Source organism: Microbacterium sp. ZOR0019 (genome assembly GCF_000800925.1).
Taxonomy (GTDB): Bacteria; Actinomycetota; Actinomycetes; order Actinomycetales; family Microbacteriaceae; genus Microbacterium; species Microbacterium aurugineum.
This window is the reverse complement of sequence record NZ_JRKC01000005.1, coordinates 1-115,004: the sequence shown is the minus strand read 5'-3', so window position 1 is coordinate 115,004 and position 115,004 is coordinate 1. Positions and strand designations below refer to the sequence as shown.

At 68.1% G+C, this 115,004-nt stretch carries 107 protein-coding genes and 4 tRNA genes (1 of these 111 running past the window's edge); 32 read left to right on the top strand and 79 right to left on the bottom strand.

What is annotated here, in order from left to right; genetic code table 11:
- From lgt to L978_RS01285, 39 genes are all read right to left on the bottom strand, one after another.
- On the bottom strand, positions 1-945 hold the 5' portion of the coding sequence (gene lgt, locus L978_RS01475) for a prolipoprotein diacylglyceryl transferase (RefSeq protein ID WP_047519559.1). The gene continues 81 nt to the left of window position 1, outside the view; 945 of the gene's 1,026 nt are visible here — the first part of the coding sequence; it begins with the start codon at positions 943-945; its stop codon lies beyond the left edge, outside the window.
- A gap of 10 nt (positions 946-955) precedes the next feature.
- Entirely contained in the window at positions 956-1,759 is an 804-nt protein-coding gene (gene trpA / locus L978_RS01470; RefSeq protein WP_047519557.1) for a tryptophan synthase subunit alpha, read from the bottom strand.
- Positions 1,756-3,024, bottom strand: a complete 1,269-nt coding sequence (gene trpB, locus L978_RS01465; RefSeq protein ID WP_047519555.1) for a tryptophan synthase subunit beta — start codon at positions 3,022-3,024, stop codon at positions 1,756-1,758. Before trpB ends, trpA begins: the two co-directional genes overlap by 4 nt.
- The gene (trpC, locus tag L978_RS01460; protein ID WP_047519553.1) at positions 3,024-3,797 is read right to left on the bottom strand and encodes an indole-3-glycerol phosphate synthase TrpC; all 774 of its coding nucleotides are present in this window, start codon (positions 3,795-3,797) and stop codon (positions 3,024-3,026) included. Before trpC ends, trpB begins: the two co-directional genes overlap by 1 nt.
- Entirely contained in the window at positions 3,797-4,027 is a 231-nt protein-coding gene (locus tag L978_RS01455) for an HGxxPAAW family protein (protein ID WP_047519551.1), read from the bottom strand. The genes trpC and L978_RS01455 overlap by 1 nt, the downstream gene beginning before the upstream one ends.
- 47 nt (positions 4,028-4,074) lie before the next feature.
- Entirely contained in the window at positions 4,075-4,662 is a 588-nt protein-coding gene (locus tag L978_RS01450) for a Trp biosynthesis-associated membrane protein (protein ID WP_047519549.1), read from the bottom strand.
- Positions 4,659-5,018 (bottom strand): phosphoribosyl-AMP cyclohydrolase, encoded by a 360-nt coding sequence (gene hisI / locus L978_RS01445; RefSeq protein WP_047519547.1) that lies wholly within the window; start codon positions 5,016-5,018, stop codon positions 4,659-4,661. Before hisI ends, L978_RS01450 begins: the two co-directional genes overlap by 4 nt.
- Positions 5,015-5,776, bottom strand: a complete 762-nt coding sequence (gene hisF / locus L978_RS01440; protein WP_047519545.1) for an imidazole glycerol phosphate synthase subunit HisF — start codon at positions 5,774-5,776, stop codon at positions 5,015-5,017. The genes hisI and hisF overlap by 4 nt, the downstream gene beginning before the upstream one ends.
- Positions 5,776-6,618 carry an ATP phosphoribosyltransferase gene (gene hisG, locus L978_RS01435; protein ID WP_047519543.1) on the bottom strand — a complete coding sequence of 281 codons (843 nt, stop codon included), beginning with the start codon at positions 6,616-6,618 and terminating at the stop codon, positions 5,776-5,778. The genes hisF and hisG overlap by 1 nt, the downstream gene beginning before the upstream one ends.
- Positions 6,619-6,656: 38 nt before the next feature.
- Complete coding sequence (locus tag L978_RS01430; RefSeq protein ID WP_047519541.1) at positions 6,657-6,920, bottom strand: phosphoribosyl-ATP diphosphatase; 264 nt, start codon at positions 6,918-6,920, stop codon at positions 6,657-6,659.
- Positions 6,917-7,597 (bottom strand): ribulose-phosphate 3-epimerase, encoded by a 681-nt coding sequence (gene rpe / locus L978_RS01425; protein WP_047519539.1) that lies wholly within the window; start codon positions 7,595-7,597, stop codon positions 6,917-6,919. The genes L978_RS01430 and rpe overlap by 4 nt, the downstream gene beginning before the upstream one ends.
- 4 nt (positions 7,598-7,601) lie before the next feature.
- On the bottom strand, positions 7,602-9,101 hold the full coding sequence (locus L978_RS01420) for an RsmB/NOP family class I SAM-dependent RNA methyltransferase (protein ID WP_081996886.1): 1,500 nt from the start codon (positions 9,099-9,101) through the stop codon (positions 7,602-7,604).
- A complete protein-coding gene (gene fmt / locus L978_RS01415) occupies positions 9,098-10,018 on the bottom strand; it encodes a methionyl-tRNA formyltransferase (protein WP_047519537.1) in 921 nt (306 codons plus the stop codon). Before fmt ends, L978_RS01420 begins: the two co-directional genes overlap by 4 nt.
- An 18-nt stretch (positions 10,019-10,036) precedes the next feature.
- On the bottom strand, positions 10,037-11,995 hold the full coding sequence (locus L978_RS01410; protein ID WP_047519535.1) for a hypothetical protein: 1,959 nt from the start codon (positions 11,993-11,995) through the stop codon (positions 10,037-10,039).
- Positions 11,996-12,011: 16 nt separating this feature from the next.
- Positions 12,012-13,205: a methionine adenosyltransferase gene (gene metK, locus L978_RS01405; RefSeq protein ID WP_047519534.1), complete on the bottom strand. Its 1,194-nt coding sequence runs from the start codon at positions 13,203-13,205 to the stop codon at positions 12,012-12,014.
- Positions 13,206-13,292: 87 nt separating this feature from the next.
- A complete protein-coding gene (gene rpoZ / locus L978_RS01400; protein WP_017204385.1) occupies positions 13,293-13,547 on the bottom strand; it encodes a DNA-directed RNA polymerase subunit omega in 255 nt (84 codons plus the stop codon).
- Between the two features lie 65 nt (positions 13,548-13,612).
- Positions 13,613-14,524, bottom strand: coding sequence for a guanylate kinase (gmk, locus tag L978_RS01395; protein ID WP_047519530.1), 912 nt, complete (start codon positions 14,522-14,524; stop codon positions 13,613-13,615).
- The gene (pyrF, locus tag L978_RS01390) at positions 14,517-15,362 is read right to left on the bottom strand and encodes an orotidine-5'-phosphate decarboxylase (protein ID WP_052193248.1); all 846 of its coding nucleotides are present in this window, start codon (positions 15,360-15,362) and stop codon (positions 14,517-14,519) included. The genes gmk and pyrF overlap by 8 nt, the downstream gene beginning before the upstream one ends.
- The gene (carB, locus tag L978_RS01385) at positions 15,359-18,646 is read right to left on the bottom strand and encodes a carbamoyl-phosphate synthase large subunit (RefSeq protein ID WP_047519528.1); all 3,288 of its coding nucleotides are present in this window, start codon (positions 18,644-18,646) and stop codon (positions 15,359-15,361) included. Before carB ends, pyrF begins: the two co-directional genes overlap by 4 nt.
- Positions 18,646-19,824: a glutamine-hydrolyzing carbamoyl-phosphate synthase small subunit gene (carA, locus tag L978_RS01380; RefSeq protein WP_052193247.1), complete on the bottom strand. Its 1,179-nt coding sequence runs from the start codon at positions 19,822-19,824 to the stop codon at positions 18,646-18,648. The genes carB and carA overlap by 1 nt, the downstream gene beginning before the upstream one ends.
- Entirely contained in the window at positions 19,821-20,333 is a 513-nt protein-coding gene (locus L978_RS01375; RefSeq protein WP_047519526.1) for a PH-like domain-containing protein, read from the bottom strand. The genes carA and L978_RS01375 overlap by 4 nt, the downstream gene beginning before the upstream one ends.
- On the bottom strand, positions 20,330-21,634 hold the full coding sequence (locus L978_RS01370) for a dihydroorotase (RefSeq protein WP_047519524.1): 1,305 nt from the start codon (positions 21,632-21,634) through the stop codon (positions 20,330-20,332). The genes L978_RS01375 and L978_RS01370 overlap by 4 nt, the downstream gene beginning before the upstream one ends.
- Positions 21,631-22,596, bottom strand: a complete 966-nt coding sequence (locus tag L978_RS01365) for an aspartate carbamoyltransferase catalytic subunit (protein ID WP_047519522.1) — start codon at positions 22,594-22,596, stop codon at positions 21,631-21,633. Before L978_RS01365 ends, L978_RS01370 begins: the two co-directional genes overlap by 4 nt.
- Positions 22,593-23,123: a bifunctional pyr operon transcriptional regulator/uracil phosphoribosyltransferase PyrR gene (pyrR, locus tag L978_RS01360; protein WP_047519520.1), complete on the bottom strand. Its 531-nt coding sequence runs from the start codon at positions 23,121-23,123 to the stop codon at positions 22,593-22,595. Before pyrR ends, L978_RS01365 begins: the two co-directional genes overlap by 4 nt.
- A gap of 82 nt (positions 23,124-23,205) precedes the next feature.
- Positions 23,206-24,783, bottom strand: a complete 1,578-nt coding sequence (locus tag L978_RS01355) for a Rieske 2Fe-2S domain-containing protein (RefSeq protein WP_047519518.1) — start codon at positions 24,781-24,783, stop codon at positions 23,206-23,208.
- Positions 24,784-24,864: 81 nt separating this feature from the next.
- Entirely contained in the window at positions 24,865-27,825 is a 2,961-nt protein-coding gene (locus L978_RS01350; protein ID WP_047519516.1) for a DEAD/DEAH box helicase, read from the bottom strand.
- Between the two features lie 47 nt (positions 27,826-27,872).
- Entirely contained in the window at positions 27,873-28,283 is a 411-nt protein-coding gene (gene nusB / locus L978_RS01345; RefSeq protein WP_047519514.1) for a transcription antitermination factor NusB, read from the bottom strand.
- Between the two features lie 3 nt (positions 28,284-28,286).
- Positions 28,287-28,847 carry an elongation factor P gene (gene efp / locus L978_RS01340; RefSeq protein WP_047519512.1) on the bottom strand — a complete coding sequence of 187 codons (561 nt, stop codon included), beginning with the start codon at positions 28,845-28,847 and terminating at the stop codon, positions 28,287-28,289.
- A 55-nt stretch (positions 28,848-28,902) separates the two neighbouring features.
- Positions 28,903-29,340 (bottom strand): type II 3-dehydroquinate dehydratase, encoded by a 438-nt coding sequence (locus L978_RS01335; RefSeq protein WP_047519510.1) that lies wholly within the window; start codon positions 29,338-29,340, stop codon positions 28,903-28,905.
- Complete coding sequence (aroB, locus tag L978_RS01330; RefSeq protein ID WP_047519508.1) at positions 29,337-30,425, bottom strand: 3-dehydroquinate synthase; 1,089 nt, start codon at positions 30,423-30,425, stop codon at positions 29,337-29,339. The genes L978_RS01335 and aroB overlap by 4 nt, the downstream gene beginning before the upstream one ends.
- Positions 30,422-30,943, bottom strand: coding sequence for a shikimate kinase (locus L978_RS01325; RefSeq protein WP_047519507.1), 522 nt, complete (start codon positions 30,941-30,943; stop codon positions 30,422-30,424). The genes aroB and L978_RS01325 overlap by 4 nt, the downstream gene beginning before the upstream one ends.
- Entirely contained in the window at positions 30,927-32,156 is a 1,230-nt protein-coding gene (gene aroC / locus L978_RS01320) for a chorismate synthase (RefSeq protein WP_047519505.1), read from the bottom strand. The genes L978_RS01325 and aroC overlap by 17 nt, the downstream gene beginning before the upstream one ends.
- 57 nt (positions 32,157-32,213) lie before the next feature.
- Positions 32,214-33,026: a shikimate dehydrogenase family protein gene (locus tag L978_RS01315; protein WP_081996885.1), complete on the bottom strand. Its 813-nt coding sequence runs from the start codon at positions 33,024-33,026 to the stop codon at positions 32,214-32,216.
- A 4-nt stretch (positions 33,027-33,030) separates the two neighbouring features.
- A complete protein-coding gene (mltG, locus tag L978_RS01310) occupies positions 33,031-34,527 on the bottom strand; it encodes an endolytic transglycosylase MltG (protein WP_047519503.1) in 1,497 nt (498 codons plus the stop codon).
- Positions 34,528-34,529: 2 nt separating this feature from the next.
- Positions 34,530-35,003 carry a Holliday junction resolvase RuvX gene (gene ruvX, locus L978_RS01305; protein WP_047519501.1) on the bottom strand — a complete coding sequence of 158 codons (474 nt, stop codon included), beginning with the start codon at positions 35,001-35,003 and terminating at the stop codon, positions 34,530-34,532.
- Positions 35,000-37,660, bottom strand: coding sequence for an alanine--tRNA ligase (alaS, locus tag L978_RS01300; protein WP_047519499.1), 2,661 nt, complete (start codon positions 37,658-37,660; stop codon positions 35,000-35,002). Before alaS ends, ruvX begins: the two co-directional genes overlap by 4 nt.
- Positions 37,661-37,715: 55 nt before the next feature.
- Entirely contained in the window at positions 37,716-37,904 is a 189-nt protein-coding gene (locus L978_RS01295) for a hypothetical protein (RefSeq protein ID WP_017202147.1), read from the bottom strand.
- Between the two features lie 111 nt (positions 37,905-38,015).
- A complete protein-coding gene (gene rpsD, locus L978_RS01290) occupies positions 38,016-38,645 on the bottom strand; it encodes a 30S ribosomal protein S4 (protein ID WP_047519497.1) in 630 nt (209 codons plus the stop codon).
- Between the two features lie 181 nt (positions 38,646-38,826).
- Entirely contained in the window at positions 38,827-40,209 is a 1,383-nt protein-coding gene (locus L978_RS01285; protein ID WP_081996884.1) for a replication-associated recombination protein A, read from the bottom strand.
- A gap of 103 nt (positions 40,210-40,312) precedes the next feature.
- Between L978_RS01285 and L978_RS01280 the strand changes: the two genes are divergently transcribed.
- A complete protein-coding gene (locus L978_RS01280) occupies positions 40,313-40,615 on the top strand; it encodes a hypothetical protein (protein WP_047519495.1) in 303 nt (100 codons plus the stop codon).
- Positions 40,616-40,632: 17 nt separating this feature from the next.
- On the opposite strand, the gene L978_RS18865 is transcribed toward L978_RS01280, so the two are convergent.
- Positions 40,633-41,391 carry a winged helix-turn-helix domain-containing protein gene (locus L978_RS18865; protein WP_052193245.1) on the bottom strand — a complete coding sequence of 253 codons (759 nt, stop codon included), beginning with the start codon at positions 41,389-41,391 and terminating at the stop codon, positions 40,633-40,635.
- The gene (locus tag L978_RS18175; RefSeq protein ID WP_052193244.1) at positions 41,388-43,262 is read right to left on the bottom strand and encodes an NAD(P)/FAD-dependent oxidoreductase; all 1,875 of its coding nucleotides are present in this window, start codon (positions 43,260-43,262) and stop codon (positions 41,388-41,390) included. Before L978_RS18175 ends, L978_RS18865 begins: the two co-directional genes overlap by 4 nt.
- 216 nt (positions 43,263-43,478) lie before the next feature.
- On the opposite strand from L978_RS18175, the gene L978_RS01265 reads away from it, so the two are divergent.
- Both L978_RS01265 and L978_RS01260 read left to right on the top strand, forming a co-directional pair.
- Positions 43,479-44,831: a DUF349 domain-containing protein gene (locus L978_RS01265; protein ID WP_197055603.1), complete on the top strand. Its 1,353-nt coding sequence runs from the start codon at positions 43,479-43,481 to the stop codon at positions 44,829-44,831.
- Between the two features lie 64 nt (positions 44,832-44,895).
- Positions 44,896-45,447, top strand: a complete 552-nt coding sequence (locus L978_RS01260; protein ID WP_052193243.1) for a type IV toxin-antitoxin system AbiEi family antitoxin — start codon at positions 44,896-44,898, stop codon at positions 45,445-45,447.
- On the opposite strand, the gene L978_RS01255 is transcribed toward L978_RS01260, so the two are convergent.
- The 8 genes from L978_RS01255 to L978_RS01220 all read right to left on the bottom strand — a co-directional run bounded on the left by L978_RS01255 (position 45,434) and on the right by L978_RS01220 (position 54,058).
- A complete protein-coding gene (locus tag L978_RS01255; protein ID WP_047519493.1) occupies positions 45,434-47,686 on the bottom strand; it encodes a RelA/SpoT family protein in 2,253 nt (750 codons plus the stop codon). The genes L978_RS01260 and L978_RS01255 overlap by 14 nt on opposite strands.
- Before the next feature lie 68 nt (positions 47,687-47,754).
- Positions 47,755-48,744: a protein translocase subunit SecF gene (gene secF, locus L978_RS01250; RefSeq protein WP_047519491.1), complete on the bottom strand. Its 990-nt coding sequence runs from the start codon at positions 48,742-48,744 to the stop codon at positions 47,755-47,757.
- Positions 48,744-50,492: a protein translocase subunit SecD gene (gene secD, locus L978_RS01245; protein ID WP_047519489.1), complete on the bottom strand. Its 1,749-nt coding sequence runs from the start codon at positions 50,490-50,492 to the stop codon at positions 48,744-48,746. The genes secF and secD overlap by 1 nt, the downstream gene beginning before the upstream one ends.
- A 55-nt stretch (positions 50,493-50,547) precedes the next feature.
- A complete protein-coding gene (locus L978_RS01240) occupies positions 50,548-50,949 on the bottom strand; it encodes a preprotein translocase subunit YajC (protein ID WP_372491375.1) in 402 nt (133 codons plus the stop codon).
- A gap of 72 nt (positions 50,950-51,021) precedes the next feature.
- Positions 51,022-52,047, bottom strand: coding sequence for a Holliday junction branch migration DNA helicase RuvB (ruvB, locus tag L978_RS01235; RefSeq protein ID WP_047519487.1), 1,026 nt, complete (start codon positions 52,045-52,047; stop codon positions 51,022-51,024).
- Positions 52,040-52,660, bottom strand: a complete 621-nt coding sequence (gene ruvA, locus L978_RS01230) for a Holliday junction branch migration protein RuvA (RefSeq protein ID WP_047519485.1) — start codon at positions 52,658-52,660, stop codon at positions 52,040-52,042. Before ruvA ends, ruvB begins: the two co-directional genes overlap by 8 nt.
- 27 nt (positions 52,661-52,687) lie before the next feature.
- Positions 52,688-53,251, bottom strand: a complete 564-nt coding sequence (gene ruvC, locus L978_RS01225) for a crossover junction endodeoxyribonuclease RuvC (protein WP_047519483.1) — start codon at positions 53,249-53,251, stop codon at positions 52,688-52,690.
- Between the two features lie 45 nt (positions 53,252-53,296).
- A complete protein-coding gene (locus L978_RS01220) occupies positions 53,297-54,058 on the bottom strand; it encodes a YebC/PmpR family DNA-binding transcriptional regulator (protein WP_047519481.1) in 762 nt (253 codons plus the stop codon).
- A gap of 202 nt (positions 54,059-54,260) precedes the next feature.
- Here L978_RS01220 and L978_RS01215 point away from each other — a divergent pair, with 202 nt between their 5' ends.
- Together L978_RS01215 and L978_RS01210 are read left to right on the top strand one after the other, a co-directional pair.
- Positions 54,261-55,655, top strand: coding sequence for a pyridoxal phosphate-dependent decarboxylase family protein (locus L978_RS01215; protein WP_047519479.1), 1,395 nt, complete (start codon positions 54,261-54,263; stop codon positions 55,653-55,655).
- 84 nt (positions 55,656-55,739) lie between these two features.
- A complete protein-coding gene (locus L978_RS01210; RefSeq protein ID WP_047519478.1) occupies positions 55,740-56,426 on the top strand; it encodes a dienelactone hydrolase family protein in 687 nt (228 codons plus the stop codon).
- Between the two features lie 19 nt (positions 56,427-56,445).
- On the opposite strand, the gene pdxT is transcribed toward L978_RS01210, so the two are convergent.
- A complete protein-coding gene (pdxT, locus tag L978_RS01205) occupies positions 56,446-57,066 on the bottom strand; it encodes a pyridoxal 5'-phosphate synthase glutaminase subunit PdxT (protein ID WP_047519476.1) in 621 nt (206 codons plus the stop codon).
- Complete coding sequence (gene pdxS / locus L978_RS01200; protein ID WP_047519474.1) at positions 57,056-57,949, bottom strand: pyridoxal 5'-phosphate synthase lyase subunit PdxS; 894 nt, start codon at positions 57,947-57,949, stop codon at positions 57,056-57,058. The genes pdxT and pdxS overlap by 11 nt, the downstream gene beginning before the upstream one ends.
- 90 nt (positions 57,950-58,039) lie before the next feature.
- Between pdxS and L978_RS01195 the strand changes: the two genes are divergently transcribed.
- Entirely contained in the window at positions 58,040-59,347 is a 1,308-nt protein-coding gene (locus L978_RS01195; RefSeq protein ID WP_047519473.1) for an aminotransferase class I/II-fold pyridoxal phosphate-dependent enzyme, read from the top strand.
- Between the two features lie 49 nt (positions 59,348-59,396).
- On the top strand, positions 59,397-60,248 hold the full coding sequence (gene pdxY, locus L978_RS01190) for a pyridoxal kinase PdxY (RefSeq protein WP_047519471.1): 852 nt from the start codon (positions 59,397-59,399) through the stop codon (positions 60,246-60,248).
- On the opposite strand, the gene L978_RS01185 is transcribed toward pdxY, so the two are convergent.
- The 3 genes from L978_RS01185 to L978_RS18170 all read right to left on the bottom strand — a co-directional run bounded on the left by L978_RS01185 (position 60,226) and on the right by L978_RS18170 (position 63,546).
- On the bottom strand, positions 60,226-60,813 hold the full coding sequence (locus tag L978_RS01185; protein ID WP_052193242.1) for an HIT family protein: 588 nt from the start codon (positions 60,811-60,813) through the stop codon (positions 60,226-60,228). The genes pdxY and L978_RS01185 overlap by 23 nt on opposite strands.
- Positions 60,810-62,735, bottom strand: a complete 1,926-nt coding sequence (gene thrS, locus L978_RS01180) for a threonine--tRNA ligase (protein ID WP_052193241.1) — start codon at positions 62,733-62,735, stop codon at positions 60,810-60,812. The genes L978_RS01185 and thrS overlap by 4 nt, the downstream gene beginning before the upstream one ends.
- A 151-nt stretch (positions 62,736-62,886) precedes the next feature.
- Positions 62,887-63,546 (bottom strand): GIN domain-containing protein, encoded by a 660-nt coding sequence (locus L978_RS18170; protein WP_052193240.1) that lies wholly within the window; start codon positions 63,544-63,546, stop codon positions 62,887-62,889.
- Positions 63,547-63,775: 229 nt separating this feature from the next.
- Here L978_RS18170 and L978_RS01170 point away from each other — a divergent pair, with 229 nt between their 5' ends.
- The 6 genes from L978_RS01170 to L978_RS01145 all read left to right on the top strand — a co-directional run bounded on the left by L978_RS01170 (position 63,776) and on the right by L978_RS01145 (position 68,725).
- Complete coding sequence (locus tag L978_RS01170; RefSeq protein WP_047519467.1) at positions 63,776-64,171, top strand: DoxX family protein; 396 nt, start codon at positions 63,776-63,778, stop codon at positions 64,169-64,171.
- A 53-nt stretch (positions 64,172-64,224) separates the two neighbouring features.
- The gene (locus L978_RS01165; protein ID WP_047519465.1) at positions 64,225-65,601 is read left to right on the top strand and encodes a cryptochrome/photolyase family protein; all 1,377 of its coding nucleotides are present in this window, start codon (positions 64,225-64,227) and stop codon (positions 65,599-65,601) included.
- 42 nt (positions 65,602-65,643) lie between these two features.
- Positions 65,644-66,249: a hypothetical protein gene (locus L978_RS01160; protein ID WP_052193239.1), complete on the top strand. Its 606-nt coding sequence runs from the start codon at positions 65,644-65,646 to the stop codon at positions 66,247-66,249.
- Positions 66,250-66,366: 117 nt separating this feature from the next.
- Entirely contained in the window at positions 66,367-66,954 is a 588-nt protein-coding gene (locus L978_RS01155) for a copper resistance CopC family protein (RefSeq protein WP_052193238.1), read from the top strand.
- 11 nt (positions 66,955-66,965) lie between these two features.
- On the top strand, positions 66,966-67,499 hold the full coding sequence (locus L978_RS01150) for a copper chaperone PCu(A)C (protein WP_047519461.1): 534 nt from the start codon (positions 66,966-66,968) through the stop codon (positions 67,497-67,499).
- A complete protein-coding gene (locus L978_RS01145; protein WP_047519459.1) occupies positions 67,499-68,725 on the top strand; it encodes a Dyp-type peroxidase in 1,227 nt (408 codons plus the stop codon). The genes L978_RS01150 and L978_RS01145 overlap by 1 nt, the downstream gene beginning before the upstream one ends.
- 200 nt (positions 68,726-68,925) lie before the next feature.
- Here the strand turns inward: L978_RS01145 and L978_RS01140 are convergent.
- The 3 genes from L978_RS01140 to L978_RS01130 all read right to left on the bottom strand — a co-directional run bounded on the left by L978_RS01140 (position 68,926) and on the right by L978_RS01130 (position 69,222).
- Positions 68,926-68,997: transfer RNA gene (locus L978_RS01140), tRNA-Val, on the bottom strand.
- Between the two features lie 27 nt (positions 68,998-69,024).
- Positions 69,025-69,095 (bottom strand) — tRNA-Cys (locus L978_RS01135).
- Positions 69,096-69,149: 54 nt separating this feature from the next.
- Positions 69,150-69,222: transfer RNA gene (locus L978_RS01130), tRNA-Gly, on the bottom strand.
- Positions 69,223-69,373: 151 nt separating this feature from the next.
- Here L978_RS01130 and L978_RS01125 point away from each other — a divergent pair.
- Positions 69,374-69,449 (top strand) — tRNA-Val (locus L978_RS01125).
- Positions 69,450-69,466: 17 nt separating this feature from the next.
- Here the strand turns inward: L978_RS01125 and L978_RS01120 are convergent.
- Positions 69,467-70,528, bottom strand: coding sequence for a PQQ-dependent sugar dehydrogenase (locus L978_RS01120; RefSeq protein ID WP_047519457.1), 1,062 nt, complete (start codon positions 70,526-70,528; stop codon positions 69,467-69,469).
- A 128-nt stretch (positions 70,529-70,656) separates the two neighbouring features.
- On the opposite strand from L978_RS01120, the gene L978_RS01115 reads away from it, so the two are divergent.
- Entirely contained in the window at positions 70,657-71,109 is a 453-nt protein-coding gene (locus L978_RS01115) for a GIY-YIG nuclease family protein (protein WP_047519455.1), read from the top strand.
- 59 nt (positions 71,110-71,168) lie between these two features.
- On the opposite strand, the gene L978_RS01110 is transcribed toward L978_RS01115, so the two are convergent.
- Positions 71,169-71,555, bottom strand: coding sequence for an SPW repeat domain-containing protein (locus tag L978_RS01110; protein ID WP_047519453.1), 387 nt, complete (start codon positions 71,553-71,555; stop codon positions 71,169-71,171).
- Positions 71,556-71,799: 244 nt separating this feature from the next.
- Between L978_RS01110 and L978_RS01105 the strand changes: the two genes are divergently transcribed.
- The gene (locus tag L978_RS01105) at positions 71,800-72,957 is read left to right on the top strand and encodes a DUF1611 domain-containing protein (RefSeq protein ID WP_081996881.1); all 1,158 of its coding nucleotides are present in this window, start codon (positions 71,800-71,802) and stop codon (positions 72,955-72,957) included.
- Here the strand turns inward: L978_RS01105 and L978_RS01100 are convergent.
- From L978_RS01100 to zapE, 3 genes are all read right to left on the bottom strand, one after another.
- Entirely contained in the window at positions 72,923-73,507 is a 585-nt protein-coding gene (locus L978_RS01100; RefSeq protein WP_197055602.1) for a type II toxin-antitoxin system PemK/MazF family toxin, read from the bottom strand. The genes L978_RS01105 and L978_RS01100 overlap by 35 nt on opposite strands.
- 20 nt (positions 73,508-73,527) lie before the next feature.
- On the bottom strand, positions 73,528-74,766 hold the full coding sequence (locus L978_RS01095) for an ammonium transporter (RefSeq protein WP_047519451.1): 1,239 nt from the start codon (positions 74,764-74,766) through the stop codon (positions 73,528-73,530).
- Positions 74,767-74,900: 134 nt separating this feature from the next.
- The gene (gene zapE / locus L978_RS01090; protein WP_047519449.1) at positions 74,901-75,926 is read right to left on the bottom strand and encodes a cell division protein ZapE; all 1,026 of its coding nucleotides are present in this window, start codon (positions 75,924-75,926) and stop codon (positions 74,901-74,903) included.
- Between the two features lie 146 nt (positions 75,927-76,072).
- Between zapE and L978_RS01085 the strand changes: the two genes are divergently transcribed.
- A complete protein-coding gene (locus L978_RS01085; protein ID WP_047519447.1) occupies positions 76,073-76,966 on the top strand; it encodes a sulfurtransferase in 894 nt (297 codons plus the stop codon).
- 19 nt (positions 76,967-76,985) lie between these two features.
- Positions 76,986-77,417 (top strand): SufE family protein, encoded by a 432-nt coding sequence (locus L978_RS01080; protein ID WP_047519445.1) that lies wholly within the window; start codon positions 76,986-76,988, stop codon positions 77,415-77,417.
- Here the strand turns inward: L978_RS01080 and L978_RS01075 are convergent.
- Entirely contained in the window at positions 77,401-78,555 is a 1,155-nt protein-coding gene (locus L978_RS01075) for an alpha/beta hydrolase family protein (RefSeq protein WP_047519443.1), read from the bottom strand. The two genes, L978_RS01080 and L978_RS01075, sit on opposite strands and share 17 nt — an antisense overlap.
- Before the next feature lie 25 nt (positions 78,556-78,580).
- On the opposite strand from L978_RS01075, the gene L978_RS01070 reads away from it, so the two are divergent.
- The 4 genes from L978_RS01070 (at position 78,581) to L978_RS01055 (ending at position 83,780) form a co-directional block, all read left to right on the top strand.
- A complete protein-coding gene (locus tag L978_RS01070; RefSeq protein ID WP_047519441.1) occupies positions 78,581-79,162 on the top strand; it encodes a DUF3000 domain-containing protein in 582 nt (193 codons plus the stop codon).
- Positions 79,155-80,348, top strand: coding sequence for a ribonuclease D (locus L978_RS01065; RefSeq protein ID WP_047519439.1), 1,194 nt, complete (start codon positions 79,155-79,157; stop codon positions 80,346-80,348). Before L978_RS01070 ends, L978_RS01065 begins: the two co-directional genes overlap by 8 nt.
- Positions 80,349-80,421: 73 nt before the next feature.
- On the top strand, positions 80,422-81,627 hold the full coding sequence (locus L978_RS01060; protein ID WP_047519437.1) for a thiolase family protein: 1,206 nt from the start codon (positions 80,422-80,424) through the stop codon (positions 81,625-81,627).
- 8 nt (positions 81,628-81,635) lie between these two features.
- On the top strand, positions 81,636-83,780 hold the full coding sequence (locus tag L978_RS01055) for a 3-hydroxyacyl-CoA dehydrogenase NAD-binding domain-containing protein (protein WP_047519678.1): 2,145 nt from the start codon (positions 81,636-81,638) through the stop codon (positions 83,778-83,780).
- A 110-nt stretch (positions 83,781-83,890) separates the two neighbouring features.
- Here L978_RS01055 and L978_RS01050 read toward each other — a convergent pair whose 3' ends face one another.
- The 3 genes from L978_RS01050 to L978_RS01040 are packed head-to-tail and all read right to left on the bottom strand — an operon-like array spanning position 83,891 to position 88,044.
- Positions 83,891-85,522 (bottom strand): GMC family oxidoreductase, encoded by a 1,632-nt coding sequence (locus tag L978_RS01050; RefSeq protein WP_047519435.1) that lies wholly within the window; start codon positions 85,520-85,522, stop codon positions 83,891-83,893.
- A complete protein-coding gene (locus L978_RS01045; RefSeq protein ID WP_047519433.1) occupies positions 85,515-86,420 on the bottom strand; it encodes a YegS/Rv2252/BmrU family lipid kinase in 906 nt (301 codons plus the stop codon). The genes L978_RS01050 and L978_RS01045 overlap by 8 nt, the downstream gene beginning before the upstream one ends.
- Position 86,421: 1 nt before the next feature.
- Positions 86,422-88,044 carry an FAD-binding oxidoreductase gene (locus L978_RS01040; RefSeq protein ID WP_231554947.1) on the bottom strand — a complete coding sequence of 541 codons (1,623 nt, stop codon included), beginning with the start codon at positions 88,042-88,044 and terminating at the stop codon, positions 86,422-86,424.
- 20 nt (positions 88,045-88,064) lie between these two features.
- Here L978_RS01040 and L978_RS01035 point away from each other — a divergent pair, with 20 nt between their 5' ends.
- Together L978_RS01035 and L978_RS01030 are read left to right on the top strand one after the other, a co-directional pair.
- On the top strand, positions 88,065-88,643 hold the full coding sequence (locus tag L978_RS01035) for a TetR/AcrR family transcriptional regulator (RefSeq protein ID WP_047519431.1): 579 nt from the start codon (positions 88,065-88,067) through the stop codon (positions 88,641-88,643).
- Entirely contained in the window at positions 88,640-90,091 is a 1,452-nt protein-coding gene (locus L978_RS01030) for a glycerol-3-phosphate dehydrogenase/oxidase (protein WP_052193237.1), read from the top strand. Before L978_RS01035 ends, L978_RS01030 begins: the two co-directional genes overlap by 4 nt.
- 16 nt (positions 90,092-90,107) lie before the next feature.
- On the opposite strand, the gene dxs is transcribed toward L978_RS01030, so the two are convergent.
- From dxs to dut, 5 genes are all read right to left on the bottom strand, one after another.
- Positions 90,108-92,048: a 1-deoxy-D-xylulose-5-phosphate synthase gene (gene dxs, locus L978_RS01025; protein WP_047519429.1), complete on the bottom strand. Its 1,941-nt coding sequence runs from the start codon at positions 92,046-92,048 to the stop codon at positions 90,108-90,110.
- A 156-nt stretch (positions 92,049-92,204) separates the two neighbouring features.
- Entirely contained in the window at positions 92,205-95,039 is a 2,835-nt protein-coding gene (locus L978_RS01020; RefSeq protein WP_047519427.1) for an aconitate hydratase, read from the bottom strand.
- A 153-nt stretch (positions 95,040-95,192) separates the two neighbouring features.
- Positions 95,193-95,927 (bottom strand): DUF3159 domain-containing protein, encoded by a 735-nt coding sequence (locus L978_RS01015; RefSeq protein WP_047519425.1) that lies wholly within the window; start codon positions 95,925-95,927, stop codon positions 95,193-95,195.
- Positions 95,924-96,511 (bottom strand): DUF3710 domain-containing protein, encoded by a 588-nt coding sequence (locus L978_RS01010; protein WP_047519423.1) that lies wholly within the window; start codon positions 96,509-96,511, stop codon positions 95,924-95,926. Before L978_RS01010 ends, L978_RS01015 begins: the two co-directional genes overlap by 4 nt.
- On the bottom strand, positions 96,504-96,977 hold the full coding sequence (gene dut / locus L978_RS01005) for a dUTP diphosphatase (RefSeq protein WP_047519421.1): 474 nt from the start codon (positions 96,975-96,977) through the stop codon (positions 96,504-96,506). Before dut ends, L978_RS01010 begins: the two co-directional genes overlap by 8 nt.
- A gap of 12 nt (positions 96,978-96,989) precedes the next feature.
- Between dut and L978_RS01000 the strand changes: the two genes are divergently transcribed.
- Positions 96,990-97,460 carry a DUF3093 domain-containing protein gene (locus L978_RS01000; protein ID WP_047519419.1) on the top strand — a complete coding sequence of 157 codons (471 nt, stop codon included), beginning with the start codon at positions 96,990-96,992 and terminating at the stop codon, positions 97,458-97,460.
- Positions 97,461-97,526: 66 nt separating this feature from the next.
- On the opposite strand, the gene L978_RS00995 is transcribed toward L978_RS01000, so the two are convergent.
- Complete coding sequence (locus L978_RS00995) at positions 97,527-97,820, bottom strand: DUF4193 domain-containing protein (RefSeq protein WP_029259298.1); 294 nt, start codon at positions 97,818-97,820, stop codon at positions 97,527-97,529.
- A 198-nt stretch (positions 97,821-98,018) separates the two neighbouring features.
- On the opposite strand from L978_RS00995, the gene sepH reads away from it, so the two are divergent.
- Positions 98,019-99,065 carry a septation protein SepH gene (sepH, locus tag L978_RS00990; protein ID WP_047519417.1) on the top strand — a complete coding sequence of 349 codons (1,047 nt, stop codon included), beginning with the start codon at positions 98,019-98,021 and terminating at the stop codon, positions 99,063-99,065.
- Between the two features lie 30 nt (positions 99,066-99,095).
- Here sepH and L978_RS00985 read toward each other — a convergent pair whose 3' ends face one another.
- Positions 99,096-100,217, bottom strand: coding sequence for an alkaline phosphatase family protein (locus L978_RS00985; protein WP_047519415.1), 1,122 nt, complete (start codon positions 100,215-100,217; stop codon positions 99,096-99,098).
- 44 nt (positions 100,218-100,261) lie between these two features.
- Here L978_RS00985 and L978_RS00980 point away from each other — a divergent pair, with 44 nt between their 5' ends.
- Positions 100,262-102,703, top strand: coding sequence for a DNA gyrase/topoisomerase IV subunit A (locus L978_RS00980; RefSeq protein ID WP_047519413.1), 2,442 nt, complete (start codon positions 100,262-100,264; stop codon positions 102,701-102,703).
- Between the two features lie 59 nt (positions 102,704-102,762).
- Here the strand turns inward: L978_RS00980 and L978_RS00975 are convergent, their stop codons facing one another.
- Entirely contained in the window at positions 102,763-104,901 is a 2,139-nt protein-coding gene (locus L978_RS00975; RefSeq protein ID WP_081996879.1) for a DNA topoisomerase IV subunit B, read from the bottom strand.
- 181 nt (positions 104,902-105,082) lie between these two features.
- Between L978_RS00975 and L978_RS00970 the strand changes: the two genes are divergently transcribed.
- Positions 105,083-105,301, top strand: a complete 219-nt coding sequence (locus tag L978_RS00970; RefSeq protein ID WP_047519411.1) for a DUF7455 domain-containing protein — start codon at positions 105,083-105,085, stop codon at positions 105,299-105,301.
- Positions 105,302-105,322: 21 nt separating this feature from the next.
- Here L978_RS00970 and L978_RS00965 read toward each other — a convergent pair whose 3' ends face one another.
- Entirely contained in the window at positions 105,323-106,363 is a 1,041-nt protein-coding gene (locus tag L978_RS00965; protein WP_047519409.1) for an alanine racemase, read from the bottom strand.
- Positions 106,360-107,070, bottom strand: a complete 711-nt coding sequence (locus L978_RS00960) for an alanine racemase C-terminal domain-containing protein (RefSeq protein WP_231554946.1) — start codon at positions 107,068-107,070, stop codon at positions 106,360-106,362. Before L978_RS00960 ends, L978_RS00965 begins: the two co-directional genes overlap by 4 nt.
- An 80-nt stretch (positions 107,071-107,150) precedes the next feature.
- Between L978_RS00960 and L978_RS00955 the strand changes: the two genes are divergently transcribed.
- Positions 107,151-108,167 (top strand): sugar-transfer associated ATP-grasp domain-containing protein, encoded by a 1,017-nt coding sequence (locus L978_RS00955; RefSeq protein ID WP_047519407.1) that lies wholly within the window; start codon positions 107,151-107,153, stop codon positions 108,165-108,167.
- A gap of 62 nt (positions 108,168-108,229) precedes the next feature.
- Here the strand turns inward: L978_RS00955 and L978_RS00950 are convergent, their stop codons facing one another.
- The 3 genes from L978_RS00950 to L978_RS00940 form a co-directional block, all read right to left on the bottom strand.
- Positions 108,230-108,925 carry a coenzyme F420-0:L-glutamate ligase gene (locus tag L978_RS00950; RefSeq protein WP_047519404.1) on the bottom strand — a complete coding sequence of 232 codons (696 nt, stop codon included), beginning with the start codon at positions 108,923-108,925 and terminating at the stop codon, positions 108,230-108,232.
- A complete protein-coding gene (locus tag L978_RS00945) occupies positions 108,922-110,163 on the bottom strand; it encodes an RNA polymerase sigma factor (RefSeq protein ID WP_047519402.1) in 1,242 nt (413 codons plus the stop codon). Before L978_RS00945 ends, L978_RS00950 begins: the two co-directional genes overlap by 4 nt.
- Positions 110,164-110,331: 168 nt before the next feature.
- Complete coding sequence (locus tag L978_RS00940) at positions 110,332-111,273, bottom strand: proteasome assembly chaperone family protein (protein ID WP_047519401.1); 942 nt, start codon at positions 111,271-111,273, stop codon at positions 110,332-110,334.
- A 113-nt stretch (positions 111,274-111,386) separates the two neighbouring features.
- Here L978_RS00940 and L978_RS00935 point away from each other — a divergent pair, with 113 nt between their 5' ends.
- From L978_RS00935 to L978_RS00925, 3 genes are all read left to right on the top strand, one after another.
- Positions 111,387-112,859 carry a leucyl aminopeptidase gene (locus L978_RS00935; protein WP_047519399.1) on the top strand — a complete coding sequence of 491 codons (1,473 nt, stop codon included), beginning with the start codon at positions 111,387-111,389 and terminating at the stop codon, positions 112,857-112,859.
- 3 nt (positions 112,860-112,862) lie between these two features.
- Entirely contained in the window at positions 112,863-114,236 is a 1,374-nt protein-coding gene (gene lpdA / locus L978_RS00930) for a dihydrolipoyl dehydrogenase (RefSeq protein ID WP_047519397.1), read from the top strand.
- A gap of 67 nt (positions 114,237-114,303) precedes the next feature.
- On the top strand, positions 114,304-115,004 hold a 701-nt coding region (locus tag L978_RS00925), incomplete at its 3' end, for a biotin/lipoyl-containing protein (RefSeq protein WP_047519395.1).

Genomic DNA, 115,004 nt, shown 5'->3' with positions numbered 1-115,004 from the left:
CACGTCTACGAAGTCAGAGGGATTGTTCTGCGATTGTACATCAGCGTCCGCGTCGGTCCGTTCGCGGCCCGGCTGATACGGCGAGGGCTCGAGACCGGGGTGGCGACGCGTCTGCACGATGAGGATCGCGAGACCCACGAGGACGCCGATGATGGCCGCGAGGACGTTGCTGCGCAGCCCCAGGATGATCTCGCTCGGGTCGATGCGGATCGACTCCCAGACGATGCGTCCCGCGCTGTACCAGATGAGGTACATCGCGAACAGGCGACCCCACTGGAAGAAGAGCTTGCGACCCAGCCAGAGCAGGACGATGACGCCCAACCCGTTCCACAGCACCTCGTAGAGGAAGGTCGGGTGGAACAGCGTGCCCTCGGGAAGACCGGGAGGGAACGCGGAGTTCGTGGACTCGATCTCCAGTCCCCAGGGCAGGTCGGTGGGGAGGCCGAAGAGTTCGTGGTTGAACCAGTTGCCGAAGCGACCCATGGCCTGCGCGAGCAGCAGCCCCGGGGCCAGAGCGTCAGCGAACGTCCAGAACCGGATGCCGGTCCAGCGGCAGCCGAGATACGCACCGATCGCGCCACCGATGAGCGCGCCGAAGATCGCGATACCGCCCTCCCAGATGGCCCACACCGAGCCCGGTTGGAAGGGGTTCCAGGTGTTGATGCCCTCGCCGAAGTAGTCGTTCGGGTGGGTGAGGACGTGGAAGATCCGGGCGCCGATGATCGCCAGGGGCACCGCCAGGATCGAGATGTCGATCACGACCCACGGCTCCGCACCGCGCTTGGTGAGACGGTGGTTGGTCAGCAGCGTCGCGGCGATGATGCCCGCGATGATGCACAGCGCATAGAAGTGGATCCGTATGGGCCCGAGGTCGAAGTAGGACACCGGGGGGCTCGGGATGCTGGCGAGCACACCGGTGAAGGTGCTGTGGAGCGCGAGTGACATGAGTGCGATTCTAGTTCTCGTGATCGGGGCGCGCCGACGAGGTGCCGGCTGCCAGGTTGCGGGTGACCTCGGCGAGGGCGGGGACGCCGCCGTCACGCAGGGCACGGACGAGGGCTGTGCCGACGATGGCACCGTCGGCGTACTCCGACACCCCGGCGATCTGCTCGACCGTGGAGATGCCGATGCCCACGCACGCGCGTCGGGCGCCGTGCGCGCGCAGACGTCCGACGAGGGTTCGTGCGGCGCGGTCGAGTTCGGCGCGTTCGCCCGTGATACCCATCGTCGAGACGGTGTACACGAACCCGGTGGACGACTTCACGACGAGGTCGAGCCGCTCGTCGGAGGAGGTGGGCGCAGCCAGGAACACGCGGTCGAGGCCCGTCCGCTCGCTCGCGGCGATCCACTCCCCCGCGGCATCGGGCGTGATGTCGGGCGTGATGAGTCCGGCGCCGCCCGCGGCGAGCAGGTCATCCGCATAGCGGTCGACGCCGTACTGCATGACCGGGTTCCAGTACGTCATGACGAGGACCGGCACATCGGTCGCAGCCGTGATGGCGCGGATCGCCGTGAAGAGGTCGGCCATCCGGAAGCCCGCGGCCAGAGCCGTGGTGGTCGCCTCCTGGATGATCGCGCCGTCCATCACCGGGTCGCTGTACGGCGGCCCCAGCTCGATGATGTCGACACCGTTCTCGGCGAGAGCGATGGCCGCCTGGATGCTCGTCTCGAGGTCGGGGAATCCGACGGGCAGGTAGCCGACGAACGCGTTGCGGCCGGCGTCCTGGGCGCGTTGGATCGCCTGTTCGACTCGGCTCATAGCTGGGGCTCCCCCTTCGATGCGAGCTCTTCCTCGGCGCTCTCCTCCGCGACCTCGTGGGCCAGAGCGGCCTGGTCGTAGAGCTCGAAGTAGCGGGCTGCGGTGTCCATGTCCTTGTCGCCACGACCCGAGAGACACACGGCGATGAGTCCGTCAGGACCGAGCTCGCGCCCGACGCGCAGCGCACCGGCGAGGGCATGGGCCGATTCGATGGCGGGGATGATCCCCTCCGTCCGACTCAGCAGACGCAGAGCCTGCATGGCTTCGTCGTCGGTCGCCGGGATGTACTCGGCGCGGCCGATGTCCGCGAGCCAGGCGTGCTCCGGGCCGACACCGGGATAGTCGAGCCCTGCGGAGATCGAGTGCGACTCGATCGTCTGGCCGTCCTCATCCTGGAGCACGTAGGTCTTGGCGCCGTGCAGCACACCGGGCCGCCCACGCTCGATCGATGCCGCGTGCTTCTCGGTGTTGACGCCGTCACCCGCCGCCTCCACGCCGTAGAGGGCGACGCCCTCATCGTCGAGGAACGCATCGAACATGCCGATCGCATTCGACCCGCCGCCCACGCACGCGAGGACCGCATCGGGGAGCCGTCCGACCTCGTCGAGGAGTTGCGCACGCGCCTCCTCGCCGATGATCTTCTGGAAGTCGCGGACCATCGCCGGGAAGGGGTGCGGTCCTGCGGCGGTGCCGAAGATGTAGTTGGTGGTCTCGACCGACGCCACCCAGTCGCGGTAGGCATCGTTGATCGCGTCCTTGAGCGTGCGGGAACCGGACGTCACCGGAACGACCTCCGCACCGAGCAGGCGCATGCGGGCCACGTTGAGCGCCTGGCGCTCGGTGTCGACCTCACCCATGTAGATCGTGCAGTCCAAGCCGAACAGCGCCGCAGCGGTGGCGGTCGCGACGCCGTGCTGTCCGGCGCCCGTCTCGGCGATCACGCGGGTCTTGCCGAGCCGCTTGGTCAGCAGCGCCTGTCCGAGCACGTTGTTGATCTTGTGCGAACCCGTGTGGTTGAGGTCTTCCCGCTTGAGGAAGACACGTGCCCCACCGGCGTGCTCGGCGAACCGCGGCACCTCGGTGATCGCGGACGGCCTCCCGGCGTACGAGCTCAGCAGGTGCGCGAGCTCAGCCCGGAAATCCGGGTCGACGATCGCCGCCTCGTACGCCACGGTCAACTCGTCGATCGCGGCGATGAGCGACTCGGGCATGTAGCGCCCGCCGAATTCGCCGAAGAAGGGACCGTGCTGGTCGCGCAGGCTCATCATGCCTCCAGGAAACGCGTGAGAGTGGCGACGGGGTCGCCGGTGACGAGAGCCTCGCCGATCAGGACGACGTCGGCGCCGGCGGAGCGGTAGTGCGCGACGTCTTCGGGGGTGAGCACTGCGGACTCGGCGATCTTCACCGCGGTGTCCGGGATGCGATCCACCAGGCGACCGAACAGGTCGCGGTCGAGTTCGAGTGTCTTCAGATCACGCGCGTTCACACCGATCAGCGGAGAACCGAGGTCGATGGCGGCTTCGAGCTCCTCGGCCGAATGCGTCTCGACGAGGGGGGTCATGCCGAGTTCGGTGATGAACCCGAAGAGGTCGCGAAGCACTTCGGCGTCGAGACCGGCGACGATGAGGAGGACGAGATCGGCGCCCGCGGCACGGGCCTCGAGGACCTGGTAGCGGGTGGCGATGAAGTCCTTGCGCAGCACCGGCAGCGAGACCCTGGCGGTGACCGCCTCGAGGTCGGCGAGGCTCCCCCCGAATCGACGTTCCTCGGTCAGCACGCTGATCGCTGAGGCGCCTCCTTCTTCGTAGAGAGATGCCTGGAGCGCCGGGTCGGGGATCTCCGCGAGAGCGCCGCGCGAGGGGCTCGCGCGCTTGACCTCGGCGATGATCTTCACACGATCGGCCGGCGCGAGGAACGCCAGCGCGTCCTTCGCGGCGGGACGCGCGAGCGCATCGCGCTCCACGGCAGCCAACGGGCGCGATGAGGCGCGACGCTCAGCGTCTGCGACAGCGCCGGCCGTCAGGTCGGCGAGGACCATTAGTGCGCCTTCGGAGCGTACTTCGGACCCTTCACGCCATAGCCGGCCTTGGCCAGCACCCAGCCCATGATCGCGCCGATGGGAACGAGAGCGATCGAGATCATCACGAGGACCGGCTGCTCGAAGCAGAACGCGACAGTGGCCGCGGCGACGCCGACCAGCATGATGACGACGGCGGTCCAGGCGGCAGGCGAATGTCCGTGGCCGGGATCGGCGATCGGGTTGGTCATGTTCTCCTCCGGGGGACGACGTGCAGTTCGGAATCAGTCTATCGGGGTCAACGAGTCGGATCGGTCCCGCGGGACAGCTCGTCCCACGAATCGACGGCATCCACAGGCCCATCGTGGGCGACGTCGACGCGATCGGTGCGGTACCGCCGTCCGCCCGTCTTCCATCCGCGCCAGGTCACGAGGACGACGACGGACGCGACCAGCAGGATCGCCCAGCCGACCAGCGCGATGTACGGCCACGCGGAAGGCACGATGCTCAAGACCGTCTCGTGGACCGCCGCGCCACCGGCCAGACCCGTCACCTCGGTCACGGTGGCGGCGACGGCGTCGAACGGCTCGGTGAGCAGGAGCTGGAGTGTCGACCAGCCGAGGAACAGTGCTGTCACGGCCGCCAGCACTCCGAAGACGAAGCGGACCGCCTTGCCGGCGATCGAGAGCGCCGCACCGAGGGCGAGAACCGCAAGGCTGAGCGGGGCGAGGAGAACGAGGGCGGACGCGCCGGGCACGAGGATCGCTTCTCCCGCATCCGCGCGCTCAACCGTGAACCAGGTCTGGGTCGAGGAGATGATGCCGATCGCGCCGGCGAGCAGGAAGCCGGACACCGAGATCGAACGACCGCGCTTCGCGAGAGTCACGACTGCTCCTCCCCCACCGCGGCCCCGAGGTCGGTCGTGTCGAAACAGGTGCGGGTACCCGTGTGGCAGGCCGGACCGTGCTGCGCCACGAGGAGCAGGATGGCGTCCCCGTCGCAGTCCAGCCGCGCTTCGCGCACGACCTGGATGTGACCCGAGGTGTCGCCCTTCCGCCAGTACTCCTGACGTGAACGCGACCAGTACGTGGCGCGGCCGGAGGTCAGGGTGCGTCGCAGGGCCTCCGCGTCGACCCACGCGAGCATGAGGACCTCTCGCGTGTCCCACTGCTGCACGATCACCGGGGCGAGACCGTCCGCATTGAAGTCGACCTGCGCGATGCGCTCGTCCACGGTGGTCATCTGATCACCACTCCCTCTGCGCGGAGCGCATCCTTGACGTCGCCGACCGTGAGCGCGCCGGTGTGGAACACGCTCGCCGCCAGGACCGCGTCGGCTCCCGCTTTGATGGCCGGAGCGAAGTCGGCGGCCTTCCCCGCACCGCCCGAGGCGATCACGGGCACCGACGCGACCTCACGCATCAGGCGCACCAGCTCGAGATCGAAGCCGTCTCGCGTGCCGTCGGCGTCGATGGAGTTCACGAGGAGCTCCCCGGCTCCTCGATCGACGGCTTCACGAGCCCAGTCGAGTGCATCGAGCGTCGTCTCCGTGCGACCGCCGTGCGTCGTGACGACGAACCCGGAGGACGTGGTCGGGGCACGCTTCACGTCGAGGGACAGGACGAGCACCTGGGCGCCGAAGCGGTCCGCGATCTCTCCGATGAGCTCGGGGCGCGAGATCGCGGCGGAGTTCACGCCCACCTTGTCGGCACCGACCGAGAGCAGTCGGGCCACGTCTTCCACGGTGCGCACTCCCCCGCCCACGGTCAACGGCACGAAGACCTGCTCGGCGGTGCGCTGCACCACGTCGTAAGTGGTCGCCCGGGCGTCGACCGTCGCGGTCACGTCGAGGAAGGTGATCTCGTCAGCACCCTGTGCCGCATAGTGCCGCGCCAGCTCGACAGGGTCACCCATGTCCCGCAGGTTCTCGAAGTTGACGCCCTTGACGACGCGACCGGCGGCGACATCGAGGCACGGGATGACACGACTGGCGAGAGTCATCACAGCCTCGCGTTGTGGATGGCCGTCACCAGGATCGCGCGCGCGCCCAGGGCGTAGAGCGCATCCATGACGGGGTTGACGCGCGAGCGCGCGACCATGACGCGCACGGCCACCCACTCGGGGTCGCGGAGCGGGGAGACGGTCGGCGATTCCACGCCTCCGGCGATCTTCACAGCGTCGTCGAGGAGCGCGACCGGGAGGTCGTAGTCGATCATCACGAACCGTCGTGCGACCATCACGCCACGCAGGCGGCGGAGCAGCGTCTCCGCACCGTCCGCATCGACCGGTCCGGCGATGAGCACCGCCTCCGACTCCAGGATGACGGGGCCGAACACATCGAGACCCGCCTGACGCAGTGTGGTCCCGGTCTCGACGACGTCGGCGACCGCATCGGCGACCCCGAGTCGGACCGCGGACTCGACTGCGCCGTCGAGCGGCACCAGGTCGACCGCGATGTCGCGCTCGTCGAGGAAGGCATCCACCAGGCCCGGGTAGGAGGTGGCGACGCGCAGCCCGTCGAGCTCCGACACGTCGGTGTAACGCCCCGTCGGTGCAGCGAAGCGGAACGTGGAGCCGGCGAAGCCGAGCGCCTCGATCTCGCGCGCGCCGGGCATCCGCGCATCGAGCAGGAGGTCGCGTCCGGTGATGCCGACGTCGATGGCGCCGGAGCCCACGTAGGTCGCGATGTCCTTGGGACGGAGGAAGAAGAACTCGACGTCGTTCTCGGCGTCGACGACATGGAGGGTCTTGGGATCACGACGCCCGGCGTAGCCCGCTTCGGCGAGCATCTCGGCGGCGGTCTCGGAGAGGGAGCCCTTGTTGGGAACAGCGATGCGCAGCATGGATGGCTTTCAGTTCGAGGAGGTCGGAACGGAGCGCATCACAGATGTCGGTAGACGTCCTGCAGGCTGAGGCCCTTCGCGAGCATCATCACCTGGACGTGGTACAGCAGCTGGGAGATCTCCTCGGCGGCAGCGTCGTCGGACTCGTACTCCGACGCCATCCACACCTCGGCGGCTTCTTCCACGATCTTCTTGCCGATCGTGTGCACGCCGCCGTCGAGCTCGGCGACCGTGCCCGATCCTTCAGGGCGGGTCTCTGCCTTGACGCTGAGCTCGGCGAACAGCTCGTCGAAAGTCTTCACGCTTCCAGGCTAGCGGCTCGGGCGAGGTCTCTCAGCCGGGTGACGGCCGCCTCGACGTCATCGGCCCCGTACACGGCCGATCCGGCGACGAAGGTGTCGGCGCCGGCCGCCGCGGCGATCTCGATCGTGCGATCGGAGATGCCCCCGTCGACCTGGAGCCATACCCGGGAGCCCCGCCGACGCGCCTCTGCCGCCAGCGCCTCGAGCTTGGGCATCGTCTCCGGCATGAAGCTCTGCCCGCCGAAGCCCGGTTCGACCGTCATCACGAGGATCTGGTCGAACTCATCGAGGATCTCGAACAACGAGTCGACGGGCGTGGCCGGCTTCACCGCGACACCCGCACGGGATCCGATGTCACGCAGTCGGCGAGCGAGCGCCACGGGGTCGGACGCGGCCTCCAGATGGAACGTGACACTCGCGGCGCCGATCTCGGCGTACTCCGGTGCCCACCGCTCCGGCTCCGTGATCATCAGATGGACATCGAGCGGGATGGGGCTGGTCGCCTGGATCCGCTCGACCATCTGCGGGCCGAACGTCAGGTTCGGCACGAAGTGGTTGTCCATCACGTCGACATGGGCGAAGTCCGCGGCGGCGATCCGGGCGAGATCCGCCTGCATGTTCACGAAATCGGCGGCGAGGATACTCGGGTTGATGCGCGGGGCGCGGGGCAGATCCACGGTCCTAGTCTTCCTTCCCGGATGAGGTGTTCTCGGTCGATGGGCGCTGCAGGAGCGCGAGGAACATGGCGTCGGTGCCGTGTCGATGCGGCCAGAGCTGGGCGCTGCCGGAGCTGGAACGGCCCTCGACCGCGAGATCGATCGGCGACATCGAGACATCCGCGATCGCCGCACGGGCATCGAGCTCCACGATGTCCGTGCGCGCCCGCAGCACCTCCTGCACGACGCCGGAGGTCTCCGCGAGATGCGGCGAGCACGTCACATAAGCGACGACGCCACCGGGAGCGAGCGCATCGACCGCAGCGGACAGCAGCTCGACCTGCAGCGGGACGAGTTCGGCGACATCCGCCGGCGACTTCCGCCAACGTGCCTCGGGGCGGCGACGAAGCGCGCCGAGACCCGTGCAGGGCGCATCGACGAGGATCCGGTCGAACTCCCCCGGTCGGGATGCGGCGAGAGCCCGCCCATCCTGCTCGTGGACGACGATGTCAGCCGGTACGGCCCGGAGAGCCTTGCGGACGAGTCGCGCGCGGACGGGGACGACCTCGTTCGCCTCCAGCGTGGCGTCATGCTCGAGCGCGATCGCGGCGAGGAGCGCGGTCTTCCCTCCCGGACCCGCGCAGAGGTCGAGCCAGCGCTCCCCCGAGACGATCGGCGCAGCGCCCGCCAGCGCGAGGGCCACGAGCTGGGAGCCCTCGTCCTGCACGCGCACGGTACCGCCGGAGGCTTCGACCGAGCGCCGGGGGTCGCCCCCGGGAGACGCGAAAGCGGTCGGCGCGTAGGGAAGACGAGGCTCGGCAGGCTCGGCCAGCCCCGGCAACGCGACGAGGGTCACCTCGGGCGAGATGTTGTCGGACTCCAGAAGCGCCTCGAGCTCGTCCCCGCGCCCTTCGGCTGCGAGGGCCCGACGGAGCGCCCTGATGACCCAGACCGGATGCGCGGTGCGCAGGGCGAGCCGCTCGTCATCGGAGCGCGCCTGCTCCTCGATGCGCGCCTGCCAGACCTCTCCCGAGTCGCGGGTGATACGACGGAGGACGGCGTTCGCGAAGCTCGACGCCCCACGCCCTGATGTCGTCGCCACGAGGTTCACCGATTCGTTCACAGCCGCGTGCGAAGCGACGCGGGTGGCGAGCAGCTGATGCACCGCGAGCCGCAGTGCGTCGAGCACCGCAGGGTCGATGCCGTCCGTCGGGCGGTCGGCTGCCGATGCGATGATCGCGTCATACGTGCCGAGCCTTCGCAACGTTCCGTACGTGAGCTCCGTCGCGAGCGCCGCGTCCTGCGGCGTGAGCCCCGCGTCGGCGATCGCGGTCGGGAGCACGAGGTTCGCATAGGCATCGGTCTCGGACACCGCGCGCAGCACGTCGTACGCGACCCGACGAGCGGGTTGAACAGCGCGCACAGGACCGCGCCGCACCGATCCCCGTCCCTCGCGGGAGGACTGCCCGGACGGACGTCGTCCCTGCGGCCTCGGGGTGCGACGCTCCCGTCCTTCGCCGCTCATGATCCTGCCTGCAGCTCATCGCCACTGCGCTGTCCGCGCCACCAGTCGACCGCGTTCATCGCTCCTTTGCCGGCCGGCTGCACGCGAGTCACCGCCAGCGCCCCCGAGCCCGTCCCGATGAGGAGCGCCTTCTTCGTGCCACGAAAGCGTCCGGGAGCGAGAGGCTCCGCATCCGCAGCGGGCACCGCTTCGAGCACCTTGAGCGCCTGCCCGCCGACCGTCGTGTGCGCGCCGGGTTCGGGAGTCGCACCTCGGAAACGTGCGAACACCGTGTAGAGCGGCGCGTTCCAATCGAGGAGGCCGTCGGCGTGTGACAGCTTGGCCGCGAAACTCGGCTCCCCCACCTGCGGTCGCGCGTCGGCTGTGCCGTCAGCGATCGCGTCGACCACCTGGGCCGTGAGGTCGGCACCGTCGTGGGCGAGAGTCTCGAGCGCCTCGCCCGCGGTCGCGGTCTCCGCGACCTCGATCTCCCGCGTCGCATAGACGTCGCCCGCATCCAGCTCGGCGACCAGCTGGAAGACACTCGCGCCGAGAACGTCGTCTCCCGCGATGAGCGCTCGTTGCACCGGGGCGGCTCCGCGCCATGCCGGAAGGAGGGAGAAATGCAGGTTGATCCAGCCCCTCGTCGGCATGGACAGGAGCGGCTCGCGGACCAGGCCCCCGTAGGCCACGATCACGCCGAGTTCCACCTCCAGAGCCGCGATCTCCGCGGTCGCGGCGTCGTCGAGCCGAGCGGCCTTGATCACGGGGAGTCCGAGTTCGAGGGCCGCCTGCGCGACCGGAGACGGCGTGAGCACACGCCGACGCCCGAGTGCGGCATCGGGCCGCGTCACGACCGCGGCGATGTCGTGCGAGGTCGCGAGACGACGCAGGGTGGGCACGGCAGCAGCGGGTGTACCGGCGAAGACGAGGCGCATGAAGGTTCTCCGGAAGGGTCAGAGCTCTGGATCGAGGATATCGAGACGGACCGAGAGTGTGCTCTTCGTCGACCGCCCCTTGCGTCGGCGGCCGCTCACTGCTTCGGCGACCACTGCCGCGCGCAGGGCCGTGGCGACACGGCTGCCGGCGCTGTAGTCGAAACGCACGAGGGCACGTACGCGGGGAGGCACCTCGTCGGACTCGACGGGAACAGGTCCGAGGACGGCATCGCTGGGGAGGGCGAGTTCCTTGAGCGCGGCGAGAGCGTCACCGACGGCAGAAGCCGACCCCTGCACGAGTGCCACGCGCGTCGTGGGCGGCATGTGCAGGGGCGCCCGACTCTCCAGCTCGGCGCGCGCATGGGCCGCGTGGTTCCAGGTCGCGAGCGCCTTGGCCGCTGCGCCGTTCACTCCGACCAGGTGGACGGGTGCTCCGGGCGCGGCGAGGGCCGCGGCGTTCGACCACCAGCGCAGGCACGATTCCGCGACACGCAGGTCGGGGGCCTGGAGCATGCGCGGCCCGTCCAGCAGGACGACCGCTCGGTAGCCGCCGTCGGCGATCGGCTCCGCTCCACGGGTCGCGACCACGAGTGCGGGTCTGTCCGTGACGCGTTCGACCGGATGCGCACTGTCGGCGACGATCACGCGGACACCCGGAAAGGCGCGTCCGAGCTCATCGGCGGTGCGTTCGCTCCCGGACGACGCGAGGCGCAGCTTCGTCGAGGAGCACGACGGGCACGTCCACGCGCTCGCACCCCGCCCACACCAGCCGCACACCGGCACGGCCCCACGATGCCGCGCACCGAGTGGTCCCCCGCAGTGCGGGCAGCGTGCGGGTGCTCGGCAGTCGGCGCACACCAAGGATGGGGAGAATCCCGGGCGCGAAACCTGGACGAGGACGGGTCCTTCGGCCGCGGCGTTGCGCGCAGCGAGGAACGCCGATGACGGCATGCGTTGAGCCGTCGGCTGCTCCATCTCCTGTGCCGTGCTGAGGACGACCCGCGGAAGCACGCGACGCGTGGCCCGGACATCCTGCAGCCAACCGAGTACGACGAGGCGCTCGACGTCGGTCGTACGCGAGTGCCCCGCGAACAGCAGTGCGGAGCCCTCGAGCTCTTGTCGGAGGAGCGCCGCGTCACGGGAATTGACGTACGGCGACAGCGGTTCTCCGAGCAATGGGTCGCCATCGTCCCAGATCGCCACCAGCCCGGCGGCCACAGGCGAGTAGACCGCGGAGCGATTGCCGACGACGATGCAGGGAGCGTCCTCGAGTGTGCGCAGAAAGGCCCGATAGCGGTCGGGGTTGGTCTGCCGGGAGTCGTGACGCACCACCGTGCCAGCGGGCACGAGCGGCTCGAGCGCGGCGAGCAGACGATCGAGATCGCGATGGTCCGGAACGACGATGATCGAGGACCGACCCGACGACAATGTCCGCGCTGCAGCCGAGGCCAGGAGTTTCGCCCACCCCTGCACGCCGTCGAGGAGCTGCGGGATCGCTTCGACCGCGGCGCGTCCTCCGGTATCGAGGACGGCGCCGAGGCCGTCGTAGGCCGCGATGGCTTCCTCCGCGATCTCGCGAGCGGCGGCATCAGGCTGCATTTCGGGCGAGTCCGCCGTCCAGGCCTTCTCGACCCGCACCTGACGCTTGGGGATCACGAGGCGCAGCACGTCCGAGGCCGACCCGGCAGCACGATCGGCAACTCGACGTGCCAGCGTGTAGAGGCGCTCGGGAAGGACGGGCACGGCCGAGACAACGCTCTCGACCTCGGACAGCGGGCGGTCGGCGTCGTCTTCGGTGTCGATCTCGACGATGTATCCGTCGATCACCCGCCCCGCGGTGCGCAACGGCACGCGGACCCGGACGCCGAGCGGTACGTCGCCGAGCTCTGCGGGAAGCGCGTAGTCGAAGAGCCGGTCGAGTTGAGGCAGCGGCGAATCGAGGAGCACGCGCGCGATGCGCCGGCTCTCCGGAGGCATCAGGACCGTGGTCCCATCAGAGCCCGGCAGCGCGGCGAAGCTCTTCGGCGCGGTCGGTGCGCTCCCAGGTGAAGTCGGCGAGCTCTCGACCGAAGTGACCGTACGCCGCGGTCTGGGCGTAGATCGGCCGCAGAAGGTCGAGCTGCTCGATGATCGCCTGCGGGCGCAGATCGAACACGTCGGTGATGGCCCGGGTGATCACCTCGTCCGAGACCTTTCCGGTGCCGAAGGTCTCGACGTACAGGCCGACCGGACGCGCGACGCCGATCGCGTAGGCCACCTGCAGTTCGAGACGGTCGGCGAGTCCTGCCGCCACCGCGTTCTTGGCCACCCAACGCGTGGCGTAGGCACCGGAGCGGTCGACCTTCGACGGGTCTTTCCCGCTGAACGCTCCACCGCCGTGTCGCGCTGCCCCGCCGTAGGTGTCGATGATGATCTTGCGTCCGGTGAGTCCGGCGTCGCCCTTCGGGCCTCCTGTGACGAACGGGCCCGCGGGGTTGATGTAGAGCGTGACGTCGTCGAGGTCGAGGCCCGTCGTGGCGAGGACCGGGTCGATGACGTGCCGGCGCACCTGATCCTGCAGCTCGTCCTGGGAGATCTCCGGGTGGTGCTGCGTGGAGACGACGACCGCGTCGACGGTCTTCGGCGTGAAGCCGTCGTAGCCCAGCGTGACCTGAGTCTTGCCGTCGGGGCGCAGGAACGGCAGCACTCCGCTGCGACGGACCTCGGTGAGATGTTCCGCCAGGCGGTGTGCGGTCCAGGCAGCCATCGGCATCAGCTGGGGCGTCTCGTTCGTCGCGAAGCCGAACATGATGCCCTGGTCGCCTGCGCCGAGCCCGTCGAGCGGATCGACGGACGACCCGTCGCGGTGCTCCTGCGCGCTGTCGACGCCGTGGGCGATGTCGGTGGACTGCTCCCCCACCGAGACGCTCACACCGCAGGACGCGCCGTCGAAGCCGGTCTCGCTGGAGGTGTAGCCGATACCGTTCACGACCTGGCGGACGATCGTCGGGATATCGACGTAGGCCTCGGTGCGGATCTCACCGGCGACGTGGACGAGGCCGGTCGTGACGAGCGTCTCGACGGCCACGCGAGAACCGCGGTCCTTCGCGATCAGACCATCGAGGATGCTGTCCGAGATCTGGTCGCAGATCTTGTCCGGATGCCCTTCGGTGACGGACTCGGACGTGAACAGACGCAGCGCGCTCATCGATTCTCCAGAACGGGACGGACAGAAGGGGGTGTGGCACCCATTCTGGACTGCGCCTCCGACAGACGGGAGGCGCAGTCTCGAATATCACTCCGCGTGACGCAGGCGGAGCTTGTCCTCGTTGATCTCGTGCAGCGCGATGGTGAGCGGCTTGTCCTCGACGGAGGAATCGACCAGCGGGCCCACGTTGTCGAAGAGGTTGCCCTCGTGCAGGTCCGAGTAGTAGTCGTTGATCTGGCGCGCGCGCTTTGCGGCGTAGATCACGAGCTCGTACTTGGAGTCGACGCGGTCGAGCAGGTTGTCGATGGGGGGATCGATGATGCCGTTGTTGTGTCCGGCCATGGTGAGACCTCCTGATCAGGCGACGGGATCGTCGCGAAGACGGTGCGAAAGGCGCGCGAAGACGCTCAGCGCGCAGAGCTTGAAGACAATTCTACGACCTCACGGGCCGCGGTGGCGACGTCCTCGTTCACGATCAGGTGATCGAACTCGTTCTGAGCGGCCAGTTCGACCTTCGCGGTACGCAATCGGCGGGCCCTCTCTTCGGCCTCTTCGGTGCCGCGCCCGACCAGTCGATGCACCAGCTCATCCCAGCTCGGCGGCAGCAGGAAGATGAGCGTCGCGGCGGGTTCCGCTCGCCGCACCTGACGCGCACCCTGCAGGTCGATCTCGAGGAGGACCGTCTTGCCCTCGGCCAAAGCGGCATCGATCGGTGCGCGCGGGGTGCCGTATCGGGAGCGGTTGTGCACCACCGCGTATTCGAGGAGCTCGTCGTCGGCGATCAGCCGGTCGAACTCCGCGTCATCCACGAAGTAGTAGTGGACACCGTCGATCTCGCCCGGACGAGGCGGCCGCGTGGTCGCCGAGACCGACAGATGGATCTCCGGGTTGTGCTCACGGATATGCGCGGCCACCGTTCCCTTGCCCACGGCCGTCGGACCGGCGAGCACGAGCAGGCGACTCCGCTCTCCACGCGGCTCCGGTACCGGGAAGCGTGCGTCGAGCCACGTCTCCAGTGCACGACGCTGACGTGCGCCGAGGCCTCCAAGACGTTTGACCGGCGAGATGTGGAGCTCCTCCAGGATCCGGTCGCGCTTGCCCGCACCGATGGCGGGGAGAGCCAGCAGGAAGTCGGTGATGCGCATCGACCCCTCGACGGAGTCGGCGTCCGCTGTGGCGCGACGCAGCACCGCCTGCGGCGTGACCACCCGCATCGTCAGGTCGCGCTTGACGGAGGCTCTGGCACGGCGCCGTTCGACCGCACGGCGCGCGGCCGCAGCTCGATCGACCTCAGGAACGGTCCGCTGGGCGTCAGACACCGGCCACCTCGAGGTACTCGGCCGCGCGTGCGGCGACGGTCCGGGCCAGGTCGACCGGGCCTGCGGAGAGGATGCTGCGGCTCTCGCTCGCGATCACGGCGTTCGACAGCGCACCGAAGCGCGGCCGCAGGTCGGAGGGAGCAGCACCCTGCGCACCGAAGCCCGGAGCCAGGATGGGGGCGACGGGCTCGAAGGGTTCGATACCCGCCGGGGCCCACTCCACGGTGGCACCGATGACGAAGCCGAAGCTCCCCCACTCCCCTGCCGCCACCTGCTCGGCGTTGCGCCCCGAGACCTCGGAGATGATCGATGCCGACACGGTCGCGCCGTCGGACGCCGTGGACCGCTGGAGTCCCTCGGCCTGGGGGTTGCTGGTCGCCGCGAGGACGAAGAGCCCCTTGTGGTGCTCTCCGGCGAGGGCGAAGGCCCCGTCGAGGGCTCCGACACCGAGGAAAGGACTCACCGTGAGTGCGTCCGCCTCCAACGGCGAACCCGGCGTGAGCCAGGCGCGCGCGTAGTCATCCATGGTCGACCCGATGTCGCCCCGCTTGGCGTCGGCGATCACGATGAGGCCGGCCGCGCGCGCTGCGGCGAGGACGTCTTCGAGCGCGGCGATGCCCCGGGAGCCGAAGCGCTCGAAGAACGACACCTGCGGCTTCACGAAGCCGACTCTCCCGGTGGCAGCCTCGACGGTCCGCAGGCCGAATTCACGCACGCCCTGCGCGTCGTCCGACAGTCCCCACGACGCGAGCAGCGCGGCGTGGGGGTCGATGCCGACGCAGAGGGGTCCTCGTGCGCCGAGCACGGAGCGGACCCGCTCGCCGAAGCGTGCGCTCACAGTGCCGCCTTCCGGTCCAGTGCGTACTCCTGGAGGCTCTTGACCTGGAAGCCCTCGTGGGCGGCGTCCATTCCGCTCACGGCCGCCCCGAGCACCGCCATCGTGGTGAACAGGGCCTTGTCGGCGGCGACTGCTGCGGCACGGATCTCGTAGCCGTCCGCGCGGGCTGTGCCACCGGAGGGAGTGTTCACGACGATGTCGATCTCGCCCTCGTTGATGAGGTCGACGATGTTCTTCGCGCCCGTCTCCTGCGTCGAGCTGTACTTCTCGACGACGGTGACCGCGATGCCGTTGCGCGAGAGGATCTCGGCGGTGCCCTCGGTCGCGACGATCGTGAAGCCGAGCTGTCGCAGACGGTGCGCGGGAAGGATGACGGCCCGCTTGTCCGAGTCGGCGACCGAGATGAACACCGTCCCCGACGTGGGCATGCCCCCGTAGGCCGCGGCCTGACTCTTCGCGAATGCGGTCGGGAAGTCGCGGTCGATCCCCATGACCTCACCGGTGGATCGCATCTCCGGTCCGAGCACGGAGTCGACCGTCTTGCCGTCGGCGGTGCGGAATCGCTTGAACGGAAGCACCGCTTCCTTCACGGACACCGGCGCGTCGAGCGGGACCCGCGAGCCGTCCTGTTCGGGGAGCATGCCTTCGGCGCGCAGCTCGGCGATCGTCGAACCGGTCATCACGCGGCTCGCCGCCTTGGCCATCGGGATGCCGAGCGCCTTCGAGACGAAGGGCACGGTACGGCTGGCGCGCGGGTTCGCCTCGATAACGTAGAGCACTCCGGCGCTGATGGCGAACTGCACGTTGAGCAGTCCGCGGACGCCCACGCCCTTCGCGATGGCGAGCGTGGCCTCCCGCACGCGATCCACGTCGGTGCGGCCGAGCGAGACGGGCGGCAACGTGCAGCTGGAGTCGCCGGAGTGGATCCCGGCCTCTTCGAGGTGCTCCATGACACCACCGACGAACAGGTCGGTGCCGTCGTAGAGGGCGTCCACATCGAGCTCGATCGCGTCGTCGAGGAATCGGTCGACCAGGAGCGGCTTGCCCTCTTCGATCACGACTTCACCCGCGGTGCGCACGAAGTAGTCCCGGAGCGACGCGGTGTCGTAGACGATCTCCATACCGCGGCCGCCGAGCACGAAACTCGGACGCACCAGCACCGGATAGCCGATCTCCTCGGCGATGCGCACAGCGCCCTCGACGTCGATCGCGGTGCCGTTGCGCGGGGCGACCAGACCGGCCTCATCGAGCAGGCGGGAGAAGAGCTCGCGCTCCTCCGCCAGGTCGATCGCCTCGGGGCTGGTGCCGAGCACGGTGTAGCCCGCGGCTTCGATACCCTTCGCGAGGCCGAGCGGCGTCTGACCGCCGAGCTGGCAGACGACACCGAGGATCGTCCCGCTCGCGGCCTCCGCGTCCAGCACCTCCAGCACGTCCTCGAGCGTCAGCGGCTCGAAGTACAGGCGATCCGAGGTGTCGTAGTCGGTCGAGACCGTCTCCGGGTTGCAGTTGACCATGACGGTCTCGAAGCCTGCATCCGACAGCGCGAACGAGGCATGCACGCACGAGTAGTCGAACTCGACACCCTGACCGATGCGGTTGGGACCGGAGCCGATGATGACGACCTTGGTCCGATCGGACGGAGCGACCTCGGTCTCGAAGTCATAGCTCGAGTAGTGGTACGGAGTCAGCGCCGGGAATTCGCCGGCACAGGTGTCCACCGTCTTGTAGACCGGTCGGATCCCGAGGCCATGGCGCACCCCGCGCATCTCCGCCTCCGAGGTTCCGCGGAGCTCGGCCAGCTGAGCGTCCGAGAAGCCGTGCTCCTTGGCGTAGCGGAGAGTGGCCGCATCGAGCTCGGGCGCCGTGCGCACGATCTCCGCGACCTCGTTGATGAGCACGATCTGGTCGAGGAACCAGGGGTCCATCGCCGTCGCCTCGAAGGCCTGCTCGACCGTTGCACCCTTGCGCAATGCCTGCTGCAGCGTGACGATACGACCGTCGGTCGGCGTCTTCGAGATCTCGAGCAGCTCCTCCACGGAACGCTCCTCCGCTCCCCAGTGGAAGCTCGACCCGCGCTTCTCCAGCGAACGGAGCGCCTTCTGCAGGGCGGTCGCGTAGTTGCGACCGATCGCCATCGCCTCGCCCACGGACTTCATGGTCGTGGTCAGCGTCGCGTCCGCAGCCGGGAACTTCTCGAAGGCGAAGCGCGGGACCTTGACGACCACGTAGTCGAGCGTCGGCTCGAAGCTCGCCGGCGTCACACCGGTGATGTCGTTCGGGATCTCATCGAGGCGGTAGCCCAGGGCCAGCTTGGCTGCGAGCTTCGCGATCGGGAAGCCCGTGGCCTTCGAGGCCAGGGCGCTCGAGCGCGAGACACGCGGGTTCATCTCGATGACGATGATCCGGCCGTTCTTCGGATCGACCGCGAACTGGATGTTGCAGCCTCCGGTGTCGACGCCCACGGCGCGGATGATGTCGATGCCGATGTCGCGCATCTTCTGGTACTCGCGGTCGGTGAGGGTCAGTGCCGGCGCGACCGTGATCGAGTCACCCGTGTGCACGCCGACCGGATCGACGTTCTCGATCGAACAGACGACGACCGTGTTGTCGGCCGTGTCGCGCATGAGCTCGAGCTCGTACTCCTTCCACCCGAGGATCGACTCCTCGAGGAGCACCTCGGTGGTGGGCGAGTCGCGCAGGCCCGCTCCGGCGATGCGACGGAGGTCTTCCTCGTCGTAGGCGAAGCCGGAGCCCAGGCCCCCCATCGTGAAGCTGGGACGGACCACCATCGGGTAGCCGAGCTCGTCCGCGGCGGCCAGCACCTCCTCCATCGTGTGCGCGATGCGGGAGTCTGCCACGTCGGCGCCGGCGTCGAGGACCAGCTGCTTGAAGATCTGGCGATCCTCGCCCTTGTTGATCGCCTCGAAGTTGGCGCCGATGAGCTCGACGTCGTACTTCTCGAGGATGCCGTGGTTGTGGAGCTCGATCGCGGCGTTGAGCGCGGTCTGTCCACCGAGGGTCGGCAGGATCGCGTCGGGGCGCTCCTTGGCGATGATCGTCTCGATGACCTCCCACGTGATCGGCTCGATGTAGGTCGCATCGGCGAAGTCGGGGTCGGTCATGATCGTGGCGGGGTTGGAGTTGACCAGGATGACCCGGACTCCCTCCTCGCGCAGCACACGACAGGCCTGAGTACCGGAGTAGTCGAACTCGCAGGCCTGGCCGATGACGATCGGGCCGGAACCGATGACGAGGACGGAGTTGATGTCGTCGCGCTTGGGCATTACTTGGAGTCCTTCTGGCTGGCGATGACCAGGTCGCGGAACCTGTCGAAGAGATAGTTGGCGTCGTGCGGGCCCGCTGCCGCCTCGGGGTGGTACTGCACCGAGAAGGCCGGGATGTCGAGAGCGCGGAGTCCCTCGACGACGTTGTCGTTCAGCCCGACATGGCTGACCTCGACCTTGCCGTACCCGTTCGGGCTGTCGAAGGTCCCCTCGATCGGAGCCTCGACGGCGAAGCCGTGGTTGTGGGCGGTGATCTCCACCTTGCCGGTCTGCTTGTCGAGCACGGGCTGGTTGATGCCACGGTGGCCGAACGGCAGCTTGTAGGTGCCGAGACCCAGCGCACGGCCCAGGAGCTGGTTGCCGAAGCAGATGCCGAAGAACGGCAGCCCGTCGTCGAGCACCGCACGCAGCAGCTCGACGTGATCGCCCGAGGCCGCGGGGTCACCAGGGCCGTTCGAATAGAAGACGGCGACGGGGTCCACGGCTCTGATCTCATCGATGGTCACGTTCTGCGGAAGCACGTGCACGTCGAAGCCGCGGGCCGCGAGATTGTCGATCGTCGCCTGCTTCACACCGAGGTCGAGCACGGCGAGGTTGCCGATCCGCGCCCCCATCGCGGTCGTCACGGTCGCGACGTCGACGGAGACCTCGGCGGACAGATTGCGTCCTGCCATCTCGGGCGCCTCGCGGACGATGCGCACCTGCTCCTCGGGGTCGAGCGACGCTTCGGCGCCGGAGAAGATGCCGCCGCGCATGGAGCCGGCTGAGCGGATGTGGCGCGTGATCGAACGGGTGTCGACCCCGCTGATGCCCACCACGCCGTCCTGGACGAGCACATCGTCGAGCGACGCGTTGGCGCGCCAGTTCGAGACGACGCGCGAAGGGTCGCGCACGATGTAGCCGGAGACCCAGATGCGGCGCGACTCGGCGTCTTCGTCGTTCATGCCGGTGTTGCCGATGTGCGGTGCCGTCTGCAGGACGATCTGACCCGCGTACGAAGGATCCGTGATGGTCTCCTGGTATCCGGACATGCCGGTCGCGAAGACGACTTCGCCGAGGGTACGACCGCGTGCGCCGTAGGCGCGTCCGGCGTGACGCGTGCCGTCCTCCAGGACGAGCACGGCGGGGTCGGGCAGCTGGGCCGCGGGGGCCTGCCCGGCGGGTGTCGAGAGAGTCATGACTTTGCTCCTGTGTCGGGGGCGGCGGGGACGAGCCGCTGCAGGTCGGAGATGAGGTTCTGAGGCTCGCCGGTGGCGAGGCGCAGGTAGCTGTCGACGACGGTGTCGTCGGCGATCTTCCAGGCGATGCGCACGAGGCCGCCGGGCTCGACCACGCGGTCGATCGTGACGGTGGCACGATCGACGGTGACGAGCCGGTCGTTCGCGAGGAAGACCGTCGGGGTTCCGTCGAGGCAGAGGGCGATGCCGCGATCCGTGAGGGCGAGCTCGCCGCGTGCCCGATACGCGAGAGGGGACACCGCGAGGCGTTCGAGCGGCTGCTCGTGTCGTGTCGTCGACACGTACAGCACCTCGTCGCGGCGGACGATCTCCGCATGCTCAGGGACTCCGAGCGGCGCCGTGAACACGGAATCGCGGCGCATTCGTCGTCGCCAGGCGAAGAGCATCGCCAGCAGGATCAGGAGCGCCACCGCGATCATGATCGCGACGGCGAGGTCCCGAGCGCTCATGCGCGGAGCTCCTCGACGACGTGTCCGCCGTCGACGGTGAGGGTGCCGCCGTGGATGGTGTACTCCACGCGTCCGGGGAGCGTCCGGCCGAGGTAGGGCGAGTTCACGCTCCGGCCGTGGAGATCCGCCTCCGTGAAGACGCCGTCGACAGATGCGTCATACAGCGTGAGGTGGGCCGGCTGTCCGACGTCGAGCGGAGTGCCGTGGCCGGCGAGCCTACCGATGCGTGCCGGTGTCGAACTCATGACGCGCGCGACGTCGGACCATTCGAGCAGCCCGGTCTGCACCATCGACTGATGCACCACGCGGAGCGCGCTCTCGAGGCCCACCATGCCGTTCGCCGCTGCCTGCCACTCGCACGCCTTGTTCTCGCTCGGATGCGGTGCGTGATCGGTGGCCACGATGTCGATCGTTCCGTCGGCGAGGCCCTCGCGCACGGCGTGCACATCCTCTTCGCGACGCAGCGGCGGATTGACCTTGTAGCGAGCGTCGTAGCCGCGCACGAGCTCGTCGGTCAGCAACAGGTGGTGCGGGGTGACCTCAGCGGTGACGTCGATGCCGCGCTTCTTGGCCCAGCGGATGATGTCGACCGACCCTGCCGTCGAGAGGTGGCAGACGTGCAGGCGGGATCCCACGTGCTCGGCCAGCAGCACGTCGCGGGCGATGATCGACTCCTCCGCCACCGCGGGCCAGCCGCTCAGACCGAGTTCGGCCGACACGATGCCTTCGTTCATCTGGGCACCCTCGGTGAGACGAGGATCCTGAGCGTGCTGGGCGATGACGCCGCCGAAGGACTTCACGTACTCCAGCGCGCGGCGCATGATGAGCGGATCGAACACGCAGAAGCCGTCGTCGCTGAAGACGCGCACCTTCGCGCGGGACGACGCCATCGCTCCCAGTTCCGCGAGACGCTCGCCCTTCTGCCCGACCGTGACGGCGCCGATGGGCTGCACGGTGGCATAACCGGCTGCCTCGCCCAGGCCGAGCTCCTGCTCGACCACTCCGGCGGTGTCCGCCACGGGAGAGGTGTTGGGCATCGCGAACACCGCGGTGAAACCACCGGCGGCTGCGGCCCTCGTCCCGGTGAGGATCGTCTCCGACGCTTCATAGCCGGGTTCGCGCAGATGCGTGTGCAGGTCGACGAGCCCGGGCAGGGCCACGAGCCCCGCGCCGTCGATGATGCGCGCACCGGCGCGATGCAATCCCTGACCGATGTCGGCGATGCGGCCGTCTTCGATGATGATGTCGGCGCTCTCGGCACCAAGCATCTGTGCGCCAGTGATGACGAGGGTCTCGCTCACAGGTCTCCCCCTCGTTCGTCGTCTCGTTCCCCTGCCAGCAGCAGGTACAGCACCGCCATGCGGACGGACACCCCGTTCGTCACCTGCTCCAGCACCGTCGAGCGGGGGGAATCGGCAGCTTCCGAAGAGATCTCCAGTCCCCGGTTCATGGGTCCGGGGTGCATGACAATGCTACCTGCCGGAAGACCGCCCACACGCCGTGCGTCCAGGCCCCAGCGGCGGGAATACTCCCGCTCAGTCGGGAAATACGCCGCGTTCATCCGTTCCAGCTGGATACGCAGCATCATCACGGCGTCCGGGTCCTCCGCCAGCGCGTGATCGAGGTCGTACTCGACCCGAACCGGCCAGAGAGACACGTTCTGCGGCACCAACGTGGGCGGTGCCACCAGGGTGACGTCGGCACCCAACGTGGTGAGCAGCCAGACGTTGGAACGGGCAACGCGGGAGTGCAGCACGTCACCGACGATCACGACCCGCAGCCCGCTGAGGTCCCGTCCTCGGCTGTCGCCACCGAAGCGACGCTTGCGGATGGTGAAGGCGTCGAGCAGCGCCTGCGTCGGGTGCTCGTGGGTGCCGTCCCCGGCGTTCACCACTCCGGCCGAGATCCAGCCGCTGGTGGCGAGGGTCTGCGGCGCTCCGGAGCCGGGGTGCCGGACCACGACCGCGTCGGCGCCGATCGCCTCGAGCGTCTGCGCCGTGTCTTTCAGGCTCTCGCCTTTGGAGACGCTGGACCCCTTCGCGGCGAAGTTGATCACATCGGCGGAGAGACGCTTGGCGGCTGCCTCGAACGAGATGCGGGTGCGGGTCGAGTCCTCGAAGAAGAGGTTCACGACGGTCTTGCCGCGCAGTGTCGGGAGTTTCTTGACCTCGCGGGACTGCGTGTCCGCCATGTCTTCGGCGACGTCGAGGATGCGCAGTGCGGTCGCCCGATCCAGGGTGCGGGTGTCGAGAAGATGCCTCATTCGCCGATCGTCACCTCCTCGGCCCCGTCGTTCTCGAAGAGGCGCACGTTGACGCGCTCCGTGCGCGCGGAGGGGATGTTCTTGCCGATGAAGTCCGGCCGGATCGGAAGTTCACGATGCCCGCGGTCGACCAGGATCGCCAGCCGGACGACAGCGGGGCGGCCGATCGACTGGATCGCGTCCAGTGCGGCCCGGATGCTCCGGCCGGAGAAGAGCACATCATCGACGAGCACGACCGTCTTGCCGTCGATGCCGCCGACCGGGATCTCCGTGGGCTGCGGCGATCGGGTCGGGTGCTTGGCGAGGTCATCCCGGAAGAGGGTGACATCGAGCGCGCCGACGGGAACGGACTCTTGGGCGATCTCGCTGATCAGCAGGCCGAGGCGATGGGCGAGAGTGACGCCGCGGGTCGGAACTCCCAGCAGGACGAGGTTCTCGGCTCCTCGATTGGATTCGAGGATCTCGTGCGCGATACGGGTCAGCGCGCGTGAGATGTCGGCTTCGTGCAGCACGGTGCGCATGCTCATCGGCCGCTCCCTTCTCCGCCTCACAGGACGGTGTTAAAGGTTGCTAGTCAGGCCAGTCTATCGGAGCGCGGACTCTCCGCGATCAGCTCGCCTCCTGCAGCACGGGATCGGTGACGTCGTCGACCTTGGCGGAACGGATCGGGTGCCCGGCCGTGGAGAGGCATCGACCGGTCTTCAGATCCCACTTCCAGTCGTGCATGCTGCAGGTGAGGATCCCGTCCTCGTCGACGGTACCCGTTCGGGTGAGGTCGGCGCGCAGGTGCGGGCAGCGCCGCTGGACGACCCAGTCGCCGATCTCCGCGTCCTCCGTCTGATCCGTCTGCTCCTGATACCAGTTCTCGACGTATTCGATCCGGTCGACCGAGAGGCACTTGAGGAACGTGGTGAGGAACTCGTTGAACTTGCCGCTGCGTCCCACCGAGAACTGCATCGAGAGGAAGATCGAGTTCGACCAGTCGATCTCGTGATCGACGATGTTCGTGGAGACGAGATCTGCGGGGATGGTGTACCAGTACACGCACTCCTCCCCCGCGTACTCGCGGACCTTCGCACGAGGGAAGTCGACGACCATGTCGAGTTCGCCGATGCGGAAGCGCACACATCCGCCGACGCCCAACCGGATCGTGCGGGACTTCTTCAGCAACGGCTCCCACCAGGTCTTGATCGCCTCGAGCATCTCGGCCGGGGGAATGATCTCGGCACGAGACGCCTCTTCGTCGCGGATCTCCTGCTGCCGGCTCGCGCGCTGCTCCTCGAGGTACTCCCACTTCTCGTCGAAGATGTGAGCGATCTCGGCGTCGGTGTAGAGCGTCTGCTCGGACGTGACGTTGCCTCCCTCGACCGTGACGACGGTCCCGGGGATGAAGAGCTGACCGTCGTACTGCGGAGCGAGCTCCTTCATGTGCGCGAGGAACTGCTTCTGGTCCGTGAAGATCGATTCGCCGTTCTTGCCGAGACCATTGAAGTCGAACAGATCGTCGCGCAGGAACATGGGCGGACCGGCCATCGGGAAGACGTGCGGAGCATCGACCTTCTCGATGTAGTACATGGCGCGCTTGTTCTGCGCTTCGCGCTTGAGGCGGGCGAAGTTCTGCTTCGCCTCGAGCGGCAGGTCATAGACCATGGGCCACCAGATGGCGCCGGAGACCTGGGTGAAGTAGGCGTCGGGCGTGCCGAAGTCGAGCAGCTTCTCGAGGTCGAGCGGATGCGAGTCGTTCTGATTGAGCACCGAACCGGTGCCGTCGTCGACGCTCAACGAGGAGTCGCCGATCGGTCCGTCGCTGGGAGCGCGCAGCGGCGTGATCATCATCTTGAGGTCGCCGCGCTGGATCACCTGACCTGCCGGAGCGTAGGTGATGTTCGTGTAGCCGAGCGCGCGGATGTCCTTCTCGAGATCATCGGTCGGGTACTCCGGGAGCAGCACCTCGATGTCCTTGCGGATGTAGCGCTCGAGGAGACGCGGATCGAAGTGGTCGCGGTGGCGGTGCGAGATCCAGAGGAAGTCGGCTTCGCGGCCGAATCGCTCCCAATCCAGCCCCCGGTTGTCCGGGAACGGGAACCAGGATCCGTAGAAGGAGGGTCCGAGAACCGGGTCGCAGATGATGTTCCCGCCCACGGTCTCGATGAACATCCCGGCGTGGCCGAGTCCGGTGATCCGCATTGCATTCCTCCCGAAAGTGAACCGTTCGATTGTACCGAGGGCTCCCTGTGCGGCCGGTCGACCGAGCCGGGAGTATTCATCTCACCCCTCGAACAAGCCGCGGATGTCGTCGGCGGTCAGCGATTGCGCGAACAGCGCTTCCTCATCGAGGACGGCGGTGAACAACCGGGCCTTGCGGCGCTGCAGCTCGAGCACCTTCTCTTCGATGGTCCCGGTGGAGATCATCCGGTAGACGAACACCTGACGGTCCTGTCCGATGCGGTGCGTGCGGTCGATCGCCTGCGCCTCCGCCGCGGGATTCCACCACGGGTCGAGGAGGAACACGTAGTCGGCTTCGGTCAGCGTGAGGCCGAATCCCCCTGCCTTCAAGCTGATCAGGAACACCGGCTGCTCCCCGCCGGTGAATCCGTCGACCACCTTCTGGCGATGCCTGGTCGTCCCGTCCAAATGGGCGTATGGGATTCCCGCGGCATCCAGGCGGGCTGCGGCAAGGTCGAGGAAGGACGTGAACTGACTGAACACCAGGGCCCGGTGGCCCTCGGCCTGGAGCTCGATCACCCTCTCGAGGAGGACGTCGAGCTTGCGCGAACCGATCTTCGCGTCTTCCGGGTCGATGAGACCGGGAGCGAGGCTGAGCATGCGCATCAGGGTGAGCGAGCGGAACACGATGAAGCGGTTGCGATCGAGGTCTTCGAGTAAGCCCAGCACCTTCTGACGTTCCCGCTGCAGCACCGTCTCGTACAGGGCACGGTGGGAGGCACCGAGCTCGACCGCGAGGATCTGCTCCTGCTTCGCAGGGAGTTCCGGAGCGACGATCTCCTTCGTGCGCCGCAGCAGCAACGGGCGTATCCGTCGTCGCAACTGCGCGAGGCGTCGTTGCCGGTACTCGCCGCCCTCCTCGTTCTCCGGCACCTTGCCCTGCTCGATCGGCTGGATGTACCGCTCGCGGAATTTCCGCGCCGACGGGAAGAGTCCGGGCGCCGTGAGCTTCAACAGTGCCCATAGCTCGCTGAGGCTGTTCTCCATCGGGGTTCCGGTGACGGCGAAGGTCACATCGGCCGAGAAGGAGGCGACGGCGCGGTGCAGCTTCGTCGCGGGGTTCTTGACGAACTGCGCCTCGTCGAGGATGAGCCCCGCCCAATCCACAGCCGCGTACTCGGCCTCGTCGAGCCGGGCGACGGCATAGGTCGTGATCACGAGGTCGGTCTCGCCGAGGTGGTCGACCAACCCGGGACCCTGGGTGCTCGCCCGGAGCAGCACCCGAAGCGAGGGCGTGAATCGAGCGGCCTCGCTCCGCCAGGTGGCCAGCACGGAGGTGGGTACGACGACCAGGAACGGGCGATGCTCCCCCGCCTCCCTGGCGTGTGCGATGAGTGCGAGGAGCTGGAGCGTCTTGCCGAGTCCCATGTCATCGGCGAGGATTCCTCCCAGGCCGTGGTTCCAGAGGAATGCGAGCCAATCCAGCCCCTCCTTCTGGTACGGCCGCAGCGTGGCGTTCACCGCCGGCGGCACCGGAACCGAGGGCACGGAGGAAGCACGACGCAGAGCGTCGGCGGTGGCGCGCCAGGTGACGGCCGGGAGAGCCTCGTCGGCGAGGTCCTCGAACTCCTCCCAGAGGTCTGTCTGATACCGGCTGATCCGAGGACCCGTCTCCCACTCGTCGAGCGCGCCCGCTTCGTCGATGAGCTCACGCAGGTGATCGAGGGAGCGATGGTTCAGCGAGAAGTAGCTGCCGTCGACGAGGAGGAGCTTCTTCCGACCAGTGCTCAGCGCCGTGAACAGCGGTTCGAACGGGATCGTGCGCCCATCGATCTTGACCAGCACGCCGAGGTCGAACCAGTCCGGATCCGTGCTCTCCACGGTCGACACGGTGATCTCCGGGTCGCCCGTCAGCTCGTGATAGCTCTTGCGCCGACCCGAGACCACGACCGTGACGCCGTGGGCTTCGAGAGCGGGGACGATCCGGGTGACGAACTCTGCTGCCGCGACGTCGTGGAACGAGCCCGCTGCCTGGAGAGCCTCCCCCAGATGCTCGGTCCAGATGTTCTGAAGCGCGTCGCGGTGCGCCGCCTCCGCCGTGGTGTCGCGCACCGCATGATCACTGGCGGCGAACGGAACCCGTCCGAATCCGCGATACTCCCACGCGAAGGTATAGGAGACCGTGTCACCCCGACGGAACGACAGCTCCAGCACGGCATGAGGTGCGGGCAGCGCAGGCAGTTCGACACGGTCTGCGGAGCGCACGGTGATCCGACGCCCGAGCAGCGGATACGCATCCTGGAAGAACGCCGCTTCGTCACCCGCCGGAACCTCGAGACCCGCCGCGGGGCCGATCAGGGCGTGGACGGGCTCGCTGAGCGGCACCTCGGCGAGTGTCACGCGCAGGCGCGTGCCGTGCTGCGCGATCTCGTACACGCCGCTGCGACCGATCGCCCGGACGTCGCGGGGCTCGACCTCGCGGCCGTCGATCGTGATGTCGGGGCGTACCACGAGTCCTCCGTCCTCAGCGCGTCCGATCGTCGCGCCGATCGTGGCCTGCTCCGCCACGGCGACGCTCGTGTTCTTCTGCGTGGCGACGAGCGGTATCCCGAGGTCCGCAGCGGCTCGCAGGTGCCCCCACAGCAGGCCGGATTCGATCAGATCGGCGACCAGCCAGTCACCGGCGGTACCCGACAAGAGAGTGTCCCGGGCGATGCTCAGCAGGTCGGCGAACCACCGCGATCGATCCCGCCCATATTGCGAAGACGAACGCCGCACCGCGTCCCACGTCGCAGAGCCCTGCACCCAGGCATCCGTCGTGGCGCTCCGCTCGAGCGGGCGGATCCCGAGAAGGATCTCCCCCGTGCGCTTCGCCACGTCGCGGGCGGTGGCCGTGCGCTGCGGGCGCGAGGCCCAGGGGTTCGCCCCGCGCCCGTCGCGCACCCGCAACTCGACACCGAGCGCGAGGGGCGTCTTCGCGTCGTCACGCGAAGGACCGAGGATCGTACGCCAGTCTGCGTACGGCGGCCCCTCGGATCGGGACGGTTCGAACGGAAGAGCCATGCTTCCATCCTCTCCGCCACCGCCGACAGTGCGACGCGTCGGACGGGTCAGGCCGCGCGAGCCACCCGGGCGAGGACGCCGTGCACGAAGGCCCCGGAGTCGTCGGTGGAGAACTCCTTCGCGAGTTCGACGGCCTCGTCGATCGCAACCGCAGTCGGCACTTCGTCGTTGTACAGGATCTCCCACACCGCGATCCGGAGCAGCGCGCGATCGACCGCGGGCATGCGCTCCAGCTTCCAGTCCCGACTGTGCGTCGTGATCTGCTCGTCGATCTCGTCGCGGGTGTCGATGATGCCGTCGACGATCTCGCGCGCGTAGAGCCACGAGGCTTCGCGTGCGGGCTCACTCGCGGCGCGCTTGGCCTCGGCGGCTAGGGTCACGGCGAGGTCGTCCCCGCGCACATCGGAGGAGAAGAGGATGTCGAGAGCGCGCTTGCGCGCCTTCGTCCGGGCGCTCACGCCTTACTTCTCGCGGCCGAGGTAGTCACCCGTGCGGGTGTCGACCTTGACCTTGGTGCCGGCCTCGACGAACAGCGGCACCTGGATCTCGTAACCGGTCTCGAGCGTGGCCGGCTTGGTGCCTGCCGACGAGCGGTCACCCTGCAGGCCGGGCTCGGTGTAGGTGATCTCCAGGATCACGGAGGCCGGGAGGTCGAGGTACAGGGGGTTGCCGTTGTTCAGGGCGATCGTGACGGCCTGGTTCTCGAGGAGGAAGTTCTTCGCGTCGCCGACCGTGGCGGCCCCGACCGTGATCTGGTCGAAGTCGGTCTGGTCCATGAACACGTAGCCGTCGCCGTCCGTGTACAGGTAGGTGTAGTCGCGGCGGTCGACGTTCTCGATCTCGATCTTGGCGCCGGCGTTGTAGGTGCGGTCGACGACCTTGCCCGACACGACGTTCTTCAGCTTGGTGCGCACGAACGCGCCACCCTTGCCGGGCTTCACATGCTGGAACTCGATGACGCTCCAGAGCTGCCCGTCGATGCTGAGGACGACGCCGTTCTTGATGTCTGCGGTAGATGCCATGCGCTGCGAGTTCCGTTCGTGTGTCTGCGGGGTCGGACGAGACCGACAGTCGATTCTACGGGATGAGTGCGGCGAGCTGTCGCACAGCGTCTGCGTAGCCGTCGACGCCACGGCCGGCGACCCGCACGGCCGCCACATCTTCCAGGTAGGAATGGTGGCGGAAGGCCTCACGCGCGAGCACATCGGAGATGTGGACCTCCGCGAACGGCAGCGCCACCCCGGTGAGCGCGTCACGCAGCACCACCGACGTGTGCGTGAGTCCGCCCGGATTGATCACGATTCCGGCGCAGTCCTCCCGTGCCGCATGGATCGCGTCGACCAGCACTCCCTCGTGGTTGCTCTGCAGCGCCCGGACCTCGAACCCGACCGCGGCTGCGGCCTCGGTGGTGATCCGCTCCACGTCCGCGAGAGTCGCCGTGCCGTACACGTCGGGCTCGCGGGTACCGAGGAGATTCAGGTTCGGCCCGTTGACCAGGAGGATCCGGCGGCTCACTCCCCGACCTCCTGATAGGCGGCGAACAGCAGCGACTCGTCCGGAGCCTGCAGGACGGTGGGCTTCGCGAGGTCGTCGAGGAGGATGAAGCGCAGCATCCCGCCGCGACTCTTCTTGTCTCGCTGCATGGTGGCGAGCAACTGCGGCCATGCCCCCGCACGGTACGAGGTCGGAAGGCCCAGCGAATCCAGGATCGTCCGGTGCCGCTCGGCAGCGGAGTCGGACAGACGACCCGCAAGCCGCGAGAGCTCGGCGGCGTAGAGCATCCCGACCGAGATCGCGGCGCCGTGCCGCCAGCGGTACCGTTCCGCATGCTCGATCGCGTGTCCGAGCGTGTGCCCGTAGTTGAGGATCTCGCGGAGGCCGGCCTCGCGGAAGTCGTCCGAGACGACCTTCGCCTTCATGTCGATCGCCAGTTCGACCGCGCGGCGGAACTCCTCGGATGTCGTGTCGACGGCGCGGAGCGGATCGGCTTCGATGATGTCCAGGATCTCCGGAGCCCAGATGAATCCGGCCTTGACCACCTCGGCGAATCCTGCGGTCGCCTCGTTGGGACTCAGGCTGGCGAGCTCGTCGAGGTCGCCGATCACGGCACTCGGCGCCCAGAACGCCCCCACGAGGTTCTTGCCCTCCGCGGTGTTGACACCGGTTTTGCCGCCGACGGACGCATCGACGAGGCCCAGCACCGTGGTCGGCACCTGGATCAGCTGCACGCCCCGCAGCCAGGTCGCGGCGACGAACCCGGCGAGGTCGGTCACCGCTCCCCCGCCGTATCCGATGACCGCATCGCTGCGGGTGAAGTCCGCCTGGCCCATCACCTGCCAGCAGAAGGCCGCGACCTCGATCCGTTTGCCCTGCTCGGCATCCGGGATCTCCGCGAGCAGTACCTCGCGCGGACCGTCGGTGGTGTCAGCGAGAAGTCTGTCGCGCAGTTCGGCCGCGCGGGACGCGAGCGTGGGCGGATGCACCACCAGCACCTTGCGGACGCCCGGCGCGAGCGCGGCGGAGACCCGATCCAGGATTCCGCGTCCGATCGTGATGTCGTAGGCGTCGTTCCCCGTGACGCTGATGGTCGTCGTGCTCATCGCTGTTCTCTCCTCCATGTCACGATGTCATCCGCGATCTTCTGCATCGGACGACGTGAGGTGTCGAAGGTGGTCGAGGCGACCTCGGCGTACCACCCCCGGCGTTCCTCGAAGATCTTCTTCCAGCGCTCCACCGGATCCTCATCCCCTGACAGGAGGGGGCGGTTGCTGCCGCGGAGCCTGTCCGCCACTGCGTCTGTGTTCACCGTCAGGAAGACGACCGGATGCGCTTTCAGGAGTTCGCGGGTGGCCGCCTGCGTGACCGCGCCTCCACCGAGGGAGATCACGCCCCCGTCGGCGAGGGCCTGGGCGACCGCGGCGCGTTCGAGCTCCCGGAAGTGCGCCTCTCCATACTCGGCGAAGATGCCGGGGATCGGACCGTGTTCCGCCACGATGCGTTTGTCCGTGTCGACGAAAGCGACGCCGAGCCGCCGAGCGACGCGGCGTCCGACGCTGGTCTTGCCTGCGGCCATCGGGCCGACCAGCACCAGCGTCAGCGGATCAGCCGCGCTCGTCATGCGCGATGAGCGCCGCCTCGGACGCCGGTGTCGTCCGCAGTCCCGCCGGGATGCCTTCGAGGTAGCCCTCGAGGTTGCGACGGGTCTCGCGGATGCTGTCGCCACCGAACTTCTCGAGCACGGCGTTCGCGAGCTCCACGGCGACCATCGCCTCGGCGACCACTCCGGCGGCGGGCACAGCGCACACGTCGGAGCGCTGGTGGTGAGCGGTGGCGTCGTCACCCGTGGCGGTGTCGATCGTGCGGAGGGCATGCGGAACGGTCGCGATCGGCTTCATCCCGGCGCGGACGCGCAACACGGTTCCGGTGGACATGCCGCCTTCCGTGCCTCCGGCCCTGTCCGAGCCGCGTGTGATGCCGTGCGCGGTGGCGAACAGCTCATCGTGGGCGGCCGAACCTCGGCGGCGCGTGGTCTCGAAGCCGTCGCCGACCTCGACGCCCTTGATCGCCTGGATGCTCATGAGCGCCTGAGCGAGACGTGCGTCGAGGCGTCGGTCCCAGTGCACGTGGGAGCCGAGTCCCGGAGGAAGGCCGTACGCGAGCACCTCGACGATACCGCCGAGCGTGTCGCCGTCCTTCTTCGCGTCATCGACCTCGGCCACCATCAGAGCGGAGGTCGCGCCGTCGAAACACCGGAGCGGATCGGCATCGAGCGCCTCGACATCGTCGGGCGTGGGGAGCGGAGACCCCTCGGGCACCCGCACCGGCCCGATCGACAGGGTGTGGCTGACCAGTCGGATGCCGAGCTCACCGAGGAACGATCGGGCGATCGCCCCGAGCGCGACACGCGCAGCCGTCTCCCGAGCACTCGCACGTTCGAGGATCGGACGCGCCTCGTCGAAGTCGTACTTCTGCATGCCCACGAGGTCGGCGTGCCCCGGACGCGGACGTGTGAGGGGCGCGCTGCGCCCACGGGACTTGTCGGTGAGCTCCACGGGCTCGGGGTTCATGACCTCGATCCACTTCGGCCACTCGGTGTTGCCGATGCGCAGAGCGATCGGGCTGCCGAGGCTCTTGCCGTGCCGCACACCGCCGGAGATGGTCAGCGCGTCCTGCTCGAACTTCATGCGCGAGCCACGGCCATAGCCCAGCTTGCGACGAGCGAGATCGGCCTGGATGGCCTCGGAGGACACAGGGACGCCGGAGGGCAGGCCCTCCATGACGGCGATGAGTTCTGGGCCGTGCGATTCGCCGGCCGTGAGCACGCGGAGCATTGCTCCAGTCTCCCACGGGTTGGCCCCCTCGCCGCGCCGCGTTTCGACGCCGTCCGCTCAGAGCGCGGCGCGCATGGCGGAGACGACCTCTGCTTCGACGGGCAGCGGGAGCGCCGGATCCCCGTGCCGGAAGATCCGGATCTGGCGCACGGCCTGATGCAGCAGCATCCCCAAGCCGGACACCACCGTGCCGTCGCTCCAGCGGGACGCGAGGGCGGAGGGCCAGGGCGCATAGGCAGCATCGAACAAGGCTCCGCCGGTCTCAGCCAACCCCACCGCGGTTTCAACAGGAAGGGCGGTCGCACTGGGCAAGGTCGAGAGGGTCAGATCGACCGCGTCGCGTCCGCCGTCGAGGGAGCGCGCTTCGACCGGAATACCCAAGCGGTCGCCGAGGGCGACGAGTGCCTTCGCCCGCTCCGGGCGTCGAGCCCGCACCTCCACGTGCTTCACCCCGATCTCGGAGGCGGCGACGAGCGCGGACGCGGCAGTGGCGCCGGCACCGATGATGCGCGCCGTCTCCGCAGCGGTGATCCCCGCCTCCGACAGCGCGTCGACGATCCCGCCGACATCGGTGTTGAAACCGGCGGGCGCCGCCCCGAGCACCAGGGTGTTGACGGCGCCCGTGAGCTCTGCGTGGCGATCCCTCGTCGCAGCGGCGTGGTAGCCCTCCCCCTTCAACGGCATGGTCAGCGACAAACCACGCCACGTGTCGTCGAGTCCACCGAGTGCGGCGGTGAAGGCCTCCGCAGAGACCTGACGCCGTCCGTACTCCCAGCTCAGACCGAGGACCCGATACGCGGCGGCATGCAGGTCAGGGGACTTGGAGTGCGCGATCGGGTCCCCCCAGACCGCGAGTCGCGTACGCGTCACCGCGTCAGCACCCGGCGTCAGGGTTCGCGCGGCACCATTCGCGCCACTTCTCGATCCCCTGCTCGTGCTCGGCCATGGTCTCGGAGAACTGCGTCTCCCCCGTGCTGAGGTTGATCGTGACGAAGTAGAGCCACGGGCCATCGACGGGGTTCATCGCCGCCGAGATCGCGGCGTCACTCGGGCTCGCGATCGGCGTCGCGGGGAGGCCCTCCCGGACGTATGTGTTCCAGGCGTTGTCGTCTTCCAGCGCTTCCTTGGAACTCGAGACGACGCCCTCGTGCAGCGAGCCGTAGCCGTATTGCGCCGTCGAGTCCATCTGCAGCTTCATATTGATATCGAGACGGTTCTGGATCACGCGCGAGACCTTCGCGAAGTCGTCGAGCCGACCTTCTCGCTGGATGATCGAGGCGATGGTCAGTATGCGCTCCTCGTCACCGGCGGGGACCCCCGCAGCGGCCAGCGATTCACGGGTGCGATCGACCATGCGCTGGATGACCTGCGTGGCCGTGACCTCGGGATCGAACGTATAGACGGCCGGGAACAACCAGCCTTCGAGGCTCTGTGCTTCCACCCCGTACTGCGAAGGATCCTTGACGGCCGCCTCGAAGTCCGCCAGCGGCAGACCGAGGGTCTCGGCCATGGCGGGGAGGGAGGAGACGATGGTTCCACCTTCAGCGACCGAGACGGTGTTCTCGAGCTTGTTCGCGTCATCCCGGAGCGCCGCGAGGGCGGCCTCGGCCGTCATCTTCGTCTGCAGCTTGTACACGCCCGGGTAGAAGATCACGGCGATGTTCTCGTCGACGAGGTAGTCGTAGAAGACGCTCTCGGTCTTCGTCACCCCCGCCTCGTACAGTGCGGTCGACACGGGAGAGCCGGTGTCGCCCTCCTTGATCGTGACGAAGGCCTCGCCGGTCGCCAGACCCGGCTCCCAGTCCTTCGAATCGCCCCAGCCCATCGCGTCACTGATCTTCTCGCCGTAGGTGTTCGCCACCCAGACTCCGGCCGCGGCGATACCACCGAAGATCACCAGAACGATGATCAGCGCGATCAAGCACCCCTTGCGGCGCTTCTTCTTCGGCGCGGCGTCGATGTGATCGTCATGGGGGACGAAGAGGTCGTCCAGCCCACCGCCGAGCACAGGCTCCGGTGCCGCTGCGGCACCCGAAGGCGACTCGATCCGGGGCACGGCACGGGTGGGGGTGTCCGCGGCATCCGCCGAGGCACGGACCGGAGTCGGCGAGGGCACCGCACCGGCGGCGGCGACGGCGTCGTCCGCAGAAGCGCGAACCGGCACGGGAGAAGCCTCGGCCGGTGTCTCGGCACCGGTGACGGGGCGGGACTCCCCCGCGGCCGCTTCTCTGGCCGCCCGACGGGAGCCCGGAACGGGCGCGCTGTTGTCGACCGTGGGAATCTGCGCGGTCGGCTCGGGCAGATTCTCGAAGAGATCCCCCAGGCGGGAATCTGCGTCGTGCCGCGGCGTTTCGTTGTCGCGTTCGGACATCGTCAGGCGTGCTCCTCGTCAGGCGAGATGACGGCACCGGCCGGGTTTCCGGTGCTCTTCTCCATATCGATCGCCTGCTGCAGAAGCACCACGGCGGCGACCTGATCCACAATGCTACGAGACTTCTTCTGGGATCTCCCGGAACTGCGCAATGCGGCATGCGCCGTCACGGTGCTCAACCGCTCGTCCACGAGCCGCACCGGAGTGCCGCTGCGCCGGCAGAGCTCGGCGGCGAACTCACGCGCGTCCGTGGTCGACGCGGTATCCGCACCCTGCATGTTGACCGGCAGACCGACCACGAACTCCAACGGGTCGTACTCGCTCGCGATCTGAAGGATCCGGGCGATCGAGGCCTCGTCACGAGGCACTGTCTCCACGGGGACGGCCAGCATCCCGTCGGGGTCGCAGCGCGCGACCCCGACCCGCGCGCGCCCCACGTCGATGCCGAGCCGCACACCGCGGCGGAAAGTGCTCACGCGCCGCGCAACTCCTGTGCGATGGCTTCGAGCGCCGCCGGCAGAGCTGCCGTGTCGGCGCCGCCACCTTGCGCGACATCATCGCGCCCGCCGCCACCACCGCCGAGCACGCCTGCCGCGCGCTTCGCGAGCGCACCGGCCTTCGCTCCCGCCGAGCGTGCCGCGTCATTGGTCGCGACGACGACGACGGGCCGCCCGCCCACGACCGCGCCGAGTGCCACCACAGCGGCATCTGAGCCGAGCCGATCGCGCACGCCGTTGACGAGGTCTCGCACGTCATCCGCCGATGCGACTTCGCCCAGACTCTGCGCGGCCAGTCGGAACGCACCGACGCGCGTCGCGGCGTCGACGATGGCCGGCACCTGTCCGGCTCTCTCCTTCGCCTCGAACTGCGCGATGCGCTTCTCCGCGGCCTTCAGGCTGGCCGTCAGGTCGGCGATCCGCTCCGGCAGCTGCTCACGCGGCGTCTTGAGGGAACTCGTCAGCTGCGACACGATCGCCCGCTCAGCCGCGAGCTCACGGAAAGCATCGGCGCCGACGAGAGCTTCGATACGACGGTTGGAGGCGCCCACCGAGGACTCCCCGACCAGGCTGACCAGCCCGATCTCGGCACTGGTGGTCACGTGCGTCCCGGCGCAGAGTTCCCGCGACCACGGCCCACCGATGTCGACCATGCGCACGACGTCGCCGTACTTCTCGCCGAACAGCGCCATGGCGCCGGCTTCCTTGGCCTCGTCGAGCGAGACGATGCGCGTGGTCACCTCCAAGGCGTCCTGCACCGCGCGGTTGGTGATCTCCTCGATCTCGCTGCGCGTATCGGTCGAGAGCGCCTGCGACCAGGCGAAGTCGAAGCGCATGTAGCCGGCACGATTCAAAGAACCGGCCTGCGTCGCCGTGGGACCGAGGGTGTCACGGAGCGCGGCGTGCACGAGGTGCGTGGCCGAGTGCGCCTGGCGGGCTGCACGGCGGTTCGCCGCGTCCACCACCGACGTCGCGACGTCGTCGACGGCCACGCTTCCGCGCGTGACTTCGACGGTGTGGCTGATGAGTCCGGGGACCGGCTTCTGAACGTCGAGCACTTCGAGCGCGTAGCCCGGGCCGACGATCGTGCCCTTGTCGGCCACCTGACCACCGGACTCGGCATACAGCGTCGTCTCGGCGAGCACGACCTCGGCGATCTGCCCTTCGGATGCGCTGCGCACAGGCGCTCCGTCGACGAGGAGTCCGAGCACACGGGACTCGACCTCGAGGGCGGTGTATCCGTCGAAACCGGTCTCGCCCAGGGAGCGCAGCTCCCGGTAGACCGATACGTCGGCGAGCTGACGCTTGCGGTTGCGGGCGTCGTCCTTGGCCCGCTGACGCTGCTCCTGCATGAGCGTGTCGAAAGCGGCGCGGTCGACGTCCAGTCCCGCTTCCTCAGCGACTTCGAGCGTGAGGTCGATCGGGAAGCCGTAAGTGTCGTGGAGCAGGAACGCCTCGGGACCGCTGAGCGTCTTCCCCCCGCCCTTCCTGGTCTCGTCGAGGGCGAGATCGAGGATCGTGGAGCCGGCCACGAGGGTCCGGCGGAACGTCTCCTCTTCGGCGAACGCCGACGCGGACAGTACCGCCCAGTCCCTCTCGAGTTCCGGATAGGTCGTCTTCATCACATCGCGCGATGCGGCGAACAGCTCGGGGAACACCGGCTCATCGACGCCGAGCAGTCGCATCGAGCGGACCGTGCGGCGCATCAGACGGCGGAGGATGTACCCACGCCCCTCGTTGGATGGACGCACCCCGTCGGACAGAAGCATGAGGGAGGAACGCACATGGTCGGCGATCACGCGGAATCGCACGTCGTCCTCATGCTGCACACCGTACGGGCGGCCGGAGAGCTCGACGGCGCGATCCAGCACCGGACGCACCTGATCCGACTCGTACATGTTCTCGACGCCCTGCTTGAGGAACGCGACACGCTCGAGTCCCATCCCGGTGTCGATGTTCTTCATCGGCAGCTCGCCGACGATGTCGAACTCCGTCTTGCCGCGGATGTTCTCGATGAAGTCCTGCATGAACACGAGGTTCCAGATCTCCAGGAAGCGTGAGTCGTCGACGGCGGGACCGCCGTCCTTCCCGTAGGCCGGCCCGCGGTCGAAGAAGATCTCGGAATCAGGACCGCCGGGTCCGGGCTGCCCCGTGTTCCAGTAGTTGTCCGCGCGCCCGAGACGCTGGATGCGCTCCGGCTTGAGACCGATGATGTCGCGCCAGATGGCCTCGGCCTCGTCGTCCGTCTCGTAGACGGTGACCCACAGGTCCTTCTCGTCGAAGCCGAGCCCCCCGTCCGACTCGGAACCCGTCAGAAGCTCCCAGGCGTAACGAATCGCGCCTTCTTTGAAGTAGTCGCCGAACGACCAGTTGCCCAGCATCTGGAAGAAGGTGCCGTGACGGGCGGTCCGGCCGACCTCTTCGATGTCGTTGGTGCGAATGCACTTCTGCACGTCCGCGATCCGCGGATGCGGCGCAGGGACGACGCCCGTGAGGTACGGGATCATCGGCACCATGCCGGCGACCGTGAACAGCAGCGACGGGTCGTCGCTGACGAGCGAGGCCGAAGGGACGATGAGGTGGTCGTTCTTCTCGAAGTAGTCGAGGTAACGCTGCGCGATCTCCGCAGTTTTCATAGAGTGCCGGGTGTCCTTGCGTGAAGATGCCGCGCCGGGGCGCTGCTGCGGTGGTTCAGTTGTCGCCCGGCTCCGTGAGCCGTGCCTCCTGCTCGCGGTAGGCGTCGCCGAGGATCGCGGTGAATCCGTTGATCCGGGCGTCGACCTCGGCGAGGATGTCGTGACCACGCGGGTCCTTGTTCATGAAGTGAGCCGCGACGAAGCCGCCGATCACGCCGATCAGGAACCACAGCACGTTCTTCATGTCGTCATCCTTGCCTTTGACCCGCGAAGGCGCGGTGTCACCATCGTATGCGGAAACGACAGGAGGCGTCGGGAATCCCGACGCCTCCTGCCTGATTGCTCTTTCGCTGTATCAGCGAGCTGCGTAGTACTCGACGACGAGCTGCACTTCACAGGTCACGGGGACCTCGGCGCGCTTCGGGCGACGGACAAGACGCGACTGGAGCTTGTCGAGCTCGACCTCGAGGTAGCCGGGAACGGGGGGCAGAACCTCGGCGTGACCGCCGGCTGCTGCCACCTGGAAGGGCTCGGTGCCCTCGCTCTTGGCCTTGACGTGGATGAGCTGACCCGGCTTCACGCGGAAGGACGGGCGGTCGACGAGCTGACCGTCGACGAGGATGTGACGGTGCACGACGAGCTGACGAGCCTGCGCGGTGGTGCGGGCGAAGCCCGAACGCAGAACCAGAGCGTCGAGACGCATCTCGAGGAGCTCGACCAGGTTCTCACCGGTCAGGCCGTCGTGACGACGGGCCTCGTTGAACGTGTTGCGCATCTGCTTCTCGCGGATGCCGTACTGCTCGCGAAGACGCTGCTTCTCACGAAGACGGACAGCGTAGTCGCTGTCTGCCTTGCGCTTGGTGCGGCCGTGCTCGCCGGGAGCGTAGGGACGCTTCTCGAGGTAGCGGGCGGCCTTCGGGGTGAGCGGGATACCGAGGGCGCGGCTCAGACGAACCTTGCGACGGTCCTGGGACTTCGTGGTCACGAAGCTTTCCTTCCGATGACGTGGTCGCGGCTTTCACGACTCACGGACGTATCGTCCGCGTTCTGCCTTGGAGCGCACGCCGGGGCGCCAGCAAGGTGGGGTGTGAACGAGGAGATGCCCGAAAACTCGGTTTCGAGCCGCTCAAGTCTAACAGATCACGGTTCCGCAGCTGCGTGGTGGCTCAGCGGTCGCCGAGGATGCGGCGGATGCGCTCGAGTCGCGCGGCGATGTCACGCTCGGCACCGAGGTTCTTCGGCTCGTAGTAGTGCTTGCCATCGAGCTCGTCGGGCAGGTACTGCTGCGGCACCACGCCGTACTCGCTGTCATGGGAGTACACGTACCCCTTGCCGTGTCCGAGACGCTTCGCTCCCGGATAGTGGGCATCGCGCAGGTGCAGCGGCACCCGTCCGAACCCGCCGGAGCGGATGTCGGCGATCGCCGCGTCGATGCCCACGTAGGCCGCATTGGACTTCGCCGTGGTCGCGAGATACACCGTCGCCTCAGCGAGCGGGATGCGCCCCTCCGGCATACCGATGAAGGCGACCGCATCTGCCGCCGCGACGGCGATGCCGAGAGCCTGGGGATCGGCGAGGCCCACGTCTTCCGAGGCCGAGATGACAAGACGTCGAGCGATGAAGCGGGGGTCCTCCCCTGCTTCGATCATGCGAGCGAGGTAGTGGAGTGCAGCATCGGGGTCGGATCCTCTGATCGACTTGATGAACGCGCTGATGACGTCGTAGTGCTCGTCACCCTGACGGTCGTATCGCAGCAGAGCCTTGTCGACGGCTTGCGCGATGTGGTCGGCGGTGATCTCCGCGGCACCCGACGACGCATGCGCCGCTGCGGCCCCGTCGTCCGACTCGTCCTCTTCGCCGGTGTCGGCCGCGTGCGAGACGGCGACCGCCGCGCCTGCTTCGAGACCGGTGAGGGCACGCCGGGCATCCCCCGACGCGAGCCGGATCAAGGATGCACGCGCTTCGGGGCTCAGGACCACGGCGCCGTTCAGCCCCCGCGCGTCCGTCACCGCACGATCGACGAGCACCCCGATGTCCTCATCGGTGAGGGGTTGGAGCGTGAGCAGCAAGGAGCGCGACAGCAACGGCGAGATCACCGAGAAGGAGGGGTTCTCGGTCGTCGCCGCGATCAGGATGACCCAACCGTTCTCGACACCGGGAAGCAGCGCGTCCTGCTGCGCCTTGGTGAAGCGGTGGATCTCGTCGAGGAAGAGGATCGTCGTCTGCCCGTAGAGATCACGCTGCGTGATCGCTTCCTGCATCACCTCCCGGACGTCCTTCACACCAGCGGTGATCGCCGAGAGCTCGACGAAGCGGCGCCCTGAGGACCGTGCGATCGCCTGAGCGAGCGTGGTCTTGCCCGTGCCCGGTGGGCCCCACAGGATCATCGACACGGCACCCGGGGAGGTCGCCTGCGGGTCGGCGAGGGCGACGATCGGAGAACCGGCTCGCAGAAGATGACGCTGTCCCGCGACCTCATCGAGGGAGACCGGGCGCATGCGCACGGCGAGGGGCGTCTGCCCGGAGAGCAGCGCGGCGGGGGACGTCATCCATCCAGGCTACCGGCGGGCTCGGACACTTCGGGCGACCGCGCGCATCCCGGTAGGCTCTCAGGCGACGTCGTGTCATGGCGTCGGGATGGGAGATCGAGGCATGGCCGCACGCGGTTCCAAGAAGGCACAGTCGCGCACGTCAGCCGAGCGCGCACGGCTGCACGCCGCCCGCACGCAGTGGCACGAGGGCCAGATCCGTCGTCGCGTCCGGGACAACACGATCGCCGCGATCGCCGCGAGCCTCATCGTCGTCGCCGCGATCGGCAGCCAGGTCGTGCATGCACAGGTCACCGCACCCGAGCCTGATCCCACGCCCGCTCCCACCGTGGAACCGACGACCCCTCCCACGGACGCCCCGTCGGAGACCCCCACGCCGCTCCCCTCCGACACTCCGGCCGGATAGCAGGTTCCGCGACCTGATCACTGCTCGGTGACGGCCAAGCGATAGCCGCGCTTGACGACGGTCTGCACCAGATCGATACCGTCGAGCGACTCGCGAAGGCGCGCCACGGCGACCTCCACCGCCCGGCCGCTGCGTTCCCCACCCGGGAGACCTCGGCCGAGCTCGGCGCGCGAGAGGACCCGACCACCTGCGAGGAACAGCGCTTCCATGACGCCCGTGGCCCCACGAGAAAGGGGGATGAACCGCTCGTCGACGACGACACCCCCGCTGCGCACCTCGAGGCGGCCCGCGTCGGTGACCAGTGCCGCCGTCCCGCTGTCGTAGTGCGCGACCACCCCCCGGGCGAGTGCCGTGACACTCGATCCCTCCGTGCGCATCACGGCGAGGCGGGCGAGGCGCAGACGGTCCGCATCCTCCCGGTGGAGCGCTCCGAGCAGCAACCTCCCCGAATCCGATCTTCGGCGGATGGCCTCGAGCGCGCCGGTGCTCTCGGCCGTCTCGAGCCAGGGAGCCGTGGGGGCCAGGAACAGCACGGCGTCGATCCCGCCTCTCGCTGCACGTTGGACGACGCTCCGCAGGGCGGCGGACGTCCGTGCACCCCCTCGTGGCACCGCGACGCGGAACACCGCCGCCCCCGCGTCCGTCAACACCCCGATGAGACCTTCCGATCGACCGTCGGCGACGCCGTCGCGCGGGGGCTCCGCAGCTCTCGCATCATCCGACACGATGATCCTGCGTCCCGCGAGCGGCGGGCGTCGACCGGTCACCGGGGTCATGAGGCAGGACTCCCCACACGACGAAGCGGCACTCGGCGGGCGCTCCCCTCGCCCGCGCGAGCGTTCCCCGGCTTCCCCTGATGCGGCAGGCCCTTCTCCTGCACGTCCGATGCCACTCGCGGATCGTCCAGCCGCGGCAGATCCTCGGCGACGAGGAGCACCGCTTGTTCGCCGGCGCCGGACGCCGACGCGAGTCCCGCCGCAGCCAGACCGGCACGCACGGACCGCAGGTGCTCGGTCCGCACCCCTCGCAACTCGATCCTCGCGTCCGTGATCCGTGCTCGCAATCCATACCGTTCGGCGAGCTCCCCGATGGCCAGCAGCTCCTTCGAGGTGAGCGTATCGTCGCGCATCACCGGAGAGACGACGTGCGTTCCGTCCGCCAGGACGCGGCTGTGGCCCTCCCTCTGCGCCTCGGGCGTCGCCGTCGCATGCCGGAGATCCCGCTGGACGGCGATCTGCAGGAGAACTCGAGCGATCGCCAGTGTGCATCGCCGACAGCCACGTGCGAAGCCGAAACGGTCGCGGATCGACGTGAACGTCGCCTCGCCGGCTCCAGCCGCGGTAGCAAGGAGGTCCTGCGCGCTCAGGGTGGCGTGATCGCAGTTCTCCACAGCATCCGAGCCGCCGACCGCCGAGAGCAGGCGTGCGGCGTGAGCGGGCCGCCACGCTTCTCCGACCAGGGCCCGGAGCGCCGCATACCCGCTCGTGTCGCCGACCAGGATCCCCCCGACCACCGTGCGTCCGTCGTCGGAGACCACGAGCTTGCGATAGATCCCCGCCTGGGGATCATCGTGCGTGACGATCTCGACCGCGGACGCCGGCGAGGCGAGCGGATCGCCGAACGTCGCGATGTCGACCCCGGCGACCGCGACGTTCCCGCGTTCGAGGTCGCGAGGGAGACGTGCGTCCCTGCCTCGCACGTGCGCTGCGGCGACGTCAGCCGTGACCCGCACCGCGCCGACGTACCCGGGGCCTCGTCCTTCGAGGCGCGCCACCTCTCCGATCGCGAGGATGCTCGGAACCGAGGTCTCACCTCTTTCGTCGACGAGCACGCCCCCTTCAGGATGCACACCGAGACCGGCGTTGCGGGCGAGCTCATCGCGGGCACGCACCCCGACGGCGAACACCACCACGTCGGCGCGTTGGAACGAGCCGTCCTGAAACTCCAGCGAGGCGACCGAGCCCGACTCGTCCGGATCGAGTCGCGTCGTGCGGACGCCCGTGCGCACCGGGATGCCTCGTTTTCGGAAGACGCCCTGCACCACGGCTGAGGCCGACCGATCGAGTTGGCGGGGCATCACACGGTCCGAGAACTCGATCACCGTCGTGTCGACTCCCAGCTCGCTCAACGCCTCGGCGGCCTGAAGACCGTGCAACCCCGCACCGACCACGGTCCCGCGCAAAGGACGCCCGAGTTCCCGGGACCTCGACCCCACGAACGCTCGGATCGCCTCGACGTCTTCGACGGTGCGGAACCCGAAGCACCCGGGAAGGTTCGCGCCGTCCACGGCGACCTTCGCGCCGAAGGAACCGGTCGCCAGCACGAGCGTGTCGTAGGCGTAGGTGCGCCGTGCTCGCGTCCGCACCGTGTGTCCCGAAGGGTCGATCCGGAGAACCCGGTCGTCGCGGATCAGCCGAACCCGGTCGTCGCGGAACACGCTTCGCTCGAGTTGGATCTCCTCCGCACCGACACCCCAGAACACGCGTACCAGCGCCGAGCGGTCGTACGGGCCCGATCCTTCGTCACCGATAACGGTCACCCGCACCGGCGCATCGGGATCGCGGAGCAGCTGTTCGACGAACCGATGGGCTGCGACACCCGCTCCGACGACCAGGATCTCGCTCGCCGCGGGTGCCGTGCCGTTCATCGTGCTCCTGTCGACCGGAAGACTGTCGTGCTGGTGACGATAGGAGCGTCGTGTTTCCCGGAGGTGACGCCGATTGTTTCCTCCGTCGAACTTTCTGCTCACAGAACGGTAACGACGCGGCATCGGGGACCACGGCCTCACCCCCGGTGCTCGGGCGTACTAGGCTGAGCCTCGTCCTTTCCGCCTCCCGCGGCCCTACCGCGCAAGGAGAATCACGTGTCTGCCACCGAGCCTTCGAAGCCGACTCCCCCCGTCCCCGGACCGCCCGCCGTGCCGATGCCGCGAAAGGCCCCGACGCCGGCCGCTGTCGCGCCCGTCGCCTCGGTGCCGGCTGCATCGTCGACATCCGCCGAATGGGGCCGCGTCTCCGACGACGGAACCGTCGAGGTCCGCGAAGGCGACGCCTGGCGCGTCGTCGGACAGTACCCCGACGGCACACCGGAGGAGGCTCTCGCCTACTTCGTGCGCAAGTTCGACGACATCGCTTTCAAGGTGCACACGCTCGAACAGCGCCATCAGGCCGGTGGCGCATCGGCCGCCGACCTCGTCAAGCAGGCGGGTCACCTGATCGATGAAGCGACGGATGCCGCCGCGGTCGGCGACCTCGAAGGACTCCGCGACCGCCTGAACGCCCTCACCTCTTCACTGTCCGAGGCCACCGAGCAGGAGGCGCAGCAGGCCAAGGCGCTCGTCGACCAGGCGATCGCCGAGCGCACCGCCCTGGTGGAGAAGGCGGAGGCGATCGCCGCCCGCGATCTCAGCAAGGTGCAGTGGAAGCAGGTGACCGCCGAGCTCGGGGAACTGTTCGACGCCTGGCAGGCCCAGCAGCAGAACGGCCCTCGTCTGTCGAAGGGCGTTTCGCAGCAGCTGTGGAAGCGTTTCCGAGACGCACGCGCCGTGGTCGACAAGCAGCGCCGGGCCTTCTACTCGGAGCTCGACGATGCGCACAAGCTCGCTCGCGACGCGAAGACACGTCTCGTCGAGCGCGCCGAGGCTCTCGCCCCGCGCGGAACGGACGGCATTCCGGCGTACCGCACTCTGCTCGACGAGTGGAAGGCCGCTGGACGCGCAGGACGCAAGGCGGACGACGCACTCTGGGCCCGGTTCAAGGCTGCAGGCGACGCCCTGTATGCCGCCCGCGCGGAACAGTCCGCCGCCGAGGAAGCCGAGTCCGCGCCGAAGATCGAAGCACGCGAAGCTCTCCTCGAAGAGGCCAAGGCTGTTGCTGACGAGTCGAACATCAAGCGCGCTCGCGCCCTTCTCACGCGTATCCAGCGGCAGTGGGATGAGATCGGTCGTATCTTCCCCCGCGAGAAGGAGCGTGCTCTCGACGACAAGCTCCGCACCATCGAGCAGGCGCTCAAGGCCCGCGAGGACGTCGATTGGAAGAAGAACAACCCCGAGACCAAGGCGCGCGCGAACGACATGAGCTCGCAGCTGCTCGAGGCCATCGAGAAGCTCGAGGCCGAGGTGGCCGCAGCCGAGAAGGCCGGTGATAAGAAGGCCGCGAAGGAAGCGACGGACGCCCTCGAGGCTCGTCGCGCCTGGCTGAGCGCTCTCGGGGGCTGATCGGTTTCTCCACAGTTGTCCGCGCCCACGGCGCAGGCGGGGTGCAAGACGTCAGACTGACGTCATGCACCCCGCTTTCCTCTACCTACCCGGCGAACGTCTGAGCGAGAGCGAGCTCAGCGCCGCACGGATCGACGGCCATGTCGTCGAGGTGGGTGACGCCTACATCCCGGCCGACCTGGTCGCAGGACCCGACGTCCGCGCGAGCTCGGTGGCCGCGCTCGTCCAGCCGGGCACGGCCGCCTGCACGCAGACGGCCGCATGGATCCACGGCGCCGGAGACGCTCCCCCGGTCGTTCATCATGTGAGGCGCTGTATCGAACGTCGGATCCGACCGATCACGAGTGCGCGCCTGGTCTTCCACGACACCGTGCTGCCTGACGCCGATGTCGAGCTGATCGGCGGCGTTCCGGTCTCGACACCGGGGCGCACGATGCTCGACCTCGCCACGACGCTCCATCGCGATCCCCGCGTCCTGGTCTGGATGGACCGACTCGACGTCGCGGTCCCCGGCACCGCGGAGCTGGCTGTCGCCGCTCTGCGCGACCTGCGGAGGGTACCGGGGAGCCGTGTCGGGGTGGCCGCGCTGGAGCGACTCGCGCTCAGGAGGAGGTGACGCGATAGACGTCGTAGACGGCATCGATACGTCGGACGGCGTTGAGCACGCGGTCCAGGTGCACCGCGTCGCCCATCTCGAACACGAAGCGACTGAGTGCCAACCGCTCGTCTGTCGTCGTCACCGTGGCGGAGAGGATGTTGACGTGGTGTTCGCTGAGGACACGCGTCACGTCGGAGAGGAGCCCCGACCGGTCGAGAGCCTCGACCTGGATCTGAACGCGGAACACGCTCTTCGTGGTCGGAGCCCAGGACACCTCGACGAAACGATCCTGCTCGGATTCCAACGCCTTCACGTTCACGCAGTCCGCCCGGTGGACCGACACTCCGCTGCCGCGAGTGACGAAGCCGACGATCTGGTCACCGGGCACCGGGGTGCAGCACTTCGCGAGCTTCACGAGGATGTCGTTGGCTCCCCGGACGAGCACGCCCGAATCACCGGAACGCGGCTCCCGGCTCGGTACGCTGCCCGGCAGGTCGATGGCACCGGTCGTCGGGTCGTTCGCCGCCACCAGAGCGGTGACCTTCTCCAGGACCGACTGCGTCGAGACATGACCCTCACCGACGGCGGCGTAGAGCGCGGAGACGTCTTCGTAGTGCATCCCCCGAGCCACCTCGGCGAAAGAGTCGTGGCTCATCAGACGCTGCAGCGGCAGGTTCTGTCGACGCATCGCCCGTGCGATGGCCTCCTTGCCCTGCTCGATCGCTTCCTCGCGGCGCTCTTTCGTGAACCAGCCACGGATCTTGTTGCGGGCGCGCGTGCTCGCGACGAAGCCGAGCCAATCCTGGCTGGGACCGGCGTCGGGGTTCTTCGACGTGAAGACCTCGACGACGTCGCCGCTCTTGAGCTCGGACTCCAGCGGCACGAGTCGGCCGTTGACCTTGGCCCCCATGGTGCGGTGGCCGATCTCGGTGTGGACGGCGTACGCGAAGTCGACCGGAGTGGCACCGGACGGGAGACCGATCACGCGCCCCTTCGGTGTGAAGACGTACACCTCCTTCGCGCCGATCTCGAAACGCAGGGACTCGAGGAACTCGCCCGGGTCGGCGGTCTCCGCCTGCCAGTCCGAGATGTGGGCGAGCCACGCCATGTCGGTGTCGGAGGCGCGCACCTCGGTCTTGCCGCCGCCGTTCATCCGCTCCTTGTACATCCAGTGCGCGGCCACTCCGTACTCGGCCTGCTGGTGCATCTCGTGGGTGCGGATCTGGATCTCGACGGTTCGCCCCGACGGACCGATCACCGTCGTGTGGAGCGACTGGTAGAGGTTGAACTTCGGCGTGGCGATGTAGTCCTTGAACCGTCCGGGCAGCGGTGTCCACCGTGCGTGGATCGCGCCGAGGACCGCATAGCAGTCGCGCACGGACGCGACGAGCACGCGGATGCCGATCAGATCGTAGATGTCGTCGAACTCCCGGCCGCGGATGACCATCTTCTGGTAGACCGAGTAGAGCTGCTTCGGACGGCCGACGACCTTGCCGCGGATGCGGAGGTCGCGCAGGTCTTCGTCGATCTCCTCGACGACCTGGTTCAGGTACTTCTCCCGCTGAGGCGTGCGCTGGGCGATGAGACTGTGGATCTCGTTGTAGATCTTCGGATGCAGGACCGCGAAGGAGAGATCCTCCAGTTCCGACTTGATCGCCTGGATACCGAGTCGATTCGCCAGCGGCGCGTAGATCTCGAGGGTCTCCTTGGCCTTCTTCGCCGCCTTCTCCGGCGGGACGAAGCCCCAGGTGCGCGCGTTGTGCAGGCGGTCAGCGAGCTTGATCAGCAGGACGCGGATGTCTTTCGACATCGCCACGATCATCTTGCGGACGGTCTCCGCCTGGGCGCTCTCACCGTACTTGACCTTGTCGAGCTTGGTGACGCCGTCGACGAGCATCGCGACCTCGTCGCCGAACTCGGCAGTCAGATCAGTGAGCGCATAGCCCGTGTCCTCGACCGTGTCGTGCAGAAGGGCGGCCGCGATCGCTCGGGGGCCGAGACCGAGCTCCGCGAGGATCTGAGCGACCGCGAGAGGGTGGGTGATGTACGGCTCACCGCTCTGACGCTTCTGCCCCTCGTGCTTCTCCTTGGCGACGGCATAGGCCCGCTCGATGACCGAGAAGTCACCCTTGGGGTGGTTCACACGCACCGTACGGATCAGATTGTCGAGGTCGTTGATCCTCGACGCGCGGGAGAAGATCCGGGGAACCAGTCGTCGCAGACTAGAACCCTGCGTCGACGTCTGCGGTTCCGCCATCAACCCACCTCCCGATCAGTTCATCCTACGCGTGCTGTGCGGGCCGAGCTCCCGCTGCGGGCAGCCGATCAGGCTTCGACGGATGCCCTGCTGCGGGCGTCGCGGATGCGTGCGTCCCGCTCCTTGAGCTGCGGCTCGTTCTCGCGGAACAGCGAGTAGAGCGGCGCGGCCACGAACAGCGTCGAGTAGGTGGCCACCAGGATGCCGACGAAGATCGACAGGGAGATGTCGGTGAGCGATTCCGCACCGAGCCAGAAGGCGCCGATGAAGAGCACCGCGCCGACCGGAAGGGCGGCGACGACAGACGTGTTGATCGAGCGCACGAGTGTCTGGTTCACCGCGAGGTTCACCGATTCACCGAACAAGCGGGCAGACTTCTCCCCGTCCTCCGTCGTGTTCTCTCGAATCTTGTCGAAGACGACGGTGGTGTCATACAGGGAGTAGGCGAGGATCGTCAGGAAGCCGATCACCGCCGCCGGGGAGATCTCGAATCCGGCCAGGGCGTAGACGCCCACCGTGATCACGAGCACGTCGAGCAGACCGATGATCGCCGCGGCCGACATCTTCCACGTGCGGAAGTAGATCGCCAGGATCAGGAAGGTCAGGGCGAGGAAGATCGCGAGACCCCACAGTGACTGCTTGGTGACGTTCTCACCCCACGCCGGACCGATGAACGACGAGGTGACGTTGGCGGCCTCGACGCCGTAGGCGTCTGCGAGTGCGTCGGCGACCTGCTGCGTCTCGGCGGCGCTCATCTGGTCGGTCTGCACGCGGATGTCGGCGTTGTTCACGACGACGACCTTGGTCGAAGCGCCGGGCACGACCGACTGGACGGCCTCGGTCGCGGCGCCCTGGTCGAGCGTCTCGGGGGCCTGCACCGTGAACTGCGACCCGCCGGTGAACTCGATCGAGAACTGGATGGGGCGGAACAGCGGAACGAGCGCGGAACCGACCACGAGGGCGATCGCGATGATGAACCAGAGCCGACGCTTGCCGACGAACGGGAAGGAGGTCTTCCCCGAATACAGATTGTTGCCGAACTCATTCATGGAAGGCATCAGGCGTCTCCCTCACTTCCGGCGTTGGTCTGTCTGTCGCCCGCGAGCGCTTCCGCGCGTTTGCGTTCGGCGATGGTCTGTCGACGTTCTGCTTCGCCGCGGGACCGCGAGTTCTTCGCGCCGCGCCCGGCCGAGGCCGTCGAGACCTCCCGGTACTGGGAGCGACTCCGATAGACGGCGCCGAGCGCCTCGGGGTCGAGCCCCGACAGCTTGTGTCCCCCGCCGAAGAAGCGCGTGCGGGCGAGCAGTTGCATCACCGGGTGCGTGAAGATCACGAAGATGAACACGTCGATCAGCGTCGTGAGTCCGAGCGTGAACGCGAAGCCCTTCACGGTGGCGTCGGCGAGGATGTACAGCACGACAGCGGCGAGGACGTTGATCGACTTCGAGATGTAGATCGTCCGCTTCGCGCGACCCCAGCCGTCTTCCACGGCAGCCGTGATGGACTTGCCGTCGCGGAGTTCATCTCGTATTCGTTCGAAGTAGACGATGAACGAGTCGGCCGTGAAGCCGATCGAGACGATGAGACCCGCGACACCGGCGAGCGACAGGCGGAAGCCGATGCGCCAGGCCAGGATGCAGATGATGATGTAGGTCAAGATCGCCATCACCGCGATGGAGGCGATGATCACCGATCCGAGCGCGCGATAGACGATGAGTGAGTAGATCGCGACGAGGGCGAGACCGATGAGACCGGCGATCAGACCGATCTGCAGCTGCTGGGTACCGAGCGTCGCGGAGATCGTGTCGGAGCTCTGCACGGTGAAGCTGAGCGGCAGCGCACCGAACTTGAGCTGATCCGCGAGGGTGGTCGCGGTCTCCTGCGTGAAGCTGCCCGAGATGCTGGGGCGTCCGTCGAGGATGACGCCGTTCATGCGCGGCGCGCTGATCACGTCTCCATCGAGCACGAAGGCGAACTGATCGCGCGGCGAGAGTCCATCGATGCGGTTCTGGTTCAGGCGCGTGCTGACCTTGCCGAAGGCGTCTCCGCCCTCGCCGTTCATGGTGAGCTGGACGATCCAGGCGCCGGACTGCTGGTCGCGACCGGCGGAAGCGTCGGTGATGGCGGTGCCGTCGAGCTCGGCCGGGCCGAGCAGGAACTTCTGCGTGTCATCCGGCGAGCAGGCGATGACCGGCTCATCCTTCGGCGCCCGGGCCGGGGCGTTGTCGGGGTTCGCGCAGTCGTATGCCTGGAACTCCGCCGCGAGCTTCTCGGTCACCCAGGAGAGATCGCTCGCATCGGTCGGCGTCGCGGTCGGCGTCGCGTTCAGGGTGGGATCGGGGGTTGGGAACGGCGTGGCGTTCCCGTCCTCCCCGACGAACTCGGTGCCCGCCGCGTTCGTGTAGAGCACGGGCCGAAGCTCGAGCTGTGCACTCGCCTGGATCCGCTCACGGGTCTGCGCGTCGGCCTCGCCCGGGATCTGGACGACGATGTTCTGCCCGCCCTCGGTCGTGATGTCGGCCTCAGCCACACCTGACGCGTCGACGCGTTGCCGGATGATCGCCGCGGCCTGGTCGAGCTGTTCCTGCGTGGGAGCAGCTCCGTCTTCCGTCTCGGCGCTCAGGACGATCTGGGTGCCGCCCTGGAGGTCCAGCGCGAGCTCGGGTGTCCACGAACTCGCCGGCGCCCCCTCAGCGTCCTTGAAGACGTACACACCGAGCGAGTTGATGCCGAAGAGCACGCCGGTCACGAGGAGCAGGCCGAGGAGGACCCGCCAGGCGTGACGGACGGGAGAGGATGAAGCCACGTGTGTTCAGCTTTCTGAAAGGACGGAGATCCGGCGGGCCGTGTCGGCCGCGGACTTACTTGTCGTCGGCGTCCCGCTCGAGGCGGGCGCGGGTCTCCTCGGGGGTCTCGACCGGAGGCGCGGCCGGCTCGTCCGCATCCTGCTCCTCGACCGCGTCGACGGGCGTCTCGACGACGGCGTCCTTCGGTTCGACGACGCGCAGGATCGCCTGGCTGTGGACGTCGATGATCGTGCCGGGCGCGATCTCGACGAGCGCCGGGGTGTCGAGGTCCTCGGGGTCGTAGGAGACGATCGTGCCGTAGATGCCGCCCTGCAGGAGCACCTTGGCGCCGGGAACGGTCTTGGTCGCCTTCTCCTCCTGCTCGGCCTTCATCTGCTTCGTGCGCTTGCGCGTGTTGAAGATCATGAAGACGAGGAGGACGGCAAGAAGGCCGAAGAGCAGGAATTCCATGGGCATGGGGGAAGCGCCTTTCTCAGGTGCACGCTCCAGCCTTTGGGCGCGCGAAGGTATCCGGGAAGTCTTCAGTGATTATAGGTCATCCAACTTAAGCATCCCGTCCGGATGCGGAACGCCCAGGTGGGTGTATGCGTCGGGCATCGCCACACGGCCGCGCGGAGTCCGGCCCAGGAAGCCGATGCGCACGAGATACGGCTCGACCACGCTCTCCACGGTCTCGCCCTCTTCTCCGACGGCCACGGCGAGCGTGCTCAGGCCGACGGGACCTCCACGGAAGCGCCGCACGAGAGCGTCGAGGACCGCCCGGTCGAGCCGATCGAGGCCGATCGCGTCCACGTCATAGAGCTCCAGCGCCGCCCGCACGTCGCCGATCGTGGCCGCGCCGTGGCCGTGCACGAGCGCATAGTCCCGGACTCGGCGGAGCAGACGGTTCGCGATACGCGGTGTGCCCCGAGAACGGCGCGCGATCTCAGACAGCGAGTCGGTCGGCAGATCGACGCCCAGCACCGCGGCGGAGCGCGCGATGACCTGTTCCAGCTCGGACTCCTCGTAGAACTCCAGGTGCCCCGTGAATCCGAAGCGGTCCCGCAGCGGGTTGGGCAGCAGGCCGGAGCGGGTCGTCGCCCCCACGAGAGTGAACGGCGAGAGCTCGAGCGGGATGCTGGTCGCGCCCGCGCCCTTCCCGACCATGATGTCGATCCGGTAGTCCTCCATCGCGAGGTAGAGCATCTCCTCCGCCGAGCGGGCCATGCGATGGATCTCGTCGATGAAGAGCACTTCCCCCGGGACCAGGCTCGACAGCAGCGCCGCCAGGTCGCCCGCGTGCTGGATCGCGGGGCCGCTCGAGAGACGCAGCGGCCGCTCGCTCTCGTGCGCGACGATCATCGCGAGCGTCGTCTTCCCGAGCCCCGGCGGGCCCGCCAGAAGGATGTGATCGGCCGGCCGGCTCTGGAGTCGCGCCGCTTCGAGGAGCAGCTGCAGCTGTCCTCGGACTTTCTGCTGCCCGACGAAATCTCCGAGGCTCGTGGGGCGCAGTGCGCCCTCGATCGCGAGTTCGGTCTCGTCCGAGGGTTCCGACGCGTCGAGAGGGTCAGACATGCGGCTGGGCTCCCTTCGCCGGGCCCAACAGGGCGAGGGTGCGTCGGAGCAACGCCGCGACAGATGCACGCTCCGCCTCCGTGGCCTCCTCCGCCGTCTGGGCTGCCGCTTCGGTGGCGATCTTCTCCGACCACCCCAAGCCGACCAGGGCGGCGGAGACCTGGGTGACGACATCGGTGTTCCCCGCGGCGACGGACGTGGACGGGGCGGCGAACGCCTGCACCTTGCCCGCGAGCTGAAGCACGATGAGCTTGGCCGTCTTCGGGCCGATCCCGGAAACACGCCGGAACGGCGCATCGTCCTCGGCGGTGACGGCCTCCGCGATCTGATCGGTGGTGAGGTGCGACAGCACGCCGAGCGCCGACTTCGGGCCGACTCCGGTCACCCCGATCAGGAGGCCGAAGATCTCGAGTTCACCGCGGTCCGCGAAGCCGAACAGCGACAGGGAGTCCTCTCGCACGATGAGACTCGTGTGCAGGAGGAGCTTCTCCCCCACCGTGGCGGTGTGCGCGACATCGGCCGGGACGGCGACGGCGAACCCGACCCCGCCCACATCGACGACGACCTGATCGGACGTCGCGTGCAGAACGACGCCGTGCAGAGAGGAGATCATCGTCTCAGCCTACGGTGTCGCTCGTAGCTATGTTCGAGCGACACGCTCCGCCGCGGCCCAGGCGCGTTGCGCGGGCGTCAACGCGCTCTGACCGGATGTGGTCGGTCCTCCGCGACGCCAGGCATGACAGAGCGCGATCGCCAGAGCATCCGCCGCGTCGGCGGGCTGGGGCAGCGCATCCAGACGCAGGATCCGCGCGATCATGGTCTGCACCTGCCGCTTGTCGGCGGCGCCGTATCCGGTGACGGCCGCCTTCACCTCGCTCGGGGTATGCGTGGCGGCCGGCAACCCGGACTCGGACGCGATCAGCAGCGCGATCCCGCTGGCCTGCGCCGTGCCCATCACCGTGTGCGTGTTCTGCTGAGCGAACACCCGCTCGACGGCGACGGCATCGGGCCGGTGCTCAGCGATCACGGCGCGGATCCCTGCGGCGACGATCGCGAGGCGATCACCGATCTCCGCATCCGGCGACGATCGGATGACCCCCACGTGCACGAGGGTTCCCCGACGGGAACGGTCGACGTCCACGACACCGACACCGCACCGGGTCAGGCCCGGGTCGATACCGAGCACGCGCAGAGAGGAAGCCACTCCCCCAGGCTAGGCGGCGGAGCGGACACCGCGGGTCCGGCGCGCCTAGGCCTCGTCGTTCTCCAGCTCGGCCTGGACCTCGGTGCTCAGGTCGAAGTTCGTGAAGACGTTCTGCACGTCTTCACTGTCTTCGAGCGCATCGATGAGACGGAAGACCTTGCGTGCGGTGTCGGCGTCGATCTCGACCTTGAGGTTCGGAACGAACTCGACGTCAGCGGATTCGTAGTCAATCCCCGCTTCCTGGAGCGCGGTGCGCACGGCCACCAGGTCGGTCGCCTCGGTGATGATCTCGAAGCCCTCCGCGTGCGGCTCGATCTCCTCGGCGCCCGCCTCGAGCGCGGCCATCATGACGTCATCCTCGGTGGTGCCCTCGGAGCCGACGACGATGACGCCCTTGCGGCTGAAGTTGTAGGCGACGCTACCCGGATCGGCCAGCGTGCCGCCGTTGCGGCTGAGAGCCGTACGCACCTCTGCAGCCGCACGGTTCTTGTTGTCGGTCAGACACTCGATCATGAGGGCGACGCCGTTGGGTCCATAGCCTTCGTACATGATCGAGAGGTATTCGACGGCCTCGCCGCCGATGCCCGCACCGCGCTTCACCGCACGGTCGATGTTGTCCTTGGGGACCGAGGTCTTCTTGGCCTTCTGCACCGCGTCGAAGAGCGTCGGGTTGCCCGCAAGATCGGGTCCGCCGAGCTTCGCCGCGACCTCGATGTTCTTGATGAGCTTGGCCCAGGACTTCGCGCGCCTGGAGTCGATGATGGCTTTCTTGTGCTTCGTGGTCGCCCACTTGGAATGCCCGGACATAAGTCTCCGCTCGTCGTATCCGCCCCGGAGCGTGCCCAGGGCATCGACCATTCTATCGAAAAGCCACGGTTGCCCGAGTGGCGTCCACTGCGGCCGACCGCGCGGCCGTCAGTCGCGCGGGTCTCGCGCGGGCAGCCACTGCGACCGTGCCAGCCTCGCGTGACCACTGGTGCGATGGGGCCTCCGGGTGTAGGCCTGAGGCATGAAAGAGACGGCTCCCGACGACCGGACCCGCGCACTCGAGACCGCGCACGATGCCGCGCTCCGCTTCCTGGACTCGGTGGCCGAGCGGCCGGTGTGGCCGAGGGCTTCGCTCGACGAGATGCTCACCGCCTTCGGGGGCCCGCTCCCGGAACATGGTGTGGACGCCGCGGCAGTCGTGGAGGAGATGGCCGTGCTCGCCGATCCTGGACTCGTCGCGATCCCCGGCGGCCGGTTCTTCGGTTTCGTGATCGGCGGAACCCATCCGGCAGCCCTGGCCGCGGACTGGCTCGTCTCGGCGTGGGATCAGAACTCGGGCTCGTCGACTCTCACGCCGGCCACTGTGGCGATGGAACGCATCGCCGGGCAATGGATGCTCGAGGCCTTCGGGCTCCCCGCGACCGCCAGCGTCGGCTTCGTCACGGGCGGGCAGCTCGCCAACTTCACCTGCCTCGCCGCCGCGCGGCACTCCGTGCTGGCGCGCGCGGGGTGGGACATCGCCGAGCAGGGATTCCACGGGTCTCCGCCGCTGCGTCTCGTCGTCGGCACCCACCGGCACGGCTCCATCGACCGCGCCGCCCGGTTCCTCGGGATCGGGCGGGCGGAACTCACGATCGTCCCGACCGACGGCCAAGGGCGCATGAGCCCGGAGGCGCTCGATCAGGCACTCGTCGGCGCGGAGGGACCCCTCATCGTGTGCCTGCAGGCCGGAGAGGTGCACACCGGCGCCTTCGACGACTTCGCGGCGTTGATCCCCCTTGCCCGCCGGCACGGTGCATGGATCCACGTCGACGGCGCGTTCGGACTGTGGGCTGCGGCGTCTCCCGGGCTGAGCCACCTCACCGCCGGCATGGCGGACGCCGACTCCTGGGCGACCGACGCGCACAAGACGCTCAACGTGCCGTACGACTGCGGCATGGCGATCGTGCGCGACCCGGCCGACTCGATCGCCGCATTCCGCACCGGAGGCGACTATCTGATCTATTCGGGGCTCGACCCGTGGGATGTCACCCCGGAACTCTCTCGACGCGCCCGCGGGGTTCCCGCGTGGGCCGCACTGCGCAGTCTCGGTCGGTCGGGCATTGCGGAACTCATTGACCGTCTGCATGCGAACGCCGTCGCGATGGCGGCGGGACTCCGAACAGTGGAGTCGGTGGAAGTCATCAACGACGTCGACTACACACAGGTGATGTTCCGCCTCGGCTCCGACGAAGCGACGCGTGCGCTCGGCGCGGCGATCCTCGTCGACGGGACGGCCGCGATGACGGGTGCCGAATGGGAAGGGCGTGCGGCTCTGCGGTGCTCGATGTCGTCCTGGGCGACCACCCCGGAAGACATCGGCCGCACGGTCGAAGCCATCCGCGGCCTGGTCGCCGCAGGTTCGGCGGGCGGATGACCGAGACCGTGGGCTCCACATCCGGTTGCCCGCTCCGCACATCGTTCCCTCGGAAGACCGGCGCACATGGCGCAGGATGGACACATGCGCAGATCGCGACACATCACTCCTGCCTCCCGCTCTTCGGACGTGCGGAACGGCGAGCCGACGCCGGCCGACTCCCTGCGGTACCTGCTCCATCTCCCGGACGACTACGACACCGACCCCGACCGACGGTGGCCACTCGTCCTGTTCCTGCATGGTTCGGGTGAGCGCGGTACCGACGTCGAGCTCGCCGCCGTGCACGGTCCGCCGAGTCTGGCGGATGCCGGGCAGGAGTTCCCCTTCGTCCTCGTCACGCCTCAGTGCGGCGAATCGAGTCAGTGGGTCGCGGAGCTCTCGACGTTGTCCGTGCTGCTCGACGAGGTCGTCGCGGCACACCGCATCGATGCGTCCCGCATATCGGTGACAGGACTCAGCATGGGCGGATTCGGGGCCTGGAGCCTGGCGGTGCGCTATCCCGACCGGCTCGCGTCGATCGCGCCGATCTGCGGAGGACTCTGGATGCAGAGCGCTGCGCCGCTCCGTGACGTGCCCGTCTGGGCTTTCCACGGTGATGCCGACGATGTCGTGCCGTTCTCCGCCACGGAACAGATCGTCAACGAACTCCGAGGCCTCGGTGCCGACGCCCGGTTCACTCGATACGCAGGCGTCGGTCACGATTCCTGGACCGAGACCTATGAGAACCCCGAGCTGTACGACTGGCTCCTCTCTCACCGGCGCCCGGTCTGACCCGGACCCTCGGCCGGACCTAGGCGCTCTGCGGAGCCCTCGTACGGTGCCGCGACTCCACCCGTGCGAGGAAGCGTTCGTGAAAACGGCGCTCCCCCGTGATCTCGGGGTGGAAGCTCAGTCCGAGCAGATTCCCCTGCTCCACCGCGACCACGCGCCCGTCCGGCAGCGCCGCGAGCACGGTCGCGCGCGGACCGACCGACTCGACCACGGGCCCACGGATGAAGGCCGCCGACACCGGGCCCCCGCCGAACGCAGGGACCTCGAGTTCCGCCTCGAACGACTCGACCTGGCGACCGAAGGCGTTCCGGCGCACGACGACGTCGAGCCCTCCGAACGACTCCTGCCCGTCGATCGCGTCGACGATGTCATCCGCGAGCATGATCAAGCCCGCGCAGGTGCCGAGCACCGGCATGCCCGAGGCGATCGCGTCGCGGATCGGCTCCTGCATGCCGAAGATCCGGGAGAGCTTGTCGATCACGCTCGACTCGCCCCCCGGGATCACGAGTCCGTCGACCGCGGCGAGCTCGTCGGGGCGACGCACCGGAGTGGCATCGGCGCCGAGTCCCGTCAGCAGGGCGACATGCTCGCGCACGTCGCCCTGCAATGCGAGGACGCCGACCTTGCCTCTACCAGCCACGCTCGGCGAGACGGTGAGGTGCCGGGAGGTCGCTCACGTTGATGCCGACCATCGCCTCGCCCAGCCCACGCGAAACCTCGGCGATGACCTTGGCGTCGTCATAGAAGGTCGTCGCCTTGACGATGGCCTTGGCCCGCTCTGCCGGGTTGCCCGACTTGAAGATGCCGGAGCCGACGAAGACGCCGTCAGCACCGAGCTGCATCATCATGGCGGCATCGGCGGGGGTCGCGACCCCTCCGGCCACGAACAGCACGACCGGGAGCGTGCCGGTCTCAGCGATCTCGGCGACGAGTTCGTACGGGGCCTGCAACTCCTTCGCCGCGACGAAGAGCTCGTCCTTGGGGAGCGCGGTGAGCGCGGCGATCTCTCCGCGGATCTTGCGGATGTGCTTCATCGCCTCGGAGACGTCGCCGGTCCCGGCCTCTCCCTTGGAACGGATCATCGCCGCTCCCTCATTGATGCGGCGGAGCGCCTCGCCGAGGTTCGTCGCACCGCACACGAACGGGACGGTGAAGCCGTACTTGTCGATGTGGTTGACGTAGTCGGCCGGTGAGAGCACCTCGGACTCGTCGATGTAATCCACACCGAGTTCCTGCAGCACCTGCGCCTCGACGAAGTGCCCGATGCGGGCCTTCGCCATCACGGGGATGGAGACGGCGTCGATGATGCTGTCGATCATGTCGGGGTCGCTCATGCGGGAGACACCGCCCTGCGCACGGATGTCCGCCGGCACACGCTCGAGAGCCATCACGGCGACGGCGCCCGCGTCTTCGGCGATCTTCGCCTGCTCTGCCGTGACGACGTCCATGATGACGCCGCCCTTGAGCATCTCGGCGAGGCCGCGCTTGACGCGCGCGGATCCGGTGGTTGTCTGCTCTGCCATGGGGAACTCCTGTCGGATGCACCGAAGTCGGGTTTGATCTAGGTCAAACATAGCACTGTCCGATTCGACCTAGAATCACAGAGGAGGACCATGAGCGACCAGATCACCGGGACGACCGCAGCGGACATCGCCGACAGCGTGCGTTCCTTGCGCGACCGCGGAATCCTCCGGGTCGGTGCTGTCCTCCCCCCGGTGCGCGAGCTCGCTGCCACGCTCGGCGTCAACCGCAACACGGCTGTGGCCGCGTACCGGCAGCTCGCCCAGGCAGGCCTCGTCGTCTCGCGCGGGCGTGCGGGCACCGTCGTGGCAGGTCTCGAATCGGTGGCCCAGGAGGGATACGCGCCCGACACGGTGCTTCGCGACATCGGCACGGGCAACCCCGACCCCCGGCTCATCCCCGACCCGGCACCCGCGCTGATGACGATCGCCTCCCGTCCCGTGCTCTACGGCGAGCCCGTGATCGATCGTGGCCTCGAAGAGTGGTCCCGGCAGTGGATCTCGTCCGATCTCCGCGCCGACGACTTCCGGATCACGGTGACGAGCGGTGCCGTCGACGCGGTCGAGCGTCTGCTTGCGCAGGCACTCATGCGCGACGACGCCGTGGCACTCGAAGACCCCTGCTTCCTCGCGAGCATCCACACGGTGCGTCTGGGCGGCTACCGGGCGGTCCCCGTGCCCGTCGACGGCGAAGGCATGACCGTCGACGGACTGCGAGCGGCGCTGGACGCAGGCGTCCGCGCCATCATCTGCACCCCGCGCGCACAGAACCCGACCGGGGCGAGCCTCACGGCGACGCGGGCGGCCGAGCTCCGCGCGATACTCGCCGACCATCCGTACGTGCTGATCGTCGAGGACGACCACTTCTCGATGCTGTCGCAGGGGCCCTACGAGTCCCTCATCGGCGCTGAACACAGACGGTTCGCCCTCGTGCGGTCGGTGTCGAAGTTCCTCGGACCAGACATGTGCCTCGCGATCGCGGCCACGGATGCCGAGACCGCGGAACGGCTCGCGATGCGCCTGAGCCCGGGAACCACGTGGGTCAGTCACCTCCTGCAACGCCTCGCGCTGACGCAACTGACCGACGAGACGGTCAGGACCGAGGTCGCCGCGGCGGCTGCGCACTATGCCGAGCGGAATGCGTCGTTCGTCGAGAGACTGCGCGCGCACGGGATCGACGCGACCGAGTCCGACGGTCTCAGCCTGTGGGTCGAGCTGTCGCGACCCGCGCGGACGGTTGCCGATCGACTCATGCGACGCGGGTGGCTCGCCCGCACCGGAGACGACTTCGCGCTCGACGAACGCGCGGAGCCCTCCCACCACCTGCGTCTGACCGTTCACGACCTGTCCGATGCCGACGCGGAGACGCTCGTCGCTGACCTCGTCGCCGCCGGACGATGACCACCACCTGTCGCGGGCAACGCCCCGCCCTGAACGAAAGGGTCGGAGAATGAAGATCCTCTCCATCCAGTCCGCCGTCGCTTACGGACACGTCGGCAACTCGGCGGCCGTGTTCCCGCTGCAGCGCATCGGCGTCGAAGTGCTGCCGGTCTACACGGTGAACTTCTCCAACCACACCGGCTACGGCGCGTGGCGCGGACCGCTGATCGCCCCCGATGACGTGCGTGAGGTCATCACCGGGATCGAAGAGCGTGGCGTCTTCGGGGGCATCGACGCGATCCTCAGCGGCTACCAGGGCGGAGAGGGCATCGGCGACGTGATCATCGACGCCGTCGCGCGGGTGAAGGCGGCGAACCCGAACGCCGTCTACGCGTGCGATCCGGTCATGGGCAATGCCAAGTCGGGGTGCTTCGTCGCCCTGGCCATCCCCGTGCTCCTGCGGGAGCGCGTGGTGCCGGTCGCGGACATCATCACGCCGAACCAGTTCGAGCTGGGTTTCCTCACCGACACCGAGCCGGACACGCTGGAGTCCACGCTCGCTTCGGTCGACCTCGCCCACGCGATGGGTCCGCGGACCGTCCTCGTGACGAGCGTCGAACGACCCGACCGCGAAGAGGGCACGATCGAGATGCTCGCCGCCGACGAGAAGGGTGCCTGGGTCGTGCAGACCCCGCACCTTCCGATGAAGGCGAACGGCTCCGGTGACGTGACGGCAGCGCTGTTCACCGCGCACTACGTCGAGACCGGGAGCGCGAAGGTCGCGCTCGAACGCACGGCGTCCAGCGTGTACGACCTGCTGAAGGCGACGCTGGAGTCCGGCGAGCGTGAGCTCCAGTTGGTCGAGGCGCAGGAGTTCTACGCGAACCCGCAGATGCAGTTCACGGCGCGTCAGGTGCGCTGACCTTCTCGGTCGGCCCTTCCGGCTGCGGCCACGCGGCAGCCACGGCGTGACGCACCTCGCCGAGGAGCTGCGGCAGCGCCTTGGTCTTCGCGATGATCGGGAAGAAGTTCGCGTCCGACGTCCACCGCGGCACCACGTGCTGGTGCAGATGGGCATCGACACCGGCTCCTGCCACCGCACCTTGATTCATGCCGAGGTTGAAGCCGTCGCACCGGGAGACCTCCCGCAGCACGCGCATCGCGGTCTGCGTGAGAGCACCGATCTCGGCGACCTCCTCCGGCGTCGCCTGGTCGTAGGTGGCGATGTGACGGTACGGGCAGACGAGCAGATGGCCCGAGTTGTACGGGAACAGGTTCAACAGCACGTAGGCGGTCTCGCCGCGAGCGACCACGAGGCGCTCGGTGTCCGGGAACTTCGGCGCCTCGCAGAACGGACATTCCTCACGGAGGGGTTCGGGCCCGGCCTGGATGTACGCCATCCGATGCGGGGTCCACAGCCGCTGGAACTCGTCGGGCACACCGGCCAGACGTCCGGCGTCCTCCAGCGGCTGCTCCCCCTCGGTCACGCCAGGTCCCCTGCTGTCTGCACCAGGGCGTGGCTGTCGATGGCTGCGCGGATCCGAGCCACGGCGTCCGCGATCGGAACCCCGTTCTCCTGGGCGCCGTCGCGGTAGCGGAACGAGACGGTGCCGGCGTCACGGTCCTTCTCCCCCGCGATCAGCAGCAGCGGCACCTTGCCGGTCGTGTGCGTGCGGATCTTCTTCTGCATGCGGTCGTCCGAAGTGTCGAGCTCCGCGCGCACACCTTGGGCGCGCAGCGTGTCGACGACCTCGCCCAGGTAGTCGGCGAAGTCTTCGGCGACCGGGATGCCCACGACCTGCACCGGCGAGAGCCACACCGGGAAGTCGCCCGCGTAGTGCTCGAGCAGGATCGCGAAGAACCGCTCGATCGAGCCGAACAGCGCGCGGTGGATCATGATCGGGCGCTTCTTCTGCCCGTCCTTGTCCATGAACTCGAGGTCGAAGCGCTCGGGCAGGTTGGGGTCGACCTGCACGGTGGAGAGCTGCCAGGTGCGACCGATCGCATCGCGCGTCTTGAGGTCGATCTTCGGACCGTAGAACGCAGCCTCACCGGGGACCTCGGTCAGCTTGAGGCCGGAGGCGACGGCGACGCGGCGCAGCGCATCGGTGGACGACTCCCAGAACTCGTCCGTGCCGATCCACTTCGACTTCTCGTCGTCCTTCATCGAGAGCTCGAGCTCGAAATCGGTCAGACCGAAGTCGCGCAGCATCGAGAGGATGAACTCGAGGACCTTGGCGACCTCGGCCTCGAGCTGATCGGGCGTCACGAACAGATGCGAATCGTCCTGGGTGAAGCCCCGCACGCGGGTGAGGCCATGCAGCGCGCCGGAGAGCTCGTTGCGGTAGACCGTGCCGTTCTCGGCGAACCGCAACGGCAGGTCACGGTAGCTGCGCGCGCGCTCCTTGTAGATGAGGATGTGCATCGGACAGTTCATGGGCTTCAGGTAGTAGTCCTGGCCCTGCTTGGTGATGTTGCCTTCGTCGTCGCGCTCCTCGTCCATCACGATCGGCGGGAACATGCCCTCCTTGTACGTGACGAGGTGGTTCGACGTGAGGAACAGGTCTTCCTTCGAGATGTGCGGCGTGTACACATAGGTGTAGCCGCCCTCGATGTGGCGCTTGCGAGCGTGCTGCTCCATCTCGCCACGGATGACGCCGCCGCGCGGGTGCCAGACCGAGAGGCCGGAGCCGATCTCCTCGGGGAACGAGAACAGGTCGAGCTCCTTGCCGAGGCGACGGTGGTCGCGCTTGGCGGCCTCCTCCAGCCGGTGCTGGTACGCGCGCAGCTCGTCCTTGGTGGGCCACGCCGTGCCGTAGATGCGCTGCAGCTGCGGGTTCTTCTCACTGCCCCGCCAATACGCGGCGGCGATGCGGGTGAGGTCCCAGCCGTTGCCGATCATGCGCGTGTTGGGCAGATGAGGGCCGCGGCAGAGGTCCTTCCAGACGACCTCGCCGTCGCGGGTGGTGTTGTCGTAGATCGTCAGCTCGCCCTCGCCGACCTCGACGGAGGCACCCTCCGCCGCTTCCTTCCCGCCCTTGAGTCCGATGAGCTCCAGCTTGAACGGCTCGTCGGCGAGCTCGGCGCGCGCCTCGTCGTCCGTCACGACCCGGCGGACGAAGCGCTGGCCCTCGCGGACGATGCGCTGCATCTCCTTGGTGATGGCCTTGATGTCTTCGGGCGTGAACGGGGTCTCGACGCCGAAGTCGTAGTAGAAGCCGTCCGTGATGGGCGGACCGATGCCGAGGTTCGCCTGCGGGTTGATGCGCTGCACCGCCTGTGCCAGCACATGGGCCGCGGAGTGGCGGAGGATGTTCAGCCCGTCCTGACTGTCGATCGTGATCGGCTCGACCTCGTCGGTGTCGGTCAGGGTCGTGGCGAGATCCTTGAGTTCGCCGTTGACGCGCATAGCGACGACGTTTCGGTCAGTGAACAGGGCGAAGCCGTCATTCGGCCGGGCGTTTTCAGGCACAGAAACTCTCCATCTGGGTCGGTACCCAGGTTACCGGTACGGTCGGGCGCTCCGGACCGCTACGCGACGGCGTCGCACCCGCTCTTGGTCATCGGCGCCGGACATCTCCCGATCCTGCGATCTCCTGGGTGACACGGGCTTTCCCGCCATAGGAGACGTCGCCGCTGCCGTCGATGACGACCGCGAGGTTTCCGTCCACGGTCACATCTGCGCTCCCTGAACCGCGGATCGAGACGAAAGCGTCCTCGCTGCGCAGATCCTCGGCCGTGTGTTCGCCGGAACCGCGGATCGAGACGTCCTGGGAGCGCGCCGTGCCGTCGATCGCCACCGCGCCGGAGCCGTCGATGCGCACGGTCAGGTCCTCGACGACGGTGTCATGGGCGACGATCTCGCCGGCGCCGTCGACCCGGAGCACAGCCGTCGCAGCATCGATCCCCGTGGCCTCCACGTCGCCCGAGCCGCGCACGGTCACCGTCGGGGCGATCGCACCGGACAGGTCGATGCGGGCATCGCCTGACCCCTGCACCACGAGCGATTCGAGAGACGACACGGTCAGCTCGTAGCGGATCTCGCCGTTCCGGAGCACCGGCTCGCCGTTCATCCCGAGCCGCAGGACGCCGCCTTCGACGTGGGCGGTCAGGTGCTCGATGACCCGCTCGCCCGCCGTCACGGTGAGTGCGGGCGTCGCGCCGAGAGTCACGGTCAGATCGCCGGAGGTGTCGAGCTCGACCGCGGCGACATCCGGCACCGCACGCTCCTGCGAGACGACCGGTCCCGCGTCGAACGACGCGCATCCGTCAGCGCCGATGCGGAGAGGGCGAGGAGGAGGACGGAAGAACCGACGAGACGTGAGCGCATGGTCTCAGCGTACGAAGCGTCCGGCGGAGTCCGCCACCCACCGGGGTACGGACCTCGTATGCCCCCTCGGTATGAGTTCGCAGGGCGCGGATCGCCGGACCATCACGTAGCGTGAGGGCATGAGAGCAGTCGCCCGATGGATCCTTGCGATCGCGCTGGGCGCGATCGGCATCATGCACTTCACTTCGACCCGCGGCTTCCGTATCGTCGTGCCCGACTGGGCGGTGCAGGTGACGAAGCTCGACAAGAACGACATCGTCCTCGCTTCCGGTGCCGCCGAGATCGCCCTGTCCGCCGGCCTCATCGCGCTCCCCCGCGAACGTCGCCGGATCGGCTGGGCGACCGCCGCGTTCTTCGTCGCCGTCTTCCCCGGGAACGTCCATCAGTGGCAGACCGGACGATCCACCCCGGGACTCGATACGGATGCCCGACGACTCGGGCGCCTCTTCCTGCAGCCGCTGCTCGTGCTGTGGGCGCTCTGGGCGACGGACGAGCGTCCCCCGCGCCGCCGCTGAACCCGCCTCCGCGGACAGCGTCCATCGTCCTCGGGGTCAGGGACAATGGGGCGATGTCCTCTCCTTCGATCGTCTGGTTCCGTGACGACCTTCGCCTGGCAGACAATCCTGCACTCCGTGCGGCGATCGAGCACGGCGAGCCGATCATCGCGCTGTTCGTGCTCGATGAGGAATCCGAGGGGCTCCGTCCGCTCGGCGGCGCAGCACGGTGGTGGCTGCACCATTCGCTCGCCTCGCTCGCGGAACGCCTGCATGACAAGGGGGCGACACTCGTGCTGAGGCGGGGCGCTGCGGACGGCGTCTTGAGGGAGCTCGTGACGGATGCCGGAGCCGGGGCCGTGTTCTGGAACCGTCGTTACGGCGGCCCGGAACGCGCCGTCGACGCGGGCATCAAGTCGGCACTCCGCGCGGATGGCGTCACGGTCGCATCTTTCGCCGCGTCGCTCCTCCACGAACCGTGGACGATCACGACCGGCAGCGGCACCCACTACTCGGTCTTCACGCCGTTCTGGCGCGCATGCCTCGCCCTCCCTGCGCCTCGCACTCCCCTCCCCGAGCCCCGGGAGATCGCGGGAGCACCGCGTCCGCCGGCATCCGACGCCCTCGAGGACTGGGCGCTTCTCCCCACGACACCGGACTGGGCATCGGGACTCCGCGAGACCTGGGAGCCGGGTGAGCCGGCCGCGCGGCGCCGTGTGAAGGAGTTCCTCGAGAACGACCTTCCCGGCTACGACAGCGCCCGTGACGAGCCGTCTGCGGGCGCCACCTCGCTGCTGTCACCGCGGCTCCGCTGGGGCGAGGTGAGCCCGTTCACGGTCTGGCACGAGGCGGTCGGCATCGACGGCAGCGGCCGCTTCCTCTCGGAGCTCGGCTGGCGCGAGTTCGCCTGGCACACGCTGTACCACTTCCCGGATCTGGCGGCGAAGAACCTGCGGCCGGAGTTCGACGCCTTCCCTTGGCCGCCGCTCGACCCGTCGCAGCTGGATGCCTGGCAGCACGGAGAGACGGGCGTCCCGCTGGTGGATGCCGGGATGCGCGAGCTCTGGCACACGGGTTACATGCACAACCGGGTGCGCATGGTGACGGCGTCGTTCCTCATCAAGAATCTGCTGATCGACTGGCGACACGGCGAGGAGTGGTTCTGGGACACGCTGGTCGACGCCGACGAAGCCAGCAACCCCTTCAACTGGCAGTGGGTAGCGGGTTCCGGAGCGGATGCCGCACCGTACTTCCGCGTGTTCAACCCCGAACTGCAGGCCAAGAAGTTCGACCCGCAGGGCGTCTACATCTCGCGTTGGGCATCGAAGGCGCCGACGGAGCCGATCGTCGACCTCGCGGAGACACGGAAAGCTGCGCTCGCAGCGTACGACGCCGTCAAGCGGGCCCCGAAGACACGGCGCGAGGGGAACGACCGCGTCCGCGATCGGTAGGCGTGCGACGGTGGTTCGCGCCGTCCGTGCCAGACTGGAAGCGTGACCGAATCCAGGAAGCCAGCCGTCATCCGCGGCTTCGCTGCGTCGTCACTCGCGATCTTCGTCGCACTCGCCGGCCACGTGACCGGCGGCGGGCAGGTGCCCGGCGCGCTCGGCATCCTCGTCCCGTGGATCTTCTCGTTCATGGTCTGCGTCCTCCTCGCCGGACGCTCGTTGTCACTCATCCGACTCGGAGTGTCCGTCGCGGTGAGTCAGTTCCTGTTCCACGCGCTGTTCGTGCTCGGCACCGTCACGCCCTCCGGAGTCTCGACGCCGCACGTGCACGGCGGACCGCTCGTGATCCCCACGGGGCCCGGCATCCCGGAGGCGGTCGCCGCTGACACCTCGATGTGGCTCGGCCACGCGGTCGCGGCACTGCTGACGGTGGCCGCGCTGTACCGGGGCGAGCGTCTGGTCCTCGCCGTGCGAGACCTCGCCCGGCAGCTGAGTCGATGGCTGCGCCGCCGTGTCGATCACGTCCTGCTCCTCCCGGCGATACGTCTGCCCCGCCGTCTGCGCGGCGTCTTCGACCTCGCCTGCAGCCGCGGCCTCATCCTTCTGGCGACCCTTCGGGGCCGCGCTCCTCCTCTCTCCGCTGCGATCTGATCCGTGCCCTGGACCCTCACGGTCCAGAGGCGCGTCACACCGTGCGCGATCGTCGCGCGCGGGTTCTGAACGCATGCATGAACGCCGCACACGCGGCGTCTGATGAGAGGTCATCCCATGTTCCCTGTCCGCAGGATTGCGGCCGGGTTGGCGTTGGCGACGATCGCGACCCTCGCGATCGCCACGCCCGCGTCCGCCCACGACCAGTTGGTATCCAGCTCCCCGGCCGCTGACGAGCAGTTGGCGGCCGCGCCGGAAGACATCACGATGTCGTTCTCCGGTGAGCTCCTGGTCCTCGATGATTCGCTGACCGGGGCTGTCGTCATGGTCGTCGACGCCTCGGGGAAGGACTGGGTCTCCGGCGACGCCACGGTCGCCGGGCGCACGGTCACCGCCAGACTCGAAGCGGGGATGCCCGTTGCCGGCTACCAGGTGCGATGGCAGGTGGTGTCGGAGGACGGTCATCCGATCGCCGGGGTCATCCCCTTCACGGTCGGCGATGCCGAACCGATGCAGGTCCCGACATCCGGTGACACGGCGACGACATCCTCCGCAGGCGAAGAACAACCGGATCAGAACGCAACAGGTTCGAGCACCACCCTCCGGGTGCTGCTCATCGGCGCAGGTGGAGCGGCTGTGGCCGTCCTCCTCCTCGTGCTCATTCGATTCCTTCGTCGTCCGCGGACGACAGCAGATGACCTGTGAAAGGCACCATTGTGAACACCACCAAGAACCTCCCCCGACTCGCCGCTGTGATCGCGGTCTCGCTGCTCGCGCTCACCGGGTGCGCTCCTGAGAGCCCCACGAGTGAGCCCACGACGCGTCCCGATGGTGACACCGTCACCATCGAGGATGCGTGGGTGAAGTCGGCCGAAGAGGGAATGTCCGCCGGCTTCGGAACCCTCGTCAACAGCGGAGACGACGACGTGACCGTCGTGTCGGTGACGTCCGAGGCGTCGCCGATGATCGAGCTGCACGAGACCGTCGAGAACGAGGCAGGCGAGATGGTCATGCGCGAGAAGGCCGGCGGATTCGTCATTCCCGCCGGAGAGACGCTCGCGCTGGAGCCGGGAGCGAACCACATCATGCTGATGGATCTGAGCGCCCCGCTCACCGCCGGCAACGACGTCACCTTCACCGTGACGTTCTCGGACGACTCCACCTACGAGTTCACGGCCCCGGTGAAGGACTACTCCGGCGCGAACGAGAACTATGAGGACGGCGAAGAGCACGAGGGTATGGATCACTGATGTCGGCGCCCTCTGAGGGCGCCCGCTCCCGACGCTCCGGGTCGACCCGGCGACAGTTCCTTCTCGGAGGAGCTGTCGCCGGTGTCGGCGCGGTCGCTGCCGTCGGAGTGGATCTCGCCCTGAACCGCGCGGATGCTGATCAGGCACCCGCCTCCACCCCGATGAACGGTGAGCAGACCGTACCGTTCTTCGGCGACCATCAAGCGGGCATAGACACGGCTGCGCAGGCGCACGGGCTCTTCGTCGCCCTCGACCTGCATGACGACGTCGATCGCGACGGGCTGGCCCGGCTGATGGGACTCCTGACCGATGACGCCGCACGCCTGACGCAGGGTCGCGCCGCGCTCGCCGACTCCGAGCCGGAGCTCGCGCTCGCTCCGGCGAGGCTCACCGTGACGTTCGGCTTCGGCCCGAACTTCGTCGCGCGTGCAGGCGGCGTTGGTCCATCGTGGCTCGCCCCCCTGCCTGCTTTCGGGGTGGACCGGTTGCAGGCGGAGTTCTCCGACGGCGACCTCCTCCTGCAGATCGCCGCCGATGACCCGCTTACCGTGGCCCACGCGACCCGGATGCTGTTGAAGGACGCCCGGGGCTTCGCCGACGTCCGGTGGACGCAGCAGGGCTTCCGCCGCGCGTACGGAACGGAGCGCCCCGGCACGACCATGCGGAACCTCTTCGGACAGGTGGACGGCACGACCAACCCGGAACCCGGCACAGCGGACTTCGATGAGGTCGTGTGGAGTGCGGACGGCTGGCTCGCCGGCGGGACGGGCATGGTGCTCCGACGCATCCACATGGACCTCGACAAGTGGGACCGGCTGGATCGCAGCGGACGCGATGCATCGGTGGGGAGGACACTCGCCAATGGAGCGCCGCTGACCGGCACCGAGGAGTTCGATGAACCGGACTTCGAGGCGAAGACATCCCTCGGCTTCCCCGTCATCCCGCAGTTCGCTCACATCCGCCGTGCCCGCGGCGACGGTGCCGAACGGATCTTCCGGCGAGGGTACAACTACGACGAACGCCCTTCGGGCGCTTCCGTCTCGGAGTCGGGCCTGCTCTTCGTCTCTTTCCAGGCCGACGTCGACTCGCAGTTCGTCCCGATGCAGCGGAGGCTCGACGAACTCGACCTGCTCAACGAGTGGACGGTACCGATCGGCTCGGCCGTCTTCGCGATCCCGCCGGGTTGCGCGGAGGGCGGGTTCATCGGTGAGACGCTCCTGACATGAGGCGAACGGATCACGCCAGGAGGCACCCACCGGCTACGACGGCGTGGCCAGGTCGCACGGGAGGGCTCTAGAGGGAGCGGACGCCGGAGGGCCGACGCCTGCGCTCCTGCGAGCGATCGCGCGAGCGCAGGCGTCCCCCCGCGCCGCAGCGCAGACGTGGGCACACGAAAAAACCCCCGGAAATCCCGGGGGTTTGTCTGTGCGCGATACTGGGATCGAACCAGTGACCTCTTCCGTGTCAGGGAAGCGCGCTACCGCTGCGCCAATCGCGCCCGTTGGGGCTATTCAGTTTTCCCGTGAGGTGGCGACGGGATTCGAACCCGTGTAAACGGCTTTGCAGGCCGGTGCCTAGCCGCTCGGCCACGCCACCGTGTGGATTGACCCCACGTGCGAAGGACCTTCCGAAGAAGATCCTCTGCACTCGAGCGGATGACGAGACTCGAACTCGCGACCCCAACCTTGGCAAGGTTGTGCGCTACCAACTGCGCTACATCCGCATTTCGTTCCCGGTTGTCCCGGGCACTCATGAAACATTAGCCGAAGATTTCCCGTCCGCCAAACCCGTTGCGAATCTCGCGCGTGTCTTGCTGGCTGGTCCGCGAGGGCTCCGAGCGTCGGGTAGTATCGGTTGACGTACCCCGCGGGTATGGGCGATTGGCGCAGTTGGTAGCGCGCTTCCTTCACACGGAAGAGGTCATCGGTTCGAGTCCGGTATCGCCCACCAAAACCTCCGATTCGCCGCTACTCCAGCGTGATGCGGATGACCCTGTCGTCGCCGTACGCAGGTCGACCCCGGCCATCCGTGTTGTTGGTCAGAACCCAGAGCGCACCATCCGGAGCCACCGCCACATCGCGGATCCGACCGTACTGGCCCGAGAAGAACTCGGTGGAGGCGGACAGGTCGTCCAGCGGTACCCGACGCACTCGCTCGCCGCGAAGGTTGGCGACGAAGATCGCACCGTCCGCGATCGCGATCCCGCTGGGACTCGCCGCATCCGGGGCCCACTGCTGCACCGGATCGGTGAAGGTTCCACGTTCTCCGACGCCCTCGACCTCCGGCCACCCGTAGTTGCCGCCCGCCTCGATGACGTTGAGCTCATCCCAGGTGTCCTGGCCGAATTCGCTCGCGTACATCGTGCCGCGATCGTCCCAGCCCAGTCCCTGCGGGTTGCGGTGGCCGAGGCTGTACACGGGTGAGCCCTCGAACGGGTTGTCCTCGGGTATGCCGCCGTCCGGTGTGATGCGGAGGATCTTCCCCGAAAGACTCCTCGGATCCTGTGCGCTCTCGCGATCGCCGGCGTCGCCGACGGTCACGTACAGCATGCCGTCCGGACCGAACGCGATGCGGCCTCCGTTGTGATTCGTCGCGGCCGCGAGTCCCGAGAGTACCGTGTCGGACTCGCCGAGCTCGATCGATCCCGGGGAGCCGGACAGCGGAAACCGCTGCACCCGGTTCTCGTCCGCCGCAGTGGAGTACGCGTAGAGCCACCCCTCCTGGACGGCGATGCCCAGGAGACCGCCTTCGCCTCGTGGCTCCACACCGTCGATCACGGCGACCTCACGCACGTTCCCGTCGTCGGAGATCTCCAGCACCCGCGCGGTGTCGCGCTCGCTGATCAGCGCGGCCCCCTCATGGAAAGCGATGGACCACGGCGCGGCCAGATCTTCGACGACCGTCGAGGTCTCCCCCGGGGCTTCGCCCTCAGAGACGCTGTGAGGCAGCGGCGCGCAGGCGCTCAGAAGCAACGAGGACAACGACGCGATGCCCAACGCGCGCAGGACACGTCGCACCTTCGACTCCATCACCGCTCCTTCCGGACCGTACGCTTCCCCTCGAGGCTAAACGCACGACCACGCAGGCAGAAGACCCGGGGGCACCGTTCCTCGGTCGCATCGTCGGTTCTGTCCGACCGTGCGCGTAGTCTGCCCCGGTGTCGACGACTCACGCTCTCCCCGGCCCGTGCGCGCTCTGCGGCGGCGGCGCAGGGATCCGCACCGAGGAGCACTGGTGCTGTGCGGCGTGCGGCTGGCGCTACGGCGATGTACCGGACGCCGACCTCCCGCTCCCCCGCGTCGACGTCGTCTATTACATCCGCTTCGACGAGCGCGTGAAGATCGGGACGAGCAGCAACCCCCGCAGACGCCTCGCCGCGCTCCGGCACGACGAGCTCCTCGCCTTCGAACGAGGAGGGCGGTCCCTGGAGCAGCAGCGACACCGCGACTTCGCCTCCATCCGCGAGGGCGGCGAGTGGTTCACCTTCACGCCCGCTCTGCGCGCGCACGTCTCGCAGCTCCGCCACGAGGGCGAACCCTGGGTGCTCTACGCGCGTTGGCTGAGCGCAGCGCTGCGCGGAGAAGATGACCGCGGGTGGACCGTCACATGACGATGCCGGGCGACTGCTTCGGGAAGTCCAGTCGCCCGGCACCGCGTATCGGGACGTGATCAGGCCGTGGCTGCGCGTCCTCGTGCGTTCGCAGGCTCCGGCTGCGAGAAGAGGACGACGACGATCACCGCTGCCCCCACCACGACGTGCGGCAGCCAGACGTTGAGAGCCTCTCCGGAGAAGCCGAAGATCCAGGGCGACAGCGCGAGGAACAGGCTGGCGACGATGTCGAACACGAGATGCACGGGCATCGGGATGAAACCGAACGGACCCCACTCGTACTTCGTGAACAGGCTGTAGACGATGAGCCCGATGCCGAGGACGATCGGGATGATGACCGCGGGTCCGCCCATGCTCGCGAAGCCGAACAGCCAGGGCGCGGCGATCAGGGCGATGCCGACGATGTAGTCGAGAGCTCCGTGGACCTTGGTGGGGATGAAACGCATGATTCCTCCTTGTGTGGCGCCGCTGAACGCGACTCACCACTGGTTCGAAGCCCTCCGCGCATCGGATTGCCCGCGGCGTGAGGAAGGGTCGCGGACGAGTGTTCGCGGCTCGGTCCCAGGCGGCGCTGCTACGGTGAGCAGTGTCGGCAACTCGCCGGCATCAGGGAAGACTTCTCGTCGACCAACGGGCCTCATCGGTCATTTCGTTCTCCGTCGCCTCCTCTGTGTGAGCCCGAGGAGCGTCATGCCCATCCCGTCAACCCCTACCTTCCGAGACCCTGCGCACGCATGGGCCGCACCCATCGCCCTCCCGAGCGGCTCGACGGCGATCGTCTACTGCGAAGGTCAATTCGGGGAGCAGGACGGCAAAACGGCGAACGGACTGGTCCGCCACTCCGAGAAGTACGAGATCCTCAGTGTCATCGACAGCACCCACGCCGGTGCGGATGCCGGCATGCTGCTGGACGGCACCGCGAACGGCCTCCCGATCGTCAGTGATCTCGTCACGGGCATCGCGCACGCCGGTCACGTCCCGGACTACCTGATCTGCGGCGTCGCACCGGCAGACGGCCTCCTCTCGGCGGGTCAGCGCACCGTACTCCTCGACGGGATCGCTCGAGCCATGCACATCATCAACGGTCTGCACGAGTTCCTCACCGACGACGCCGAGTTCGTGGCCGCCGCGCTGCTGGCCGGAGTGACGATCACCGACATCCGCCGCCCGCGCGAGAAGAAGGACCTCCACCTGTTCTCCGGGCGGATCTTCGACGTGACCTGTCCGCGCATCGCGATCCTCGGCACCGACGGAGCCATCGGCAAGCGCACCACCGCGACGATCCTGGTTCGTGCGCTGAACGAACGCGGCATCCATGCCGTCATGGTCGGCACCGGACAGACCACGATCATCCAGGGCGGCCGCTACGGCGTGGCGCTCGACGCACTCGTCCCGCAGTACTGCTCAGGGGAGGTCGAGAACCAGGTGGTCGCGGCGTTCGAGGGCGAAGACCCGGACGTGATCATCGTCGAGGGGCAAGGCGCGCTCAGCCACCCGGCGTACATCACGTCGGCGCACATCCTCCGTGGGAGCCGGCCTGCCGGAGTGATCGTGCAGCATGCCCCGGGCCGCACGGTGCTCGGAGACTTCCCGATGGTCGCGATGCCGACGGTCGACAGCGAGATCGCTCTCATCGAGGCCTTCGCCGACACGCGTGTGATCGGTGTGACCGTGAATCACGAGAACCTCTCCGCGGATCAGCTCACAGCGGCGATCGACGGGATCGAGATCGACACCGGCCTCCCCGCCACGGATCCGCTGACCCGCCCGCTGGGGGAACTCGTCGACATGGTGCTGCAGGCGTTCCCTGCCCTCACCCCGCGGCCGACCATCCGTAGCGTCGTGTGAGAGCGGCACCGACCCGGTCGTAGCGGCGTCGGTCGAGGACAGCGGCTTCTCGACGGAGTCCTCGCTCGTGCACGCTGTAGAGCTGTTCGATGTCGACCCAGGATTCGCGTCTCTGCGCGTCCCACTCCCCCGTGCCGATCGAGAGATAGTCGCGGTCGCCGTCGTGGGGTCTGCTCGTCATGCGCACGGCGTACACGCGCTCAGCGGACTCGCGTCCGATCACGAGAACGGGACGATCCTTGCCGCGTCCGTCATTCTCCTCGTAGGGCACCCAGGTCCAGACGATCTCCCCGGCATCCGGCGCCCCGTCGCGCTGCGGCGCGTAGGCGACCTCCAGACGTGTGATCCGGTCCGGATCGACGCGAACGGTCTCGCTGCCGCTCATCCGCCCCCGCTCCACCGTCGACGACGACGGCGCGGGTCGTTGCTCCTCGGTGCGCAGACGCGCGACCGGGCGCCTCGGACCTGATGTCCGAGGCGCCCGGCCGGAACCCACTGCCTTGCGCAGGATGTCCAGGAGTGATGTCAGGATGCTGTTGCTCTTGCCCACTCGGTCACCCTAACCGCAGTTCACGCGTCGACGAGTGCGTATCCCTCCTCGCCGTGGACGACCTGGTCGACACCGGCGATCTCGTCCTCGCTCGTGACGCGGAATCCGATCGTCTTCTCGATCGCGAAGCCGATGAGGAAGGCGACCACGAAGGAGTAGATCAGCACGCCGACCGCGGCGATGACCTGCACGGCGAGCTGGCGGGCGTCGCCGCCGACGAACAGACCCGTGTCGGTGGCGAAGAAGCCGAGGTACAGGGTTCCGATCAGACCGCCGACGAGGTGGATACCGACCACATCGAGCGAGTCGTCGAAGCCGAGACGGAACTTCAGCTCGACAGCGAGGGCGCAGACGATACCGGCTACGGCACCGAGCAGGAGGGACCAGCCCGGGGTGAGGTTGGCGCAGGCCGGGGTGATGGCGACGAGACCGGCGACGGCACCGGAGGCTGCACCGACCGAAGTCGCCTTGCCGTCCTTGATGCGCTCGATGAGGATCCAGCCCAGGATCGCGGCCGCGGTGGCGCCGAGCGTGTTCAGCCCGATGAGTCCGACTCCGCCCATGTCCTCAGCGAGCCACTCCGCACCGGCGTTGAAACCGAACCAGCCGAACCACAACAGTGCGGCACCGAGGAGGGTCAGCGGCACGTTGTGCGGCTTCAGGATGCCCTTCTGGAAGCCGATGCGCTTTCCGAGGACCAGAGCGAGCGCCAGGGCGGCTGCACCCGCGTTGATGTGGACCGCAGTACCGCCGGCGTAGTCGATCACGCCGATGCCGCTGTCCTCACCGAAGAGCGTCGTGCCGAGGTTCATGATCCAGCCGCCACCCCAGACCCACGCGGCGACCGGGAAGTAGCCGACCGTGGCGAAGATGCCGGCGAAGATCAGCCAGCTGCCGAACTTGGCACGATCCGCGATCGCTCCGGAGATCAGCGCGACGGTGATGATCGCGAAGGTCGCGCCGTAAGCGACGCCCAGGAGCGCGACGTTCGATCCTTCACCGGACGCCAGGCTGGACAGCCCGAAGTCGGCGAAGGGGTTGCCTGCGAAGGCGGTCGGGCTGTCGACGGCGCTCATCGAGAAGCCGAAGAGAATCCACAGCACGGCGACAAGTCCGATCGAGCCGAAGCTCATCATCATCATGCTGACGACGCTCTTCGCCTTGACGAGACCTCCGTAGAAGAAGGCGACGCCGGGCGTCATGAGCAGAACGAGCGCTGTCGCGGTGATCGCCCACGAGATGTTGCCGGGAGCATCCATAGGAAAACCTCACATCCGAAGTAATTGAGAGCTTCAGTGTGACGACGCGCCGTTTCGCGCATGCGTGAGGTTTGTTTCCCCGCTGTTACAGCGCCGCTCCTGGTGTGAACATCGCGTTACGCGGCCCTTCGGGGTTACGCAGAATGCGTCAAGGCGTTGAGTCGAGAGACGGCGCGCAGGTACTTCTTGCGGTATCCGCCGGCCAGCATCTCCTCGGAGAACACCGAATCGAGCCCGAGCCCGGTCGCGATGACGGGGATCTGGGCGTCGTACACGCGGTCGACGAAGGCGACGAAGCGCAGCGCCTCGGACTGATCGGTGAGCTGATGCACGTCGCGCAGCCCGACCTGGTCGAGACCTTCGATCACACGGATGTAGCGAGACGGGTGCACCTGGGCGAGGTGACGGATCACATCGTCGAAGCGGTCGTCGGATGCCGTGCCGTCCGCCGTCGCTGCTGCCGCTTCATAGGCGTCGTCGTCCAGCACCACGGCGTGTCCGTCGATCACCCGCTGGCGGAAGTCCACTCCGTCGATGCGCAGGGTCTGGAAGCTGTCGGACATGGCGTGGATCTCGCGGAGGAAGTCCTGTGCGGCGAACCGTCCCTCGCCGAGTGCGTTCGGCGGGGTGTTGGAGGTGGCCGCCAGGCGGGTCCCCGTGGGAACGAGCTCTCCGATGAGGCGGGTCATGACCATGGTGTCGCCCGGATCGTCGAGCTCGAACTCGTCGATGCACAGCAGATCCGCGCCCTTGAGCAGGTCGACGGTGTTCTTGTATCCGAGGGCCCCGACCAGGGCGGTGTACTCGATGAAGGAACCGAAGTACTTCCGTCGGGCCGGCATCGCGTGATAGATGGAGGCGAGCAGGTGGGTCTTGCCGACACCGAAGCCGCCGTCGAGGTAGACACCGGGTTTGAGCTCGGGTTCCTTCTTCGCGCGGCTGAAGAGGCCGCCGCGCTTCACCGCGGGGCCGCGGCCCGCGAAACGCATCAACGTCTCCTTCGCCTCCTCCTGCGAAGGATAGGCAGGATCCGCGCGATAGCTGTCGAAAGTCGCCGTGTCGAACTGGGGCGGCGGCACCAGGCTCGCCAGCATCTCGGGTCCGGTGACCGTCGGCTGACGATCGGTGAGGTGCACGGTGCGGCTGGTCGTGTCGGTCATCACGGTCCTGAATCGGGTGCTGGCCTGTGTCGAAGTCTTACGAATCGGGCGCAGGGTGCTCGGCGGGGATCTATCGTCGAAGGGACGGATCAACACTACGCCGTCCACACTCACCCCCTCATCCGCTCACACGCTTCGGAGATCCCATGGCCATCGAGTTCGATTCCTCCTCCCCCAAGTTCGCCGAGTACGCCGAACCCGGTCGCCTCGTGACCACGGAGTGGCTCGCCCAGCGACTCGGGACGCCCGGACTCGTCGTCGTCGAGTCGGATGAGGACGTGCTTCTCTATGAGACGGGCCACATCCCGGGTGCGGTGAAGGTCGACTGGCACACCGAGCTCAACGACCCCGTCGTCCGCGACTACGTCGACGGCGAGGGCTTCGCGGAACTGCTGAGCCGCAAGGGCATCTCCCGCGACGACACCGTCGTGATCTACGGCGACAAGAACAACTGGTGGGCGGCCTACGCCCTCTGGGTCTTCTCCCTGTTCGGCCATGAAGACGTCCGCCTCCTCGACGGCGGACGCGATCGCTGGATCGCCGAGGGCCGAGAGATCACCCGCGAGGCGACCAGCCGCCCGGCGACCGAGTACCCGGTGGTCGAGCGCGATGACTCAGTGCTCCGCGCCTACAAGGAAGACGTCCTCGCCCACATCGGCAACCCGCTGATCGATGTCCGCTCCCCCGAGGAGTACAACGGAGAGCGCACGACGGCTCCCGCATACCCCGAAGAGGGTTCGCTCCGTGCCGGCCACATCCCGACCGCGCAGAGCGTGCCGTGGGCGAAGGCGGTCGCGGAAGACGGCGGTTTCCGCAGCCGCGCCGAGCTCGATGAGATCTACCGCGACGGAGCAGGCCTGAACGAGGGCGATGAGATCGTCGCCTACTGCCGCATCGGCGAGCGTTCGAGCCACACCTGGTTCGTCCTCAAGCACCTCCTGGGCTTCGAGAACGTGCGCAACTACGACGGCTCCTGGACCGAGTGGGGTAGCGCTGTACGTGTTCCCATCGTCACCGGATCCGAGCCCGGCACGCTCTGAGCATGTGACAATGACAGGGATGAGCACAAGCGACGTTCCTGAGGCCCTCGCCGACATCCGCGACGGATTCCTGGAGATTCCCGAAGCCGACCGTCTCCTGCTGCTGCTCGAGTTCTCGGACGAGCTTCCCGACGTGTCCGCAGAGGTCGCGGCGCACCCGGAGATGTACGAACGGGTCGCCGAGTGCCAGTCGCCGGTGTACATCCACGTCGAGGTCGACGACGACATCGTCACCATGCACGCCTCAGCGCCGCCCGAGGCGCCGACCACTCGTGGGTTCGCGAGCATCCTGGTCCAGGGCCTGACCGGCCTCACCACCGATGAGGTGCTCGCGATACCGAACGACTACCCGCAGTCGATCGGGCTCACCAAGGCCGTATCGCCGTTGCGGATCGGGGGCATGACCGGAATGCTCATGCGCGCGAAGAACCAGGTCATTCAGAAGCGGTGAAGCCCTGAGCCTCGAGCCAGTCCGTGATCGCAGTCGTCCAGCCGACCTGATCGTAGTTCCACAGCTTCGTGTGGCGGGCGACCGTGAACCGCGGCATGGTCACGAGGTCGGGGCGCGCCTCCTGCAACGCATGTGAGGAATCCGCCGGCACGAATCCGTCGTCGTCGCTGTGCAGGATCAGCACCGGCGCGGTGAGTTCGTCCGCACGAGCGACCATGTCCAACCGGTCGAACGGTATCGGCGCGTCCGCTCCGCTGAGGCGTGCGGTGAGGGGCATCTGCAGCGCTCCCATGGCCAGCTCCGGAAGCGGCGCCCGCACGCGGGCGAGCTTCGCCTGGAATCTCAGCACCGCGCGCCAGTCGACAACCGGCGATTCGAGGATGATCCCGGCGACACGATCGCGGTGCCCGGAGGTGACCGCTGCCTGCAGCGACACCGCACCTCCCATCGACCAACCCATCAGGATGACGCGTTCGGCACCGTGCCGCAACGCATAAGCGATCGCGGCATCGACGTCACGCCACTCCGAGGCACCGAGGGCGTACGCACCCGCCTTCGTGCGCGGGGCCTCGCCGTCGTTGCGATAGGACACGACGAGGTTGGGAAGGCCGGCGGCATGCAGCACCGGCACCGCACGGAGACACTCGGCGCGTGTCGCCCCACGGCCGTGCACCTGGACCACCCAGGTCTTCGATGACGCCGGGAAATACCAGGCCGGGCACGGCCCGGCGGGCGAACCGATCAGCAGGTTCTCCCACCGCAGATGAAGCTCACTCGGGGAGGAGTAGTAGTAACCGCTGAAGGCCGCGGCGCGGTCGACGCGAGCACCCTGCTCGATCTGTGTCAGGAGCTTGCGACGCACCGTCCCCGTGTCCGCGCTGAGCACGGCGCCGAGCTTGACATAGCCGTAGGTGCCCGTCGTGAACAGGCCGTAACGACCGGGAAGCTCGGTGTCGGGAGTGCGTTGCAGCTCGATGGTCTGTGCGCCGGTGTCGACCGCGAGGATCTCGGTGTCGGTCGCGCGACGCATGGGGGTGACCACTCGCCGGGCCACGGCGAACACGACGAGAGCGAACGCCGCCCCGAAAGCGAACAGGGCGGGGACAAGGAGGGTAACGGCGTGCCTGAGACTCTTCATCGCTTCCTGACTCTAGCCTGTTGCCGTGACCGCACCCCCCGAAGCCGGGACGCCCTTCGAGAGCGCCGTGGCCGAACTGCGCGCGACCGAGTTCCGCGATGACATCACGGTGCGCGAGATCGCCACGCCGCAGGGCCTCGCGCCCTTCGCCATCGCCCTCGCCGCCGATGTGCGCCCGGAGGGTGACGGCGAGTCCGTGTACGGCACCGGCCGGTTCGTCCTGCTGCACGATCCGGAGGAACCAGGAGCATGGGGCGGCTCCTGGCGCATCGTCATCTTCGCGCAGGCCCCGCTCGAGACCGAGATCGGCACCGACCCCCTCCTGGCCGATGTGACGTGGTCGTGGCTGGTCGATGCGCTCGACTCCCGCCAGGCCGTCTACCACTCGGAATCGGGCACGTCGACCAAGACACTGTCGAAGGGATTCGGCGGGCTCGCCATCGAGGGCGACGGGGCCCAGATAGAATTGCGGGCGTCCTGGACTCCGGAAGGCCCGTTCCGACCCCACGTCGAAGCATGGGCCGAGCTGGTCGGAATGCTGGCGGGACTTCCGCCCGGCTCCGAGGGCATCGCCGTGATCGGCGCGCGAAAGGCTGTACGTGACTGAATACTCCGTGATCTCGGATGCTGAGGAGTTCCGCGCGGCGTGCGCCGTGCTCGCCGCCGGTACCGGGCCCGTGGCCGTGGACGTGGAGCGCGCGTCCGGCTTCCGATACTCGCAACGCGCCTACCTCGTGCAGGTCTTCCGTCGCGACGCCGGGGTCTTCCTGTTCGATCCACCTGCGATCGGTGACTTCGCTCCACTCCAGGACGCGATCGGCGACGTGGAGTGGGTGCTGCATGCCGCAAGTCAGGACCTCCCGTCCCTTCGGGAGCTCCATCTGGAACCGCCGACGATCTTCGACACCGAACTCGCCTCCCGCCTGCTCGGTCACGAGCGCGTCGGGCTCGGGGCGGTCGTCGAGGACACCTTGGGCATCACGCTCAAGAAAGAGCATTCCGCCGCCGACTGGTCGACGCGTCCGCTTCCTGACTCCTGGCTGGAGTATGCCGCTCTCGACGTCCTGCATCTGATCGACGTCCGGGATGCCCTCGTCCTGGAGCTCGAGGAGCAGGGCAAGACGGAGATCGCGGCGGAGGAGTTCGCCGCCACCCTGACACGCGCGCCCAAACCCCCGAGAGAAGACCCCTGGCGCCGACTCAGCGGCCTGCATCAGGTGCGCGGCGCCCGTAACCTCGCGGTCGCCCGTTCTCTGTGGCAAGCCCGCGAGGCATACGCGCAGGACCAGGACGTCTCGCCCGGACGACTCGTGCCGGACCGCTCCCTGGTGGCCGCGGTGATGGCGAACCCGCCGTCGAAGCAGGCTCTGGCCGGCGTCAAGGAGTTCCAGGGGCGCGCCAGTCGCACACAGCTCGACCGCTGGTGGCAGGCCATCGTCGAGGGCAGGGCGACGGAAGACCTCCCCCGTGAGCGCGTGCCGAGTGACAGCCTTCCCCCGCCCCGCGCGTGGGCAGACCGTAATCCGGAAGCGGATGCGCGACTCAAGGCTGCGCGACCCGTCGTGGAGGCCACGGCCGAAGAGCTGGGGATGCCGACCGAGAACCTCCTGACCCCGGAGTATCTGCGCCGCGTGGCCTGGGAGCTGCCGGGAGAGACCCCGGAGGAGATCGGCGCTGCATTGGCCGCACTAGGCGCCCGCCCCTGGCAGATTGCACAGACTGCACAGAAGATCGCTGCGGCCTTTGTAGAAGCCGCGCAAACGCCCGACGCGACCCCCGCGACCGCTTCGTAGGTTCGATCCAACCGATTCCTCCCGGTTTTCACGGGCTTCGTAGACTGAGGCCACGCACTAACTTGGAGGCAGAGTGGCCGAGATCTCGGACGTCTTCTTCGTCGATGGAGTACGCACCCCTTTCGGGCGCGCCGGCGAAAAGGGCATGTACTGGAACACCCGCGCGGATGACCTCGCCGTCAAGGCGACCATCGGCCTGATGGAGCGCAACGCCGCCGTGCCGGCCGACCGCATCGACGATGTCGCGATCGCGGCGACGAGCCAGACCGGCGACCAGGGGCTGACGCTCGGGCGATCCGTGGCGATCCTCGCCGGCCTTCCGCAGACCGTGCCCGGTCTCGCCGTGGAGCGCATGTGCGCAGGCGCGATGACGAGCGTGACGACCATGGGCGCGTCGATCGGCGTCGGCATGTACGACTTCGCCCTCGCCGGCGGCGTCGAGCACATGGGCCACCACCCCATCGGTGGCAACGCCGACCCGAACCCGCGCTTCGTCGCCGAGAAGATGGTCGATCCCGGCGCGCTCAACATGGGCGTCACCGCGGAGCGGATCTTCGACCGTTTCCCGCACCTCACGAAGGAGCGCTCGGACCGATTCGGGATGCTCAGCCAGCACAAGGTGCAGGCAGCGTACGACGCCGGCAAGATCCAGCCCGACCTCGTCTCGGTCGCCACCAAGGGTCCGGATGGCGCCTGGGGTCTCGCGACCGAGGACGAGGGCCGCCGCCCGCAGACCACGATGGAAGATCTCGCGTCCCTCAAGACACCGTTCCGCCCGCACGGGCGCGTCACCGCCGGCACTTCCTCCCCGCTCACCGACGGTGCGACGATGTCGCTGCTCGCCGGGGGCGGAGCGGTGAAGGAATTCGGACTCGCGCCGAAGATGCGGATGGTCTCGTTCGCCTTCGCCGGTGTGCAGCCTGAGATCATGGGGATCGGACCGATCCCGTCGACCGAGAAGGCCCTCAAGAAGGCCGGACTCACGATCGACGACATCGGCCTGTTCGAGCTCAATGAAGCGTTCGCCATCCAGGTGATCTCTCTGCTCGACCACTTCGGCATCGCCGACGACGACCCCCGCGTCAACCAGTGGGGCGGCGCGATCGCGCTGGGACACCCGCTCGCGGCGTCCGGGGTGCGTCTGATGATCCAGCTCGCGGCCCAGTTCGCTGAGCGCCCCGATGTCCGCTACGGTCTGACCGCCATGTGCGTCGGCCTCGGTCAGGGCGGTTCGGTCATCTGGGAGAACCCGCACTACGACGGCAAGAAGAAGAAGTGAGCGCCACTGTGACCAACTACGACGAGATCGACTTCTCCCCCATCCAGGCGCTCACCGAGGGCGAGGTCATCACGCAGTCGCCCGTGCGCGACATCCGTCTCGCCTCCGGCAAGGTGCTCGCCCTGATCACACTCGACAACGGCCGTGATCACACGCGTCCGAACACGCTGGGTCCGGCGACCCTCACTCAATTGGGTGAAACACTCGACGCTCTCACGGCACGAGCGGCCGCGGGCGAGATCCAGGCGGTCGGCATCACGGGAAAGCAGTACATCCTCGCCGCGGGCGCCGATCTGTCCGACATCAGCAAGGTCGGCTCGCGTGACAACGCCCGTCTGATCGCGCAGCTCGGCCACAAGGTGCTCGGCAAGCTCGGAGATCTCGGTGTGCCCTCGTTCGCTTTCGTGAACGGCCTCGCTCTGGGCGGCGGCCTGGAGATCGCTCTGAACTCCAGCTACCGCACGGTCGACGCCTCGGCGGCGGCAGTGGCCCTGCCCGAGGTCTTCCTCGGCATCATCCCCGGTTGGGGTGGCGCATACCTCCTGCCGAACCTGATCGGCATCGAGAACGCGCTCGAGGTCGTCATCTCCAACCCGCTCAAGCAGAACCGCATGCTCAAGCCTCAGCAGGCATTCGATCTGGGCATCTTCGACGCGATCTTCCCCGCGGCGAACTACCTCGAGAACTCCCTGTCGTGGGCGGACGCCGTTCTCGGCGGCAAGAAGGTCGAGCGCAAGAACGAGCCCGGCAAGATCGAACGCCTCACCAAGTGGCCGATCGCCATCAAGATGGCACGCGGGATGCTCGAGTCGAAGATCGGCACCGTGCCGAAGTCGCCGTATGCCGCGCTCGACCTGCTCGACAAGGCCAAAGCCGGAACCAAGGCAGAGGGCTTCGCCCGCGAGGACGAGGCACTCGCCGAGCTCGTCACGGGCGATCAGTTCGCGGCGTCCATGTACGCGTTCGACCTCGTGCAGAAGCGCGCCAAGCGTCCTGTCGGCGCTCCGGACAAGCAGCTCGCGAAGAAGGTCACCAAGGTCGGCATCATCGGCGCCGGTCTCATGGCGAGCCAGTTCGCGCTGTTGTTCGTGCGCAAGCTACAGGTGCCCGTGCTCATCACCGACCTGGACCAGGCGCGCGTCGACAAGGGCGTCGCTTACATCCACGAGGAGATCGGCAAGCTCGAGGCGAAGGGACGCCTGGACTCCGACTCGGCCAACAAGCTGCGCGCGCTCGTCACCGGCACCACCGACAAGAGCCTCTACGCGGACTGCGACTTCGTGATCGAGGCCGTGTTCGAAGAGGTCGGCGTCAAGCAGCAGGTGTTCGGCGAGATCGAGAAGGTCATCGCCGAGGACGCGATCCTCGCGACCAACACCTCGTCGCTGTCCGTCGAGGAGATCGGCTCCAAGCTGGCGCACCCCGAGCGTCTCGTGGGCTTCCACTTCTTCAACCCGGTCGCAGTGATGCCGCTGATCGAGATCGTGAAGACACCGGCGACGGACGATGCCGCGCTGTCGACGGCTTTCGTCGTCGCGAAGAATCTCGGCAAGAACGCGGTGCTCACCGCCGACGCGCCGGGCTTCGTCGTGAACCGACTGCTCGCCAAGGTCATGGGCGAGGCGGCCCGCGCGGTCTACGAGGGCACGCCGATCGCCGACGTCGAGAAGGCGTTCGGCCCGCTCGGTCTCCCGATGGGGCCGTTCCAGCTGATCGACCTGGTCGGGTGGAAGGTCGCCGCCCACGTGCAGGACACGATGGTCCACGCCTTCCCCGACCGGTTCTACGCCAACGAGAACTTCCATGCGCTCGCGGAACTCGACGCGGTCGTGGAGAAGGACAAGGGCGGGCGCGTCATCGGCTGGACCAAGCAGGCCGAGAAAGTGCTGAAGCCGGCGGTCGGCAAGACCCCTGCCTCCGCAGCGACCATCCTGCAGCGCGTTCAGGACGGCCTGGCACAGGAGATCAAGCTGATGCTGGATGACGGTGTCGTGCCCGAGGTCGAGGACATCGATCTGTGCCTCATCCTCGGCGCCGGCTGGCCGTTCATCGACGGGGGCGCCTCGCCGTACCTCGACCGTGAGGGAGCGTCCGAGCGGGCCTTCGGCAGCTCGTTCCACACTCCGCAGATCCGCGGCGTCGAGAGCCGCTGACCGCGAACACCATCACTCGATGCGCCCCACGGGATTCCCCGCGAATCCGGTGGGGCGCTTCGTCGTCCGTTCTGCGATGACGTGGCACCGCAGATTCCCGTCGCCGAGGCTCAGCCCGTGGACTGAACCGGTCGGCCGTCGACCTCACCGTAGCGAGGCCAGTACGACAGTGCCCTCTCCGCGAGCGCGGTGATCGTGAGCGAAGGGTTCACCCCGGGATTGGCGGGCACAGCGGCACCGTCGACGACGTGCAGCCCGGGATGCCCCCAGACGCGGTGGTACGCGTCGATGACCCCGTGTGCCGGCGATGCGGAGATCACGGCACCTCCGAGGAAGTGCGCCGTGAGCGGGATGCCGAACACCTCCGGCCAGGATCCGCGCGGAGCAGCGGGCACCCCGCCCTCGGCCTCGACCCGCGCGGCGATCGCCGCAGCCGCGGTGTGAGCTTGGGGCAGGTAGCTCGGGTTCGGCGATCCGTGGCCCTGCGCGCTCGTCATCACGAGGCGACCGAAGCGGCGGCGTAGCGAGAGGGTGAGCGAGTTGTCCGCCGTCTGCATCACCAGCGCGATGATCCCCCGCTCACTCCAGCGCCGGAGGCTCCCCAGACGGAACTGCCGCAGCGGAGAGCGGAGCACCTGCGCGACGAGGCTGCGCAGCCGCACCCCCAGCGGCCGCCCTCCGGGGACGATGACCGTCGCCAGCGCCCCCATCAGGTTCGAGCCCGGCCCGTAGCGGACGTTCTCGACGTGCGTGCGCTCGTCGATGTGGAACGAGGTCGTGATCGCGACGCCGCGAGCGAGCTGGAGAGACTCCGGGACGTCCGTGGCGACCGCGCCGTCCAGCGCTTCCGAATTGGTGCGGGTGAGACGGCCGATCGACCCAGAGATCCGCGGCAGTGCGCCGGACTCCTTCATCCGATGCAGGAGCTGCTGCGTGCCCCACGTGCCGGCCGCCAGCACCACCTGCTTGGCGGTCACCGTCCTCCGCGTGTGCCGGAGCCACGCCCCGCTGCGCTGTGTCGTGACCGCGAATCCTCCGCTGGGGAGCTCGCGCACCTCGCTGACCGTGCGCAGCGCCTCGATCGCGACCCCGCGGCGTTCCGCGAGAGCGAGGTAGTTCTTCATCAGTGTGTTCTTCGCGCCGACACGACAACCCACCATGCAGTTCCCGCAGAGGGTGCATCCGGTGCGATCGGGGCCCTCGCCGCCGAAGAAGGGGTCTGGTGTGCGCTCCCCCGGCTTTCCGAACCAGACGCCGACCGGCGCGCGCCGGAAGGTGTCGCCGACGCCGAGGTCCTCCGCGGCACCGGCCATGATCCTCTCCACAGGTCCCGTATGCGGGTAGTGCTCGACGACGCCGAGCATCCTCTTCGCCGTGGCGTAGTGCGGTGCGAGCTCCGTCTCCCACTCCGCGATACCGCGCCATTGCGGGTCCGCGAAGAAGGCCGATCCGGGCTGGTACAGCGTGTTCGCGTAGTTGAGCGATCCGCCTCCCACGCCGGCCCCGGCCAGGATCATCACATGCGGCAGTCGGTGGATGCGCTGGATCCCGTAGCAGCCCAGGGCCGGTGCCCACAGGTACCGGCGGACGTTCCAGTTGGTCTTCGCGAAGTCGTCGTCTTCGAAGCGACGCCCCGCTTCGTAGACGCGCACACGGTAACCCTTCTCCGCCAGTCGCAGTGCGGCGACGGAACCGCCGAATCCGGAACCCACGACCACGACATCTTCATCGAACTCAGTCATCGCCCTCCTTCGGCACCATCATCGTGAGCGCTCCCGGAATCACCGAGATCGTGCACTCATCCTCGCCGATCCGCTCGCCGTCGGCGTAGACCACGAGACCCGGGGCCGACACCGTGACCGACCGCGCGCGACGATGCGCGACCTCACCGCGCGCGAGATGCGTTCCGCGGAGCAGCAGCGGAAAGAGCCGCAGCAGGCGCAGTCGGCCCAGCGGGGCGACATGAACGATGTCGAGGAACCCGTCGTCCGGCACAGCCCCGGCGCAGATCGGCATCCCGCCCCCGTAGCTGGAGGTGCTGCCGGCAGCGATGAGCGTCCCCGGCGACCTCCTGGCGGGTTCACCGTCCACCGCGAGCATGAAGTCCATCGGCGTCAGTCGCAGGAGCTCGATGAGCAGTGCGAGGTAGTAACGCGGCGCGCCGTGCGGCCAGCGGAGCCGGTTGGTGCGATCACTGACTTTCGCGTCGAAGCCCAGCGCCGCGATGGTCAGGAACCTCCGGCTGCCCTCCGCGGTGCGGACCACGCCGACATCGATCTCTCGTGGCACGCCCGTGAGGGCGAGTTCGGCGGCAGCCCGGGCGTCTCCGCGCGGGAGCCCGAGCGCCCGGGCGAGATCGTTCCCTGTGCCCGCGGGCACGAGGACGATGGGGACGGCGGCGTCGCACACCGTGTCGAGCACGCCGGAGAGCGTGCCGTCACCCCCCACGACCACGAGGACACGCGGCTCATCCGCCAGCGCGGCCACGGCGAGCTGGGCGGTATCCGTTGCCGAGACACCCGCGTAGGTGCGCACGTCGACGCCGTGCTCCCGGAGGAGACGGACGGCCGTCTCGGTCGCCCGCTCGCCTCGGCCTTTGCCTGCGTACGGGTTCGCGAGCACGGCGATGTGCTCGGACACGTCAGTGCATCCGCTCGAGAGGGAGCACAGCGCCGGGGTTGAGGACGCCGGCGGGGTCGAGTTCGCGCTTGATGGCGGAGAGGATGCGGATGCCGGTCTCGCCGATCTCCTGGCGGAGCCAAGGCGCATGATCCCTGCCGACCGCATGGTGGTGGCTGATGGTCCCGCCCGAGTCGATGATCGCATCGTTGACGCGCGCTTTCACCGCGTCCCACACCCGGAGCGGCTCTGCACGGAGGGCGGCGAGCACCGTGAAGTACAGCGACGCCCCACTCGGATAGATGTGGGACACATGGCACATGACGTACGACTTCGCACGGACGTCGGCGAAGCCGGCCTTGAGCGCCGATTCGACGGCCGAACGTAGCGCCTGCAGGTTCGACCAGGTCGTCGCGGTCTCGAGCGTCTCGCAGAAGACTCCGGCGTCGAGCAGCGAATCGCGCAGGTAGGGCCCGTCGAATCGGCTCTTCCGCCATTCCTCGGCCGGCCCTTCGCCCGCAGAGACCCCTCCAGCGGCAGCGAGCCGTACGGCGGTCCGGGCGCGCCGCTCGGCGATGTCCTCTCCTTCGTACACCGTCACCACGCTCGCGCCCTTCGCGAGGGCCTTGCCGATCCTGCCGACCTGGGCGAGACTCACCGCGGTCTCCGCCTCATCCGACAGCCGGATGACGGTGGGGCCGCCACCCTGCTGGGCGACCCCGCGGAGTCCCTCGGCACCGCTCGCGAAGTCGGGGAAAGACCACGACTCGAACACCCGGTCGCGCGGGATCGGGTGCACACGTACCCGCACCTCGGTGATCACACCGAAGATGCCCTCCGAACCGAGGAAGATCCTGATCAGGTCGGGCCCCGCCGCGGACCCCGGAGAGCGTCCGAGTTCGATGTCACCCGTGGGTGTCGCCACCCTGATCCCGGTGACCATCGTGTCGAAGCGCCCGTTGCCCGCGGAGTTCTGCCCCGAGGACCGCGCCGCCGCGAATCCGCCGATCGTGGCGTAGCGGAAGCTCTGGGGGAAGTGGCCGAGCTCGAATCCGCGCGCAGACAGCAGCGCCTCCGCCTCCGGCCCCGTCGTTCCCGCCGCCAGCACGGCATCCCCGCTGACCTCATCGAGCCGGATCAGACCGCTCAGGCGTCGCAGATCGAGGCTCACGACAGCGTGGTGCGGGCCCCGTTCGGGATCCAGCGCTCCGACGACGCTCGTACCGCCACCGAACGGGATCACCGCGATCCCCCGTGCGACGGCGACGTCGAGGCACGCTCGGACTTCTGCATGATCCGCGGGACGAAGGACGGCGTCCGGCGCGTCCTGATGGACCTCGCGGCGCCGGAGGAGGTCCGGCGTCGACCGCCCGCCGGCGTGACGGATACGCGCCTCGGCGGCGGCATCGACGTTCTCCGGGCCGACCGCGGTGCAGAAGGCCGCATGGTCCTCATCGGTCAAGCGTGAGGGTGCCAACTGCACATGTGCCAGCTCCACGGTGGGCTCGGGCTTGCGTACCCGCCCGAGCAGCATCGGAAGCAACGCTCGCACGGCGAGCGGCAGGTCCTTCGCCTTCGCCGGATCACCCCAGCCGTTCCATCTCATCGACGGGTCCGCATCGACCACGACATCTCCTTGCGCCATGCGTTACAGTGTGACACATCATGGAAGAACGTCAACCTCTCGGGGATGCGACACAGACCCGGATCCTCGATGCCGCCGACGACCTCCTCGAACGGCGCGGCGTCCGCGGTGTCACGATCGCAGAGCTCGCGCGTCGCTCCGAGCTGAGCCGCCCCACGATCTACCGCAACTGGGCCGACGCCGACGATGTCGTCCGCTCGACGCTCCTGCGCAGGGTCGAACGCATCCTGAGCGCGCTCCCCGCCAGAGTGCACACCCGTGCGGCGCTCGTCGACGACATCCTGCTGTTCACCGCCCTCTTCCGCCGAGACCCGCTCTTCGCGCGCCTGCTCGCGGATGAACCCGAAGCCTTCACCCGATACACGCTCGAACGGGTGGGATCGAGTCAGCGCCTGATCCTGCAGTGGCTGACCACCGCGATCGGCACCGCGCAGGCTCAGGACTCGGTCCGCCCCGCGCCGCCCTCGGAGATCGCGGTGATGCTCCTGCTCGTGGCCCAATCCGCGGTGCTGTCGCACGGGACCGTGTCGGAGCTGATCTCCGAGGACGCGTGGGAACGCGAACTGCGGGCGGCACTCGACGGACTGCTCCGGCCATGATGTCCGAGTCGTCCGCACTGAACGTCGCGCGGCGACGCGTGGAGTTGGCGCGGTCCGCGGAGGAGAAGGTCGACGTCCTCGTGGTCGGCGGCGGAATCACCGGCGCGGGCGTCGCTCTCGATGCGGCCTCCCGCGGGCTTCGCGTCACCCTGATCGAGGCGGAGGATCTCGCCTTCGGTACCAGCCGCTTCAGCTCCAAACTCGTACACGGCGGACTGCGCTACCTTGCGACCGGTGACTTCGAGACAGCGAAGGAGAGTGCGCTCGAACGGCATCTGCTCCTGATGACGATCGCCCCGCATCTGATCCACCCGCTCGGACAACTCCTCCCGTTCGCATCGGGCATCTCGTTGCGTCAGCGCGTCGCGGGCGCGGTGGGCATGGGAATGGGCGACCTGCTTCGGATGCGGGCGCGTACGCCCCGCGCGGTCCTCCCCGCCCCCTCGTTCGTGTCGGCCCGCTCGGCGACCCGCTTGGTGCCCGCACTGGATCCACGGGGCCTCCGTGGCGGCATGCTGTCCTACGACGGCCAGCTCGTCGACGACGCCAGGCTCGTCACGACCGTTGCCCGGACAGCAGCAGCACTCGGCGCCCGCATCCTCACCCGGGTCCGCGCCGTCGCCCTGCGCGGCGATGGGGCATCCGTGGAGGAGACGATCACCGGCGAGCGGTTCGAGCTCCGCGCACACGCCGTCATCAATGCGACGGGTGTCTGGGCAGGAGGGCTCGACCAGACGATCCGCGTGCGGCCGAGTCGAGGAACGCACATCGTGCTGGACGCCGCCGATCTCGGGAACCCGAGGGCCGCGCTCACCATCCCGCACGAGGGATCGATCAGTCGCTACATCTTCGCTCTGCCGCAGGCTCACGGCCGCATGATCGTCGGCCTCACGGATGAGGACGCCCCCGGTCCGGTGCCTCAGGTCGCTGAGCCGACCGAACGCGAGATCGAGTTCCTTCTGTCCAGCCTCAACCGTGTCGTGGCCACATCGATCCGGCGTGACCAGGTGCGCGGCGCCTTCGCAGGGCTGCGCCCCTTGGTCGACAGCGGCAGCGACACGACAGCGGACGTCTCACGGAAGCACCTGGTGACGACGGCCGACGACGGCTTCATCACCGTGCTCGGCGGAAAGCTGACGACCTATCGGAGGATGGCCGAGGACGCGGTCGATGTCGCCGTCCGCACTCGCGCATTGCCGGCATCGTCCAGCAGAACCTCCTCGCTCCGGCTCGTCGACCGAGTGGTCGCCGGTTCCGACGAGGTGATCGACGCGTCCACCGGCCTGACCCATGCTGAGGTCGACTTCGCGGTGCGCGTCGAGGGGGCGCTGACCGTCGAGGACGTACTCGACCGCCGCACGCGCATCGGTCTCGTCGCCGCCGATCACGAACGCTGCCGACCGATCATCGCACCGATCGTCGCGCACACGCTCGCCGCCCTCGGCTGAACGAGCAGACGCCGTATCAGCGGCTTTCGCGCAGTGGCAGGTCGATCGTCCCGGTCTCCCCTGCGTGACGCGCCTTCGGGATCCGGGTACCGAGCACCTGGGACACGATGTCCTGGGCGATCTTCGGCGCTGTCAGACCCGCGTCACCGAGGATCTGGTCCCGTGACGCGTGATCGATGAACTCGTCAGGGAGGCCCAGCTCGTCGACAGCGGTGTCGATCCCGGCCTCGCGGAGCACCTGCCGCACCCGCGTACCGATCCCGCCGACGCGGATACCGTCCTCCAACGTGATCACGAGGCGGTGGTGAGCGGCCAGCTCGACGATCGACGGCTGCACGGGGATGGCCCACCGCGGATCGATGACGGTCGCCCCGATCCCCTGCGCCCGCAGCCTGTCGGCGACATCCAGCGCGAGTTCGGCGAAGGGACCGATCGCCACGACCAGCACGTCCTCGGATTCACCACGGGCGAGCACGTCGACACCGTCATGCAGCCTCTCGATCGCCGGAAGGTCTGGCGCCACCTCCCCCTTCGGGAATCGGATGACGGTCGGCGCATCATCGACCTGCACGGCTTCTTCGAGCGCTTCGGTCAGCCGAGCGCCGTCGCGAGGAGCCGCGATGCGGATGTGCGGAACGATCTGCAGCATCGCCAGGTCCCACATGCCGTGGTGGCTGGGGCCGTCAGGGCCGGTCACGCCGGCACGGTCGAGCACGAAGGTGACGCCCGCGCGGTGGAGTGCGACGTCCATCAGGACCTGGTCGAAAGCGCGCCCCATGAAGGTGGCGTACAACGCGACCACGGGGTGCAGTCCACCGAAGGCGAGACCGGCGGCCGACGCCACCGCGTGCTGCTCGGCGATGCCCACGTCGTACACCCGATCCGGGAACCGCTCGGCGAACGGCGCGAGACCCGTCGGTCGCAGCATCGCGGCCGTCATCGCGATGACATCGTTCCGGCGCTCCCCCACCGAGACCAGAGCATCGGAGAAGACGTCGGTCCAGCCGCGCCCCCCCGTTGACAGAGTCTCACCGGTCGTCGGATCGATCTTGCCGACGGCGTGGAACTGGTCCGCCTCGTCATCACGCGCAGGCTGGTAGCCGCGGCCCTTCTCGGTGATCGTGTGGACGATGACCGGCGCGCCGTACGACTTCGCGAGCTCGAGCGTCTCGAGGAGGGCGGGAAGATCGTGCCCGTCGACCGGGCCGAGGTACTTGATGTCGAGGTTCGAGTACAGCGCCTCGTTGTTGGCGAAACGGGAGAGGAACCCGTGTGTGCCGCCCCGGACACCGCGGAACACGGCACGCCCCACTGGACCGAAGGCGCGGAACAGTCGGTCCGACTTGCGGTGGAGATCCTTGTACGCGGCAGCGGTGCGGACGCGGTTGAGATACCGCGACATGCCGCCGATCGTCGGCGCATACGAACGGCCGTTGTCGTTGACGACGATCACCAGGTTGCGGTCGTTGTCGTCGGAGATGTTGTTCAACGCCTCCCAGGTCATGCCGCCAGTGAGCGCGCCGTCGCCGACGACGGCGACGACATGACGATCTGCACGCCCCGTCGCCGTCAGCGCCCGGGAGATGCCATCCGCCCAGCTGAGGGAACTCGACGCGTGCGAGGACTCCACCACATCATGGTCGCTCTCGCCGCGCTGCGGATAGCCGGCGAGTCCGCCGCGCACCCGGAGCTCGGAGAAGTCCTGTCGCCCGGTGAGCAGCTTGTGCACGTAGGACTGGTGGCCGGTGTCGAAGATGAACGGATCGTCGGGCGAGGAGAAAACCCGGTGCAGAGCGATGGTCAGCTCGACGACGCCCAGGTTGGGGCCGAGATGGCCGCCGGTGCGGGACACGTTCTCGACGAGGAAGGTGCGGATCTCCGCGGCGAGTTCTGCGAGCTGATCCGTCGACAGTGCATCCAGATCACGGGGTCCTGAGATGCTCGGAAGAATGGGCATCTGCGCCTCCTCACAGGCTTCACCGGAAGCGTCGGACAGGGCGCCGACGCCATCCCGATCCTATCGCGCTCACACGGGAGAACCGGGTGAGCGAGCACCCCCTTGACAGGACGATGGGGCTCGGGTCCGAAGACCCGAGCCCCATCGTCGCCCCGATCAGACCAGCGAACGCAGCACGTACTGCAGGATGCCGCCGTTGCGGTAGTAGTCGGCCTCACCGGGGGTGTCGATGCGGACGACCGCGTCGAACTCCACCGGCTGCTTGCCCTCGGGCGAGTTCTCGCTCGGGGTGGCCGTGACCTTGACCGTCTTCGGCGTGACTCCGTTGTTGAGCTCTTCCAGACCCGAGATCGAGACGATCTCGGTGCCGTCGAGACCCAGCGACTCCCAGCTCTCGCCCGCGGGGAACTGCAGCGGGACGACACCCATGCCGATCAGGTTCGAGCGGTGGATGCGCTCGAAGCTCTCGGTGATGACCGCCTTGACGCCCAGCAGGCTCGTGCCCTTGGCCGCCCAGTCACGCGACGATCCCGAGCCGTACTCCTTGCCACCGAAGATGACGAGCGGCGTGCCCTGCGCCTGGTAGTTCATGCTCGCGTCGTAGATGTACGACTGCGGCCCACCCGGCTGGGTGAAGTCACGCGTGAATCCACCCTCGACGACCTGTCCGTCGTTGACGGCCGCGACCATCGCGTTCTTCAGGCGGATGTTCGCGAAGGTGCCGCGGATCATGACCTCGTGGTTGCCGCGACGCGAGCCGAAGGAGTTGAAGTCCTTGCGGTCGACGCCGTGCTCGGTGAGGTACTGGGCCGCGGGCGTACCGGGCTTGATGTTTCCGGCCGGCGAGATGTGGTCGGTGGTGACCGAGTCGCCGAGCGTCGCCATGACGCGAGCACCCTCGATGTCCTTCACCGGGGTGAGCTCCATCGTCATGCCGTCGAAGTACGGAGCCTTGCGGACGTAGGTCGAGTTCTCGTCCCACTGGAAGATCGCGTCATCCGGGGTGGGGAGGCTGCGCCAGCGCTCGTCGCCGTCGAAGACCGTCGCGTACTGCTTGATGAACTGGTCTCGCGAGATGGACGAGTCGACGATCTCCTGCACCTCGTCGGGCGTCGGCCAGATGTCCTTCAGGAAGACGTCTTCGCCGTCGGTGCCCTTCCCGAGCGCGTCGTTCTCGAAGTCGAAGTGCATCGAGCCGGCGAGAGCGTACGCGATCACCAGCGGCGGGCTGGCGAGGTAGTTCATCTTCACGTCGGGGCTGATGCGTCCCTCGAAGTTGCGGTTACCGGAGAGGACCGCCGTGACGGCGAGGTCGTGCGAGTTGATCGCCTCCGACACCTCTTCGATCAGCGGACCCGAGTTGCCGATGCAGATCGTGCAGCCGTAGCCGACGGTGTAGAAGCCGAGGCCCTCGAGGTCCTTGTCGAGACCGGACTTCTCGTAGTAGTCGGTGACCACCTTCGAGCCCGGGCCGAGCGTGGTCTTCACCCAGGGCTTCTGCTTCAGGCCCTTCTCGAGCGCCTTGCGTGCGACGAGGCCGGCGGCGATCATCACCGACGGGTTCGACGTGTTGGTGCAGGAGGTGATGGCCGCGAGGGTGACCGCGCCGTTGTCGAGGATGTACTTCTCCCCCGACGGCGTGGTGACCGGCACGGGCTTCGAGGCATTGGCGGGAGCACCGCTGTTGATGTGCACCGGACGCGTGGACGGCTCCTCGTCGCCGGGTGCCTGACCGGGGTCGGACGCCGGGAACGAGTGCTTCGACTCGAGGTCGACGATCGAGTCCGAGGTGGACGGCGACGCGTAGCTCAGGATGTCCTGCTCGAACTGCGACTTCGCCTCGGAGAGGAGGATGCGGTCCTGCGGGCGCTTCGGACCCGCGATCGACGGGACGACCGTGCCGAGGTCGAGCTCGAGGTACTCGCTGAAAGTCGGCTCGTGCGCGGCATCGTGCCAGAGCTTCTGCTCCTTGGCGTAGGCCTCGACCAGCGCGACGGCCTCCTCGCTGCGGCCGGTGAGGCGCAGGTAGTCGAGCGTCACGTCGTCGATCGGGAAGATCGCGGCGGTGGAGCCGAACTCCGGAGACATGTTGCCGATGGTGGCGCGGTTGGCGAGCGGAACGGAAGCGACGCCTTCGCCGTAGAACTCGACGAACTTGCCGACCACGCCGTGCTTGCGCAGCATGTCGGTGATCGTGAGCACGACGTCGGTCGCGGTCACGCCGGCGGGGATCTCGCCGGACAGCTTGAAGCCGACGACGCGCGGGATGAGCATCGACACGGGCTGACCGAGCATCGCGGCCTCGGCCTCGATACCGCCGACGCCCCAGCCGAGCACGCCGAGGCCGTTGACCATGGTGGTGTGCGAGTCGGTGCCGACGCAGGTGTCGGGGTAGGCGCGGAGCACGCCGTTGACGTCGCGGTCGTAGATGACCTTGGCGAGGTGCTCGATGTTCACCTGGTGGACGATGCCGGTTCCCGGCGGGACGACCTTGAAGTCGCTGAACGCCGTCTGACCCCAGCGCAGGAACTGGTACCGCTCCCCGTTGCGCTCGTACTCGATCTCGACGTTGCGCTCGAGGGCGTTCTCCGAGCCGAACAGGTCGGCGATGACGGAGTGGTCGATGACCATCTCGGCGGGCGAGAGCGGGTTGATCTTGTTCGCGTCGCCACCGAGTGCCGTGACGGCCTCACGCATGGTGGCGAGGTCGACGATGCAGGGGACGCCGGTGAAGTCCTGCATGACCACGCGCGCCGGCGTGAACTGGATCTCGGTGCTGGGCTCTGCCGCGGCATCCCACGATCCCAGCGCCTCGATCTGCGCCTTCGTCACGTTCGCGCCATCCTCGGTGCGAAGCAGGTTCTCCAGGAGGACCTTGAGACTGAAGGGGAGCTTCTCGAAACCGGGCACCGTGTCGATGCGGAAGATCTCATAGTCGGTGCTGCCGACTGTCAGGGTGCTCTTGGCACCGAAGCTGTTCACCGTGGACACGAATCCGTCTCCTTCTATTCGGATGGGAGCGACAGGCGCCTCCATCTTGCTCGCCAGCGAGCCCCTGCGGCTAGCAAGGCGGACCTAACCAGTCTGCTCCGCGCAGCCCGCGGGCGAAAGCCTGCGATTTATCTTGATATCAAGATAAATCTATCACGCCTCGGAGGCATCCTCGCGCGCCGGCTCTCGCGGGTGGAGAGCGCGGACGACCAGCCAGGTCACCGCGATGAGGGGAGCGAACAGCGGCAACCCCATGACGAGCTTGAGGGTGCCGAGGGCGGTGACGTCTCCCGCGAGATAGAGCGGCAGCTGCACGGCGAGCCGCGCGAAGAACAGCGCAGCCCACGCGATCCCGAGCCAGAAGTAGGCACGTCGCTTACGGCGATGACTGCGCCACGTGGTGCCCTCCCCCATCAGGAATCCGACCGCGAGGCCGATCAGCGACCATCCGATCAGGGCCGACACCAGGATCACCGTCCCGTACACCGCGTTCGTGATGAGTCCGGGAACGAAGTTGTCCGCCCCTCGACCGGTCCACAGCGCGAGGGCGGCGGCGGCCACAGCGGCGACGAGACCGCCGAGCGCGGCCGACGGCGGCGACTTCTGCAGGAGTCGGACGACCGTGAAGACCGCCGCGAGCCCGACCGAGACGCCGAGAGACAGGATCAGCGGTTCGGGGCGGATCGTGAAGATGATGACGAATGCGAGGCTGGGCAGCACCGATTCGAGGATGCCGCGCCACCCACCCATCGCGGACCACACGACCTTGTGCGTGCTCGAACTCTCCGCCGGGTCGAGGCCGGCCCGACGAGCGGCACCGCCGAGCGCCTCACCGAGGATCTCGGAGGTGCGCTTCTCTCGCTCGGGGTCCTGGTCCGGGGTGCTCACGCGGATCCCGGGGTCGCCGGCATCTTGAGCGGGATCAGGTCACGAGGGGGCATCGGCGAGCCGCCGCGGACCACGACGATCGATCGGAAGAGATCCTCGACCTTCGCACCCGCCTCCGGATCCGACGCGCCTGCTCCCCCGATGACGCCGCGGAGGAACCATCGCGGACCGTCGATGCCGATGAAGCGCGCGAGACGCAGCCCGGACCCCTCGCTCGCGGTGGCGGGAACCTCGGCGAGGAGTTCCTTGCCGAGCGGACCCTCGCGCTCTTCGACGCGACCGCCCTGCGCCTTGACCTGGTCGCGCAGCTGCACACGGGTCTCGTCCCACAGACCGCCCGATCGCGGTGCGGCGAACGGCTGCACCTGCAGCGAGGAGTCCGCGTAGTCGAGCCCCACGGCGACGATGCGCTTGGTCTGCTCCTCGACCTCGAGTCGAAGATTCAGGCCCTCCCTGGGGAGGATCTTGATCCCACCCAGGTCGATGTAGGGACGAACCGGATTCGCCTCGGAATCGTCGAAGGGACCCTCGGTGGCGCGGTTCTCGGGCGCCGACTTCGGGGAAGTCTCGTTGTTGTCAGTCATTGGCCTGCCCTGCTTCGTTCTGCGTGTGCCCCGCCTGGTAGCCGGTGGAGCCGAATCCGCCGGCGCCGCGGACGCTCTCCGGCAGCTCACCGACCGGGAGGAACGTGGCGCGAGTCACCGGCATGATGATCAGCTGTGCGATGCGATCGCCGACCGCCACATCGTACGCGCTGTGGATATCGGTGTTGATCAGACTCACCTTGATCTCGCCCCGATATCCGGCGTCGACCGTCCCGGGCGAGTTCACGATCGAGATCCCGTGCTTGGCTGCGAGACCACTGCGCGGAACCACGAACGCGGCGTAACCGTCGGGAAGGGCGATACGGACGCCCGTGCCGACGAGGGCGCGCTCGCCCGGTCCGAGATGCACGGCCTCGGCCGCCACCAGATCAGCGCCGGCATCACCCGGATGCGCGTATCCGGGCACCGCCGCGGCGATAATGGGGATATCAACGGAATCGGTCACCCCATGAGGCTAATGCAGAACACCGGCACAGACACACGCCCGCGCTATCGCGAACGACTCGCTCCCAGCCTGTGGCTGCTGGTCACCGTCGCGGTGGCGGGGCCGATGGTGTCGCTCGTCTTCGTCCCGATCGGATCGACGGTCGCGCTCGCCGTCGGAGCAGCCGTCTCCGCGCTCCTGGTGCTGACGTTCGTCGCCGCGACGCCGGTCGTGTCCGTCGAGGGCACCATCCTGCGCGCCGGCCGCGCACATATCGATGTCGCGCACCTGGGCGATCCCGTGGCGCTGACCGGAGCGGATGCGCGTCATGCACGCGGGCCCGGACTCCCGGCGCGTGGTTGGCATCTCATCCGCGGTGGGATCGACGGCATCGTCGTCGTGCCGAATCTCGATGTCGACGACCCGGTCGACGCCTGGACAATCTCCACGCGGACTCCGGACCGCCTGGCCGCAGCGATCCGCGCGGCGCAGACCGGCGCCTGACCGGAGACGACAGCGCGCCCCGGACCACGATGGTCGGGGGCGCGTGAGACGTCGCTCGAAGGGCTGCTACGCAGCGCACTCCTTGCAGATGGGCCCGGATGCGCCCTCGTGGTCGAGCTGCGAGCGGTGCTTCACGAGGAAGCAGCTCATGCATGTGAACTCGTCCTGCTGCGCGGGCAGCACGACGACGTCGAGCTCGAGGTCGGAAAGGTCGGCACCCGGAAGGTCGAAGCTCGACGGGTTGTCGGAGTCTTCGTCCCCGCTTGAGCCGGAGAGCTTGTCCGGCACACGCTCCTTCAGGGCTTCGATCGACTCGGAGTCGTCTTCGCTCTTTCGGGGGGCGTCGTAATCGGTTGCCATGCGGTAGATCTCCACTTTCATGGTGCGAGTGGGTGGTGCGCCGTCGGGTATTCGGCGGCCATAGTTTGCACGACCCGAGGTCATAACGCAAATGCTCGTCCGTGCGACAGAGGAAACTCACGGCACGCCCACGCTATTCCCGGTCACGAGCCCCCTCGCGTGACACCATGAACGGACACCCATCAGAGGGGCATTCGCATGGAAAACGTCACCATCGTCGGCACAGAAGCAGGAGTCCTCGTACTCGCGACCGAGTCGGGCGAGCGGTTCGCGCTGCCCATCGACGACATGCTGCAGCGCGAGATCCGTCGCGCCACCCGACAGGCCGAGCCGACCGCTCAGAAACTTGCGGCGAGCCCTCGTGACATCCAGGCCCAGATCCGCGCCGGGCTGACAGCTCCCGAAGTCGCCGAGCTGCTCGGGATCAGCGTCGAGGACGTCGCCCGGTTCGAAGGTCCGGTCCTCGCCGAGCGAGAGCACATCATCGGCCAGGCTCTCGCCGTGCCGGTGTTGATCGGCAGCGAGGTCGAGCCCGACGCGCAGCCCACCTTCGGCGTCGCCGTCCGCGCCAAGCTGGCCGAGATCGAGGCGACTGCAGAGCGCTGGGCCAGTTGGAAAGAGGACTCCGGCTGGACCATCAAGCTCGAGTTCACGGCCAACGATGTCGAACACGACGCGCGCTGGAGCTTCGATCCTCGCCGCAGTGCACTGTCACCCCTGAACGCCGACGCGACCCAGCTCTCACGGCAGGGATCCCTGCCGGAGGGGCTCATCCCGCGACTGCGTGCGGTCGACGCCGAACGCACGACATCGCCCTACAAGGATGAGAGCCGCTTCGATTCGGGGGCGTTCGGTCCGCGTCTCCTGCCGACTCCGGAGGCGGAGTTCGAAGATCCCTCCCTCCCGGAGCGCTCCGATCTCGCGGCGCAGGACGCCGCGATCAAGCGTGCGCCCTCGACACCGAGCACGAACCCCGAGACGGCCGACCTGCTCGAAGCTCTGCGACGCCGTCGCGGACAGCGCGAGACAGCTCCTCTGCTCGACGACGCGGAAGACGCAGAGCGCTCCGACCCGATCTCCCTCTTCGACGCGCTGGATCAGCCGGAAGAGGAGCCGGAGGCCTCGCAGCCCGCATCGTCGCAGCCCACACCCACGGATTCCGGCGAGTCCGGTGGGCGCCGTCGCCGTCGGAACGCGATGCCCTCGTGGGATGAGATCGTCTTCGGCGCTCGCACGGACGAATAGCGCCACATCGCGTCGCCGCACCGACGACGATCAGCGGGCGAAAGCCCCGAGTCTGATCAGCGGAACCTGACGCTCCTCGGGCGTGAGAGCGCCGTGCTGACCGATCATCGCCCGCCCGCGTTGGTCCGCGGCCGTACCGTCGTACACGGCCCAGGTTCCGCGCGCGATCACCAGCACGTCACCGATCCGTGACGCTGCGGCATCGGTGACCGTCGGGCCGAAGAGGCGCGCATCCACCGCGTCGCCGCGGGTGAGGACATCGGCCGCCCCCTGGAGGTCGGAACGCCATCGCGTCATCACCTCAGCGACATCGACCTCAGGCTCGAGGTAGGCGTGCAGCATCCGGGGTTCACCCCCCAGATGACGGATCCCCGTGAGATGCGCTTCCTCCAGGACGATCTGACGTTTCTGCGGCACGTCGACCATCCCGTGGTCGGACGTGACGAGAACGCCGACCCCTGGAGGCACCCGTGCGGAGAGCGCCGCATCGACGTCCTCGAGCGCTGCGACCCACTCGCGCGAAGCGATCCCGTGCTTGTGGCCGGCTTTGTCGACCTCGGGGAGGTAGCAGTAGACGAGCGCCCCCGGATGGGTCTGAGCGAGTGCGTAGGCGGCTTCGATCCGCGATGCCGCGGTGTCCGCCGCGACGAACTCCGCGCCACGAAGTGTCGCCTTCGTGAAACCGCTGTGCGCATAGGCGGCCAGACCGACGGCGAAGCTCTCATGACCGCGGCGTCCGGCGCGCTCGAAGATCGTGGGCGCCGCCTGCCAGACGAGCGGGTCGATCCCGTCGCTCTCCCAGCCGCTGAGCTGGTTGACGAGCACGTCGCGACTCGGGTCGAGCACGCGGTACCCCACGAGGCCATGCGCGCCCGGCCACACTCCGGTGACGATGCTGGTGAGGGCCGCGGCCGTCGTCGAGGGGAACACCGACTGGGCGACGTCCTTCTTCGCCATGCCCGCCGTCAGCGCCCGCGCGTGTCCGGCGTGTCCCCGAAGGCTGATCGCGCCGAGCCCGTCGATGACGACGAGGACGACCGATTCCGCCGGGGGCAGCACCTCGGACTCGCCGCGCAGGGCGGCGAACAGGTCCGCCGCCACCCCGACGACGCTCCGGGCGCTCGAAGAGTCGAACGGTAGCATGGAGGACATCCGAGCCAGTCTGACACAGGCTCCCGTACGCCCTCAGGAAGTCCATGCCGAAAACCCCGCCGCCCGAGCCCGTCGAGGAGCGCATCCAGGACATCGACCTCTCCACGGAGATGCAGGGTTCGTTCCTCGAATACGCGTATTCGGTGATCTACTCACGCGCCCTGCCCGACGCCCGCGATGGCCTCAAGCCCGTCCAGCGCCGCATCCTCTACCAGATGGCCGAGATGGGCCTGCGCCCGGATCGCGGCCACGTGAAGAGCGCTCGCGTCGTCGGTGAGGTGATGGGGAAGCTCCACCCCCACGGCGACTCCGCGATCTACGACGCGCTCGTGCGCCTCGCTCAGGAGTGGGCGTTGCGCGTCCCGCTCGTCGACGGTCACGGCAACTTCGGCTCCCTGGATGACGGTCCGGCCGCAGCCCGGTACACCGAAGCCCGACTGGCCGCCGCCGCGCTCGCCCTCACCGAGAACCTCGATGAGGATGTCGTCGACTTCATCCCGAACTACGACGGGCAGTTCCAGCAGCCGGCGGTACTGCCGGCCGCGTTCCCGAACCTCCTCGTCAACGGTGCCAGCGGCATCGCGGTCGGCATGGCCACCAACATGGCCCCGCACAACCTCATCGAGGTCGTGGCGGCGGCGACCCACCTGCTGGAGAATCCGGACGCCACGACCGAAGAGCTCATGGAGTTCGTCCCCGGGCCGGACTTCCCCTCCGGGGGCATCCTGATGGGTCTGGACGGCGTCAAGGACGCGTACACGAACGGACGTGGCGCCCTCAAGGTCCGGGGCAAGACGTCCATCGAACCTCTGGGACCGCGGCGCACCGGCATCATTGTCTCGGAACTGCCGTACATGGTCGGTCCCGAGCGTCTGATCGAGAAGATCCGCGATGCCGTACAGGCGAAGAAGCTGCAGGGCATCAGTGATGTCACCGACCTCACCGACCGCAACTATGGACTGCGCGTCGCCATCGGCGTGAAGACGGGCTTCGACCCGAACGCCGTCCTCGAGCAGCTGTACCGCCTGACGCCGCTCGAAGACTCCTTCAGCATCAACAACGTCGCGCTCGTCGAGGGCCAGCCGCGCACGCTCGGTCTCAAGGAGATGCTGAGCGTCTACGTCGGGCATCGCCTCGAGGTGATCACCCGGCGCAGCCGGTACCGTCTCGCGCGCCGTGAGGAGCGCCTGCACCTCGTCGAGGGATTGCTCATCGCGATCCTCGACATCGACGAGGTCATCCAGGTCATCCGCTCCTCCGACGACTCCGAGCAGGCCCGCACCCGGCTGCGTTCGGTGTTCGATCTGAGTGAGCTCCAGGCCGAGTACATCCTCGAGCTGCGGCTGCGTCGCCTGACGAAGTTCTCGCGGATCGAGCTCGAGAGCGAGCGTGACGCGTTGCTGGCCGAGATCGCCTCGCTCCGTGAACTCCTCGGGAGCCCCGTGTTGCTCCGCGCGGCGGTCGCGAGAGAGCTGGATGCCGCTGCCGACGCCTACGGCACACCTCGCCGGACGCTCCTGATGAACGCGGCTCCCCCGAAGCCCCGGGCGACCAAGGGCGCGGTCGACCTGCAGATCGCCGATGCCCCCACGGTGCTCGTCCTCTCGACCACCGGCAGAGCTGTGCGCGTCGATCTCGGAGAAGGCCAGGAGCTCACCGTTCCGGCGCGTCGGAGCAAGCACGACGCCATCCTCGCGACGGTCGAGACCACGGTACGCGCCGAGATCGGAGCGCTGACGAGTCTCGGCCGAGTCGTACGGTTCTCCCCCGTCGACCTTCCCTCCGTCCCCTCCTCCTCGGTGCAGTTGGCGGCCGGTACGCCGCTGCGCGACTACCTGGGCATCACGACCAAGAACGAGCGTGTCCTCGGCTTCGTGCGCTTCGACAGCGACATCCCGATCGCTCTCGGCACCGCCCAGGGCACGGTGAAGCGCGTCGTTCCGTCCTCACTCCCCGCGCGCCCCGATCTCGAAGTCATCGGCCTGAAGGCCGGTGACACGGTCATCGGTGCGGCGGAGGCAGCGGATGACACCGAGATGGTGTTCGTGACGACCGACGCCCGGCTGCTCCACTTCCCGTCGTCATCGGTACGTCCCCAAGGTGCCCCCGCCGGAGGCATGGCCGGGGTCAAGCTCGGCCCCGGGACCTCCGTCCTCTTCTTCGGCGTGGTCGATCCGACAAGCGATGCCGTGGTCGCCACGGTCTCCGGCGGCGAGAGCATCCTGCCGGGAACGGATCCGGGTCGCGCGAAGGTGTCGTCGTTCGCTGAGTACCCCGCCAAGGGGCGCGCGACGGGTGGCGTGCGCGCGCACGCCTTCTTGAAGGGCGAGGATCGGCTCACGGTCGCGTGGGTGGGCCCCGGTCCGGCGCAGGCCGTGGACCCGACCGGTGCGGTGCGCAAGCTCCCCGAGGCCGGTGCCCGTCGCGACGCCTCCGGCCAGCCCATCGACGGCGTGATCGGGACCATCGGCCGCACGATCGTGTGACGTCGTCCGGGAGGCCTCCGTCACCGGCGGCCTCCCGGACGCCCCGCGATCAGTTCAGGTCAGGCGTCGATCGACTCGCGCGACAGCCGGTCGGAGGACTCGATGATGAACTCGCGCCGCGGGGCGACCTCGTTGCCCATCAGCAGCTCGAACATACGGCCTGCCGCCTCCGCATCCTCCATGCGCACCCGACGCAGCAGACGCCCGGAGCGGTCCATGGTCGTGTTGGCCAGCTGCTCGGCATCCATCTCTCCGAGTCCCTTGTAGCGCTGGATCGGCTCGTGCCAGCGCTTGCCGGCCTTGCGGAGCTTGGTGAGCAGGGCCTGCATCTCCTGCTCACTGTAGGTGTAGATCGTCTCGTTGGGCTTCGAGCCCGGGTTCATCACGATCACCCGATGCAGCGGGGGAACGGCAGCGAAGACACGGCCGTCCTCGATCAGCGGCCGCATGTAGCGGAAGAACAGGGTGAGCAACAGTGTGCGGATGTGCGCGCCGTCCACGTCGGCGTCGCTCATCAGGATGATCTTCCCGTAGCGTGCCGCGCTGAGATCGAACGTCCGGCCCGAGCCGGCGCCGATCACCTGGATGATCGATGCGCACTCCGCGTTGGAGAGCATGTCCCCCACGGAGGCCTTCTGCACGTTGAGGATCTTGCCGCGGATCGGGAGGAGCGCTTGGAACTCGCTGTTGCGTGCGTTCTTGGCCGTGCCGAGAGCCGAATCACCCTCGACGATGAACAGCTCGCTGCGATCGACCTCGTTGGTGCGGCAGTCGACCAGCTTCGTCGGAAGCGTCGAGGACTCGAGCGCATTCTTGCGTCGCTGCGTCTCCTTGTGGGCGCGCGCCGAGACACGGGCCTTCATCTCCGAGACGATCTTGTCCAGGAGTTGTGATGCCTGGTTCTTGTCGTCGCGCTTGGTCGACGTGAAGCGCTGGGCGAGATCCTTGCGGATCACCTGCGCCACGATCTGTCGAACGGCTGGCGTCCCGAGGACCTCTTTGGTCTGACCCTCGAACTGCGGCTCCGGAACGTTGACCGTGAGCACCGCGGTGAGCCCGGCCAGCACATCGTCCTTCTCGAGCTTGTCGTTGCCGACCTTGAGGCGACGGGCGTTCTGCTCGACCTGGGTCCGGAGGACCTTGAGGAGTTCCTGTTCGAAGCCCTGCTGGTGGGTTCCGCCCTTGGGCGTCGCGATGATGTTGACGAACGAGCGGACCCGGGTGTCGTAGCCGGTTCCCCAGCGCAGCGCGATGTCGACCGCGCAGACACGCTCGACCTCGGTGGCGATCATGTGACCGTCCGCCTGGAGCACCGGGACGGTCTCCTTGAACGTGCCTTCTCCCTGGATGCGCCAGGTGTCGGTCACCGGAGGGTCGATCGCCAGGTAGTCGACGAACTCGGAGATACCGCCCTCATAGAGGTACGAGGTCTCCACGGGCACGGGGGCGGCGACGGGCCCGGCGCCCTCGTCCTCGGTGACGTTCGAGAGCTCGGGGACGGCGACGGCGCGCTCATCCTTCACCACGATCTCGAGACCGGGAACGAGGAAGGCGGTCTGCCGCGCACGGGTCTCGAGCTCAGCGAGTTGGAACGCTGCGTCCTTCGTGAAGATCTGACGATCCGCCCAGTAACGGACACGCGTGCCGGTGACCCCTCGTGGCGCCTTGCCCACGACCCGCAGCTCGCTCTTCTCCTCGAAGGGAGTGAACGGCGCGTCAGGACGCTTCTCGCCGGAGTCCGTGAAGATGCCCGGTTCGCCGCGGTGGAAGGACATCGCATAGGTCTTGCCACCGCGGTCGACCTCGACGTCGAGCCGCTCGGAGAGCGCATTCACCACCGAGGCACCGACGCCATGCAGACCACCGGACGCAGCGTACGAGCCACCTCCGAACTTCCCACCCGCGTGCAGCTTCGTGTAGACGACCTCGACACCGCTCAGACCGGTCCGGGGTTCGACGTCGACGGGGATTCCGCGCCCGCGGTCGTGCACCTCCACACTGCCGTCGCTGTGCAGGATGATGTCGATCTTCGAGCCGTTGCCCGCCACCGCTTCGTCGACGGAGTTGTCGATGATCTCCCAGAGGCAGTGCATGAGACCCGGGGAGCCGTTCGACCCGATGTACATACCCGGGCGTTTGCGGACAGCCTCGAGCCCCTCAAGCACCTGGAGATGGTGGGCAGAATACTCGGCATTCACAATCTCCGAGTCTATTCTCGCCACCTCCGCTCGGGGTGCCGACACTCCCCACGAGGAGCGAGTCCGAGGCGCACGCGTACGCGCTGAGCGAAACACGCCGCAAACCGGGCATGCACACAGGTACCGCGTGGTTGTATTGACCAAATCACGAAGCGAAGCCGACACCCGAGGAGGCACCGAGATGAACGCAACGACCGAACGTGACACCTCCACCGTCGAGTTCCGCCTGACCGCCATGGATCGTTGCGATTCCTGCGGTGCGCAGGCGTACATCGCCGCCGAGGTGAACGGCTCCGAGCTCCTGTTCTGCGCCCACCACGGCCGCAAGTACGAAGAGAAGCTCCGCAGCGTCGCCACCAGCTGGCACGACGAGACCGCGCGTCTCATCGAAGCCGTCTGATCACGCTCGACGGGCCAGCGGTCAGTCGATCACGACCCTGCGCACTCGCGCGGTGAGCCGGGTGAGGATCTCTTCGCCGACCGTGTCGATCCGCTCGGCGAGCGTGGTCGCGGAAGACTCCCCGGATTCGCCCGCGCCGAACAGCGTCACTTCGTCGCCGACCCGGGCTCCCGGCCAGCGGTCGACGATCGACGTCGTCTGACCCATGGCGGTGAGCACTCGGGCTCCACCGGGAGTCCCCACGCTCGCTCCGCCCAAGGTCGACGGGAGACCGTCGAAGCTGCCGATCGCAATCACGGCATCATCACCGTCGACCTCGACGACCGTCGCGACGAGGCTTGCTGCAGGTCGCACACCCTCGAGGTCCGGGCCGTCCGCGGATCGGATGCCGTAGCAGAACGCTCCGATGCGCGAGACCGAGCCACGCAGCTCCGGTCGCCACCAGGATGCCGCCGACGCGGTCAGGTGCAATGCGCGCGGAACCGGACCCGACTCCCCCACCACTCGCACGGCGTCCAGGAACACTGCCTGCGCCTCGTCGTCCTCCGCATCGCTCGCCTCAGCGATGTGGCTCCAGACCCCCTCCAATTCGAGGAGTCCTGCGGCCTCCGCGGCCCTGGCCTCGGAGACGACGTCGGCCCAGTCCTCTGGGAGTATGCCGTTGCGGTGCAGGCCCGTGTCGATCTTGAGGTGCACGCGCGCCCGTGCGCCCAGCGCCTCCGCGCGGGCGATGATCCGTCGCAGATACTCGGCAGTGCCGACTCCGAGATCGATGCGGTGCAGCAGAGCGTCATCGACCTCCGCGTCCGTCGAGGTAGCCCAGGCGAAGATGCGCGCGTCTCCTCCGACGACGCGCCGAACCTCTGAGCCGCCCGCGATGTCGTAGCTCCCGAACCAGTCGACGCCCGCCTTCGACGCGGCCTCGACCGCCCACGCGAGCCCGTGGCCGTAGGCATCGTCCTTGAGCACGAGCATGAGGGTCGACGGTGCGATCCGCGCCTGAACGGCTTCGACGTTCGCGCGGAAGACGTCACTGCGGATCCGCAGCTGCGGGCGGGTCATGCCTCCCACCCCCGCACAGCGTGCGCGCCCGCGACCGTGACGAGTTCCGCCGCCGTCAGCCCGGTGATCGCGCTCCATCGGGCGACTCCGGCCCTGGCCGCGCCCCACCCACCGAAATAGGTGACCTCCGATCCGGGCGCGATGTCGCTCTCCGGGCCTTCCAGGTCCACGACGCAGACATCCATCGCGACCCGTCCGATGATGGGTCGCGCCGTCCCGGCGACGTCGACGTGTGCGTGATTCCCGAGAGCACGGACGATCCCTTGCGCATAACCGCCCGTCACCAACGCCACGGTGGTCTCCGCGGGCGCACGGTAGGTGTATCCGTACGACACCGCATCCCCGGCGCGCAAGCGTTTGGTGGACATCACTCGGCCGCTGAGGCGCATCACCGGCTGCGTCGAGAGGACTCCCTGCTCGTCCGGCAGCCCGTAGAGCAGAGTCGGGTCGATATCCGCCTCATCCGAGGTCACCCCGACGATTCCCTCCAACCGCAGCGCCTCGATCTCACCGACGGAATCGACCAGCACCCGTTCGGCGCCGGCGGCGGTCACCGCCTGCGCGACGGCGAGGATTCCGTGGCCCCAGGCATCGCGTCGCAGATCCGCGACATGTCCGCCTGCGCGCACTGCCGCCGACGCCCCTGCCGCCAGCGCCGAGCGGGAGATCATCGCGGAAGGTAGGGCGCTGGAAGTCGTCTCACACACGTCCTCCACCCTAGCTTCCGCCTCCCAGGTGGACCTCCGAGTCCCCCGTAGACTGGTGGGGACCCCGACCCTGGAGCCATATGTCTCGTCTTTCCCTCGCGCCCCGCATCCGCTACCTGCTGGGACGTGCTCGCCGCATCGACGTCGGATCGGTGGTGGAACGGGCCAAGGAGGCATCGGAACAGCACCACAAGGCCGTCCCTGCCATCGTCGTCGACATGCTCTGGTCCGCGGCCCGGCACAACGTCGGGTTCCAGGACTACATCGACTACGACTTCGCCATGCTCACCAAGGCGGAGCGCGAGACCTACATGACCCACCCCGTGTCGAACCAGCTCTCGCAGCGATTCGACCACCCTGACTACCGCTGGATCTTCCAGGACAAGGTCGAGTTCGACAAGCAGTTCTCCCCCTTCCTGAAACGCGAGTGGATGACGGTCGAGGAAGGCAACGCCGACGCGGTGCGCGAGCTGACCGAGCGCCTCGGCACGATCGTCACGAAGGAGCCGGTCGGGCAGGCGGGAACCGGTGTGCATCGCTATCACGCGGCGGACATCGACGACTGGGACGAGTTCCATCGCGGACTGCTGGACCGCGGCGAGCTCCTCATCGAAGAGGTGATCCGGCAGCACGACGCCCTGGCCGCCGTCTGCCCCGGCACCGTGAACACGACGCGCATCACCGCCTTCTTCGACGGTGAGAAAGCGCACATCCTCGCGATCGCGCAGAAGTTCGGCCGTGGCGCTGTCAGCGACCAGATGACCTTCGGCGGCTTCTACACGATGCTCGACCAGAACGGGCACGCGATCGGCGCCGGGTACGACTCCCACGGACATGTGCACGAGACGCATCCGGATTCCGGCTTCCGCATCGCCGACTTCCAGCTGCCGTACATGGAGGAGGTTCGAGCCTTCATCGACGACGTCGCGCGCGTCGTGCCGCAGGTGCAGTACGTGGGCTGGGACATCGTGGTCTCCCCCGACGGCCCCGTGCTCGTCGAGGGCAACTGGGGAGCCGGAGTGTACGAGAACAAGCCCAGCGTGACCGGCATCCGCACCGGCCACAAGCCGCGCTACCGCGAGGTCATCGGCTTCTGAGGAAACGAAGAAGGCCCCGGATGCTCTGCGCATCCGGGGCCTTCTTCTTAGATCTGAGCGGGTCAGACCGCGCGGACGATCCCGAGCGGCGTGGACTCCAGTCCCTGACCGAGCGGGTTGTCACCGAGGATCTTCACGAGACGGTGCTCACCGTTCTTGTCGAGCGTCGAGCCGAGGATGTTGCCACCCAGGTCATTGATGTCGACGACGGCGACCTCTGCCTGGCCACCGATCAACGCCTTCAGCCGAGCGGCGACGCCATCCGGGTCCTTGGGTCCGAGCACGACCGCCTCGTTGTAGGGCGGGATCGTGTGCTTGGTGGGACCGTCGATGGCACGCGCCTTGTCACCCGCGATGCGGTAGAAGTCACCACGGCGACCGAACGCTTTGGTGACGGCGGCCACGGCGGACGCGAACAGGATTCGGGGCGTGCCGCATTCGCGGAGCGCCATCTCCATCGTCTCGGGCATACCGAGTCCGATCCCGTACGGCGTGCGCGTGACGTACTTCGAGAGGAAGAGCGCGAGCTTGCGCGGCTTGATCTCGTCGAGACGGTACGACCGCCCCTGGGTGATCGCCACGATCTTCTCGGTCACGAACAGCAGGTCGCCCGGCTGCACCGCATCCTTCGCATACTCCGTGATGATCGCGTCGAGGTCGTCCTCGGGCATGACCACGCGGGTGCGCAGCGGGATACGCGCATAGCTCGTGCCGTCGACACTCGTCTCGAGTGCCTTGCCGTCGTTCGCCTGGCTCATTCGAGGTAGTCCCGCAGCGACTGCGAGCGGCTCGGGTGCCGGAGCTTCGCCATGGTCTTCGACTCGATCTGACGGATGCGCTCGCGCGTCACCCCGAACGTGTCGCCGATCTGGTCGAGGGTCTTCGGCTGACCGTCGCCCAGGCCGAAGCGCATGCGGATCACACCGGCTTCGCGCTCGGACAGCGAGTCCAGGAGCTGCTCGAGCTGGCGCTGCAGCATGGTGAAGCCCACGGCATCCGCCGGCACGACGGCCTCGGTGTCTTCGATGAGATCACCGAACTCGCTGTCGCCGTCCTCACCGAGCGGCGTGTGCAGCGAGATCGGCTCGCGGCCGTACTTCTGGACCTCGACGACCTTCTCGGGCGTCATGTCGAGCTCACGGCTGAGCTCTTCGGGGGTGGGCTCGCGTCCGAGGTCCTGGAGCATCTGACGCTGCACGCGGGCGAGCTTGTTGATGACCTCGACCATGTGCACCGGGATACGGATCGTGCGGGCCTGGTCGGCCATCGCGCGCGTGATCGCCTGACGGATCCACCAGGTGGCGTACGTCGAGAACTTGAAGCCCTTGGTGTAGTCGAACTTCTCGACCGCGCGGATGAGACCGAGGTTGCCCTCCTGGATCAGGTCCAGGAACTGCATGCCGCGGCCCGTGTAGCGCTTCGCGAGCGAGACGACGAGTCGGAGGTTCGCTCCGAGCAGGTGACTCTTCGCGCGCTGACCGTCGCGGGCGACCCACTGCAGGTCGAGACCGAGCTGACTCGTCTTCTCGGCCGGCGTCATCGCTGACAGCTTCTCCTCGGCGAAGAGACCGGCTTCGATGCGCATCGCGAGCTCGACCTCTTCGGCGGCGTTCAGCAGAGCGACCTTACCGATCTGCTTCAGGTAGTCCTTGACCGGGTCAGCCGTGGCGCCGGTGATCTGCGTCGAGTAGACCGGCACGTCTTCGTCGTCGTTGGACGAGATGACGATCGCGCCGGTCGGCAGCGGCTCGGTGAACTTCGGCTTGGAGTCCTCGTCCTCTTCGTCGGCGTCCTCCGCAGCGACGACAGGGGCCTCGTCTTCTTCGACGACGTCGTCGGACTTCTTCTTCTTGACCGGGGCGCGCTTGGCAGCAGCGCGCTTGGCAGCGCTCAAGGGCGCGGGCTTCTCAGACGCTTCGGCCTCGACCTGGGCGTCGACGGCGGTCTCAGCGGCAGCCTTCTTCGTCCGGGTGTTCTTCGTCGTGGCAGGAGTCACGTTTCGCCTTTCACGGGGCGAATCTCTCACCCCGGGACATTTCGGACACTAGTAAGACCCTTGTCAAGTCCAGCGCTCGAAAACGCCGATTGACAACGGGTCAGAGTCCTAGTATCGCACACGTGTGGCGATGCAGGCGCATTCCGGCGAAGTTCTCCCCGAACGGACTCAGGCGCGGCCGGGCTTGTCCTCGTCGCCGGAGGGACGGGAGGCGAGATAGCGCTCCAGTTCCGCAGCCAGTTCGTCGGCGCTGGGAAGATCGCGCTCGCTGAACCCGCCCTCGTCGTACGAGTCGTCGTCGGGGTTCCGACCCGCCATGTACGCGTCGTATCGGCGCTCGAGGTTGTGGACCATCTGCTGGAGCTCATCGTTCCCGGCGACCTGTTCGTCGACACGGGCCACGTAGTCTTCGCGACGCTCCTGCACCTCGTCCAGCATCAGCACGAGCCCCGTCGAGGCCATCAGACGCTCGGCGGCGGCGATCACCGCATCCGGGTTCTCCGTCTCGGCGAGGTAGTGCGGGACCAGCAGCACGAAACCGACGGCGCGGTCGCCGCGCTCGACGAAACGGAACTCGAGCAGGTGCCCTGCCGTCGCCGGCACCTGGGTGCGCGGACGCCAGACGGAGTGCGCGACGATGAGCTCCCGACGATTGCCGCTGACCGTCGTACCGATGGGTCGCGTGTGCGGAACCGGCATGGCGATCGAATGGACCCAGTGGAACCCGGAGACCTCGAACTCCGCAGCCAGCGCGAGGACGGTGTCCGCGAAGCGGTTCCAGGCGAAGTCAGGCTCGTAGCCGGCGAGGAGCAGGAAAGGACGACCGAGCGCGTCCGTCGCGAGCGACAGCTCGAGCCGCGATGGCTTGAACTCGGTGAGATGGTCCTGATCGAACGAGATCACCGGCCGCCGCGCGCGGTAGTCGAGAAGGGCATCGTTGTCGAAGACCACGACGGGCTCAGGAGAGGCTGTCTCACGCAGGTGGTCGATGAGCCCGGAGACTGCACTCCCCGCGTCGGTGAAGCCGGTGAGAAGCAGCACCAGTGGCAGGCCGTGCGGCACGGTCGGCGCATTCGCGACGCGTTCGTGGATCTCTCCGGAGAAGGGCATGTGTCCATGCTACGAGCAGGTCCCGGTGCCGGGCCCCGAGCCGTCTCGCTGAGAGCGAACACACCCACCCGGCGCGCGACTCCCCGCACCGGCGGAGATCCTAGGATGGAGACATGACGCTTCCCGTGCTCTCGCACACCACCGCTCAGTTCCCCGGAAGCGCTGCAGATGCCGCAGTGCTCGTCGTCGCCGCTCTCCCCGAGTCGGCGGAATCACTGGCCGGTTATCCCGGCCTCGCGGATGCCTTGGCCGGTGTCGGATTCACCGGCTCCGCCGGATCCTTCACCCGCGTGTATGCCCCCGAGGTGACCTCCCTGCCGTTCGCCGTCGTCGGCGCCGGCAGCACGCCGGATGCCGCGGCGGTGCGCAATGCGGCTGGAACGGCGCTGCGCACGCTCACCAGCTTCGAGCACGTCGCGGTCGCCCTCGCCGACGGGCTCGAGGGCTTCGCCCCGGCAGCCGCAGAGGGTGCTGTGCTCGGTGGACACAAGTTCGACGGCTACCGCACCGAGAAGGGCAAGACGCGCGCCGGCGAGATCACTCTGCACGCCGCGCTCGACGATGAAGACGTCGCGCACGCCCAGGTCATCGGCGAGGCGGTCGCGCTCATCAAGGACCTCGTGAACGTGCCCGCCGAGTGGCAGAGCCCCGCGCAACTCGCTCAGAGCGCGGCTGACAGCGTCGCCGACCTCGATGTCACGGTCGAGATCTTCGACGAGAAGGCTCTCGCCGAGCAGGGCTTCGGCGGCATCCTGGGCGTGGGACAGGGCTCCGACCGACCGCCGCGTCTCGTTCGCCTCGACTACTCCCCCGCTGACGCTGTGCGACACATCGCGCTCGTCGGCAAGGGCATCACGTTCGACACCGGGGGCTTGTCCCTGAAGCCCGCGGCCTCGATGGTCGGCATGAAGTTCGACATGGCGGGCGCCGCGACGTCCCTCGCCGCGATCCGGGCGATCGCCGCACTCGGCCTCCCCGTCCACGTGACCGCGTGGCTCTGCATCACCGACAACATGCCCTCGGGTCGTGCGTTGCGCCCCGGCGACGTCATCCGCATCCTCGACGGCACCACGGTGGAGGTCCAGAACACCGACGCCGAGGGACGGCTCGTCCTCGCAGACGGCCTCGTGGCCGCGAGCCGCGAGAATCCGGACGTCATCATCGATGTGGCGACCCTCACGGGCGCCATCGTCGCCGCACTCGGCCACCGGCACACCGGAGTCTTCGGCGACGTCGAGACGGTCTCGTCCTTCATCTCGGCAACCGCCCAGGTCGACGAGCCCGCCTGGCACATGCCGCTGCCGGACTACATGGAGGAGTCGCTCGAGTCCCCCATCGCCGACCTGCAGAACGCGAACATGAGCGACCGGATGGGCGGCGCCTCCTATGCAGGCCTGTTCCTGCGGCGCTTCGTCGGGCGCACCTCGGACGCTGAGGACGCCCCCCGCATCCCCTGGGTGCACCTCGACATCGCGGGATCCGGCGAACATGCCGGCGCCCCGTACGGCTTCACGGAGAAGGGCCCCACCGGAGCGATGGTCCGATCGATCGTCGCCTTCGCCGAAGCATCCCACAAGGAGGCATGACCTATGACAACCCACACCTTCGACATCGTCGTCCTGGGCGGCGGAAGCGGCGGATACGCCGCGGCGTTGCGCGCGAGTGAACTCGGCAAGTCCGTCGCGCTGATCGAGAAGGACAAGGTCGGTGGGACCTGCCTGCACCGCGGGTGCATCCCCACCAAGGCCCTGCTGCACGCGGCAGAGGTCGCCGAGCACGTGCGCGATGCCGCTTCCGTCGGCGTGACCGCCACGCTGGAAGGCGTCGACCCGGCAGGCGTCCGCACGTACCGCGAGGGGATCGTCGCCAAGAAGTTCAAGGGCCTCGAGGGACTCATCAAGGCTCGCGGCATCACCACGGTCGCCGGACTCGGTCGCCTGAACCCGGACCGCAGCGTGAGCGTCGGCGACGACGTCTATGTCGGTGCGGATGTCGTGCTCGCGACCGGATCGTACAGCCGAACGCTCCCCGGCCTCGAGATCGGCGGACGCGTCCTCACGAGCGAGCACGCCCTCGCCCTCGACGTCATCCCGGAGCGGGTCCTCATCCTCGGTGGTGGCGTGATCGGAGTCGAGTTCGCCAGCGTGTGGCGTTCGTTCGGCTCGGAGGTCACGATCATCGAGGCGCTCCCCCATCTCGTCCCGAACGAGGACATCGCCCTCAGCAAGGGGCTGGAGAGGGCGTTCCGCCGACGTGGCATCCAGTACTCCCTCGGCACCCGCTTCCAGAGCGCGGTTCAAGACGATTCCTCCGTCACCGTCACGCTCGAAGACGGCAAGGAGTTCACCGCCGACTACCTGCTCGTCGCCGTCGGGCGTGGTCCGGTGACCGCCGATCTCGGCTTCGAGGAGGCGGGCGTCACGCTCGATCGTGGCTTCGTGATCGTCGACGAAGACCTGCGCACCGGTGTTCCGGGGCTCTGGGCCGTCGGCGACATCGTTCCCGGCCTCCAGCTCGCGCATCGCGGATTCCAGCAGGGCATCGCCGTCGCCGAACGGATCGCGGGTCTCTCGCCGGTGAACATCCCGGATGCGCAGATCCCCAAGGTCACCTACTCGAGTCCTGAGGTCGCCTCGGTCGGCGTGACCGAGGAAGCGGCCGCGGCCGAACACGGCGCGGACGCGATCGTCGCCTACGAATACAACCTCGCGGGGAACGGCAAGAGCGAGATCATCGGAACCGGTGGTCTCGTGAAGGTCGTCCGCCTCAAGGACGGCCCCGTCATCGGTGTCCACCTGCTCGGCGACCGCGTCGGCGAGCTCATCACCGAGGGGCAGCTGGCCGTCGCCTGGGAAGCGCATCCGGAGGACATCGCGCCTCTCATCCACGCGCACCCGACCCAGAGCGAGGCACTCGGCGAGGCGTTCCTCGCCCTTGCCGGCAAGCCCCTGCACGCCCTCTGAGCACCAACCGGTGCCCGAGTCACTAAGCTAGACAAGCGTCATACAACTTCCTGAAGGAGACTCAGTCATGAGCACATCCGTCGTCCTCCCCGCTCTCGGCGAGAGCGTCACAGAGGGTACGGTCACCCGCTGGCTCAAGCAGGTGGGAGACACCGTGCAGGCGGACGAGGGCCTGCTCGAGATCTCGACCGACAAGGTCGACACCGAGATCCCCTCCCCTGTCACCGGTGTGATCGAGGAGATCCTCGTGGCCGAGGATGAGACCGTCGAGGTCGGTGCCCTCCTGGCCCGCATCGGCGACGGCAGCAGTGCCGCTCCGACCCAGGACGCCCCGGCCGCTGCCGCCCCGGCTGCCGAAGAGGCTCCTGCCGAAGCCGCACCCGAGGCATCCGCGCCGGCTGAGCAGGCGGCACCCGCACCTGCGGCGGAGACACCCGCCCCGGCCGCTGAGTCCGCGCCGTCGGCGTCCGCAGGCGATGCGACCGACATCGTGCTTCCGGAACTGGGCGAGAGCGTCACCGAGGGCACCGTCACCCGCTGGCTGAAGCAGGTGGGTGACGAGGTCGCCGTCGACGAGGCTCTTCTGGAGATCTCCACCGACAAGGTCGACACCGAGATCCCCTCGCCGGTCGCCGGCGTGCTCCAGGAGATCGTTGCCGGAGAAGACGAGACCGTCGCCGTCGGCGCCGTGCTCGCCCGCGTCGGTTCGGGTGCTGCTCCGGCATCCGCCTCCGAGCCGGAAGCGCCCGCTGCTGAGGCACCCGCCGC

Bases quoted from the DNA above. Each gene is read 5' to 3' on its own strand.
- lpdA (WP_047519397.1), top strand. From the start codon at position 112,863: ATGACAACCCACACCTTCGACATCGTCGTCCTGGGCGGCGGAAGCGGC.
- aroC (WP_047519505.1), bottom strand. From the start codon at position 32,156: ATGCTCCGCGTGCTCACGGCCGGCGAATCGCACGGCCCAGAACTCATC.
- L978_RS01120 (WP_047519457.1), bottom strand. From the start codon at position 70,528: ATGGAGTCGAAGGTGCGACGTGTCCTGCGCGCGTTGGGCATCGCGTCG.
- L978_RS01280 (WP_047519495.1), top strand. From the start codon at position 40,313: ATGGCCGCACGCGGTTCCAAGAAGGCACAGTCGCGCACGTCAGCCGAG.
- L978_RS01215 (WP_047519479.1), top strand. From the start codon at position 54,261: ATGAAAGAGACGGCTCCCGACGACCGGACCCGCGCACTCGAGACCGCG.
- alaS (WP_047519499.1), bottom strand. From the start codon at position 37,660: ATGAAAACTGCGGAGATCGCGCAGCGTTACCTCGACTACTTCGAGAAG.
- L978_RS01000 (WP_047519419.1), top strand. From the start codon at position 96,990: ATGCAGAACACCGGCACAGACACACGCCCGCGCTATCGCGAACGACTC.
- efp (WP_047519512.1), bottom strand. From the start codon at position 28,847: ATGGCATCTACCGCAGACATCAAGAACGGCGTCGTCCTCAGCATCGAC.
- L978_RS00950 (WP_047519404.1), bottom strand. From the start codon at position 108,925: ATGAGCCAGGCGAACGACGGCAAGGCACTCGAGACGAGTGTCGACGGC.
- L978_RS01260 (WP_052193243.1), top strand. From the start codon at position 44,896: ATGCACCCCGCTTTCCTCTACCTACCCGGCGAACGTCTGAGCGAGAGC.
- L978_RS01085 (WP_047519447.1), top strand. From the start codon at position 76,073: ATGGCCATCGAGTTCGATTCCTCCTCCCCCAAGTTCGCCGAGTACGCC.
- L978_RS01375 (WP_047519526.1), bottom strand. From the start codon at position 20,333: ATGAGCGCTCGGGACCTCGCCGTCGCGATCATGATCGCGGTGGCGCTC.
- L978_RS01220 (WP_047519481.1), bottom strand. From the start codon at position 54,058: ATGTCCGGGCATTCCAAGTGGGCGACCACGAAGCACAAGAAAGCCATC.
- L978_RS01355 (WP_047519518.1), bottom strand. From the start codon at position 24,783: ATGCGGATCACCGGACTCGGCCACGCCGGGATGTTCATCGAGACCGTG.
- L978_RS01255 (WP_047519493.1), bottom strand. From the start codon at position 47,686: ATGGCGGAACCGCAGACGTCGACGCAGGGTTCTAGTCTGCGACGACTG.
- thrS (WP_052193241.1), bottom strand. From the start codon at position 62,735: ATGCGCGTCAACGGCGAACTCAAGGATCTCGCCACGACCCTGACCGAC.
- L978_RS01040 (WP_231554947.1), bottom strand. From the start codon at position 88,044: ATGGCGCAAGGAGATGTCGTGGTCGATGCGGACCCGTCGATGAGATGG.
- L978_RS18175 (WP_052193244.1), bottom strand. From the start codon at position 43,262: ATGAACGGCACGGCACCCGCGGCGAGCGAGATCCTGGTCGTCGGAGCG.
- rpoZ (WP_017204385.1), bottom strand. From the start codon at position 13,547: ATGGCCGGACACAACAACGGCATCATCGATCCCCCCATCGACAACCTG.
- L978_RS01365 (WP_047519522.1), bottom strand. From the start codon at position 22,596: ATGAGGCATCTTCTCGACACCCGCACCCTGGATCGGGCGACCGCACTG.
- L978_RS01095 (WP_047519451.1), bottom strand. From the start codon at position 74,766: ATGGATGCTCCCGGCAACATCTCGTGGGCGATCACCGCGACAGCGCTC.
- hisI (WP_047519547.1), bottom strand. From the start codon at position 5,018: ATGACCACCGTGGACGAGCGCATCGCGCAGGTCGACTTCAATGCGGAC.
- aroB (WP_047519508.1), bottom strand. From the start codon at position 30,425: ATGAGCACGACGACCATCAGCGTCACGGGGAACGACGCCTACGACATC.
- ruvB (WP_047519487.1), bottom strand. From the start codon at position 52,047: ATGTCTGACCCTCTCGACGCGTCGGAACCCTCGGACGAGACCGAACTC.
- L978_RS01030 (WP_052193237.1), top strand. From the start codon at position 88,640: ATGATGTCCGAGTCGTCCGCACTGAACGTCGCGCGGCGACGCGTGGAG.
- L978_RS01010 (WP_047519423.1), bottom strand. From the start codon at position 96,511: ATGACTGACAACAACGAGACTTCCCCGAAGTCGGCGCCCGAGAACCGC.
- L978_RS01325 (WP_047519507.1), bottom strand. From the start codon at position 30,943: ATGACGAGCGCGGCTGATCCGCTGACGCTGGTGCTGGTCGGCCCGATG.
- trpC (WP_047519553.1), bottom strand. From the start codon at position 3,797: ATGGTCCTCGCCGACCTGACGGCCGGCGCTGTCGCAGACGCTGAGCGT.
- carA (WP_052193247.1), bottom strand. From the start codon at position 19,824: ATGACTCTCTCGACACCCGCCGGGCAGGCCCCCGCGGCCCAGCTGCCC.
- ruvA (WP_047519485.1), bottom strand. From the start codon at position 52,660: ATGATCTCCTCTCTGCACGGCGTCGTTCTGCACGCGACGTCCGATCAG.
- L978_RS01080 (WP_047519445.1), top strand. From the start codon at position 76,986: ATGAGCACAAGCGACGTTCCTGAGGCCCTCGCCGACATCCGCGACGGA.
- L978_RS01170 (WP_047519467.1), top strand. From the start codon at position 63,776: ATGAGAGCAGTCGCCCGATGGATCCTTGCGATCGCGCTGGGCGCGATC.
- hisF (WP_047519545.1), bottom strand. From the start codon at position 5,776: ATGACTCTCGCCAGTCGTGTCATCCCGTGCCTCGATGTCGCCGCCGGT.
- pyrR (WP_047519520.1), bottom strand. From the start codon at position 23,123: ATGAGCATGCGCACCGTGCTGCACGAAGCCGACATCTCACGCGCGCTG.
- L978_RS01035 (WP_047519431.1), top strand. From the start codon at position 88,065: ATGGAAGAACGTCAACCTCTCGGGGATGCGACACAGACCCGGATCCTC.
- L978_RS00970 (WP_047519411.1), top strand. From the start codon at position 105,083: ATGAACGCAACGACCGAACGTGACACCTCCACCGTCGAGTTCCGCCTG.
- trpA (WP_047519557.1), bottom strand. From the start codon at position 1,759: ATGAGCCGAGTCGAACAGGCGATCCAACGCGCCCAGGACGCCGGCCGC.
- pdxS (WP_047519474.1), bottom strand. From the start codon at position 57,949: ATGGCAGAGCAGACAACCACCGGATCCGCGCGCGTCAAGCGCGGCCTC.
- L978_RS01195 (WP_047519473.1), top strand. From the start codon at position 58,040: ATGAGCGACCAGATCACCGGGACGACCGCAGCGGACATCGCCGACAGC.
- fmt (WP_047519537.1), bottom strand. From the start codon at position 10,018: ATGCGCCTCGTCTTCGCCGGTACACCCGCTGCTGCCGTGCCCACCCTG.
- L978_RS00940 (WP_047519401.1), bottom strand. From the start codon at position 111,273: ATGCCCTTCTCCGGAGAGATCCACGAACGCGTCGCGAATGCGCCGACC.
- trpB (WP_047519555.1), bottom strand. From the start codon at position 3,024: ATGAGCCTGCGCGACCAGCACGGTCCCTTCTTCGGCGAATTCGGCGGG.
- sepH (WP_047519417.1), top strand. From the start codon at position 98,019: ATGGAAAACGTCACCATCGTCGGCACAGAAGCAGGAGTCCTCGTACTC.
- L978_RS01210 (WP_047519478.1), top strand. From the start codon at position 55,740: ATGCGCAGATCGCGACACATCACTCCTGCCTCCCGCTCTTCGGACGTG.
- L978_RS01075 (WP_047519443.1), bottom strand. From the start codon at position 78,555: ATGAAGAGTCTCAGGCACGCCGTTACCCTCCTTGTCCCCGCCCTGTTC.
- zapE (WP_047519449.1), bottom strand. From the start codon at position 75,926: ATGACCGACACGACCAGCCGCACCGTGCACCTCACCGATCGTCAGCCG.
- pdxY (WP_047519471.1), top strand. From the start codon at position 59,397: ATGAAGATCCTCTCCATCCAGTCCGCCGTCGCTTACGGACACGTCGGC.
- L978_RS01110 (WP_047519453.1), bottom strand. From the start codon at position 71,555: ATGCGTTTCATCCCCACCAAGGTCCACGGAGCTCTCGACTACATCGTC.
- L978_RS01165 (WP_047519465.1), top strand. From the start codon at position 64,225: ATGTCCTCTCCTTCGATCGTCTGGTTCCGTGACGACCTTCGCCTGGCA.
- metK (WP_047519534.1), bottom strand. From the start codon at position 13,205: ATGAGCGCGCTGCGTCTGTTCACGTCCGAGTCCGTCACCGAAGGGCAT.
- L978_RS18865 (WP_052193245.1), bottom strand. From the start codon at position 41,391: ATGACCCCGGTGACCGGTCGACGCCCGCCGCTCGCGGGACGCAGGATC.
- L978_RS01145 (WP_047519459.1), top strand. From the start codon at position 67,499: ATGTCGGCGCCCTCTGAGGGCGCCCGCTCCCGACGCTCCGGGTCGACC.
- hisG (WP_047519543.1), bottom strand. From the start codon at position 6,618: ATGCTGCGCATCGCTGTTCCCAACAAGGGCTCCCTCTCCGAGACCGCC.
- dxs (WP_047519429.1), bottom strand. From the start codon at position 92,048: ATGCCCATTCTTCCGAGCATCTCAGGACCCCGTGATCTGGATGCACTG.
- L978_RS00935 (WP_047519399.1), top strand. From the start codon at position 111,387: ATGACGCTTCCCGTGCTCTCGCACACCACCGCTCAGTTCCCCGGAAGC.
- L978_RS00985 (WP_047519415.1), bottom strand. From the start codon at position 100,217: ATGTCCTCCATGCTACCGTTCGACTCTTCGAGCGCCCGGAGCGTCGTC.
- L978_RS01420 (WP_081996886.1), bottom strand. From the start codon at position 9,101: ATGAGCGGCGAAGGACGGGAGCGTCGCACCCCGAGGCCGCAGGGACGA.
- L978_RS01050 (WP_047519435.1), bottom strand. From the start codon at position 85,522: ATGACTGAGTTCGATGAAGATGTCGTGGTCGTGGGTTCCGGATTCGGC.
- L978_RS01155 (WP_052193238.1), top strand. From the start codon at position 66,367: ATGTTCCCTGTCCGCAGGATTGCGGCCGGGTTGGCGTTGGCGACGATC.
- secF (WP_047519491.1), bottom strand. From the start codon at position 48,744: ATGCCTTCCATGAATGAGTTCGGCAACAATCTGTATTCGGGGAAGACC.
- L978_RS00965 (WP_047519409.1), bottom strand. From the start codon at position 106,363: ATGACCCGCCCGCAGCTGCGGATCCGCAGTGACGTCTTCCGCGCGAAC.
- mltG (WP_047519503.1), bottom strand. From the start codon at position 34,527: ATGTCCGAACGCGACAACGAAACGCCGCGGCACGACGCAGATTCCCGC.
- L978_RS01240 (WP_372491375.1), bottom strand. From the start codon at position 50,949: ATGCCCATGGAATTCCTGCTCTTCGGCCTTCTTGCCGTCCTCCTCGTC.
- L978_RS01350 (WP_047519516.1), bottom strand. From the start codon at position 27,825: ATGGCTCTTCCGTTCGAACCGTCCCGATCCGAGGGGCCGCCGTACGCA.
- carB (WP_047519528.1), bottom strand. From the start codon at position 18,646: ATGCCCAAGCGCGACGACATCAACTCCGTCCTCGTCATCGGTTCCGGC.
- L978_RS00995 (WP_029259298.1), bottom strand. From the start codon at position 97,820: ATGGCAACCGATTACGACGCCCCCCGAAAGAGCGAAGACGACTCCGAG.
- L978_RS01105 (WP_081996881.1), top strand. From the start codon at position 71,800: ATGCCCATCCCGTCAACCCCTACCTTCCGAGACCCTGCGCACGCATGG.
- L978_RS00955 (WP_047519407.1), top strand. From the start codon at position 107,151: ATGTCTCGTCTTTCCCTCGCGCCCCGCATCCGCTACCTGCTGGGACGT.
- L978_RS01295 (WP_017202147.1), bottom strand. From the start codon at position 37,904: ATGAAGAACGTGCTGTGGTTCCTGATCGGCGTGATCGGCGGCTTCGTC.
- L978_RS00980 (WP_047519413.1), top strand. From the start codon at position 100,262: ATGCCGAAAACCCCGCCGCCCGAGCCCGTCGAGGAGCGCATCCAGGAC.
- L978_RS01285 (WP_081996884.1), bottom strand. From the start codon at position 40,209: ATGACGTCCCCCGCCGCGCTGCTCTCCGGGCAGACGCCCCTCGCCGTG.
- L978_RS01410 (WP_047519535.1), bottom strand. From the start codon at position 11,995: ATGCCTCCGGAGAGCCGGCGCATCGCGCGCGTGCTCCTCGATTCGCCG.
- L978_RS01455 (WP_047519551.1), bottom strand. From the start codon at position 4,027: ATGACCAACCCGATCGCCGATCCCGGCCACGGACATTCGCCTGCCGCC.